At 52.9% G+C, this 115,343-nt stretch carries 115 protein-coding genes, 1 pseudogene, 3 riboswitches and 1 other annotated feature (2 of these 120 cut by a window edge); of the genes and pseudogenes, 100 read left to right on the top strand and 16 right to left on the bottom strand.

Annotated features, from left to right (window positions below; translation table 11 throughout):
• Both sigF and C162_RS23300 read left to right on the top strand, forming a co-directional pair.
• Positions 1–51 carry the final stretch of an RNA polymerase sporulation sigma factor SigF gene (sigF, locus tag C162_RS23305; RefSeq protein WP_036698262.1) on the top strand. It extends 705 nt beyond the left edge of the window, so only the last 51 of its 756 coding nucleotides appear in the window; its start codon lies beyond the left edge, outside the window; the stop codon is at positions 49–51.
• Positions 52–555: 504 nt separating this feature from the next.
• A complete protein-coding gene (locus tag C162_RS23300; protein ID WP_036698260.1) occupies positions 556–1,095 on the top strand; it encodes an RNA 2'-phosphotransferase in 540 nt (179 codons plus the stop codon).
• Between the two features lie 102 nt (positions 1,096–1,197).
• Here the strand turns inward: C162_RS23300 and C162_RS37375 are convergent, their stop codons facing one another.
• Positions 1,198–3,429: a YDG domain-containing protein gene (locus C162_RS37375; protein ID WP_051493865.1), complete on the bottom strand. Its 2,232-nt coding sequence runs from the start codon at positions 3,427–3,429 to the stop codon at positions 1,198–1,200.
• Between the two features lie 323 nt (positions 3,430–3,752).
• Here C162_RS37375 and C162_RS23290 point away from each other — a divergent pair, with 323 nt between their 5' ends.
• The 12 genes from C162_RS23290 to C162_RS23235 all read left to right on the top strand — a co-directional run bounded on the left by C162_RS23290 (position 3,753) and on the right by C162_RS23235 (position 16,950).
• Positions 3,753–5,354 (top strand): sigma-70 family RNA polymerase sigma factor, encoded by a 1,602-nt coding sequence (locus C162_RS23290; RefSeq protein ID WP_036698258.1) that lies wholly within the window; start codon positions 3,753–3,755, stop codon positions 5,352–5,354.
• Positions 5,355–5,589: 235 nt separating this feature from the next.
• Positions 5,590–6,351, top strand: a complete 762-nt coding sequence (locus C162_RS23285; protein WP_327196392.1) for a metallophosphoesterase family protein — start codon at positions 5,590–5,592, stop codon at positions 6,349–6,351.
• Positions 6,352–6,436: 85 nt separating this feature from the next.
• On the top strand, positions 6,437–7,042 hold the full coding sequence (locus C162_RS23280; protein ID WP_036698255.1) for a TetR/AcrR family transcriptional regulator C-terminal domain-containing protein: 606 nt from the start codon (positions 6,437–6,439) through the stop codon (positions 7,040–7,042).
• 133 nt (positions 7,043–7,175) lie between these two features.
• Positions 7,176–8,870, top strand: coding sequence for an oleate hydratase (locus C162_RS23275; RefSeq protein WP_036698253.1), 1,695 nt, complete (start codon positions 7,176–7,178; stop codon positions 8,868–8,870).
• A gap of 73 nt (positions 8,871–8,943) precedes the next feature.
• A complete protein-coding gene (locus C162_RS23270; RefSeq protein ID WP_036698252.1) occupies positions 8,944–9,165 on the top strand; it encodes a hypothetical protein in 222 nt (73 codons plus the stop codon).
• A 95-nt stretch (positions 9,166–9,260) separates the two neighbouring features.
• Complete coding sequence (locus tag C162_RS23265) at positions 9,261–9,572, top strand: hypothetical protein (protein WP_036698250.1); 312 nt, start codon at positions 9,261–9,263, stop codon at positions 9,570–9,572.
• A 175-nt stretch (positions 9,573–9,747) separates the two neighbouring features.
• Complete coding sequence (locus C162_RS23260) at positions 9,748–10,806, top strand: FecCD family ABC transporter permease (RefSeq protein ID WP_036698249.1); 1,059 nt, start codon at positions 9,748–9,750, stop codon at positions 10,804–10,806.
• Between the two features lie 2 nt (positions 10,807–10,808).
• A complete protein-coding gene (locus C162_RS23255) occupies positions 10,809–11,843 on the top strand; it encodes a FecCD family ABC transporter permease (protein ID WP_036698247.1) in 1,035 nt (344 codons plus the stop codon).
• A gap of 27 nt (positions 11,844–11,870) precedes the next feature.
• Positions 11,871–12,911 (top strand): NAD(P)/FAD-dependent oxidoreductase, encoded by a 1,041-nt coding sequence (locus C162_RS23250; protein WP_036698246.1) that lies wholly within the window; start codon positions 11,871–11,873, stop codon positions 12,909–12,911.
• Positions 12,912–13,090: 179 nt separating this feature from the next.
• Positions 13,091–14,623: a spore germination protein gene (locus tag C162_RS23245; protein WP_051493864.1), complete on the top strand. Its 1,533-nt coding sequence runs from the start codon at positions 13,091–13,093 to the stop codon at positions 14,621–14,623.
• Positions 14,613–15,818, top strand: coding sequence for a Ger(x)C family spore germination protein (locus C162_RS23240; protein ID WP_036698244.1), 1,206 nt, complete (start codon positions 14,613–14,615; stop codon positions 15,816–15,818). The genes C162_RS23245 and C162_RS23240 overlap by 11 nt, the downstream gene beginning before the upstream one ends.
• A 34-nt stretch (positions 15,819–15,852) precedes the next feature.
• Positions 15,853–16,950, top strand: coding sequence for a GerAB/ArcD/ProY family transporter (locus C162_RS23235; RefSeq protein WP_036698243.1), 1,098 nt, complete (start codon positions 15,853–15,855; stop codon positions 16,948–16,950).
• A gap of 5 nt (positions 16,951–16,955) precedes the next feature.
• On the opposite strand, the gene C162_RS23230 is transcribed toward C162_RS23235, so the two are convergent.
• The 3 genes from C162_RS23230 to C162_RS23220 form a co-directional block, all read right to left on the bottom strand.
• The gene (locus C162_RS23230) at positions 16,956–17,189 is read right to left on the bottom strand and encodes a hypothetical protein (RefSeq protein ID WP_036698241.1); all 234 of its coding nucleotides are present in this window, start codon (positions 17,187–17,189) and stop codon (positions 16,956–16,958) included.
• Positions 17,190–17,332: 143 nt separating this feature from the next.
• Complete coding sequence (locus C162_RS23225; protein WP_442792471.1) at positions 17,333–18,358, bottom strand: ABC transporter substrate-binding protein; 1,026 nt, start codon at positions 18,356–18,358, stop codon at positions 17,333–17,335.
• A gap of 102 nt (positions 18,359–18,460) precedes the next feature.
• Positions 18,461–20,050 carry a helix-turn-helix domain-containing protein gene (locus C162_RS23220; protein ID WP_051493863.1) on the bottom strand — a complete coding sequence of 530 codons (1,590 nt, stop codon included), beginning with the start codon at positions 20,048–20,050 and terminating at the stop codon, positions 18,461–18,463.
• 149 nt (positions 20,051–20,199) lie between these two features.
• Here C162_RS23220 and C162_RS23215 point away from each other — a divergent pair, with 149 nt between their 5' ends.
• The 4 genes from C162_RS23215 (at position 20,200) to C162_RS23200 (ending at position 24,266) form a co-directional block, all read left to right on the top strand.
• Positions 20,200–20,559: a (2Fe-2S) ferredoxin domain-containing protein gene (locus C162_RS23215; RefSeq protein ID WP_036698240.1), complete on the top strand. Its 360-nt coding sequence runs from the start codon at positions 20,200–20,202 to the stop codon at positions 20,557–20,559.
• Positions 20,560–20,669: 110 nt separating this feature from the next.
• Positions 20,670–21,479, top strand: coding sequence for a GNAT family N-acetyltransferase (locus C162_RS23210; protein ID WP_036698239.1), 810 nt, complete (start codon positions 20,670–20,672; stop codon positions 21,477–21,479).
• Positions 21,480–21,606: 127 nt separating this feature from the next.
• Positions 21,607–22,764: an AI-2E family transporter gene (locus C162_RS23205; RefSeq protein ID WP_036698238.1), complete on the top strand. Its 1,158-nt coding sequence runs from the start codon at positions 21,607–21,609 to the stop codon at positions 22,762–22,764.
• A gap of 20 nt (positions 22,765–22,784) precedes the next feature.
• The gene (locus C162_RS23200) at positions 22,785–24,266 is read left to right on the top strand and encodes a carboxylesterase/lipase family protein (protein WP_036698236.1); all 1,482 of its coding nucleotides are present in this window, start codon (positions 22,785–22,787) and stop codon (positions 24,264–24,266) included.
• Positions 24,267–24,915: 649 nt separating this feature from the next.
• On the opposite strand, the gene C162_RS23195 is transcribed toward C162_RS23200, so the two are convergent.
• The gene (locus C162_RS23195) at positions 24,916–26,094 is read right to left on the bottom strand and encodes a PstS family phosphate ABC transporter substrate-binding protein (RefSeq protein WP_036698235.1); all 1,179 of its coding nucleotides are present in this window, start codon (positions 26,092–26,094) and stop codon (positions 24,916–24,918) included.
• Positions 26,095–26,326: 232 nt separating this feature from the next.
• Positions 26,327–26,474, top strand: a riboswitch (FMN riboswitch).
• 127 nt (positions 26,475–26,601) lie between these two features.
• Here C162_RS23195 and C162_RS23190 point away from each other — a divergent pair.
• Positions 26,602–27,564, top strand: a complete 963-nt coding sequence (locus tag C162_RS23190) for a DMT family transporter (protein WP_036698232.1) — start codon at positions 26,602–26,604, stop codon at positions 27,562–27,564.
• A 147-nt stretch (positions 27,565–27,711) separates the two neighbouring features.
• Here the strand turns inward: C162_RS23190 and C162_RS23185 are convergent, their stop codons facing one another.
• Positions 27,712–28,866 (bottom strand): hypothetical protein, encoded by a 1,155-nt coding sequence (locus C162_RS23185; protein ID WP_036698229.1) that lies wholly within the window; start codon positions 28,864–28,866, stop codon positions 27,712–27,714.
• A gap of 189 nt (positions 28,867–29,055) precedes the next feature.
• On the opposite strand from C162_RS23185, the gene C162_RS23180 reads away from it, so the two are divergent.
• From C162_RS23180 to C162_RS23160, 5 genes are all read left to right on the top strand, one after another.
• Positions 29,056–29,721 carry a stage V sporulation protein AA gene (locus C162_RS23180; protein WP_036698227.1) on the top strand — a complete coding sequence of 222 codons (666 nt, stop codon included), beginning with the start codon at positions 29,056–29,058 and terminating at the stop codon, positions 29,719–29,721.
• On the top strand, positions 29,718–30,143 hold the full coding sequence (locus C162_RS23175; RefSeq protein ID WP_036698225.1) for a stage V sporulation protein AB: 426 nt from the start codon (positions 29,718–29,720) through the stop codon (positions 30,141–30,143). The genes C162_RS23180 and C162_RS23175 overlap by 4 nt, the downstream gene beginning before the upstream one ends.
• A gap of 910 nt (positions 30,144–31,053) precedes the next feature.
• Positions 31,054–32,784 (top strand): spore germination protein, encoded by a 1,731-nt coding sequence (locus tag C162_RS23170; RefSeq protein WP_442792473.1) that lies wholly within the window; start codon positions 31,054–31,056, stop codon positions 32,782–32,784.
• 192 nt (positions 32,785–32,976) lie between these two features.
• Entirely contained in the window at positions 32,977–34,311 is a 1,335-nt protein-coding gene (lysA, locus tag C162_RS23165; protein ID WP_036698223.1) for a diaminopimelate decarboxylase, read from the top strand.
• 124 nt (positions 34,312–34,435) lie between these two features.
• Complete coding sequence (locus tag C162_RS23160) at positions 34,436–34,867, top strand: peptidylprolyl isomerase (RefSeq protein WP_036698220.1); 432 nt, start codon at positions 34,436–34,438, stop codon at positions 34,865–34,867.
• A gap of 210 nt (positions 34,868–35,077) precedes the next feature.
• On the opposite strand, the gene C162_RS23155 is transcribed toward C162_RS23160, so the two are convergent.
• Positions 35,078–35,839: a YwaF family protein gene (locus C162_RS23155; RefSeq protein WP_036698219.1), complete on the bottom strand. Its 762-nt coding sequence runs from the start codon at positions 35,837–35,839 to the stop codon at positions 35,078–35,080.
• Positions 35,840–36,120: 281 nt separating this feature from the next.
• On the opposite strand from C162_RS23155, the gene C162_RS23150 reads away from it, so the two are divergent.
• The 21 genes from C162_RS23150 to glpK all read left to right on the top strand — a co-directional run bounded on the left by C162_RS23150 (position 36,121) and on the right by glpK (position 60,172).
• Positions 36,121–39,612, top strand: a complete 3,492-nt coding sequence (locus C162_RS23150) for a collagen binding domain-containing protein (protein ID WP_051493862.1) — start codon at positions 36,121–36,123, stop codon at positions 39,610–39,612.
• A gap of 796 nt (positions 39,613–40,408) precedes the next feature.
• Positions 40,409–40,810, top strand: a complete 402-nt coding sequence (gene mscL, locus C162_RS23145; RefSeq protein ID WP_036698217.1) for a large conductance mechanosensitive channel protein MscL — start codon at positions 40,409–40,411, stop codon at positions 40,808–40,810.
• 106 nt (positions 40,811–40,916) lie between these two features.
• Positions 40,917–41,090: riboswitch (FMN riboswitch) on the top strand.
• A gap of 223 nt (positions 41,091–41,313) precedes the next feature.
• Entirely contained in the window at positions 41,314–42,420 is a 1,107-nt protein-coding gene (ribD, locus tag C162_RS23140) for a bifunctional diaminohydroxyphosphoribosylaminopyrimidine deaminase/5-amino-6-(5-phosphoribosylamino)uracil reductase RibD (RefSeq protein WP_036698216.1), read from the top strand.
• A gap of 26 nt (positions 42,421–42,446) precedes the next feature.
• Positions 42,447–43,115, top strand: coding sequence for a riboflavin synthase (gene ribE / locus C162_RS23135; RefSeq protein WP_036698214.1), 669 nt, complete (start codon positions 42,447–42,449; stop codon positions 43,113–43,115).
• A gap of 62 nt (positions 43,116–43,177) precedes the next feature.
• Positions 43,178–44,431, top strand: a complete 1,254-nt coding sequence (locus C162_RS23130) for a bifunctional 3,4-dihydroxy-2-butanone-4-phosphate synthase/GTP cyclohydrolase II (RefSeq protein ID WP_051493861.1) — start codon at positions 43,178–43,180, stop codon at positions 44,429–44,431.
• A gap of 42 nt (positions 44,432–44,473) precedes the next feature.
• Positions 44,474–44,941, top strand: a complete 468-nt coding sequence (gene ribH / locus C162_RS23125) for a 6,7-dimethyl-8-ribityllumazine synthase (protein ID WP_036698212.1) — start codon at positions 44,474–44,476, stop codon at positions 44,939–44,941.
• 133 nt (positions 44,942–45,074) lie between these two features.
• The gene (locus C162_RS23120) at positions 45,075–45,866 is read left to right on the top strand and encodes a segregation and condensation protein A (RefSeq protein ID WP_036698209.1); all 792 of its coding nucleotides are present in this window, start codon (positions 45,075–45,077) and stop codon (positions 45,864–45,866) included.
• On the top strand, positions 45,835–46,431 hold the full coding sequence (scpB, locus tag C162_RS23115; protein ID WP_036698207.1) for an SMC-Scp complex subunit ScpB: 597 nt from the start codon (positions 45,835–45,837) through the stop codon (positions 46,429–46,431). Before C162_RS23120 ends, scpB begins: the two co-directional genes overlap by 32 nt.
• A 174-nt stretch (positions 46,432–46,605) precedes the next feature.
• Entirely contained in the window at positions 46,606–47,304 is a 699-nt protein-coding gene (locus tag C162_RS23110) for a DUF2953 domain-containing protein (protein WP_051493860.1), read from the top strand.
• An 80-nt stretch (positions 47,305–47,384) separates the two neighbouring features.
• The gene (gene ytfJ / locus C162_RS23105) at positions 47,385–47,879 is read left to right on the top strand and encodes a GerW family sporulation protein (RefSeq protein ID WP_036698205.1); all 495 of its coding nucleotides are present in this window, start codon (positions 47,385–47,387) and stop codon (positions 47,877–47,879) included.
• A 204-nt stretch (positions 47,880–48,083) separates the two neighbouring features.
• The gene (locus tag C162_RS23100; protein ID WP_036698203.1) at positions 48,084–49,367 is read left to right on the top strand and encodes a D-alanyl-D-alanine carboxypeptidase family protein; all 1,284 of its coding nucleotides are present in this window, start codon (positions 48,084–48,086) and stop codon (positions 49,365–49,367) included.
• Between the two features lie 54 nt (positions 49,368–49,421).
• Positions 49,422–50,093, top strand: coding sequence for a nucleoside recognition domain-containing protein (locus C162_RS23095; RefSeq protein WP_036698202.1), 672 nt, complete (start codon positions 49,422–49,424; stop codon positions 50,091–50,093).
• 6 nt (positions 50,094–50,099) lie between these two features.
• On the top strand, positions 50,100–50,633 hold the full coding sequence (locus tag C162_RS23090; protein WP_036698201.1) for a spore maturation protein: 534 nt from the start codon (positions 50,100–50,102) through the stop codon (positions 50,631–50,633).
• Positions 50,634–51,608: 975 nt separating this feature from the next.
• Positions 51,609–51,953 (top strand): peptidoglycan recognition protein family protein, encoded by a 345-nt coding sequence (locus C162_RS23085; protein WP_036698199.1) that lies wholly within the window; start codon positions 51,609–51,611, stop codon positions 51,951–51,953.
• A gap of 20 nt (positions 51,954–51,973) precedes the next feature.
• Positions 51,974–52,732: a pseudouridine synthase gene (locus C162_RS23080; protein ID WP_036698197.1), complete on the top strand. Its 759-nt coding sequence runs from the start codon at positions 51,974–51,976 to the stop codon at positions 52,730–52,732.
• A gap of 112 nt (positions 52,733–52,844) precedes the next feature.
• Positions 52,845–53,369 carry a thiol-disulfide oxidoreductase ResA gene (gene resA / locus C162_RS23075; RefSeq protein ID WP_036698196.1) on the top strand — a complete coding sequence of 175 codons (525 nt, stop codon included), beginning with the start codon at positions 52,845–52,847 and terminating at the stop codon, positions 53,367–53,369.
• Entirely contained in the window at positions 53,366–55,054 is a 1,689-nt protein-coding gene (gene resB, locus C162_RS23070) for a cytochrome c biogenesis protein ResB (protein ID WP_036698194.1), read from the top strand. The genes resA and resB overlap by 4 nt, the downstream gene beginning before the upstream one ends.
• Positions 55,051–56,313: a cytochrome c biogenesis protein CcsA gene (ccsA, locus tag C162_RS23065; protein WP_036698192.1), complete on the top strand. Its 1,263-nt coding sequence runs from the start codon at positions 55,051–55,053 to the stop codon at positions 56,311–56,313. The genes resB and ccsA overlap by 4 nt, the downstream gene beginning before the upstream one ends.
• Positions 56,314–56,388: 75 nt before the next feature.
• Entirely contained in the window at positions 56,389–57,105 is a 717-nt protein-coding gene (locus C162_RS23060; RefSeq protein ID WP_036698191.1) for a response regulator transcription factor, read from the top strand.
• Positions 57,106–58,545 carry a HAMP domain-containing sensor histidine kinase gene (locus tag C162_RS23055; protein WP_036698189.1) on the top strand — a complete coding sequence of 480 codons (1,440 nt, stop codon included), beginning with the start codon at positions 57,106–57,108 and terminating at the stop codon, positions 58,543–58,545. It begins immediately after the preceding gene.
• A gap of 121 nt (positions 58,546–58,666) precedes the next feature.
• Positions 58,667–60,172 carry a glycerol kinase GlpK gene (glpK, locus tag C162_RS23050; RefSeq protein WP_036698185.1) on the top strand — a complete coding sequence of 502 codons (1,506 nt, stop codon included), beginning with the start codon at positions 58,667–58,669 and terminating at the stop codon, positions 60,170–60,172.
• A 92-nt stretch (positions 60,173–60,264) separates the two neighbouring features.
• Here glpK and C162_RS23045 read toward each other — a convergent pair whose 3' ends face one another.
• The 6 genes from C162_RS23045 to C162_RS23020 form a co-directional block, all read right to left on the bottom strand.
• Positions 60,265–61,257 (bottom strand): 3-oxoacyl-[acyl-carrier-protein] synthase III C-terminal domain-containing protein, encoded by a 993-nt coding sequence (locus C162_RS23045; RefSeq protein WP_036698183.1) that lies wholly within the window; start codon positions 61,255–61,257, stop codon positions 60,265–60,267.
• Between the two features lie 65 nt (positions 61,258–61,322).
• Positions 61,323–61,673 (bottom strand): hypothetical protein, encoded by a 351-nt coding sequence (locus tag C162_RS23040; protein ID WP_036698182.1) that lies wholly within the window; start codon positions 61,671–61,673, stop codon positions 61,323–61,325.
• A gap of 151 nt (positions 61,674–61,824) precedes the next feature.
• Positions 61,825–62,205, bottom strand: coding sequence for a carboxymuconolactone decarboxylase family protein (locus C162_RS23035; protein WP_036698179.1), 381 nt, complete (start codon positions 62,203–62,205; stop codon positions 61,825–61,827).
• Between the two features lie 49 nt (positions 62,206–62,254).
• Positions 62,255–63,898, bottom strand: coding sequence for a thiamine pyrophosphate-binding protein (locus tag C162_RS23030; RefSeq protein WP_051493859.1), 1,644 nt, complete (start codon positions 63,896–63,898; stop codon positions 62,255–62,257).
• A gap of 116 nt (positions 63,899–64,014) precedes the next feature.
• Positions 64,015–64,111: riboswitch (cyclic di-GMP riboswitch) on the bottom strand.
• A 501-nt stretch (positions 64,112–64,612) separates the two neighbouring features.
• Complete coding sequence (locus C162_RS23025; protein WP_036698177.1) at positions 64,613–65,863, bottom strand: methyl-accepting chemotaxis protein; 1,251 nt, start codon at positions 65,861–65,863, stop codon at positions 64,613–64,615.
• 73 nt (positions 65,864–65,936) lie between these two features.
• Entirely contained in the window at positions 65,937–66,890 is a 954-nt protein-coding gene (locus tag C162_RS23020) for a helix-turn-helix transcriptional regulator (RefSeq protein WP_036698175.1), read from the bottom strand.
• 137 nt (positions 66,891–67,027) lie between these two features.
• Here C162_RS23020 and C162_RS23015 point away from each other — a divergent pair, with 137 nt between their 5' ends.
• Positions 67,028–67,870, top strand: a complete 843-nt coding sequence (locus tag C162_RS23015; protein WP_036698172.1) for an SDR family NAD(P)-dependent oxidoreductase — start codon at positions 67,028–67,030, stop codon at positions 67,868–67,870.
• Between the two features lie 180 nt (positions 67,871–68,050).
• On the opposite strand, the gene serA is transcribed toward C162_RS23015, so the two are convergent.
• Positions 68,051–69,643 (bottom strand): phosphoglycerate dehydrogenase, encoded by a 1,593-nt coding sequence (serA, locus tag C162_RS23010; protein ID WP_036698170.1) that lies wholly within the window; start codon positions 69,641–69,643, stop codon positions 68,051–68,053.
• Between the two features lie 209 nt (positions 69,644–69,852).
• Positions 69,853–70,080: a binding site (T-box leader), on the bottom strand.
• Positions 70,081–70,193: 113 nt separating this feature from the next.
• A complete protein-coding gene (locus C162_RS23005) occupies positions 70,194–71,099 on the bottom strand; it encodes a hypothetical protein (protein WP_036698168.1) in 906 nt (301 codons plus the stop codon).
• A gap of 67 nt (positions 71,100–71,166) precedes the next feature.
• Between C162_RS23005 and C162_RS23000 the strand changes: the two genes are divergently transcribed.
• From C162_RS23000 to C162_RS22990, 3 genes are read left to right on the top strand one after another with little or no spacing between them, the layout of a single operon-like run.
• Complete coding sequence (locus C162_RS23000; RefSeq protein WP_036698166.1) at positions 71,167–71,760, top strand: CPBP family intramembrane glutamic endopeptidase; 594 nt, start codon at positions 71,167–71,169, stop codon at positions 71,758–71,760.
• A complete protein-coding gene (locus tag C162_RS22995; RefSeq protein WP_036698164.1) occupies positions 71,757–72,134 on the top strand; it encodes a hypothetical protein in 378 nt (125 codons plus the stop codon). The genes C162_RS23000 and C162_RS22995 overlap by 4 nt, the downstream gene beginning before the upstream one ends.
• Positions 72,131–72,979 (top strand): metallophosphoesterase, encoded by an 849-nt coding sequence (locus C162_RS22990; RefSeq protein WP_162174490.1) that lies wholly within the window; start codon positions 72,131–72,133, stop codon positions 72,977–72,979. The genes C162_RS22995 and C162_RS22990 overlap by 4 nt, the downstream gene beginning before the upstream one ends.
• 83 nt (positions 72,980–73,062) lie before the next feature.
• On the opposite strand, the gene C162_RS22985 is transcribed toward C162_RS22990, so the two are convergent.
• Positions 73,063–73,935, bottom strand: coding sequence for a polysaccharide deacetylase family protein (locus tag C162_RS22985; RefSeq protein WP_036698740.1), 873 nt, complete (start codon positions 73,933–73,935; stop codon positions 73,063–73,065).
• A gap of 94 nt (positions 73,936–74,029) precedes the next feature.
• Between C162_RS22985 and C162_RS22980 the strand changes: the two genes are divergently transcribed.
• The 51 genes and pseudogenes from C162_RS22980 to qcrB all read left to right on the top strand — a co-directional run.
• Positions 74,030–74,401 carry a hypothetical protein gene (locus tag C162_RS22980; protein WP_036698162.1) on the top strand — a complete coding sequence of 124 codons (372 nt, stop codon included), beginning with the start codon at positions 74,030–74,032 and terminating at the stop codon, positions 74,399–74,401.
• A 231-nt stretch (positions 74,402–74,632) separates the two neighbouring features.
• Positions 74,633–75,247 carry a genetic competence negative regulator gene (locus tag C162_RS22975; protein ID WP_036698160.1) on the top strand — a complete coding sequence of 205 codons (615 nt, stop codon included), beginning with the start codon at positions 74,633–74,635 and terminating at the stop codon, positions 75,245–75,247.
• A gap of 76 nt (positions 75,248–75,323) precedes the next feature.
• On the top strand, positions 75,324–76,019 hold the full coding sequence (gene prsW, locus C162_RS22970) for a glutamic-type intramembrane protease PrsW (RefSeq protein ID WP_036698158.1): 696 nt from the start codon (positions 75,324–75,326) through the stop codon (positions 76,017–76,019).
• Between the two features lie 78 nt (positions 76,020–76,097).
• A complete protein-coding gene (locus C162_RS36680; protein WP_179090427.1) occupies positions 76,098–76,244 on the top strand; it encodes a hypothetical protein in 147 nt (48 codons plus the stop codon).
• Positions 76,245–76,331: 87 nt separating this feature from the next.
• Positions 76,332–77,690, top strand: a complete 1,359-nt coding sequence (ypeB, locus tag C162_RS22965; RefSeq protein ID WP_036698156.1) for a germination protein YpeB — start codon at positions 76,332–76,334, stop codon at positions 77,688–77,690.
• A gap of 295 nt (positions 77,691–77,985) precedes the next feature.
• Positions 77,986–78,639 (top strand): flagellar brake protein, encoded by a 654-nt coding sequence (locus C162_RS22960; RefSeq protein WP_179090428.1) that lies wholly within the window; start codon positions 77,986–77,988, stop codon positions 78,637–78,639.
• Positions 78,640–78,849: 210 nt separating this feature from the next.
• Positions 78,850–79,560, top strand: coding sequence for a (d)CMP kinase (gene cmk / locus C162_RS22955; RefSeq protein ID WP_036698153.1), 711 nt, complete (start codon positions 78,850–78,852; stop codon positions 79,558–79,560).
• Positions 79,557–80,144 (top strand): lysophospholipid acyltransferase family protein, encoded by a 588-nt coding sequence (locus C162_RS22950; RefSeq protein ID WP_036698151.1) that lies wholly within the window; start codon positions 79,557–79,559, stop codon positions 80,142–80,144. The genes cmk and C162_RS22950 overlap by 4 nt, the downstream gene beginning before the upstream one ends.
• Positions 80,145–80,319: 175 nt before the next feature.
• A complete protein-coding gene (gene rpsA, locus C162_RS22945) occupies positions 80,320–81,648 on the top strand; it encodes a 30S ribosomal protein S1 (RefSeq protein ID WP_143804273.1) in 1,329 nt (442 codons plus the stop codon).
• A gap of 140 nt (positions 81,649–81,788) precedes the next feature.
• Positions 81,789–83,114, top strand: coding sequence for a ribosome biogenesis GTPase Der (gene der, locus C162_RS22940; protein ID WP_036698150.1), 1,326 nt, complete (start codon positions 81,789–81,791; stop codon positions 83,112–83,114).
• Between the two features lie 12 nt (positions 83,115–83,126).
• Positions 83,127–83,744 (top strand): glycerol-3-phosphate 1-O-acyltransferase PlsY, encoded by a 618-nt coding sequence (gene plsY, locus C162_RS22935; RefSeq protein ID WP_036698148.1) that lies wholly within the window; start codon positions 83,127–83,129, stop codon positions 83,742–83,744.
• A complete protein-coding gene (locus C162_RS22930; RefSeq protein WP_036698147.1) occupies positions 83,737–84,777 on the top strand; it encodes an NAD(P)H-dependent glycerol-3-phosphate dehydrogenase in 1,041 nt (346 codons plus the stop codon). Before plsY ends, C162_RS22930 begins: the two co-directional genes overlap by 8 nt.
• A gap of 67 nt (positions 84,778–84,844) precedes the next feature.
• Positions 84,845–85,120: a stage VI sporulation protein F gene (locus C162_RS22925; RefSeq protein WP_036698146.1), complete on the top strand. Its 276-nt coding sequence runs from the start codon at positions 84,845–84,847 to the stop codon at positions 85,118–85,120.
• A 198-nt stretch (positions 85,121–85,318) separates the two neighbouring features.
• Positions 85,319–85,498: a DUF2768 family protein gene (locus C162_RS22920; RefSeq protein ID WP_036698144.1), complete on the top strand. Its 180-nt coding sequence runs from the start codon at positions 85,319–85,321 to the stop codon at positions 85,496–85,498.
• Positions 85,499–85,578: 80 nt separating this feature from the next.
• A complete protein-coding gene (locus tag C162_RS22915; protein ID WP_051493857.1) occupies positions 85,579–86,196 on the top strand; it encodes a hypothetical protein in 618 nt (205 codons plus the stop codon).
• Between the two features lie 24 nt (positions 86,197–86,220).
• Positions 86,221–86,589 (top strand): 2Fe-2S iron-sulfur cluster-binding protein, encoded by a 369-nt coding sequence (locus C162_RS22910; RefSeq protein WP_235218503.1) that lies wholly within the window; start codon positions 86,221–86,223, stop codon positions 86,587–86,589.
• 53 nt (positions 86,590–86,642) lie between these two features.
• Positions 86,643–87,395 (top strand): DUF3939 domain-containing protein, encoded by a 753-nt coding sequence (locus tag C162_RS22905; protein WP_051493891.1) that lies wholly within the window; start codon positions 86,643–86,645, stop codon positions 87,393–87,395.
• Between the two features lie 443 nt (positions 87,396–87,838).
• On the top strand, positions 87,839–89,317 hold the full coding sequence (spoIVA, locus tag C162_RS22900; RefSeq protein WP_036698141.1) for a stage IV sporulation protein A: 1,479 nt from the start codon (positions 87,839–87,841) through the stop codon (positions 89,315–89,317).
• A gap of 355 nt (positions 89,318–89,672) precedes the next feature.
• The gene (locus C162_RS22895) at positions 89,673–89,945 is read left to right on the top strand and encodes an HU family DNA-binding protein (protein ID WP_019909963.1); all 273 of its coding nucleotides are present in this window, start codon (positions 89,673–89,675) and stop codon (positions 89,943–89,945) included.
• Positions 89,946–90,047: 102 nt separating this feature from the next.
• On the top strand, positions 90,048–90,296 hold the full coding sequence (gene mtrB, locus C162_RS22890; RefSeq protein WP_051478165.1) for a trp RNA-binding attenuation protein MtrB: 249 nt from the start codon (positions 90,048–90,050) through the stop codon (positions 90,294–90,296).
• 106 nt (positions 90,297–90,402) lie between these two features.
• Positions 90,403–90,942 (top strand): hypothetical protein, encoded by a 540-nt coding sequence (locus C162_RS22885; protein ID WP_036698138.1) that lies wholly within the window; start codon positions 90,403–90,405, stop codon positions 90,940–90,942.
• Between the two features lie 114 nt (positions 90,943–91,056).
• Positions 91,057–91,926, top strand: a complete 870-nt coding sequence (locus C162_RS22880) for a heptaprenyl diphosphate synthase component 1 (RefSeq protein WP_036698136.1) — start codon at positions 91,057–91,059, stop codon at positions 91,924–91,926.
• A 3-nt stretch (positions 91,927–91,929) separates the two neighbouring features.
• Positions 91,930–92,682, top strand: a complete 753-nt coding sequence (locus C162_RS22875; protein WP_036698135.1) for a demethylmenaquinone methyltransferase — start codon at positions 91,930–91,932, stop codon at positions 92,680–92,682.
• The gene (locus C162_RS22870) at positions 92,675–93,550 is read left to right on the top strand and encodes a UbiA-like polyprenyltransferase (RefSeq protein WP_036698133.1); all 876 of its coding nucleotides are present in this window, start codon (positions 92,675–92,677) and stop codon (positions 93,548–93,550) included. Before C162_RS22875 ends, C162_RS22870 begins: the two co-directional genes overlap by 8 nt.
• Positions 93,551–93,603: 53 nt before the next feature.
• Positions 93,604–94,149 (top strand): UbiX family flavin prenyltransferase, encoded by a 546-nt coding sequence (locus tag C162_RS22865; protein WP_442792472.1) that lies wholly within the window; start codon positions 93,604–93,606, stop codon positions 94,147–94,149.
• Between the two features lie 3 nt (positions 94,150–94,152).
• Positions 94,153–95,013 (top strand): menaquinone biosynthetic enzyme MqnA/MqnD family protein, encoded by an 861-nt coding sequence (locus C162_RS22860; protein WP_036698130.1) that lies wholly within the window; start codon positions 94,153–94,155, stop codon positions 95,011–95,013.
• Entirely contained in the window at positions 95,010–95,978 is a 969-nt protein-coding gene (locus C162_RS22855) for a polyprenyl synthetase family protein (protein ID WP_036698129.1), read from the top strand. Before C162_RS22860 ends, C162_RS22855 begins: the two co-directional genes overlap by 4 nt.
• A gap of 132 nt (positions 95,979–96,110) precedes the next feature.
• Positions 96,111–96,554: a nucleoside-diphosphate kinase gene (ndk, locus tag C162_RS22850; protein ID WP_036698128.1), complete on the top strand. Its 444-nt coding sequence runs from the start codon at positions 96,111–96,113 to the stop codon at positions 96,552–96,554.
• 27 nt (positions 96,555–96,581) lie between these two features.
• Positions 96,582–97,385, top strand: coding sequence for a CheR family methyltransferase (locus tag C162_RS22845; RefSeq protein ID WP_036698127.1), 804 nt, complete (start codon positions 96,582–96,584; stop codon positions 97,383–97,385).
• 206 nt (positions 97,386–97,591) lie between these two features.
• Positions 97,592–97,768, top strand: a complete 177-nt coding sequence (locus C162_RS36675) for a hypothetical protein (protein ID WP_179090429.1) — start codon at positions 97,592–97,594, stop codon at positions 97,766–97,768.
• Between the two features lie 183 nt (positions 97,769–97,951).
• The gene (aroC, locus tag C162_RS22840) at positions 97,952–99,121 is read left to right on the top strand and encodes a chorismate synthase (RefSeq protein WP_036698126.1); all 1,170 of its coding nucleotides are present in this window, start codon (positions 97,952–97,954) and stop codon (positions 99,119–99,121) included.
• Position 99,122: 1 nt separating this feature from the next.
• Complete coding sequence (gene aroB / locus C162_RS22835) at positions 99,123–100,226, top strand: 3-dehydroquinate synthase (protein WP_036698125.1); 1,104 nt, start codon at positions 99,123–99,125, stop codon at positions 100,224–100,226.
• Positions 100,220–100,591 (top strand): chorismate mutase, encoded by a 372-nt coding sequence (aroH, locus tag C162_RS22830; RefSeq protein WP_036698124.1) that lies wholly within the window; start codon positions 100,220–100,222, stop codon positions 100,589–100,591. The genes aroB and aroH overlap by 7 nt, the downstream gene beginning before the upstream one ends.
• Before the next feature lie 354 nt (positions 100,592–100,945).
• Complete coding sequence (trpE, locus tag C162_RS22825) at positions 100,946–102,499, top strand: anthranilate synthase component I (protein ID WP_036698123.1); 1,554 nt, start codon at positions 100,946–100,948, stop codon at positions 102,497–102,499.
• Positions 102,500–102,577: 78 nt separating this feature from the next.
• Positions 102,578–103,618: an anthranilate phosphoribosyltransferase gene (gene trpD / locus C162_RS22820; protein ID WP_036698122.1), complete on the top strand. Its 1,041-nt coding sequence runs from the start codon at positions 102,578–102,580 to the stop codon at positions 103,616–103,618.
• Positions 103,608–104,438 carry an indole-3-glycerol phosphate synthase TrpC gene (gene trpC, locus C162_RS22815; protein WP_036698121.1) on the top strand — a complete coding sequence of 277 codons (831 nt, stop codon included), beginning with the start codon at positions 103,608–103,610 and terminating at the stop codon, positions 104,436–104,438. Before trpD ends, trpC begins: the two co-directional genes overlap by 11 nt.
• Positions 104,431–105,111 carry a phosphoribosylanthranilate isomerase gene (locus tag C162_RS22810; RefSeq protein WP_036698119.1) on the top strand — a complete coding sequence of 227 codons (681 nt, stop codon included), beginning with the start codon at positions 104,431–104,433 and terminating at the stop codon, positions 105,109–105,111. The genes trpC and C162_RS22810 overlap by 8 nt, the downstream gene beginning before the upstream one ends.
• On the top strand, positions 105,108–106,307 hold the full coding sequence (gene trpB / locus C162_RS22805) for a tryptophan synthase subunit beta (protein WP_036698117.1): 1,200 nt from the start codon (positions 105,108–105,110) through the stop codon (positions 106,305–106,307). The genes C162_RS22810 and trpB overlap by 4 nt, the downstream gene beginning before the upstream one ends.
• On the top strand, positions 106,304–107,128 hold the full coding sequence (gene trpA, locus C162_RS22800) for a tryptophan synthase subunit alpha (RefSeq protein ID WP_036698114.1): 825 nt from the start codon (positions 106,304–106,306) through the stop codon (positions 107,126–107,128). Before trpB ends, trpA begins: the two co-directional genes overlap by 4 nt.
• Positions 107,129–107,151: 23 nt before the next feature.
• Complete coding sequence (gene hisC / locus C162_RS22795) at positions 107,152–108,249, top strand: histidinol-phosphate transaminase (protein WP_036698111.1); 1,098 nt, start codon at positions 107,152–107,154, stop codon at positions 108,247–108,249.
• A 58-nt stretch (positions 108,250–108,307) separates the two neighbouring features.
• The gene (locus C162_RS22790; RefSeq protein WP_036698108.1) at positions 108,308–109,402 is read left to right on the top strand and encodes a prephenate dehydrogenase; all 1,095 of its coding nucleotides are present in this window, start codon (positions 108,308–108,310) and stop codon (positions 109,400–109,402) included.
• Between the two features lie 638 nt (positions 109,403–110,040).
• Positions 110,041–110,628, top strand: a complete 588-nt coding sequence (locus C162_RS22785; protein WP_036698105.1) for an RNA polymerase sigma factor — start codon at positions 110,041–110,043, stop codon at positions 110,626–110,628.
• 5 nt (positions 110,629–110,633) lie between these two features.
• Positions 110,634–110,729: pseudogene (locus C162_RS37660) on the top strand (anti-sigma factor family protein); the annotation flags it as partial.
• Between the two features lie 51 nt (positions 110,730–110,780).
• Entirely contained in the window at positions 110,781–111,224 is a 444-nt protein-coding gene (locus C162_RS22780; protein ID WP_051493856.1) for a hypothetical protein, read from the top strand.
• 218 nt (positions 111,225–111,442) lie between these two features.
• Positions 111,443–112,030 (top strand): histidine phosphatase family protein, encoded by a 588-nt coding sequence (locus tag C162_RS22775; RefSeq protein ID WP_036698099.1) that lies wholly within the window; start codon positions 111,443–111,445, stop codon positions 112,028–112,030.
• Between the two features lie 89 nt (positions 112,031–112,119).
• On the top strand, positions 112,120–113,208 hold the full coding sequence (locus C162_RS22770; protein WP_036698096.1) for a hypothetical protein: 1,089 nt from the start codon (positions 112,120–112,122) through the stop codon (positions 113,206–113,208).
• A gap of 11 nt (positions 113,209–113,219) precedes the next feature.
• Entirely contained in the window at positions 113,220–113,726 is a 507-nt protein-coding gene (locus C162_RS22765; RefSeq protein ID WP_036698093.1) for a gamma carbonic anhydrase family protein, read from the top strand.
• Positions 113,727–113,744: 18 nt separating this feature from the next.
• Entirely contained in the window at positions 113,745–113,924 is a 180-nt protein-coding gene (locus C162_RS22760; protein ID WP_036698090.1) for an IDEAL domain-containing protein, read from the top strand.
• Between the two features lie 121 nt (positions 113,925–114,045).
• Positions 114,046–114,471, top strand: a complete 426-nt coding sequence (locus C162_RS22755; RefSeq protein WP_036698088.1) for a DUF2487 family protein — start codon at positions 114,046–114,048, stop codon at positions 114,469–114,471.
• A 219-nt stretch (positions 114,472–114,690) separates the two neighbouring features.
• Positions 114,691–115,245, top strand: coding sequence for a ubiquinol-cytochrome c reductase iron-sulfur subunit (locus C162_RS22750; protein ID WP_036698085.1), 555 nt, complete (start codon positions 114,691–114,693; stop codon positions 115,243–115,245).
• Positions 115,246–115,250: 5 nt separating this feature from the next.
• A protein-coding gene (gene qcrB / locus C162_RS22745; RefSeq protein ID WP_036698729.1) for a menaquinol-cytochrome c reductase cytochrome b subunit crosses the window boundary here: on the top strand, positions 115,251–115,343 show its beginning. Its footprint extends 579 nt past the window's final position; only the first 93 of its 672 coding nucleotides appear in the window; its start codon is at positions 115,251–115,253; the stop codon falls past the right edge of the window.

The raw sequence follows: 115,343 nt of genomic DNA, 5'->3' as shown, positions 1-115,343 counted from the left end.
AGGCTGGAGAAGAAGATCCTCGCGAACATCCGCGAGCAGATTGCGCAGTAAGGGTGGAAGTTACAGCGCGTCTCGGCTGATATGGCCGTTGATAAGCAGCAGCGGGTGGCGTATACCGTAGAGTGGCATCGGTCGCAGCGGGTATGTTGAAACATTAGGTAGAGGCAACAGTTCAGTACGTCCGATACAGCAGTCGGGTTAACTGTAGTGCTTAGCAAGAGTTAAGTATGTGATGTACAGTGACGGGTGCAAGGCGGGCCGCCCCTTAGAGGGGCGGCTTTTTGCGTGCGCTCACAGTGAGACTAAGTACCACCACGATCATTGTGCTACCCGGACTCAGATTCCCTTATTCGGCCCAAATGTCTCTTTTTAGAGCTGAAACGGACTCAGTGGAGCTTATCTTGTCTATCCAGCTCCTAATCAAGCGAAATGCAGCCACATAGCGGCATCTGAGTCCGCGCATTTCATATATCCGCCGGATTAGGCTGAACTCGTAACAATCGATGATTGCGGCAACTAACTAGAGATCCAAATGAATATGGAGGACTAAAGCCAATGGATTATGCGAAGCTCAGCAAAGAGGTTTCCTACGCCCTGCGTCACGCGCCGTGGGAATATGAACTGGAATTGGATGAACAGGGGTGGGTGGATATTGAACAGCTGCTTCACTCGCTGCATCAGGACAAGAAGTGGGAAGCAGTCGGTGCAGAGGATCTGGACAAAATGATCGCAGCATCGGATAAGCAGCGGCATGAGCTTGCGGAGGGTAGAATAAGGGCGCTGTATGGTCACTCGGTCCCGCGAAAAATAATCAAGCAGGCTGAAACGCCGCCCCCTATTCTGTACCATGGAACAGCCAGGCAATGGGTAGAGACGATTCTGCACGAAGGACTGAAACCAATGAAGAGGCAGTATGTTCATTTCTCGGTGGATACGGATACAGCCAAGCTGGTGGGAGGTCGCAAGGATTCAAGTCCTGTAATCTTAACCATAGATGCCGGGCGGGCCGCACAGGAAGGAATTAAGTTCTACCACGGAAATCATAATATCTGGCTGGCGGACCATATTCCACCTCAATTTATTGCTGGTTTGTAGCCTGCTCTAAGCAACCAACCCACTACAACAAAAGCGCCCCAGCCAGCCGGTTCACGGCTCGCGGGACGCTTTTATTAATACCATGTGATCACAGATCTCTGCTTAAGGCGCTACAATCGCACCTGTTGAAATCATATAATTACCGGGTGTCAAATAGTTGCCGGCATCTTCGCCGGATAAGGTGTAGACAACAGTGATGAGTTTGCCGCTGCCGACAGCAGCATCGCTGTATGTTGCTGTTGCACTGACTGTGACATCATCGCCAGGAATGACTCCGATCAGGGTGCCGGGGGTGAACTGGACCGATGTATTTCCATCATAGATCTTGGATTCTGTAATCACTGGTGTTGTAATGTTGAGCTGTAAAGCAGTGATAATACCTGTATTAATGGTGTAGCTAACTGGTGGAATATAGTTACCCGCATCTGCTCCTGTTAAGGTGTAGGAGATGGTGATGATTTTGTTCACTCCCACGTTAGGAGTGTCATAGGTACCGGCGGCATGCACGGTCACATCATCCCCTTCAATAATATCGGTTACAGCACCGACAATCACTGCCGCTGTTGTAGTTCCGTCATAGACTCTGGAGCGTGTGATCTGATCCCGGTCAATCTCGCCATTGGTAACGATGTAGCTCACAGGTGCAATATAATTGCCTGCATCTGCTCCGCTAAGCGTATAGACTACAGTTATGGTCTTGCCCGTCCCAATGGCAGATGTATCATAGTTGGCAACGGCGCTCACAGTGACATCTTCCCCGGGAACTACCCCTAGAAGCTGTCCGGGAGTCACCGCTGCTGCTGTTGTTCCGTCCTTGAACTTCGCCAAGGTCAAATTCGTAGCTTCGATGGTTAACGGATGGAGTGCGATGCTGCCCGTATTCACGATATAGGGAGCGGGTGCAAGATAGCTGGCTGCTTGCGCTCCGCTTAATGTGTAGGTAACGGTTATAGTCTTGTTCACCCCAAGCGCTGCGCTGTTGTAGGCAGCAGAGGCCTGCACATTAACATCGTCACCGCTCAGCACACCGGTCAGCGAATTTGCGGTTACTGCTGCTGAGGCAGTGCCGTCATAGGTTTTGGACTCCGTCAAGGAGGCGGGAAGCCCTATGGTCAACTCAATCACTCTAACCTCAATCGTGCTGGAAGGGGCCGAGATATTGCCGGAGCCATCTACAGCATACACAACATAATGACCGGCAGGCAGACCTTGCGTATTCAGCGGGGAATAGACGGAGGCGGTTACCGCCAGCTTTTTACCCAGAGCAGCATGAACAGAATCATCCAGACCGGTTGCAGTTCCGGCCACTGTGGAGGGGACCAGATACAAGTAACCCGCTTCGTTGCTTGTTCCGTATACATTATCTCCTACAGTAACCGCTCCAAGGGTCACACTGGTAAGTAAAGGGGCTGACGTATCGCCTGGATTAGGAGTAGGTGCTGGTGTAGGAATTGGCGTAGGAGCTGGTGTAGGAGCTGGTGTAGGAATTGGTGTAGGAACTGGTGTAGGAACTGGTGTAGGAACTGGTGTAGGTATTACTGTAGGTGTTGGTGTCGCTACTGGTGTAGCTGTAGGCGCAGCCGTTGGATCGGAAGGGACATAGGTGCTCCGAACCGGCGTAGGTGTAGCAGTTGGTGTGGCTGTTGGACTAGCTGCCGGTGAGGTGGTTGCTGAAGGTGTGTCTCCACCATTTCCAGGAGTACTGGCTGGAGCCTCCTCAATAACTTTGGTGCGTGTTAAGGACACTACGGCTTCCGCACGGGTAATATCCCTGCCGGGTCTGAAGCTGTTATCTTCCGAGTAACCCTTCATGACTCCTGACGCAGCCACGGCATTGACAGAATCCAGTGCCCAGGCGGCAATATCCTTGGAATCGCTGAAAAGAGCACCGGTCTTAGCGGCATCCAGCTTCAACAACCGGTTGATGATCACTGCGGCTTCCTGTCTGCTGATCGTCTTGCCGGTACCGATGGTACCATCTGAATATCCGCTGATATATCCGGCCTTTACTGCTTTGGCAACCTCGGTGTAGGCCCAGTTGCTTGCAGAGAGATCCTTATAGGCCACAGGTGCCGTCTCGGTGAATCCGAAGGCGCGGTTGATGAGCGCCATGAATTCTGATCTTTTCAGACTATTGTCCGGTTTGAAGCTGCCGTCGGCATATCCCTGAATGAAGCCTTTTTCAACCCAATCTGTAACCTCGCCTTGTGCCCAGTGGCCTGTGATGCCTGTTAAAGAAGGTGCCGAAGCACCTAGAGCTGTCTCCAGGGGAGTAAATAGTGTGGTTGCTATCATTAGTGTGGAAAGAAGAAGCATGCCGGGTCTATGGTTCAATGTGACGCCTCCTGAAAGTGTATTATCTTCGCTAACATAGGCCAGGGGGTATTGCTAGACATCCTCCGGTGCAACAGTTTTGGCCTTCATGATGGGTTAAATGAAATAATAGTAACATATATTATTAAAAATTAATTAAAATAAATATAATCTTTGGAAATTTAATTTTTCAAAATTTAAACCTAACATTGGTCAATTAATTCAGGCTATGAAATAGGTGGATTTGTTCCTTTCTGGAGCCTTATTTGTAACCTTTCTCCCCCTTAATGGCACTTAGTAGTGTAACGTGATCAAGACTTACAGAAATGAGGTTCGGTAGACAGATGCAACAGTGGATTGAACGAGTGCAGCAGGGCGATGCCGAAGCCTTCCGGGAGCTTAGCGGGCATGTGCGGGGGATGGCTTACGTAGTAGCCTACGATATGCTCAGCGATGTACAGCTCGCGGAAGACGCGGTGCAGGAAGCCTTGCTGGAGGCGTATATGAATCTTGGCAGCCTTCAGGAGCCGGCCGCGTTCCCGGGATGGTTCAAAACGATCGTGGTCAGGCAATGCCACCGGCTGCTGCGGCGTAAGACAGAGACAACCCTGCCTCTGGAGGCAGCGGAGCAAGTGCCCGGGTCATCCCCCGGTGCAGCGGAGATTGTTGAATACCGGGAATGGACACAGGTGCTGCACAATTCAGTGTTGGAATTGTCCGCCAAGCTGCGGGTACCGCTGCAATTGTTCTACTTCTACGGGTACTCGCTTCAGGAGATTTCCGTGTATCTGGGTCTTCCCGTCGCTACGCTGAAGAAAAGGCTGTATGACGGCAGACGCAAGCTGAAGGGCGCTTTACCTGTTGCCGATCTGGCTGCTGCATTCCATCTGTTACATGAAGGGGGAGCACGTATGCTGCATATTGTGAATGGTGACACGGTGGGAGATAAGCTGAAACGGGGAATTGTCCAGGGAGAGGTGCTGGTGTGGAGAGAGATCTATTCGGCAGGTCCGATCTTCACCGATCCGGCGGCAGAGCAGAATCGGCTGCTGCGGGCTGAGGTACTACAGGGCACGATGGGTATTCCGGCGGCTGAATATCTGGCGGGCTGTGCGGAGCAGGAGCGCAGAATTAGCGGATTCCGCCAGTATGATGAGGTGGTGCTGTGGTTTGAGCATGATCTCTTCGACCAGAGTATGTTGGCCTACCTATTACACTGGTTCAATGGGCAAAATCTGGGCAATACGAAGCTGAGCCTGCTCTGCATCGGAGAATTCCCCGGGATCGAGCGGTTCCATGGTCTGGGACAGCTGACGGAAGCCCAGCTTAGCACCCTGCCGGGAACCTGGCGGAAAATTGGCCGCAAGGAGCTGCAACTGGGGAGCCTGCTGTGGGAGGCATACGCGGCTGCCGATCCAAGCGAGCTGGCTGATCTGCTTGCAGCGAAGCGGGAGGAGCTGGCGGGGGGCACGCTTGTTTTTGCCTATGATGCCTTCATGGCCCATCTCTCCCGCCTGCCTTCCGTAGAGAATGGACTCGGCATTGTCGAACAGACCACTCTCCAAGCTGTAGCTAGCGGTATGGATACGCCGCTTAAGCTGTTCCGTCAGGTTACGGATCAGCTCCACCGGCTTGGCATGGGCGATACGGAATACTGGAAGATCCTGCGCACACTTACAGCCGGAAAACAGCCGCTGCTTGAAATCGAGGGTGCGTCAGAGCTAACAGATTACAGGGAAGTACCGGAATTCCTGCACCGCAGCGTTACGCTGACTGGATGGGGGGAGCAACTGTTGGCCGGAGCAGCCGACCGCTTACAGCTGCAAAGTATCGATGAATGGTTCGGCGGCCTGCATCTGAAGGGTCATGACGTCTCTTGGCGCTGGGACCGCGCTGCGGGACAGCCTGTAAGCACCCGTCATCCGCACGGACGGAATAGAATGTAATCAGGAGGTTTCCCTGCTAAGCTGAACGCTTGGCGGGTGAACCTCTTTTTGTTTTTTTAGAAAATTATTAATTCAGTTTGTTGTGGAGCAGGAGTGTTAAAACCAATGTATGTCAAAAACCGAATACAATCGGTCAGTGTGAGGCGCGTGGGCCAAATGTTCACCGCAGCGCCGACCATGCTGCAAGTTCAGCTCTGGAGTGCGCCTGATGCTCTATATAGTATAATAGTTTCAACTGAAAAAGGAGGAGAGCGGCATCAGAACATTAGTAATCAGTGACATCCACGGCTGTATAGAGGAATTCAACCTGCTGCTCCGCCGGGCGGAGTATAACCCCTCCAGGGATCAATTGATCCTGCTGGGCGATTATGTGGACAGAGGACCTGACAGTAGGGCGGTCGTGGAACAGGTGAAGCGGCTTGCCGAGGCAGAGGGGGTTATTGTGCTGCGGGGCAACCATGATCAGATGGCCTGCGATGCGTTGGCGGGAGAGGATGATAAGCGGGATACCCACTGGATTACGAATGGGGGATTCCACACCCTGCTAAGCTATTGCGGAGGCCGGGATTCGGTCCTGCTGCACCCGGATTCAGGCTGGAGGGACTATACAGAGATGAAGCGGTTCATGCGTACGGAGTATAAGGAGCACCTGGATTTCTTGGGTTCGCTGCCCTATTACTATGAGACGCAGACCCATCTGTTCGTTCATGCGGGCATTGATCCTTCCCTTGCCGACTGGCGGACCCAGCGGGAGTATGATTTTATCTGGATTCGGGAGCCTTTCTACAATCATCCTGTTACTTCTACGGAGAAGACGGTCGTATTCGGTCATACCTCTACGGTAGATCTGCAGGACGGGGCAGGAGTCTGGTTCAGTCCGCTGGGTGACAAAATAGGCATCGACGGCGGCTGTGTGTACGGGGAGCAATTGAATTGTCTGGAGATTAGTGAAGAAGGATATAAGACCTATGCGGTCAGGCTTGGCGAGCGCGAGTAATAAGGGCTGCGAAGCAGACGGGGTGAAAACAAACTCGTAAATGGTTATAATTGGAATATCAAATCCGAATGTTTAGGAGGAAGAAATGTCCAATTCACTTTTAACGAAGAACGCGTTAGCCCGGTCCCTGAAGAAGCTTATGCTCACAAGGCCGCTGAATAAAATAACGATCCAGCAGCTCACAGCGGATTGCGGGGTGACCCGCCATACGTTCTATAATCATTTTCAGGATATCTATGAGCTGCTCGGCTGGATCTACAAGTCAGAAGTAATTGAAGGACTGGATCAATACTGCTGCTGGGCGGGCTGGAAGCAAGGGTTCTTAAGCGTCCTGCGCTATACCGTAAATAACAAAACCATCTGTCTGAATACCTTCCATTCGCTGGGACGCGAGCATCTGGAGCAATTCCTGTACGGAGTGATTTACCGCGTCATGATCAGCGTAGTGGAGGAGCTGGACAGGCAGGCGTGGCCTGGACAGGAGCAGATCCCAGAACCTGTAAGAGTACAGGCCAGACTCGATATAGCCGATTTCTACACGCTGGCCATCCTTGAACAGGTGATCCACTGGCTCAGAGCAGGAGCGAATACAGATCCGGCCGGAGTGGTGGACAAGGTATCGCGGATTATGGACGGATGCATTGCCCGGGGGCTTGAGCATTATCAGTCTGCGGTGCACCCGGCGAAGTAATGACACAATGTCCGGCGGATGTGTAATCCCTAGACAGTAGCGTCCGGCTGTCCATAGAATCCCTGATTCACGGCGGGTATAGTGAAGGCAGTTAGCAGGCACTTATCCCCTGATCAAGGAAGGAAGAGGACACATGGGTACATATCAAAGAATTCATCCGCAGGTACAGGAAGGCATCGCTTCACGCAAGGCTTATCTCGTCGGAGGAGGAATCGGCTCCCTGTCGGCGGCGGCATTCCTGATCCGTGACGGGCAGATGCCCGGCCGGAATATTCATATTCTGGAGCAATCATCTATATACGGCGGTTCCATGGACGGGGCGGGCAATGCCAAGGACGGCTACAGCGCCCGGGGCGGACGCGAGATTGAAGAGCACTTCGAATGCTTCATGGAGCTGTTCGGCTTCATCCCTTCCTTGAGCAATCCGGACCGGACGGTGCTGGATGCATTCCGGGAGCTGAACCTGGCAGAACCGATTGAATCGCATTGCCGTCTGGTTGAAAAGCAAGGCACCCCCGCCGACTTCTCCTCGCTTGGACTTTCAACCGCACATGCGCTGCAGTTAGGCAAGCTGACGCTGGCTACCGAAGAGAGACTGGGCGCGGTGACGATTGAGCAGTTTTTTGATCCGAGCTTCCTGGAGACGAATTTCTGGTATTTCTGGCGCTCCATGTTCGCCTTCGAGAACTGGCATAGTGTGGTTGAGGTCAAGCGTTATATGGAACGGTTCATGCACCTGATCTCCGGGATGAACCAGCTGAAGGGGATTCTGCACACCGAATACAACCAGTTCGACTCGCTGATCCTGCCGCTGATGAAGTGGCTGGAGCGTGAGGGCGTTCAGTTTGACAAAGGGCACCAGGTCACGGATCTGGAGCTTGATATCAAGGGGGATGAGAAGGTTGTAACCGCGATTCAGGTGCTGGTGAACGGTTCGCCGAAGACGATTCCGGTGACACGCGGGGATCTGGTCATGGTCACGAACGGCTCAATGACAGAGAATTCTACCGTTGGCGATCTGGACCATCCGGCGGTGCTGAACCGCTCCGTTACAGAACGCGGCTGCTGGAGCCTCTGGGGCAAGCTTGCTGCTAAGTCCCCGGATTTCGGCCGTCCCGAGGTGTTCTGCGGGGATATCGACAAGTCCAAATGGCTGTCATTCACGATGACTTTTACCGATGATGAGATTGTATTCCCTTATCTGCTGGAACTGACGGGAGATGCTCCCGGCATAGGTGGGGTGGTGACGATCAAAGACTCCAGCTGGATGATGTCCTGGACCGCACCCAAGCAGCCGCATTTCATCAACCAGCCGGACAATGTGAAGGTGCTGTGGGCGTATGGCCTGTTCCCGGATGCCGAGGGCGACTATATTAAGAAAAAAATGAGCGACTGCACCGGACGTGAGCTGCTGGAGGAACTGTGCTACCATATGGGGCTTGCGGACCGCATTCCCGAGATTCTGGAGCATACCACGAATGTCATCCCTTGTATGATGCCTTATATCACTGCCCAGTTCATGCCGCGTGTTCTTGGCGACCGTCCGCAGGTCGTGCCGCAGGGCAGTGTGAATCTGGCCTTCCTCGGCCAGTTTGCCGAAGTCCCGGATGACTGTGTGTTCACGGTGGAGTATTCGGTCCGCTCCGCGATGATGGCTGTATATGAGCTTTTGAAGCTGGAAAAAGAAGTGATTCCCGTCCATCCGAGTAAATATGATGTTCGTGTGCTGCTGACCGCGCTCCGCACCTGTCTGGGCAACAAGCCGCTGCCGCTCGATAAGACGCTCGGTGAGCTGCTGGCGGGAACGGTACTCTCGAAATTGATCTAGCTTCCAGGATTCGACAGGATTCGTACGCAGATTATGATACATTTAGATTAAAACTTTCTGCGGAGGAACCCTGATGAAGAGAATTTTGAGCCGGATCGCACTTGTACTGCTGCTTATGACCTTTGCAGCCATTGTATTGTGCTTCTATTTCAACCAGTTTACCTATGCCTATGGTCTGATTGTAGTGCTGTTGTTGATCTTTGGTGCCATGGGCCAGCTCTATAAGCTGAAGAATGATGAATATATGTACTCCAAGCTGAACAAGAGAGACGTATACGAGGATTACACGAGGTAGCTGATTCCGCTGTACAGGCATGCGAGGGGACCGGCAGACATAGGATGGTAATAAGCAAGCGCTTAACCATTCAGTCACTGCAGGAGGAGAATCGAGTGAACGAGAGACTGGCGGCTGTTATTCTGCGGATTGATGGAATTGCTACGGATATTCTTGTACCGCTGCGCCGTAAGACCATTAATGAAGCGGCTCTGCTTCAGCTCTATGAGGCGCTGGATGAGACGTATGCTCTGATGGAGCATGAGCGGCAGATTGACCGGGAACTCGCTGCCATCCTCTTCCAGCTCTATTCACAGCTGGTAACCCAATCTAATTACGTATATGACAAAAGCCTCTTCGTGCCGCATATCGGCAAGCTGCAAGGGTACATCCGCAAAATATTTGGCGGTACGCTTCAGAATGTATAGAAATCAAATAACAGCCAATCTGACAGCCTATGCTCCAGCTACATCTCTAACAGGATGGAACCGGGAGGATAGGCTGTTTTTGTTTATTTTTTTTGTCCATTGCCAAACCTTGACCTGTTCCTTTACAATATTATAATGATAATGAGAATCAATTTCAAAGAAACAGGTGACATTCATGAATCATCAGGAAGTGTCCGGGAGCGGGCTGGATCAGAAGGCAGAGCGGCTGAAGCTGCGGTCCCGTCCCTGGGCGGCAACACTAATTCTTATTGGCGGCTTGATTGCGTTGGCGCTTGGTATTGCTATATCCGTATCGTTCGGGGCCGCAGATATTAAGCTGTCGGTCGTATGGACCGCAGTCTTTCATTTCAATCCCGATATTACCGACCATCAGATCATCCGCGAGCTTAGGCTGCCGCGTGTGCTGGGCGGTGTAATGGTGGGAGCCGGCCTCGCTGTGGCAGGAGCTATTATGCAAGGGATGACCCGCAATCCGCTGGCGGATTCCGGATTGATGGGCATTAACTCTGGAGCGGGCTTTGCGCTGGCGGTCTGCTTTGCATTTTTTCCGGGATTGCCGTTCATGTATCTCATTCTTTATTCCTTCGTTGGCGCCGGAGCGGGAGCGGGAATTGTCTATGGAGTAGGCTCACTGGCGAAGGGAGGGCTAACCCCGGCCAGGCTCGTATTGGCAGGTGCTGCCCTCAGTGCGCTGCTCTCGGCGCTAAGTGAAGGGATCGCTCTGTATTTCCGGATCGGACAAGATCTCGCTTTCTGGTACGCCGGCGGTCTGGCCGGAACGAAGTGGTTCCAGCTGCAGATCATGTCTCCATGGGTCATAGCGGCTATCCTCGGAGCCATTGTGCTGTCCCGTTCGATTACAATGCTCAGCCTGGGTGAGGATATTGCCAAGGGGCTTGGGCAGCGTACAGGGCTGGTGAAATTGGCAGGAACGCTGATTGTCCTGATTCTGGCCGGAGCCTCTGTAGCTGTAGTAGGAGCTGTAGGGTTCGTCGGCCTGATCATCCCCCATCTGACCCGCTATCTGGTCGGTGTGGATTACCGCTGGATTATTCCCTGCTCTGCGGTGCTGGGTGCGCTGCTGGTGGTCGGGGGCGATCTCACCGCCCGGATGATCAATCCGCCGCATGAAACGCCGGTGGGTGCGATTATAGCGCTGATTGGGGTACCGTTCTTCCTGTATCTGGCCCGAAAAGAAAGAAGGGAGCTGTAAAGATGCAGAGCCATAAGATAATTTCTTCAGAAGATGCAAGGCGTAAGCATGGCCTCAGGGTGATCGGCGTGCTGGCTGTTCTGATTGTGATCATGTTCATTATAAGTGTGAATACAGGATACATAAGACTTACTCCGCTTGAACTGCTGGATACGCTGGTCGGCAAGGGAACGGAGAAGCAGGAGCTGATTCTGTTCCAGTTCCGCCTGCCGCGGATTGTCATTTCTCTGTTAATTGGTACCGCACTTGCCGTATCCGGCGCAGTGATGCAGGGGGTCTTCCGCAATGATCTGGCCGATCCGGGCATTCTCGGCATTAATGCCGGGGCCGGACTGATGGTCATGCTGCTGATTTCCTTCTACCCGACGACCTCGGCGGCACCGGTCTATCTGCTGCCCGTGGTGGCCTTTGCCGGGGCGGCCTGTACTGCCGCTCTGATCTACAGTCTTGCCTACAAGCGGCATCAGGGCATCTCGCCGATCCGGCTGCTGCTTACCGGGGTAGCTGTGGCGGCGGGCATGAGTGCGGCGATGATTGTGCTGACGCTTCGCCTTGACCCGGACAAGTATCAGTTCGTTGCCACCTGGCTGGCGGGCAGCATCTGGGGCACAAGCTGGAAGTTTGTCTTGTCCCTGCTGCCCTGGATTGTGATTCTGCTGCCTTATGTCATCTACAAGGCAAGGGTGATGAATGTACTTAATCTGGGCGAGCAGACAGCGACAGGACTCGGTGCTAATGTGACCAGAGAGCAGTTCCGACTGCTGGCAGCAGCGGTCGGACTTGCGGCCTCCAGCGTAGCGGTCAGCGGCGGCATCGGCTTCGTCGGGCTGGTCGGTCCGCATCTGGCACGGCGGCTGGTCGGACCGAAGCATCAGCTGATGCTGCCCGCCTCAGCGCTGATCGGCGCGCTGCTTGTTATTGCGGCGGATACGATCGGGCGGCGAATACTGCAGCCGTCCGAGATTCCTACCGGCATTGTGGTAGCTGTCATCGGCGCTCCATACTTTCTGTATCTTCTGGCCCGTACCAAATCTTAAATACAACCAGACTTTGGAGGGATATCAATGAATGAATCAATGGAATTATACGATGTGACGATTATTGGCGGCGGCCCCGCAGGCATGTATACAGCGTTCTATAGCGGAATGAGGGATTTGAAGACCAAGCTGATTGAAGCGAAGGATGAGCTGGGCGGCAGAATGCTGATCTATCCCGAGAAGATGATCTGGGATGTCGGAGGAGTAACACCTATTCTCTGCCGCCAGTTAATTGACCAGCTGGCAGAGCAGGCACGCACCTTCGATCCTACCATTGTATTTGGACAGCAGATTGTTCACCAGGCCTACCAGGAGGACGGAACGTATATCCTGACCTCAGCCACAGGCGAGCAGCACTGGACCCGTACCGTTATTCTCACCATCGGATACGGTATTCTGCAGATGGCGAAGCTGGAGATTGAAGGCGCGGACCGCTATGAGGTGACGAACCTGCACTACACGGTACAGGAGCTGGAGCCCTTCCGCGGCAAACGGGTGCTGATCTCGGGCGGCGGCGATTCCGCAGTGGACTGGGCGAATGAGCTGGAAGGGATTGCCGCCAGTGTAACCGTGGTACACCGCCGGGAGCAGTTCGGCGGGCATGAGAAGAATATTGCCCGGATGAAGGCCTCCTCGGTGGATGTGCGTGTGCCTTGTGCGGTAAGCCAGCTGCACAGCAGTGACGGAGAGCAGATCGATCAGGTGACCGTCTGCCATATTCAGACCGGGGAGCATGAGCAGCTTGCGGTCGATGCCGTCATTGTCAACCACGGGCTGAGAAGCGACTTCGGTCCGCTGAAGGACTGGGGGCTGGATATGGGAGAGTGGTGTGCGAACGTCAGCGGGAAGCTGGAGACGAATCTCCCGGGTATCTTCGCTGCCGGAGATTTCGTGGATCATGAGAGCAAGGTAAGGCTCATTGCCGGAACGTTCACCGATGCGGTGCTTGCCCTGAACAGCGCGAAGCTGTACATGGACCCTACCGCTGAGAAGGTAGCCTACGTCTCCTCCCATAATGACCGGTTCAAGGAGAAGAACAAAGCACTTGGCGTAGCAGATAACCACTAGCATTCCTCCATTAGAGATAACAGCCGGTGTATCGGCGTTATATCATAAGCTATATTTGCACAAGCTGTCCCTAATACGGATTATTCCGTACCGGGGACAGCTTGTTCTGCTTTTACATATTCCATATGCTGTATAAAAAAAGGATAGCGGGCGAATAGTAAGAGCCAGGAGGTGCGGATATGGAGAATATAAATTCGCCGGTCTCCCCTAAGCTGGAAGACAACATCAGTACCATTCAAGCAAGGCTCGGGAACAGCCCCGATTTGGTTATACGCACCTATGAATTAATTAATAGAACAGCCCATGTGGCTGCAGTATATATCGCTGGCATAACAGACAGAGTGATGGTCGATGATTATATCTCGCATGTCATGTCCTTTCAAGCTCTGAATGATCGTGCGCGGCTTGCGGTAACTCCAGAAGAAGTCTACAGCTATATTAAAGAGAATGCCCTTAGTATCGGCAAGGAGAAGCTGGTTACAGATATTAACGGGCTGCTGGAGGCGCTGCTCTCGGGTGATACAGTTATTCTGGTGAACGGAGTGGGGGGAGGCATTAGTGGAAGTACCTGCGGCGGGGAATCCCGCGCGGTTACGGAGGCAGGCACCCAGGTCGCTATCCGCGGCTCCAAAGAAAGCTTCACGGAGACCATCAGCACGAATATTGCCCTGGTCCGCAAAATCATCAAGAACCCGGACCTCTGGACTGAAACGATGAAGCTGGGTGATGTCACCCACACTGATATCACGATTATGTATATCCGCGGCATTGCTGATGAAGAGACGATTCAAGCGTTCAAGGACAAGCTTCAGGAGATTAAGGTCGATATGATTCTGGAGTCGGGATATATCGAACAGATCATAGAGGACAATAAATATTCCCCGTTCCCCACCATATTCAATACGGAGCGCCCGGATAGTGTGGCAGCCAATCTGCTGGATGGACGGATAGCTATCTTCGTGGACGGTACCCCGTTTGTCCTGATTGCCCCTACCACCTTCTTCATGTTCTTTCATACGGTGGAGGATTACTACCAGCGGTATGATATCTCCTCGCTGATCCGGATGCTCCGGTTTGTGTGTCTGGTCATTTCGATGTATGGTCCGGCGATCTTCGTCGCTGCGCTGAACTTCCATCAGGAGATGATTCCAACCCCGCTGCTGATCAATCTGGCATCACAGCGGGAGGGGGTGCCGTTCCCTGCCTTTGTTGAAGCGGTTCTCATGGAGGTAACCTTCGAGATTATCCGGGAAGCAGGGATCCGTATGCCTTCGCCGATCGGCCAGACTGTGTCCATCATCGGCGGTCTCGTGCTCGGGACAGCAGCGGTTCAAGCAGGGATCGTCTCGCCGGCGATGGTAATTGTGGTCTCGCTCACAGGAATTTCCAGCTTTGCTACACCTGCCTTCAACATGGCGCTCTCCATCCGCATGCTGCGGTTTTTTATCATGGCAATCGCCGCATTTATGGGGCTGTATGGCATTGCCATATTCACTATTATGCTGATTGCCCATCTGTGCAGTCTGCGCTCGCTCGGGGTTCCTTACATGACTCCTATCGGTCCCTTCGTTCCGGGGAATCTGAAGGATACCTTCATCCGCTCCCCACAGAGCTTCACGAGGCTCAGAAAGCGGCTGGTCAACAATAGCAGCCGTTCTTCAGCCTCTCCCGCAGGGAAAGAGGCCGCCGGGAGGGAATCTGATGAAGGGTAAGGGGCTGCTGCGCCTGATCGCCGTAGCGGTGCTGATCCTGCCGCTTGGCGGCTGCTGGAACAGCCGGGAATTGAATGAGCTGGCCATCGTAAGCGGCATAGGGATGGATCTTGTCCCGGAGACAGATGAATACCGGGTCACCTTTCAATTGGTCAATCCGTCTTCAACATCTACAAGTAACTCTCCCGGAAGCGGCAAGCCTGCTGTAGTGGTGGTGTCGGCCACCGACAAAACGATGTTCGGCGCATTGCGGCGGGCGTCGAAGCATGTGACCCGCCAGCTTTTTTTTGCCCACACCCAGCTTATTGTGCTTGGAGAGTCCCTGGCGCGGGATGGGATTAACGATATCTTCGACATCTTCGAGCGGTCCCATGAGCTGCGGCTCAATTCAGAAATACTGGTCGCCCGCGGCAGCGATGCCGCATCCGTCCTGAAGCTGCTGACCCCTGTAGAGAGTCTCCCGGCTCTGGGGCTGGTCAAAAAAGCGCAGAATACCTCCAGAGTCTGGGGGGAGAACCGGCCGATCAGCGTATTCGATGTCATTCACGGCATTACAGGAGAAGGCGATCTGACGATCAATGCGGTGAAGATCAAGGGGGACGCTGAGGAAGGGAAGAAGAAAAGTAATCTGGAAGGGTCTGAGACCCTGACCGAGACGGTGATGAACGGGCTAGGGGTGTTTAGGCAGGGGAAGCTGCTTTATTGGATGAAGGACTCAGAGGCACGGGGAACCGAGTGGCTGCTTAACCAGATAGAAGAAACAGTGATCAATATTGATGCGGATGATAAAAAAGAGTCCGTAGCCGTCAATATCATCTATTCCAGAACGGAAGTAAAGATCACGATGGAGGGGGGACTTCCGGTCTTTCATGTGACAATTGCGGAGGAGGGGAGCGTCAATGAAACGGACAGCTACGTGGATCTTAGCAAGCGGGAAGAAATCATGAAGCTTGAACGGGGGCTGGAGAAGAAGACGAGGATCGACGTCACGCAGGCTTTTCAGAAGGGGCAGCAGCTTGAGAGTGATATTTTCAATTTCGGCAATGAGCTGAAAAGGACGAATCCGCAGGAATGGGCGGCACTGGACGGGGACTGGGGCTCAATCTTTGCTAAAGGAAGGCTGGACCTTAAGATCATGGCTTACATCCGCAGTACCGGCATGAGTCTGAAACCCTATATTCCCGAAGGTAAATAATTGGCTTAACCGCAGAAACTAGGTGATTTATGTTATGAAAAAAGAATTGATCGGCCCCAATCAGCTGCTTGCATTGATCATTTTGTTTGAGCTGGGGACTGCCGTGCTTGTCCCCATCGGCTTAGAGAGCGGCCATTCTGTCTGGCTCGCTATTCTGTTTGCCCTTCCCGGAGGCATCCTGCTGTATCTGGTGTTCGCACATCTCTATCTTCAGTTCCCGAACCAGATTATAAGCGGTTATATACGCACCATTCTAGGGCCATGGCTGGGCTGGCCGGTAAGTCTGCTGTTCCTGCCGGTGATTCTCTATAACGGATCGAGAAACCTGCGGGAGGCGGGGGATCTGCTGATCTCGGCGTCCTATGACAAAACCCCGATTCTGATTATTAATTCCATCATGATTATTGCTGTGATGTATATTCTGAGAAAAGGGATAGAAGTGTTCGCCAGGACCGCCGAAATTGTCCTGTGGATCGTGATCATAATGGGGTGCATCTGTATTGCCGCTGTAATCTCAGCCGGGCTGGTGGAGTACAGAAATCTGTTTCCGCTTCATATGGGCGATTATAAGCAAGCCTTGAAATCAGCCTATCCCAGCATCCTGATCTTTCCGTTCGGCGAGCTAATGTGCTTCACCACCATTCTGCCCCACTTCAACAAATCCCGGAAAATCAAGAAAACAGGTATCGCAGCGATTATTGTCAGCGCCTGCCTGCTGAGCTTCACCCATGCCATTGAGATGGCAGTGCTGGGAGAGAACCTCTACAGCCGGACCGCCTTTCCCATGTTTACGACCATTACCCTTGTGAATTTGGCCAATTTCATCCAGCGGCTGGATGCCCTTGTCGTCCTTACACTGATTATCGGGGCATTCTTCAAGCTGACCGTCTACTGTTATGCTGCTGTCGCGATAGCAAATGATCTGTTCAAGGTGAACGATACAAGCAGGCTGGTTATTCCGGCAGGCGTGATTATGCTGTTCAGCTCTTTTGTCAGCGCACAGAATTATCCCGAGCATATGAATGACGGGAAGACCTTTCTGATGACGATTCTGCCGGTATTCTGTGCGGTGATTCCCATCCTGCTGCTGCTGGTTCATCGTGTCCGGCGGAGGTTCGGCTTGTACCGTTAGAGGAATTATGAGGGTTTCCGGCGGGATTGACGCTTCTTAGAAGCATGAACGGCTACCTGGATGAAGGGGAGGAGCAGGAAGATCGTGATACATATCCCTTCCTGCAGTGTAGTTGTGGCAAAAATCGTCCCGAGTGAATGAATGGATGCAGGCAGGCTGATACCGGACATCACATCAATGATGACTATTAACGTAAGTGTAAGAACAGCGAACAGGACATAGATGCTGATAATCTTCATGGCGGGTCTCCTTATGCACCGCAAAATGATTTGCCGGTTCCGGCGAGGCGGGCTACAGATATTATCTCCGAGTAATGGATAGGGTAAACGCCAAAAGCTGCCGGAAGCCATTCAAGGCTCCAGGCAGCTTGATCATTACTCTATTATTGTGGTGTCGAGGTCAGCCAATCGGCCAGCTCCTCCGTCTGGGCCAGAACGGCAATCGGATCATAATACCAGGAGCGCTCTTCTTTCCATACATAGATCTTCCCGTTCTTGACCGCCGGCAGACTGCCCCAGATCGGGTCTGCCTGGAAGTCTTGAGCAGTCCAGGTATTGTCGGTGATGACCAGATAATCACCCGCATACTTGCTCAGAGTCTCGGCGGATAATTCAGCCCACTGCTTCTCCATAATTTCAGCAGCCACTCCAGCCGGCGGCTTGCGCCCCAGCGCCTGATAGATGGGCTGGCCTCCGCGTCCGAAGTTGTCCCCATAGACCCAGGTGGATTTGTCTGCATGCTCGAGAATGCTGAAGGTGGCCCCGGCAGGAACGGCTGCATCTACACGGGCCTTGGCGTCAGCAATCCGCTTATCGTAATCAGCCAGCCATGCTGCTGCCTCCTGCTCCTTGCCCAGTAGCTTGCCGAAATAGGTCAGCTCTTCATGTGCATTCTTCAAATCACCGTACGGCACAATAACCGTTGGGGCAATCTGGCTGAGTGCGGCATAGCTGTCTGCATTGCCTGAGATAATTAAGTCGGGATTCAGCGCGAGGATATTCTCCGGTGACATTTTACCGTATGTGCCGGTATCGGCGACTCCTGTCAGGAATTCCTTGAAGTACACATTCTCCAGTGTAAGCCCCGGAGCACCGACCGGAATCGTATCCAGTGCAATCAAGCTGCCCAGATATTCCTCGGCCACAATCCGCTGCGGTGCTGCCGGCACCTCAATATCTCCATTCACAGTTGTCACAGTATGGAAAGCCGGAGCTGTGGTGGCAGCAGCCTTCTCCGGCTGAGGAGTGGAGTCGGGTGCTCCAGTAGCATTAGCTGAAGCAGCACCACTGCTGGTAGTAGAGGTGTTGTTTCCACAAGCCGAGGCCATAAGAGTCAATGCCAGAAGCAGAGTTACTACGATCCAATGCTTCAGGTGGATGTTGCGTGAACGTAAATACGGGATCTTCAAGAGGTTGCCTCCTTAATGTAGAACGATTATCATTCTCAATAACACTTTACAGAGTTTGCCCGGATTAGACTATGGCTGAATGTGATGTCCGGCTATGTAAATTTATGATGTCAGCGCCTGCACCAGGACCTTCAATTGCGCTTCGGAGGAGAGGGGGTCGAAGCCGTAGAACATGCAGGGCTGATTCAGGAAATAGATTCTTCCGCCTGGAGAATCATCGGTATGATGTTGGTGTACAGGGTGAAGTAAGCTCTGCAGCGGCTCCAGCGCTTCAGCAGCCTCCCTGCTTGAGGTAATGAAGATATGGTCAGCGGGGTAGCGGGCAATGTTTTGGAAGGCGATCTCCAGGTAGCCCTTCTCCAGCAGTCCCTCGGCAACGAGGCCAAGCGGTGGGCGGAAGCCAAGATCATGATACAGAATCTGTGCTCCGCGGCCGTAACTGCTGCTGAAGCAGTAGGCCGCCTCTGTGCCAAGCTCCAGGACTATGGCGGTCCCCCGGTCACCGATCCGCCGGTCCAGCATCTGGTTAGCCTGGTGACAATGCCAGTCATAGAGGCTTAGCCAGGCCTCTGCCTGCGGCTGGCGTCCGGTCACCTCGGCAATCAGGCGGAATTGCTCCCGCCAGTCCATTTGCATGAAGGGAATCTCAATCACCGGTGCGACGGATAGGAGCTGCTTGCTCTTGTCGGGCAAGGAGTAACTGATAATGACATCCGGCCGGGCGGACGATAGACGTTCATAAAGACCTGAGGAGCTGATTCCTTCATCCAGCAGTTTCTTCCTGGAAGGAACGGGCTGCAGGCTCTCCATCCAGGCCGAATAGACTCCCAGCCTGGGAACGACTTCGAGCGCATGGAGACTGGCCGTATGATTAAAGTTCAGCGAGACTACGGATTTGCTCTTACGGTGATAGGATGATGGCGAAATTCCTACGACCTGCTTGAATTTGCGGCTTAAATAGGTTCCTTCGCTGTACCCTACCTCAAGCGCCAGCGTACTCAGATTCGGGGCTCCTGTAAGGATACGCTGCTGGGCCTTGCGGATGCGCAACAGCGTTATGTATTGGTTGAAGGTCTGTCCGGTGAACTTGCGGAAGCTCCGGGAGAAATGCTCCGGGGTGATTCCGGCAAGCCCGGCAGCCTGTTCTCTCGTCAAATCTTCATTATAATGGGATTCTATATATTGCAGGATACGGTCAATCCACTGAGAGGGTGGCTCTGCGTACTCCGCAGAACTGTCATATAGCTCACTGAGCAGCTCCGTGAACAGAGCTTGCAAGGCAAACGGCTTGCGCTGCTCCGGCTGGTTCCAGTCGCTAAGAAGCTGCACAGCAAGCGTGCTTACGTGGGACGGACAGCTTCGGACCGGCTGACGATGGTTCAGCGGGCTGAACGTCCGGATGTTGCCGGAGATCGCCGCATATTCAATCCATACACCCTGCAGCTTATGGCTGCGGGGCAGCGTGATATCCACCGAACTGTCACTGTACAGAATATGACCGCCGGATAGACGGATGCGTTCGCCATCCAGCTCGATGACTTCGCTTCCTCTGGTGATCACCACCAGGAATGAGGTGAAGGGCTGAGTGGGATTGTCCCCGTTAAAGGAGGCTTGATCCAGTGCCATTACACGTACCGGAATATAAAAGCTGTGAGGATTAGGCAATGAACGGCCGGCATTTCGCGTCTGCATATTTTGAGTCACTCTTTTCATGGGTGATAATCATTCTCAATGATAGTATAACAGCCTTTCCTTCTATTGACGATCCCCGAAAAGGGGGTTAGAGTTTAGGGTTATAGGGCAAGCAGGTTATTGTTGTAATTGAAGGGGGCGGAACTGTCATGACAACCTGGAATCTGCAAGGAACGGTCAGCCATTTGCTGATCTGTAACGGAAGTGACTGCAAGAAGCACAAGGGCGAAGAGGTAGCGGAAGCGATTGAGGATGAGATTACGAAACAAGGGGCAGACGCGCTGATACATACAACAATAACCCGATGTAACGGAAGATGTTCGGATGCCTGTGTGGTGATCTCCTACCCCGAAGGCGTATGGTACAGGGATGTCACCCCTAAGACTGCCAAAAGCCTGGTGCGCAAGGTGTTGAAGGGAGAACAGCTCGAAGAGAATCTGCTCTATACCTATGAAGAAGGCTTCAAGGCCGCGACCCCGAAGGGTGCCAAAGGGAAGAAGAAGAAATAACATAAGAGGCTTAGTACAGCCCGTTGACGGAATAATTCCGGCTGCGGGCTGTTTATTTTTTCCAATGGGGGCATTACAATAGATAGAAAAGTCAAAGAGGGGGAAGCCCAATGTTTGTAAGCTTCGGGCCGGAGGATGATGTGCTGCACAGCAGGCTGTTCATACAGGAAGAGGTAGAATATAACCTGATTCATCAGATCGCGGGAGATCAGGAAGCGATGCGGCTAAAGACGGAGGAGAATGATCTGATCTTCGCCCATAACGGCGGGTACAACTCGTGGTTATGGTTATCGCCGGAGCTGGATGAAGAGAGGCGCTGTTCCCTTGTCCGGCAGCTGGCGGAAATGCTGGAGGACCGCGGATTACCGGGGGTTAACGGAACGCCGGAGACAGGGAAGCTGTTCGCCGATGCGTACGGCGAGCTTACAGGAAAGACCTACCAGGTACGGATGATGATGGAAGCCTATCACTGCCCGCAGGTGCAGCTGCCGCATGGTGTCAGCGGGAAGCTGCATCAGGCGGAGCCAGGCGATATTCCGCTCATCGCCGGGTATTTAGCCGGATTCGTGCAGGATTGCTTCGGTATGGAGAGTGCACCGGAGGATCATCTGGACTATGCCGGGGCGGTCACGGAGTCCGGCAAGCTCCGTCTGTGGATCGACAAGGACCAGCCGGTGTCCATGGTTAATCTGGCTCATCAGTCTGCCAGACATGCACGGATTAATGAGGTGTACACTCCGCATGAATTCCGCAAGCACGGGTATGCCAGTGCGGCCGTAGCTGCCCTGTGTGCTGAGCTGCTCAGCAGGGACATAACGCCCATGCTCTATGCCGATGCGGCGAATCCCGATTCCAATAAGGTCTATCAGTCGGTGGGCTTCAAGAGGACCGGAAGTATTGTTGATTTGCGCTTTCAGTAAGCTGTCCCGGTTCGCTGTAAAAGAAGGCCTCCCTGATTTGACTTGCAGCCACAGGGTTACTATGCTTATACATAGTGCAAATAATCACACTTAACAGGTAAGAGTTGCAGCTAGGGGGCGGCAGGATATGGATAGACGGCAGGTATGGCCGGATAAATTTAAGAAGTTTTTTCTGAACAACAAGTTTGTGGTAGGTCTGCTGATTGCGTTGCTGGTAGGCTTAACAATACTCGTATTCTCAAAGATTCCGTTTGTGTTCAAGCCGCTGTCTGTGCTTCTGCATACGGTGGCAGCGCCGCTGCTGCTCTCAGGGATCGCCTACTATCTGCTGAATCCGCTGGTGGACCGTCTGGAGAAGAGAAGCCGGGTGAAGCGTGCATATGGCATTGTCATTCTGTATCTGATTATTATCGGGATCATTACGCTGGTGCTGCTGATGGTCATCCCGATCATCCGCACCCAGCTCATGGGCCTGATTGACAATTTCCCCGTCTATAGTGATCAGATTCAGGAGGAGTTCGTCCAGCTTACCGGCAGTGAATTGTTCAATAAAATTCAGTCGAGTGTAGGTACGGACCTTAGTGATATCACCAGCAAGGTGACGACCTGGGCCACCGCCTTCCTGAATAATGCCGTCAGCGGCGTAGGCAGCTTCGTTGGAACACTGACGGAAATTGTGCTGGCTGTAGTGACTACACCGTTCATTCTCTTCTATCTCCTGCGCGACGGCAAAAGATTGCCCGACTATCTGATGAGACTCATCCCTACCGCGCTGCGGCCGCAGTCCCGGATGGTGATGCAGGAAATGAACAATCAGATCGCATCGTATATCCGCGGCCAGATTATTGTCAGCTGCTGCATCGGAGCACTGCTCTATATCGGATATCTGATTATCGGGCTGGAGTATTCGCTGGTTCTGGCGATCGTTGCCGCTTGTACGGCTGTAGTTCCTTATCTGGGACCAGCCATTGCGATTACCCCTGCGCTGATTGTGGCGATGGTGACCTCACCGTTTATGCTGCTGAAGATGGTCATTGTCTGGACAGCGGTCCAGTTGATCGAAGGGAAGTTCATCTCGCCGCAGATTATGGGGAAATCACTGAAGATTCACCCGATTACGATTATTTTTGTGATTATTTTTGCCGGAAAAATGTTCGGTGTACTCGGTATCATACTTGCGGTGCCGGGCTACGCCGTGCTTAAGGTGGTAATGACCCATATCTTCCAGTGGTTCCGCTTCCGCTCCGGGCTCTACAGAGTCATCGAAGAAAAGACTGAGGAATAATGCGAAAAGGAATGAGTGCAATGACAGGACAACTGGTGAATACAGCTTATGGGCAACTGGAGGGAGAAGCGGGAAACGGCGTGAACGTGTGGCGCGGCATCCCGTTCGCTGCCCCGCCGCTTGGAGAGCTGCGCTTCCGGGCACCGCAGCCGCCGGAGTCCTGGAGCGGCGTACGGGAGGCCGTCCAGTTCGGACCGGTCAGCCTGCAGCCGGTCAGCACCAGCGGGACGCGGTTCGGCGGCACCACCCCTATTTATGATGAAGACTGTCTATATCTGAATGTCTGGTCCCCGGCGGTTGCGGAGGAGACCGAAGCGCTGCCGGTGATGGTGTGGATTCACGGCGGCACCTTCGTTACCGGCGCAGGCAGCCAGCCGATGTTCGAGGGCAGCAAGCTGGCCGTCTCGGGGAAGGTCGTGGTGGTTACCGTGAATTACCGGCTGGGTCCGCTCGGCTTCCTGCATCTGTCTCCGCTGGGCGGAGGACTGGGCAGCAACCTGGGCCTCCTGGATCAGATTGCCGCCCTGGAATGGGTGCAGCAGAATATCGCTGCATTCGGCGGGGATCCGGGGCGTGTCACAGTCTTCGGAGAGTCAGCAGGGAGCATGAGTATTGCTGCACTGCTCGCGATGCCTGCGGCGAAGGGACTGTTCGGCCAGGCCATTATGGAGAGCGGGGCGGCGCAGACACTGAACGCTCAGCAGGGCGGGCAGATTGCCGCCGCTTTCCTGGCAGAGCTGGGCCTTCAGCCCGGCGGCGATACGCAGCCTCTGCATACGCTGTCGGCCGGAGAGATCATGGAAGCCGCAGGCCGGATGGCGTACAAGCTGTCTGGAGATTCGATGAATATGTTTTTCCAGCCGGTTGTTGAGCCGGGCACCTTGCCGGTTGAGCCGGTACAGGCCATCGCAGCGGGAGCGGCCAGCGGCATTCCCGTGCTGATCGGAACGAATCTGCACGAAGGCAATCTGTTCTTCCGGGAGGGGCAGAAGGCGGATAACTTCGAGCAATCGCTCAAAGCGCTGGAGCAGCTGATGGGAGTGGGTGACCTCTCCGAGCTGACCTCCGATTACAGCCAGACCTGGGAAGGACAGGCGGAGGTGCTGACTGACCTCTTCTTCTGGGCCAGCTCGATTTCGTTTGCGGAGAAGCAGCAAGGGCATGCCCCCGTCTGGATGTACCGCTTCGACTGGACGGTGGCTGGGCATCCCCTGCTGGAGAAAGCCATTCACGGCGCGGAGATTCTGTATGTCTTCAACAACCTCTCGCTGCTGAAGCAGTATGGCCTGAGCGTGACGCCGGAGATGGAGGCAGTGGCCGAGGCGATGCAGACCGCCTGGACTGCCTTCGCCCATAGTGGAGATCCGGCAGCGCCGGGACTGGATTGGCCGCAGTACACGCCGAAGACGCGGGCAACGATGATATTTGACCAATCCTCGCTTGTGGTGAATGACCCGGACGGGGAGAAGCGCAGACGGATTTTCGAGCATTATAAGGGATAAGTTCAAAAATGCAGCCCTCGCCGGAGGAAGAACTCCGGGAGGGCTGCTGTCTGTATGCGGGCCGAATATATTCGAAAAAGCGAATACAATGGGCGGGTACAGCGGTTTGCAGGCGAATGTATGCGGGCGAATGTATGCGAAAAAGCAAATACAATGGGTGCTGCGATAAGGGAAGGGTCCATTGCTCCACAGCCAGTAACATTAATTGAGAAATCCTGCACGAATTGCAGCAATACTGTTCGATAGGAACGGTTTATGTTGAAATCTTGCATGAATTGCAACAAATCCAGCGCTAACTGACTCTAAACACCATAATTCCTGCAAATGATGCAACAATGTACCCCAGCCAGTAACAGTAATAGAGAAGTCCTGCAAAAAGTGCAACAATGCTGCCCTATACAAGCGGTGGGTGAGAGATAAAACTCTTAAATTGGCCAGACTTAGGCGGAGCGCCGGCTGAGAGGGAGAACACTTCAGAACGTATGCGGAAAACCGCACACATTGGGCAATGGCGGTGGTGTGTGGACCGAATGTATGTGGAAAACCGATTACAATGGGCAGGCGCGGGGTGTGTTGGCTGTATGTTATGCCATCAGAAAGCGATGAGGCACCAGCATCCTCTTATCTCTTTAGGATGCTGGTGTTCTGCCTATTTCACTGGAGTGTAGCCGGTCTTCTCAACCAGCTCCTGGCCCTCGGCGGACAGAATCCAGTCCAGGAACGGCTCGATGTTTGGGTTCGTGCTGCCGGCCGTTACGGCGTAGAACTCAGTCGTGAACGGATATTCTCCACTGCGGATGCTCTCCTTGGACGGTGGCACATCATGGATGGCCAGCAGCTTAATCTCATCACTGGCATTCATCTGTGAGGCGTAAAACAGGAAGCTGAAGCCCAGCGCATTCTTGTAATTGCGGTAGCTGGCGGTCAGGCTGATAATGCCGCTCATGACGTCTGCCACATTCTCCTTCGGCGGAGCCATAAGCTGGCGGTCCTCCATGATTTTTTGCAGCTTGGTCTGGCTGCCGCTGTCCTCTGACCGCTGGAATGCCCGGATCGGGTCATCCTTACCGCCGACCTGCTCCCAGTTGGTCAGGGTGCCGGAATAGATATCCTTAATCTGCTCCGTAGTCATGCTGTTGACCGGATTGCGCTTGTTGACGAAGAAGACGAACGCTTCGCGCCCGATCGGGGTAAGCTTCAGCTGGGCGCCTGCAAGCTTCGCCTGCTTTGTCTGGGCCAGCGAAGGCGCCGCAGCGAAGATGATATCGGCCTCTCCCGTAATCAACCGTTTGTAAGCCTCGGAGGTGCTGGTGCACACCACGAAATCTGTCCCTTCCTTCTGGACGAAGGGGGAATAATTATCCTGCGGGTAGACCGCTTGGGCAAAAGCCGAATACAGCGGGTACAGCGCTGTTGCTCCATCCAAGCGTGGCAGGTTCTCCGTGAGCTGGTAGGAAGCCTTACGGTTCAGGGATGCGGCTTTGGTATTTGCTGCAAAAGGGGCATACTGATTCAGATTAACCTCCTGCTCGCTAACCTCGGTCAAGCTGTTGATATAAGCTTGTCTAATCTCATGGCCTGCGGCTGCCAGCACACAGATTCCGGCAAAAGCGGCCAGGATCACCCGGCGTACCTTGCTGCTGAACAGGCCAAAGATGCTGAGCACGGAGAGTATAGCAAGCCCTGAAGCGACGACGAGGGCCAGCGGACCATAGAAGAGCATCCCTCCTGTAAAAGCGGCGATAACATAAGCCATGAAGCCGATGATGGCAAGGCCGGCCAGAGCTAGGATGGAATACAGCAGATTGGTCGAAAAACTTCTTTTCATAATAACCTCCAAATAGATCTCTATATTAGGGATGATAAATGTTCATACTATAGTGTAGCGCACACTGCCGTTTCTGCCAAATGAACCAGAACCTGGATGCGGCACGCAGATTGCGTTAGCAGAATGATGGTTTGAATGAATACTTAATGAAATATAATGATTATTTTCATAAAAAGCTGGACGAAATCAAAAATCAGAGGTATTCTGAGATTGTGAAAATAATAACAGAATACAAGATTCTCGGGGTAAGGTGAAATTCCTGACCGGCGGTGATGTTCGTGAGAACTAAGCCCGCGACTCGTTACTCTATCACAAGAGGAAGCGACTGATCTGGTGACAATCCAGAGCCGACGGTAAAGTCCGGATGGGAGAGGATCATAAGATAAAGGCGGCGGGTCTATTCCGTATGTCTTTATTGATAACAACCCCCGATGTTTGTCCTGTTTACAGGAGACACGGGGGTTTTTGGTCTCTATCGAGGGTTTGTATCGACAAGGAGAATGAAAGATGAGTAATGTATCTGCTTCATCCCAAGGCTTGCGTACCGCACCGGTGCGCAGCGGATTCTGGCTGGTGGTTATGGGGGCGGCCTTATGGGGCGTTGACCCGCTGTTCCGCATTATCCTGCTGAAATCCCTGACTTCGTCCCAGATTGTACTGCTTGAGCATGTTGTGCTCTTCCTGGTTGCCACTCCGGTAATGTGGCGTAACCGCGCAGAGCTGAAGGGTGTACGTCTGCGTCAGGCCGCAGCACTGCTAGTGGTATCGTGGGGCGGCTCAGCCGTAGCGACCATTCTGTTCACCAAAGCCTTATCCAGCGGAGACTTCAATGCCGTGCTGCTGCTCCAGAAGCTTCAGCCCTTGTTCGCCATTGGTCTTGCCGCTGTTATTCTAAAAGAACGCTTGCCGCGCCATTTCGCACCGCTGCTTATCGTTGCCCTGGCCGGGACGTACCTGCTGACCTTCGGCTGGACGATTCCCTTCGGCCATGTGAACAGCTTCATGGGTGTAGGAAGCCTGATGGCGTTGGGCGCTGCAGCTTTGTGGGGCGGATCTACAGTTATGGGCCGCTATCTGCTGGGCTCAATGAAATATGAGACGGTAACCTCACTGCGCTTCATTCTGGCGCTCCCGTTGCTGTTCGTAATTACAAGTATGGAAGGCGCCCCGTGGCAGTTGAGCGGCGGAGTCAGCGGCTCGGCGGCAGTTGCCGTTAACCTGCTGCTGCAGGCGCTGCTGCCCGGACTGCTCAGCATGCTGCTCTACTACAAGGGACTGAATACGACCAAAGCTTCGGTAGCAACCCTGGCCGAACTCAGCTTCCCGATGACCGGTATTCTGATTAACTGGGTGGTCTATCAGCAGCTTGTAACCCTGCCGCAGATTGTCGGCTTCGCGCTGATCTGGACGGCGCTCTTCTTCATCTCCAGTCAGCAGCGGGATCAGCTGCAGCCGGCCAAACAGAATTAACTTCATAGCGCTACAGTCTGAGGGGACATACCCCAGGACCCAGCGCATCATAGTCAAAGAGGATGTTCCTACACGGCCGCGCCGTCCGGGAACATCCTCTTTGTTGTACTGCAGACGCAAGGCAAGAGTGCCGCCGCTGGAGTAATTTTATTTCAGATATGGAGTGACCTTGACACTCTTGTACTCAAGCTCCTTGATCTGTGCTGGTGCGATATACAGCCGGCTTGCCGAATTGAAGCTGTTAACAGGTGTAAGAACCGTGTGATTGCTACCATTTGTGATTTTATAGATATAGGCCGCGGAAGGGTCGCCTGTTGCGCTAATGTTCATGACTTCGATCTTCCAACCGAGTGCCGCAGCAAGCGGCTTCACCGGTATCCACTCTTGTCCGCCCTTAGTGAATACGGTGGGTACATCGACACTTTTTCCGTCCAGATTCACATTGTATTCGTAGGCTAAGGTGATAGGCATCTCAGCGGCAGACAGGTCTTTCAGCACCATATCCTTAGGGAAATTGACTTCCGGTCTGGAGGATGGAGGAGCAGGGAACAAGGCTTCAAGCTCGCGGTTGTCCTTAACCAGCCGTGATGATCCGTCCTTCAGATTATAGATCCATGGGAGGCGTTTGGGCTCGTTTTTGACATATTGCAGCAATCCCTTCGACAGGTTCAAGTTGTTCAAGGTCCCTTTCAGCAGCTCCTGCCGCTTCCCGGTGGACGGGTCGAACGTACTGATCACATTCTGCCTGGCAGCCTCATTATATCCGCTTTCAAGCAGCGTATGCTGGTTGATCCACCGTGCATTGTAGTACCGCTGAGTAGAATAATAGACGGATACCTTGCCGGTCGCCGAGTTTCTCAGATACTGATCACCAAATTTGGCGATATAGCCCGCCGGCTGACGTTCATAACGGGAACGCTCCAGAACACCCCAGCTGCCGTCAGGGGAGAGGGTGTATTCACTTTTGCGCACAATGGACTGGCTCTGCGTATCGTATACATAGGCTTGCTCCGGATCATCCATCCCCGTCAACTGTAAGTTCCCGCTGTCATACTTCCAGAAATGTTGAAAAGCCTCCGGCCATTTGGCATAAGTCCCGTCCGGCTGCCGGGCAATGACGGCATTGATGAACTGGTTCCCCAATTGGCTCACAGAATATAGCTGTACGTTGCTGCTTTTGCTGGTATAGGAATCGTATACCTCGATCTTCTCGGCTGCATGTGCTGTGAGGGGTGCAGCGAATGCCAGAAGCATTGATGCAGACAGAGCCATCCGTAACGATTGGTGCAATGCTTTTTTCATATGAACTTCCTTCCTTTCTGTGTAAATAACTGTAACTATAGACGGCCCTGAGGCAGGAAAAGTTTCGGTGGTCCTGCGTAAGTCCCGATGAATTGCGGAGGGGAAGAGTAAAAATAAGCCTTTTTTCCCATACTACCCTTATTCTTGCCGTAGGACGGCATCACACCTGAGCTTAAGGAGGCCCCGCAGATGAACACTGATTCCCCGGCTACAGCCGTATATATCCAGCTTAAGAACCGGGTGACGGTGCCCAAGGGCAAGGGGGTGCTGCTGCGCGATGTCGCTTATCTGATCACTGAGCCAGCGTGGCGGGAGGCACTGTATACCCTGCTTGTGCTTCAGCCGAAGGAGAGTGACGGCAATCTGATCCTGGTTGATCTGCTGACCGTCATTCCCCGGATTCAGGAAGTGTACCCTGATGCGGAGATTCAGCCGATTGGCGAAGGCCGTACCATTGTACAGATTGAAGGTCCGTCTACGGCTGCTAAACCTTCTATAGCCCTGTTCGTGCTGGTCTGGCTGCTGCTGTTCTTCGGCTCTGCGCTGACGATTATGAATTTCCATGCCGATGTCAGCATGCTGGAGGTACAGATCCGGATTGTGGAGATGCTGACCGGCCGCAGGGACGAGCATCCTTATCTGTTTCAGATTGCCTATTCGCTGGGCATCGGGCTTGGGATGGTCATTTTTTTCAATCATTTGTTCAAAAAGAAATGGAATGAGGAGCCGACTCCCCTTGAGGTGGAAATGTTCCTGTATCAGAAGAATATCGATCAATATGTAATCAACGAGGAGTACCGCAAAATGAAACGCCGCAGTGACGAAGCACCCGGCAGCCGGGAGGGGGGCGCATGACGGCACCACTGTCGCTTGGACTTCATCTGCTGCTCGGGATTGCCGGGGGAATCGCGGTAGGCGGCGGGGTGATTGCGCTATTCGTAGTGCTGGACATCATCCCCCGGCTGGCGCAGCTCACCTCTTCCTATGACAAGGTTCACTGGTATGAGGGAGCGATGGTTGGCGGTTCCCTGCTGGGGACGGTGAGCGACTTCTGGAACTGGAAAATGGCGGCGGGCCCGCTGATTGAGCTGGGGGTCGGCCTGTTCAACGGCATATTCATCGGGATGCTGGCGGCGGCTCTGACCGAGGTGCTGAATGTACTGCCGATCCTGGCCAAACGTCTGCATATGACCCATCTGCTGCTTGGTCTCTTAATGGCGATGGTATGCGGCAAGGTGGCAGGCTCGTTGTTCGACTGGTTAGTATATCAACAGTAAAGGGGGCTAGGGCGTGAGGTACATTCACAGCGGTGATCAGGTAGAGACGGATAAAAAGAAAGACCGTTCTGCGCAGCAGAGCAGTGAGCAAAAATCACCGGAGCAAGCAGAGCAACCGGCTGCGTCCCAGAGCGGCAAGGGTCAGGAGCTGGAGGCGTCGGCGGAGTTGGGTGCGGTGACACGCCCGATTGAGGGCGGGCAGGAGAGCCCATCGGGCTTGGATACTCCGTCAGATACCGGTGGGGAGGATAGCGGCGGGAAGAATGCTGCAGCTGGAGAAGGTGCGGATGACGGCGGTCAGAGTGCTGTGTCTGGGGATGATGAAGCAAGCGGTGATGAGAACGCTGCACCTGGAGACACTGGGGCTGTTAGCGGGAAAGATGCTGCGTCTGGAGAAAGTGTGGCTGACGGCGCTCAGAGTGCTGCGGCTACAGATGATGAGACCAGCACCGAGGATGATCCCGCATCCGATAACGGAGACGATCAGGAATCGTCCGGCGGAGGGATCAAAGGGTTCTTCAGCAGTCTGTTTGGCGACGATGCCGGGCCGGAGGAGCAGGGCGGGGACGGCTCCGGTAATACGGATGGATCCAATCAGGAGATGGAAGCTGCGGATGAGCTGGGCAAGTCTGGTCAGCCGGAGGAAGCGTCTGCGGAATCCGGGAGCGGAGACCAGACAAAGGACCATTCGCAGCAGGGCGCGCATTTTGCAGGAGATTCTGCCTCCGCCGGTTTTGCTGGCCCGGAATCAGCAGATTCCGAAGGTGCGGGTACACCGGAGCAGACCGGAGCAGCACAGACAGTGACAAATAATTCAGGAACGGATAATTCCACTGCGGAGTCCGGCGTGGGACAAGGAACTCATGAGGACGGCAGAGACAAGTCACAGGACCTGGAAACCTCGGACGAGCTGGGGGCGCAGACGCAGGATAAGGGCCATAAAGGCTTTTTTGCCCGATTATTTGGAGATGATGAAGAGTCTGAGGATCAGGAGAACGGTCAGGAAGCTGATCAGCCACAGCAGCCGAAGCAGTCCGCCCCCAAGAAGGCCAAAGCCGGTCAGGGAGCGGATTCTGCAAGCAAACCCAAGGACCCCCTGCAGCAAAAAAGGGACAATGAACGCTCTGACTCCCTGGAGCAGTCGATTACGTATTGGCAAGGCAATGACAAGATTCCACAATCGCTTGCGGATGCCAAGAATACACTGACCGAAGTGCTTGGGCTGGGCTCATCCTTCGATATCGTGTTCAGGGAAATGTCCTTCGGCGGAAAACGCGCGGCCCTGCTCTGCATTAGCGGCTTCGCCAAGGATACGATTATCGATGAAATTCTGAAGCGCCTGACGTATCTGACCCCGGAAAATGTATCGACCGATGTGGTCGCCAGCTTCATGAGTGAGTATATTCCCCATGTTCAGGTGGAGAAAGGCGAGCTGTTCAGCGAGAGCATCAACAAAGTGTTAGCTGGCATGAGCGCGTTCTTCATTGAAGGGGAATCGCAGGTTATCATCATGGATACCCGTTCGTACCCTTCCCGCAGCCCGGATGAGCCGTCTATTGAGCGGGTGGTCCGCGGATCGAGGGACGGCTTCACAGAGACGCTGCTAAGCAACGTGGCTCTGGTTAGAAGACGTATCCGCGACCCCGGGCTGAAGCTGGAGATGCATCAGATTGGACGGCGGACCCGGACAGATGTCTGCTTAGCTTACATCGATGATATCGTGGATAAGACCCAGGTTCAGGCCGTTACGGACAAGCTGAAAAGCGTCAATCTCGACGGCATTCCCCTGGCGGACAAGCAGCTGGAGGAAGCGATTGTCGGCGGCGGCTGGAACCCTTATCCGCTGGTCCGTTATTCGGAACGGCCGGATATTGTCGCTTCCCATCTGTTGGAGGGCCGGGTGGTTGTGTTTGTCGATACTTCCCCAAGTGTCATGGTGCTGCCGACGACGTTTTTTGATTTGTGCCAGCATGCGGAAGAGAACCGCCAGACGCCTTTTATGGGGACTTATCTTCGCTGGGTCCGCTTCATCGGGATCTTTGCATCGATGTTCCTGCTTCCGCTGTGGATGCTGATGGTGCTCCATCCGGAGCTGAAGCCCGGCATGCTTGATTTCATCGGTCCGCAAAAATCAGCCAATCTCCCGCTCATTGCCCAGTTCCTGATCGTTGAGCTGGGGGTGGACCTGCTGCGGATGGCTGCGGTGCATACACCGACTCCGCTCGGCTCCGCGATGGGGCTGATCGCTGCCATTCTGGTCGGTGATATCGCCGTACAGACCGGGCTTTTTGTCAATGAAGTGGTGCTCTATATGGCGGTGGCCTCCATCGGGATGTTCGCGACGCCGAGCTACGAGCTGGGGCTGGCCAACCGGATTGTCCGGCTTGCGCTTCTGCTGGCGGTGGCTGCTTATGGCATCCCCGGCTTCATGATCGGGACGACGCTGCTGGTGGTGCTGCTGACCACACACCGTTCGTATAACTCTCCATACATGTGGCCGTTTATACCATTTAATGCAAAAGCTATGGCGGAGATCCTTCTGCGTCAGCCGGTGCTCAGCTCCAAAACAAGGCCATCCTTCAACAAAACAAGAGATAACACCCGGATGCCTGAGAATAAGGACGCCCCGCGCAAGTCGTAGGAAAATACAAATCAACTGCAAAAAAGTCCATTCAACGGTGTTCCCTCTGTCTGTTATACTGAGTATACTGAATAGCCCCGCAATAAGCCGGATTTGTATTCTGAGCATCTTTTACAGGAACGCATCGGGGCCCCAAATCATATACTAGACAGGGTGGATCGGATGATTCCACAGAAATTGGAGGACTGCGCAATGTTTTTACACGGGACGAGCCGAATCAATGATGCAGGGCATTTGGAGATCGGCGGATGTGATGTAACCGAATTGAAGGCGGAATATGGAACACCGCTATATATAGTGGACGAGCAATTGGTCCGCCGCCGCTGCCGTGAGTACATGGAGGCATTCACAGCTTCCGGTCTCGGGTTCCAGGTGGCTTATGCCAGCAAGGCGTTCTCGACGATGGCGATGTGCCGGCTTGCGGATGAGGAAGGACTGTCGCTGGATGTGGTCTCCGATGGAGAGCTGTATACTGCGCTGCAAGCCGGTTTCCCGGCGGAACGCATTCATTTCCACGGCAATAATAAGACACCGGATGAGATTGAGATGGCGATTGATGCTGGGATTGGCTGCTTTGTTGCCGATAATTTAGTAGAGCTTCGTCTGCTTCAGGCTATTGCTTCACGCAGAGAAGTGACCGTTAATATTCTGCTGCGCGTTACGCCTGGGGTAGAAGCCCATGCCCATCATGCCTACGCTTCTACAGGACAGACCGACTCCAAATTCGGCTTCGATATCGGCAACGGCTCGGCCCGTGAAGCGGTCAGCCTTGCTGACAGCCTGACGAATCTGAACCTGCTCGGCGTACATTCGCATATCGGGTCGCAGATTTTTGAGACCGAAGGCTTCCAGCTTGCAGTTGAACGGATTGCCGAGTTCACCCGTACTATTAAGGAAGAGCTGGGTATCAGCTTCCCTGTAGTCAACCTGGGCGGAGGCTTCGGAATCCGTTATGTGGACGGCGATACGCCGCTGCAGGTCTCCGAATATGTCGCAGCCATCACAGATGCAGTGAAGACCCACTTCACCGGCATTAACGATTCGCTGCCGCAGATCTGGGTGGAACCGGGCCGCAGCATCGTAGGAGATGCCGGTACGACCCTATACACGGTTGGAACCAGCAAGGAAATTCCGGGTGTGCGCAAATATGTAGCTGTTGATGGCGGCATGACAGACAATCCGCGTCCGGCCCTGTATGAATCCAAGTACGAAGCGCTGCTGGCAAGCCGTGCGACTGAGCCTAACGTGGAGAAGGTATCCATCGCCGGCAAATGCTGCGAGAGCGGCGATATGCTGATCTGGGATGTTGAGCTGCCTAAGGTGGAGAGCGGCGATTTGCTGGCTGTGGCCTGCACAGGTGCCTACAATTACTCCATGGCCAGCAACTACAACCGTATCCGCCGTCCGGCAGTAGTATTCGTACAGAACGGGCAGAGTGATCTGGTCGTACGCCGTGAGTCCCATCAGGACATTGTTGCCAATGATATCGTGCCTGCACGGATTGCCAAACAGGCCGTTACGAAATAAGACCATAAGGCTGTACTATAGCAGCAGGCGGGAGGACTTCCCGCTTGCTTTGCTTTGTGCCCCGTTTCATAGTAAACTAATAAAAGTGTTCTATATTTGTCATTTCGAAAGGGGTCATTTACATATGACTAAGCAAGCGAAAGTTACACTCGAAAACGGCGGCGTCGTGCTGATCGACTTGTTCGACCAGGATGCGCCTAATACAGTAGCAAACTTTGAGAAGCTGGCAAAAGACGGCTTCTACAACGGATTGTTGTTCCACCGCGTGATTCCAGGCTTCGTAGCACAAGGCGGCTGCCCGAACGGAACTGGCACCGGCGGTCCTGGCTACACCATCAACTGCGAGATCAACCCGAACAAGCACGAGCGCGGCTCCCTGGCTATGGCCCATGCCGGCAAGAACACAGGCGGAAGCCAGTTCTATATCGCTTACGCTCCACAACCGCACCTGGACGGAGTACACACTGTATTCGGTAAAGTGGTTGAAGGCATGGACCTGGTTGACGCTTTCAAAGGCCGCGACAAGATGACGACCGTTGAAATTGTAGAAGCTTAATACAAGCATTCCATAGACGCTATAGGGCGAGGTTCCTCTTTCTATGGCATCGCCGAAGCACCCGGCTGGGTTATCCAGCCGGGTGCTTTTTGCCGTGCGGGGAATTATACAATCGCAGTTGGATTCTCCACTTACTCATGAGCGGAGGCAGCCTTTTCAGGCAACAGGTGGAAAAATAGCACAAGTGCCCCTCATTTTCCTCCCCTGAATTTACCTGCCAAGTTTCCGGCTGGCTGCGGCGCGGCGGGCCATGTACAGCTCCGGCAGCTTGAAGAAGAGCAGGAACATCAGGAGGAAGATGACGAAGGCGAAGGCTTCTTCAACCAGCAGATAGTAGGGATAAGGGCCGAAATAGTCCAGTACCGAGAACGTGCTGGGCTTGCGCATCAGGAACATATAGTTGGAGTCCAGCAGTACATTGGCGGCGTACACGCATGCTGCGACAAGGTTCAGGCAGAGCATGGTGAAGAATAGGGAGCGCCAGGTGGGCTTATATCCTTCGACCCAGGTCATGTAGAGAGACGCGAGTATGATCGATCCGTGGGCGATGAAGAACAGCAGGAAGCGGAAATGCGGAAACGGATAGACCAGATTAGGAGTAAGCAGGGCGATGAATGCACCGCCGATCCCGGCAAAATAAAGAAAGCTGTACAGCAGCCTGCTGCGCGTGAGCAGCATCACGATGGACAGGAGCAGGGAAATTCCGCATAGTTCCAGCGGCAGGGAAGAGCTGCGGCTCCAGCTGTCATGGGACAGATACCAGACATGCAGGCCGCCCTCGGAAGCAGCCAGCAGCAGGATCAGCAGCAGGCGTATGCCTAACCGCAGGCCAGAGCGGCTGCGCAGGGCGAAGCGGGCCCCAAAGAGCGCCAGGCAGCATAGGGCGATGACAGACAGAGTAACGAGATGGGAGGCGGAGAGCATGACGAGATCGCTGTCGCGGGCACGGTCCCAGAATAAAGTTCGGTTCACTTGAAATCTCTCCTTGAATCCTGAAATATGAGTAACATAATAATTTCTTTAATTTTAACCATTTCTGATTCTAAAGTTCTACTCTTAGGTGATATAAGTATATATCGTCTGTTGTGGGCAGAAAAGTCAGGTTTACAAGTTTATTTACATAAGATGGACTCTTAGCCCGTATACATAACGAAACTTCAGGTGGAGTGTGTCCTTACCGGTGCGTTCAGCAGCCATCTTTTTAGCAGGTATGCTTCAAATCATTCAATCGGAAGAACGGGGGCTTATGGGAAATGGTGAAAAAAAGAACAAGCCTGGCAGTGATCCTCGCCATGTTATTTGTGCAATTGGTCTCAGGGCTGGGCTTCACCCAGCAGGCTACAGCGGCGGCCATTGAGCAGGACCAGGACATTATTACCAGCGTATCCATGGCGGTATATGGTCCGGATGGACAGACGGTGACAGGCAGTGTGTATGATGTGGACTCCACCGTGAAGCTGGACTATACCTGGTCGCTTCCTAACGGCCACGGCTATAGTCAGGGAGACAGCTTTACTTTCCAGCTTCCCGAGCAATTCCAGCTCTTCAATGACATTCAAGGCGGACTGGAATCGGACGATGGAACGGTAGGCACATTCACAGTCAGCCAGGCTACCCATCAGGTAGTGATGACGTTTGGCGATTATATCGAGAGTCATGCCAATGTGCAGGGGACCCTACGTATTAATACCCAATTTGACAAAAAAGTGATCAGCGGCAGCACCGTCCAGCAGATTCTGTTCCCGGTGAACGGCGGAGTCCAGACGATTACGGTATCGTTCAAGCCTACTGTAGGCTCGACGATTACCAAGAAGGGAATCTCTAGCGGCTTCAACGCGGATCATATTGATTGGACTGTTGATGTGAACAAAAGACTGGAGCCGGTAAGCGGCGCGGCTGTGACCGACCCGATTCCTGCCGGGCTGGCACTGGACAGTACGGTTACGCTTGCCGTCTATCAGCTGAATGTTCAGCTAGACGGCACAGTTACGCAAGGGCAGCTGATAGACAGCAGCAAATATACTGCCGGCGTCTCCGGCGGGACGCTGAAGCTTCAGTTCACAGAACCTGTGATAACAGGGGCATATCGTATCACTTATACCACGCAGGTAGTAAGTGACAACTTGTCCAGCTTCACCAACACGGCAACCTTCACAGGAAATGGACGTGACCCGGTAAGCGCTTCGGATACCGTGGACATTGAACGCGGAGGCAGCCTTAACAAAAAAGCCGTCCGTTATGACTGGGGCACCCAGACCATCAACTGGGCCATCGAATACAACTACAATAACCGGGCGATCTCCCCGGAGAACGCGGTGTTGACGGATGTGTTCAACAGCTCTCAGGTGCTCCTGGAGAACTCGGTGCGGATCTATCCGGTTACCCTGAATGCAGCCGGAGAAGCTACGAAGGGCACGGCTCTTAATGCAGGCAGTGATTACACAGTAACACCAGTCAGCAACGAATCCGGCAACGGATTCAGACTGGAGTTCAAGAATACAGTGAAATCGGCTTATCTGATCGAATATACGACCAAAGCCGCAGATCGTGTGTTCAAAGATACGAAGATTACCAACACTGTCTCTGACAGTACCTATAGCAGCAACGCTACTCAACTGATTCGGCCCATTATTATCTATAAGAATCTGTCCGGGGTGGATTACAACAAGCATACGACCGACTGGAAAATCACGTTCAATGGTGACAATTACCCAATGAACGAAGTGGTAGTTACAGACAGCTTCCCGCAGGGAGGACAGAAATACATCTCAGGTTCTCTGGTGGTCCGTACACTATCCGGCACAGTGATCCCTTCATCGGCTTATACCCTGATTGTGAATTCACCGGCTCAGCCGAATGAAGGCTTCAAGGTGAAATTCAACTCACCTGTTACAGGTACTTATACCATTAGTTATCACACGGAATTCAGCAATGACTGGCTTACCGGCAATACGGATGATTTCATCAACGTGGCCCGGATTGACTGGAAGGACAGCCAGAACAAGGCACAGTGGACGGAAGCCAGCGGTAAGTTTATTCCTAATTTTGAGGTGAAGACCAACGGGTTCAAATCCGGGGCATATGATGCTTCGGCCAAAGAACTGACCTGGACCGTAGGCGTCAATTACAACAGCAAATTCATTGCCGATCCTGTAGTGACGGATGTACTGAGTGACGGACAGTCTCTGGTACCCGGCTCACTGAAGGTATACAAGATGAATATTGCCAAGGATGGAAAACATAGCTTTGGCGCTGAGGTTGCCGGCAATGAGTTCAGCTATAGCGTGGGCAGCGGCAATGAGTTGAAGGTTGATTTTGTCACAGCCATTAATTCGCCCTATTATATCGTGTTCAAAACGAGTCTGTCTGGAAAGCTGATTGGAACCAAGGTTCTCAATACAGCCAAGCTGCTGGATGGCATGATGAAGGTCTCCAAGGATTTGAATGCCAGGGTAGATATCCCGCATGGGGACGAATATGTGTTCAAAGACGGTGCGCAGAATGGAGATAAGCTGAACTGGACCATTGCGATCAACCGCACCCAGTCCCATGTAAAAGATGCCGTGATCACCGATGTGCCAAGCACGAATCAGATCCTGCTGCCGGACAGCTTCCAGCTCTACCGTACGGTTACGGCTGTGAACGGCGAAGTCACGAAGAGCGGCACGCCGCTTGTGAAGGATACCGATTACACCTTAACGATCAGCGCCGATGCACAGGGCAGACAGTCCTTCGTTTTAAGCTTCCTTGGTGACATCCATTCCGCCTATGTGCTGGAATATCAGTCGTTGATCGTTGCGAATACTGGCGATAAGCTCGTCAATTCGGTAAGGTTCAGCGGCAATAACGTCAAACTTATCACCAAGGAGACGACTAAGGAGATTATCGTTGGGGTCTCCAGCGGTTCGGGAACAGGCAGCGGCGTCAGAGGGACGCTTAATGTCTTCAAGCTGGAAGCAGGCAATGGTGCCAAACCGCTGGCGGGAGCTACCTATGAGCTATACCGCCTGAACGGAAGTGACCGGGTGCTGGTGAATACCCGCACCACAGATGCAGCAGGCATCGCGGCGTTTAACAATCTGTGGCTGGGCAGCTATGTCCTGATTGAAACGGTTGCACCGCAAGGCTATGTGCTTGATTCCACGGAGCATCCGGTGACAATCGGCTCATCGGCCGTGCTGAATCTTACCCTGTATAATAAGCTGGCGGAGCAGCCAACGCCGACAGTAACACCAACGCCGACTGTAACTCCGGTGCCAACTGAGACACCTGTAGAGACTACAGTTCCGACTACAGTTCCATCGCCGGTGCCTACAGATTCTACGGGACCAGAGGCTACACCTGTTCCGACATCGCCTGGTGGAGGACTGGTATTTACTCCGGCACCAACACCAGCCGGCACATTCGAACCGGGAGTTATTATCGATGATTCGCAGATTCCTGCAGGACCAGGCTTGCCTGGAACCCCGCTGCCATCTGCGCCGGTACCAACTGTGACTCCAGGACCGGCAGCACCTGAAGTGGTGACGCCAATCGATGATAATATCCCGCTGGGCAATCCGGAAGTAGATGTTGAAGACGATGCGGTACCGCAGGGAACGGTCTCGGGTACGAATGACGGCAGCGGCAGACTGCCGCAGACCGGAGAGAACAGCCCGCTGCCGATCTATCTGACGGGTGCAGCCCTCATTTTGGGCGGCTTTATCCTCAGCCGGGTATTCCGCAGAACACGCAAGCAGGACTAGGCTGAATTAGCAGCAGGATAGGGTCACAGCAGGAGCTGTGCCAAAAGTAAATATTCCATAGGTGGCAACAAAACCTATATCTTCTTCGAAGCTGAATATGAAAAAAGGAGCGTTTCTCCCTTATTGGAGAAACGCTCCTTTGTGCTTCTGGTTATACACTACATTTGCTCGTTTTGGTAGCTTCTGATGAATTCAGGTGTACTTATGCACTTCATTCGCTCGTTTTGCTCACTTCTGATGAATTCAGGTGTACTTATGCACTTCATTCGCTCGTTTTGCTCATTGCTGATGAATTCAAGTGTATTAATGCACTACATTCGCTCCTTTTGCTCCCTTCTGATAAATTTAAGTGTACTTATGCACTACATTCGCTCATTTGGGCTGCATTCCGTAGATTCAGAGTCAATTGGTCCATGCTAAAATTGTGCGTACTAAGCTCACTCTTTTGAGATGAATGGGTTTTGAGCTAGTTAGAATATTAGGTATTTCGTACCCCGCTTAAACAGCGGAGCGGACGGAACGACCCGCGGAAAAGCGGCAGCGTTCGCCTGAAAGCTTTCCGCAGGAAAGCTCGCTTCGGAAGCATCAGCAGTCTCCGGATTTTCACCGCTCAGGGGAATGAAAAAAATTCTTACGACCACAGCGATTGGAATAACGGTCCGTCTGCGGAGCGTTATTCCAAGTGCACACGTTAATCCTACTCCACTTATATATTTTTCTGCTTACAGGTTGCTATACGTGTTGATATAAATGCTATAATAATTTCAAATTCAAAGTTTCGGAGGGATGGTTCGTCATGTGGAAGGAATTCAAAAGCTTCGCCATGAAAGGCAATGTACTTGATCTGGCGGTTGCCGTAATCATTGGAGCGGCATTCGGCAAAATTGTTACCTCGCTGGTGGGAGACATTATTATGCCGCTTATCGGTCTGATCAGCGGAGGTATTGATCTGAAGGAACTAAGCTTCGGAACCGGAGAAGCTGAGGTGAAATACGGTATGTTTCTCCAGACCGTAGTCGACTTCTTCATTATTTCCTTCTCCATCTTCCTGGTGGTGAAGCTGAGCAGCCGGTTCAGACGCAAGGAGACCGTTAAGGTTGAGGTGGTTGAGACACCCGCCCCGGCACCGGATGTGGTCCTGCTGACGGAAATCCGCGATCTGCTGAGAACGGACAAGCATCGCGAGAAGGGTGTATAAGGGAATTAAGTTACATAAATATAGTAAATTTCTGAAGCACACTTGCTTTTCCCGCAGTGAAGTGATAATTTTGTTGTAGGCGTAACTTAGTATTAAACTGAATAGATCAATCCTTCAGGGCAGGGTGTGATTCCCTACCGGCGGTGATGCTGACGGATCTGGCTGAATATAGCTGGTTCCGGCGCTTAGTCCGCTACCCGCTTCGTATGATATTGCTACGGACGGTGGACCCGGTGTAATTCCGGGACCGACAGTATAGTCTGGATGGAAGAAGGAGAGATTCACGTGCCGTGCTTGCAGCAGGCGGCCGAGCAGCAATGTTTTCGGATATTATGTGCGAACTTTCACAATGGTGGAGGTCCGGCGTTTATTTACGCATATATTCTTTGCTGTGATCACCTCTCGTATATCCCGTCTTGAACTCCTCCTGGAGATTGAGACGGGTTTTTCTGTTTAGGGTTGGGTACACATGAAGACTATAGCCTTGGGATAGGAGACAAGACATGGATAAGATGAACGATGAGTTTTACATGTCCCTTGCGCTGGATATGGCGGAGCGGGCACAGGGCCAAACCGGAATTAATCCTGTGGTTGGCTGCGTAGTCGTGAAGGACGGTGCCATGATCGGGATTGGAACTCATCTGCAGCGCGGGACCGGACACGCCGAGGTGCATGCGCTCAATATGGCAGCAGGCAAAGCACAAGGCAGTACGGCCTATGTTACGCTGGAGCCTTGCAGCCATTATGGCATTACGCCTCCATGCAGTCAGCGTCTGATCGACGAAGGGGTGGCCAGAGTGGTCGTCGCCTGTGAGGACCCCAATCCTCAGGTGGCAGGCCGGGGAATTGCGATGCTGCGCGAGCAGGGAATTGATGTTGAAGTAGGTCTGCTGCGGGGCCGGGCGCTGCGGCTGAACGAGAAGTTCATCAAGTATATTTTGACGAAGAAGCCGTTCGTAACCCTCAAGAGCGCCAGCACATTGGACGGCAAAATCGCCACCCGGACCGGAGACAGCAAGTGGATCTCGAATGCTGAGGCACGGGAGATTGTACATACCCTGCGTCACCGCCATCAGGGAATTATGGTCGGGGTGAATACGGTAATTGCCGATAACCCTTCGCTGACGACCAGACTGAATGTGCCCGGGCGGAATCCGCTGCGGATTATCATTGACTCCTCGCTGCGGCTTCCGCCAGGCAGCGCGGTGGTCAAGGATGGACTCGCGCCTACGGTGGTCGTAACGACAGAAGCAGCCGATCCTGACCGCAGAGCAGCGCTGCTGGCTGCAGGGGTAGAGGTCATTGCTGCGGGCAGCGGTCCGCGTGTGGATCTGCAGGCGGCTATGGCTGCGCTCGGTGCAATGGAGATTGGGTCTATTCTGCTGGAAGGCGGCGGGACGCTGAATGGGGCGATGCTTGCGGAGGGACTGGTTGACCGTGTGGTCCTCTTCTTCGCTCCCAAGATTGTCGGCGGCGGCGCGGAAGCAGCGGGGACCTTCGACTTCGGGGGTGTGGAGCTGATGCGTGATGCCATCCAGCTTGAAGGATTGGAAGTGGAAGTGCTCGGGGATAATGTGTGTATCAGCGGAACCCCGGTTCCTCAGCATTAACCGACTATTCAGGAAGGAGGGATGGTATGTTTACCGGCTTGATTGAAGAGGTGGGAGTTCTGCGTAGCGTCACCAGCGGCGGGGAGATGATGGTGCTGAATATCGGCGCATCGCTCATTATGGGAGATCTCAAGATCGGCGACAGTGTGGCGGTCAATGGGGTCTGTCTCACGGCAACCTCACTCGGAGACCATCATTTCACGGTTGACGTTATGCCCGAGACCTACCGCAACAGTACGCTCAAGGAGCTGCGCACCGGGTCCGCAATGAATCTGGAACGCGCTATGGCTGCCGGCGGACGCTTCGGAGGGCATATTGTCCAAGGGCATGTGGATGGAACCGGTGAGATCCGCAGCGTCAGGCGCGATCAGAATGCAGTGGTGTTCGAGATTGCACCGGACCGCAAATCCCTGTTCAAATTCATCATTCCCAAAGGCTCCATTACCATAGACGGCATTAGCCTTACGGTTGTGAGGACGGAAGCCGCAACCTTCACCGTGTCGATTATCCCGCACACGCTGGGAGAGACGGTACTGGCCCACAAGCGGGCGGGAGACCGGGTGAATATCGAATGTGATGTGCTCGGTAAATACGTGGACCATCTGCTCCATTACGGTTCGCGCGCGGGCAATGAAGAGGATGGAGGAAGCTCGAAGATCAGCCATGATTTTTTGGCGGCCAACGGGTTCGTATAATCTATTGATCAGGCATACGGCAAGCCGTCAGGTAAGCGTATAGCTATTAGGAGGACAGTAGTATGAGCCAGCAAGCTGATAAAGACAGTGTTCTAGACCCGATTGAAGATGCGATTTATGACTTAATGCGCGGTAAGGTCGTTATCGTTGTAGATGATGAGGACCGTGAGAATGAAGGAGACTTCGTTGCTCTGGCGGAACGGGCTACCCCGGAAGTGATTAACTTCATGATTACCGAAGGACGCGGCCTGGTCTGCGTACCGATCACAGCGGAGCGTGCAGAGGAGCTGGACCTGCACCCGATGGTATCCCAGAATACCGATAACCATGGTACGGCGTTCACGGTATCGATTGACCACGCGGATACGACGACCGGGATCTCAGCCGGCGAACGCTCCCAGACGATTAAGGCCATGCTGGACCCCAAGGCCAAGCCGGCCGACTTCCGCAGACCGGGGCATATGTTCCCGCTGATCGCCAAGAAGGGCGGAGTCCTGCGGCGTTCCGGGCATACGGAGGCTGCTGTCGATCTGGCCCGCATGTGCGGGGCTTACCCGGCAGGTGTCATCTGTGAAGTCGTGAAGGTGGACGGTACCATGGCCCGCCTGCCTGACCTGATTGAAATCGCAAGGAAGCATGATCTTAAGCTGATCAGCATCAAGGACCTTATTCACTACCGTAACGAGAAGGAGCATCTGGTCACCCGTGAGGTAGCGGTGAATCTGCCGACGGATTTCGGTGATTTTCAGACCATTGCCTATACGAACGAGGTGGACGACAAGGAGCATGTTGCCCTGGTTAAAGGTGATATCTCCGGGGATGAGCCGGTGCTCGTGCGTGTGCATTCAGAGTGCCTGACCGGCGATGTGTTCCATTCGCACCGCTGCGACTGCGGTCCGCAGTTCGAAGCGGCGCTGCGCCAGATTGAAGAAGCAGGCAGGGGTGTACTCCTCTATATGCGCCAGGAGGGCCGTGGAATTGGCCTGATTAACAAGCTGCGCGCTTATAAGCTGCAGGAAGAAGGGCTGGATACTGTGGATGCCAACCTAAAGCTGGGCTTCGCGGCAGATCTGCGGGATTATGGCATCGGGGCTCAGATTCTTAAGGATCTCGGCATCCGCCAGATCCGGCTGCTGACCAACAATCCTCGCAAGATCAAGGGGCTGGAAGGCTACGGCCTTGAGGTGGTGGAGCGCGTAGCGATCCAGATGCCGGAGAACAAGGACAATAGCAATTATCTGCATACGAAGCAGGCCAAGCTTGGCCATCTGCTGAAGTTTGACGACATCGAACAGAATGAGGATTCCAAAATTTAATCATAGATTACCTATCCTATACACGAAGGGTTGATGAGTAGCATGCCGAATTATTTTGAAGGACACTTAGTATCTGAGGGTTTGAAATATGGGGTGGTCGTAGGACGTTTCAATGAGTTCATTACCAGCAAGCTGCTCTCCGGGGCACTCGATGCCTTCAAGCGCCATGGCGCCGCCGATGATGAAGTGGATGTTGCCTGGGTACCGGGCGTATTCGAAATTCCGCTGATCGCCCAGAAAATGGCCGAAAGCGGCAAATATGACGCCGTTATCACACTGGGCACAGTCATTCGCGGATCTACAACACACTATGATTATGTGTGCAACGAGGTGGCCAAGGGCGTGGCGGCGATTAACCTTAAGACCGGTGTTCCGACTATTTTCGGTGTGGTTACGACGGAGAATATTGAACAGGCCATTGAGCGCTCGGGGACCAAAGCCGGCAATAAGGGCTGGGATGCAGCGACGGCTGCTATTGAAATGGCTAACCTGAATAAGCTGTTCAAATAATACGCCTCTTGACGAAAGACCGTAAGTCGTGCTTATTTATAAGTATGAGAAGAAAGCATGAACATAGATCTTTCTACTTGTGTAGCGTCCTTGCGGCGCTGCACTTTACTTTTTTTGGGCTGGAGGAAACCGCGTGACTGTATTGTACAAGCTGGAGACGTTCGAAGGTCCGCTCGATCTGCTCTTGCATCTGATTGACAAGGCGGAAATCGACATCCAGGACATTCCGGTCAGCGAGATCACCGAGCAGTATATGGAATTCCTACAGGGAATGAAGGAGCTGGAGCTGGATATTACCAGTGAATTTCTGGTGATGGCTGCCACTCTCCTGTCGATTAAGAGCAAAATGCTGCTGCCGAAGCCGCCCGTCATTGAAATCGAGGACTTCGATTATTATGAGGATGACGGCTATGATCCGCGCGCAGAGCTGGTGCAGCGCCTGATTGAATACCGTAAGTTCAAGAGCATCGCGGTGCATCTGCTGGATATGGAGAGCGAGCGCAGCCTGATTTTTACGAAGGAGCCTGAGGATCTGGGCCCCTTCGTTCCTGCGCAGACGGACAATACACTGAAGGGCCTGCATACCGCCGACCTGATCGCTGCGTTCCGCAAGGCGCTAAGCAAGGCTGCCCGGCGCACCTCGTACCAGCGGATCACCCGGGATGAGATCTCGGTCAAGGACCGGATTCGTGAGGTGTCTGAAGCCTTGCAGCGCAAAGGGACCGGCGGCAGAATGCGGTTCTCGTCCCTGCTGCATGAGGAGATGGACCGGCAGGAGATCGTCGCCACCTTCCTGGCTATTCTGGAGCTGATGAAGATGAAGGCCATTTACTGCTACCAGGAGAAATTATTTGAGGATATTGTTATGGAGTGGAGAGGGGGAGAGGATGCCAGTGGACTACAACACGCTGAAATCAATTATTGAAGGCCTGCTGTTTCTCTCAGGGGATGAAGGGCTGTCGGTCCGGCAGATTGCCGAGATTACCGAGCAACGGCCCGATCTGGCGACAAGAGCGCTGGATGATTTAAAAGAGGACTACCACTCGCAGAGCCGGGGTCTTCAGGTGGTCCAGATTGCCGGGAATTACCGGCTGGCGACACTCCCGGAGCATGCGCAGTATTTCGAGCGATTGGCTTATTCGCCCTCCAGATCCTCCCTGTCCCAGGCGGCGCTGGAGACACTCGCGATTGTGGCTTACCGCCAGCCGATCACGAGAGTGGAGATCGAGGAGATCCGGGGTGTCAAATCCGAACGGGCCATCCACACGCTGGGCAACAAGGATCTGATCCACGAGGTGGGCCGGGCGGAGGCTGTCGGGCGTCCAATTCTGTACGGCACCACCAAGTCCTTCCTGGACAGCTTCGGGCTGGCCAGCCTGAAGGAGCTGCCGGAGCCGTCGAGCTTCGATACCTCCGAGGGTCTGGAAGAGGAGACCCAGCTGCTGTTCAGTAAGCTGGACAGCCAGATGACCTTCGATGAGGTCGAATAACTGCAGCGTACCGCTGCTGTGATAGAGATGCCGTTGTCCCTTCGGGGGCAGCGGCATTTTTTCGTGGAAAATGGAGAAGTTTGCGAAATCACCGAATGTTATCCAGCCGTAATTGCCATACTAATCCAGAGGCTCCATGTTTATTATTCTAAAGTCTGCTTGGAGGTTAACCGTGTGACGTTATGGCTGGCAATACCCTTAATCCTGCTGCTGCTCGTTGTTCTGCTGTTCCTGCTGGTTCTGGCGTCATCGATTCATTTTCACTTTCGTGTGCGCAGACTGGGTAAGGATGACCGCATCGAATTCGACATCAAAGCTGTATATGGCCTCGTTAAAATTCATTATGAGGTGCCTGCGCTAGTCTTCCAGAGCCTCGAACAGGGAATTAAGCTCAAAGTGGAGAAGAGCGGAATCGCACCAGTGAAGCTGGATAGCGACAAGGAAGGGCAGGTCGATAAGGAATCTGTGACGCAATGGCTAAAGAATGTACGTACTGCGTTACATGCCACCCGCGGGCTGAAAAAATGGCTGAATGACACCCTGTCTCATATTCAGATCACCAAGCTGGACTGGTCCACAGACTTCTCGCTGGGGGAGGCTGCAACGACCGCCACGGCGGTAGGGGCCTTATGGGGACTGAAGTGGACGATGATCGGCGTGCTCTCCCGCATGGTCAGACTGGTGCATAAGCCGGGAATATTTGTGGCTCCTGTCTTCCGGGATCAGCCGTCTTTTGCAACAGAAGCCGTCTGTAGCGGCAAGCTGTCCGTCGGATATGCGCTCTATGCAGGGCTTCTGCTGCTGCGCCGAGTGTCGAAGGTGGAAGGTGGTCTGGGCCGGTGGAAGAAATTGCTCAGACGTGAACGCTCCTAAATAATCTACATACTCCAATCTATAGTGGGCAAGATAAATACTGCAGGTACATTTATATACACTCGAGGAGGAGACAAACAATGTCAGATCATCCGATTCAAGGTCTCATGCAGACCGCAATGGAGAATATTAAAGGCATGGTTGATGTAAATACAATTGTTGGAGATCCGGTTGAAACGCCCGATGGCACCGTCATTCTGCCAATTAGCAAGGTGACGTTCGGTTTCGCAGCAGGCGGCAGTGACTTCAGGGTGGAGGATGACGGTCCGGGCGTGAACAGCAGCGGGTCCGGCGTCAAAATGCTTCCCTTCGGGGGCGGCAGCGGGGGCGGCGTGTCTATTCGTCCGATTGCTTTTCTAGTCGTTGGCAGGGAAGGGGTACATATTGTGCCGCTGGATAATCAGACTCATCTGTTCGAGAAAATTATTGATGCCACGCCTACCCTGCTCGACAAAATTCAGAATATGTTCCAGCCCGGCATGGTTCCCGAAGCTTCGGACATTCCCGGCTCCAAGGTAACCAAAACCGTTGTAGAGACCGGGTCCGGCTCGTCTGACCATTCGTCAACACATTAGGGTACGTCAACGCATTAGAATACGTCAACACATTAGGATACAAGGAAATAACAAATTAGCCCCGGGATATCACCTTAGAAGGTGATATCCCTTTTTTGCCGGATGATGGAGGATAGGACATACCTGCCCTATGCCCCGCATACACTTGTACAACCAGGCAAGACTGATGAACCGTTGCGTAAGGAACGGATAAGAAGCCGGAGGATGAACATGAAGACATTAACCCGAAAATCTATGCTGTCCTTACTGTTGTGTGCACTGCTGCTTGCGCTGGTGCCGGTGTCTGCCGTTAGTGCAGAGAACCGTTCGATCACTACCCATGCCAGGGCGGCGGCGCTGATTGATGTGACATCCGGAAGAATACTGTACAGCAGCCGCGGGGATGAGCCGATGCTGATTGCCAGTCTGACCAAAATTATGACCGCCCTTGTGGCGATAGAGAACAGCGATATCATGTCGAAGGTCAAGGTCGGCAAAAATGCTTTTGCCAAAGAGGGTTCCTCCCTGTACCTGAAGCTGGGCGAGGAAATGACGCTGAAGGATATGCTGTACGGGCTGATGCTGCGCTCCGGTAATGATGCGGCAACGGCAATCGCCGAGCATGTCGGCGGCTCGGAGCAAGGGTTTGTCTACCTGATGAACGCGAAGGCGCAGGAGCTGAATTTGAAAAATACGCATTTTGCCAATCCGCATGGATTAGATGCAGAAGGCCACTTTTCCAGCGCGAATGATCTGGCTGTATTGACCGCATATGCGATGCATAATCCGGTGTTCAAGGAGATCGTAGCCACCAAAGAGAAGGCAGCGGACAATCCTTATGAGAAATGGGACTATAAATGGAGCAACAAGAATAAGATGCTGCGCCTCTACGAAGGAGCGGATGGGGTCAAGACGGGGTATACCAAAAAAGCGCTGCGCTGCCTGGTAAGCTCCGCTACAAGGGACGGGCAGCAGCTCGTGGCTGTTACGCTGAACGACGGAAATGACTGGAACGACCATGCCTCGCTGCTGGACTTCGGCTTCAACCATTATCCTCTGAAGACGCTGGTCGAGCGGGGCGAGGCCGTCAAAGGCTACAGTCTGGTGACCGGCAAGGCCTTCGCCTATCCGCTTGGTCAGGGGGAGGAAGCTAGGCTCGTCAACAAGCTGGTGCTTAGTGCAGATCCGCAGACTTCTGCGAATGGCAATGCTGCGGGTACGGGGAGTGCAGGTGCTGGTTCCAGTGTAAGTACGGATGCGGGCAGGGCAGGTGTAAATGCCAGCGGGAGTGAGGGCGATGTTAACTTCGGGCTCAGAGGTGTGATTATTTTACGGCTGGGAGATCAGGAGATCGGGCGGGTTCCGGTGTACACGCCTGGCCAGCTCCCGCCGGAGACCTCGCCGTATGTGAAAAAATATACCGCTGCGCGTGCCTCCGCCTACCCGGCGGGCAACTGGCTGCAGGCCTTCGGCAGTGCGCTGCGGGCGCTGTTTCACACGGGGGAATAGCGAAACCATTCTGTAAGATAGAGTATAAAAAATGAAGCGGGGGAGGGGATACCCATGTTAAATGGAATCTGGCTGGGGATGATTCTGATCGGGTTTGGCTTTGCGGCAGTTAACGGAAGGATGAACGAGTTCACCGCCGCCGTATTCGATGGTGCGAAGAGCGGGGTGACCGTCAGCTTCGGGCTGATCAGTGTGCTGGTGTTCTGGCTGGGCATAATGCGGATTGCGGAGGATGCCGACCTGCTGAAGAAAATCTCCAGAGTGCTGGGTCCGGTAGTCTCCTTTCTGTTCCCGGATGTGCCCAAAGGGCACCCCGCCATCGGCTACATTCTCTCCAATATGAGCGCCAACCTGCTGGGTCTGGGGAATGCGGCCACTCCGATGGGCATTAAGGCGATGCAGGAGCTGCAGACACTGAACCCGGATAAGGAGACCGCAACGCCGGCCATGTGTACCCTGCTTGCGCTGAATACCGCCAGCATCACCCTGATTCCGGCGACCCTGATTGCGATCCGGCTGAATTACGGATCGGCGGAGCCGGCGGCCATTGTCGGAACCACTCTGGCGGCGACGGCGGTGGCGACCCTGGCGGCGATTGCTGCGGACAGGCTGTTCCGCCGCCTGACTCTGCTCCGCAGGCCGCCCGGACCGCCGCCGGTCCTCAACACCGGGACAGGCCCGGCGAACGGGAGCGGGGCGCTCCCACAATCTTCGGTGAAGGGGTGAGCGTCCGTGTTACAACTGATCAGTCTGATCTCTGCCTGGGCGATCCCGGTCATGGTTACCTTTATTCCGCTGTATGCCTTCACGCGTAAGGTTCCGGTCTATGAATCTTTCGTGGAGGGTGCGAAGGACGGGTTCGGCACCGCCATTGCGATTATCCCCCATCTGGTGGGCATGCTGGTGGCCATCAGTGTGTTCCGCGCGTCTGGCGCGCTGGACTTCCTCATGGGCTTTGTAAGCCCTCTGCTGAAGGGGCTGGGTATTCCGTCAGAGGTGCTTCCGCTCGGTCTCCTGCGCCCGCTGACGGGCACTGGATCACTTGCCTATACTACAGACCTGATCCGCGTCCACGGCCCGGACTCCCTCATCGGTATGATTGCTTCTACTATACAGGGGAGCACTGACACCACGTTGTATGTGCTGACTGTGTATTTCGGCGCCGTAGGCATCCGCAACGGCCGCTATGCACTAAAGGTGGGCCTGTTCTCGGACATCGTCGGCTTTATTGCTGCGATTGCTGTTTGTCTGCTGGTGTTCGGGTAGCAAGGCAGGAGCAGGAGGTAGATGGCTAGATGGATAGGTGGATGAATGGATTTCCTCCACCTGATGCTGGACGAATGAGTGTTGTGGAAACAATAGTTGGAAAAAGGCTGCTTAATTAAACGTATTCTCGTCAAAGTAGTGAAAATAAACAAATTAAATGCCCTTTTCCCTTTGCTTCAGCTAACTTCCCCAAATCGCTTGAATTAATATACATTATTCCAACTGTTTTCCTTCAGGAGAGAGCAAATGGGTAATCGTGCACCTGATTTCAGGAAAAGTCGGCTGTATTAGGGAATGAGGGGTATTAATGCACCTGATTTCAGGAAAAGTTGGCTGTATGAGCGAATGAGGGGTATTAATACACCTGATTTGAGTAAAAGTCGGCCGGATGAGCGAATGAAGGGTATAAATACACCTGATTTCAGCAAAAGTCGGCTGTATGAGCGAATGAAGGGTATTAATACACCTGATTTCAGGAAAAGTTGGCTGGATAAGCGAATGAAGGGTATTAATGCACCTTATCACTTCCCTGGCAATCTGCCGCCGGTGGTGGTCCCCAAGCGCTGACCCGCAGCCGCTTGCCGCTTGTCCTACAGTCCTCACCCCCTTCCGGGAGGTGAGGACTGTTTGTTATTAGGTTTGCCCGTGCGTAGAAGGAGTAACGGAGAGGAATTTTGGAACTGTAGGAGCGCCAGCGTCCGCCTGAAAGCTTTCCTACGGAAAGCTCGCATCGTAAGCATAAGCTGTGTTGGAATTCTACTGCCGCTTGGCAGTCTAATCAAGGAAATCCAACTTTAACAGCGGCCGGAAGTCCAAACATTCCTCGGAGTTACGAATAGTCAACGCCTTTACCCTCTCTGGCCCCGCTCAAGCCCTGCTTTCACATCGCTCCCCAAACATTCTAACAAACATTCCTCACCGCCCGCCCCCCCACTTCATATGCTATTTCAGCAATACGGAGGGAGGACGACAAGGGTGGAGTACAAAGGCTTTATTCTGCATTATTCCCGCTGTCCGTCTATTAACGGCAAAGGCTTTGACTTCTGGGTCGGGCTGAACGGCTCAGTCTATGCGGCGCCGCTGCTGACAGACCCGGAGCATATTCATATATGCCTTGAGGGCAACTATGGGGAGGCGAAGCAATTGCCCCAGTTGCCGGAGCGCCAGCAGCAGCTGTTCGCGGCGGGGAAGCTTATACTGGAGCTGTCCGGGCGCTATGAAATATCGCCGCTTACGGTGGAATCGCATAGCGAGACTTGCCCCGGCGCATTTTTTCCGTGGAATGATCTTGTGATTTATGCCTCTGATGGTTATCATTAACCTGAGGTGAGTAGTCGAAAATGGAAAGATTACAGAAAATATTGGCGCAAGCAGGTGTTGCGTCCAGACGCAAATGTGAAGAAATGATTTTGGCCGGTAAAGTGGAAGTCAACGGGGAACTCGTAACTACGCTTGGCACGAAGGTGGACCCCGCAACTGATATTATTAAAGTCTCGGGCAGACTGATCCGGGGCGAGAATAAAATCTATATTATGTTCAACAAGCCCAAAGGTGTAATTACAAGCGCCTCGGATGACAAGGGCCGCAAGGTAGTAACGGATTACCTGAAAGGAATTACAGAGCGTGTATACCCTGTAGGCCGCTTGGACTACGATACCGAAGGGCTGCTGCTGCTGACGAATGACGGTGAGTTTGCCAACCTGCTCACGCATCCGAAGCATCATGTGCCGAAGACGTATCTGGCCACGGTCAAGGGTGTGCCGCACGGCACAGCGCTGGACAAGCTGAAGGCTGGCATTAAGCTGGAGGACGGCATGACCGCTCCGGCGGAAGTCGAATACAAGGATATCGATGAAGCCAGTAAGGAAGCGGTAATCAGCATCACCATCCATGAAGGCCGCAACCGCCAAGTCCGGCGGATGTTCGAGGCTGTGTCACATCCGGTTATCCGTCTGAAGCGCATTTCCTTCGGGGATATCATGCTCCAGAATCTCAAGCGCGGCTCTTACCGCCATTTGACCAAGGATGAGATCAATCATCTGCAGCAAATTGCCAAAGCGGGAATGCTTCGGGATAATCAGACACGCAAAGACACATAAAGTTCACAATTTCCCCTCCTAAAACTGTGACAATATTCGTTATAATGTTCATAGGATGTTCACACCTTACAACTAAAGTAATGAGTTGCGTCACAGAAGGGGGTACCCCTGTATGGGCAAAGCCAGGAAGCCAATCCAAATCGTGATACTATTACTAATCGTTCTGCTTGGGGCTTATGCCATCAGCTCCTCTGTGTTCGGGGGAGACGGCAAGCCTCAAGAAGGCGGGAAAGCGCCTAATTTTGAATTGCTTGGGCTGGACGGTGCGACCCATACGCTGGAGGAATTCAGAGGGAAGTCGGTTGTACTGAACTTTTGGGGCTCCTGGTGCGCACCATGCGTGAAGGAAATGCCTGCCCTCCAGGCGCAGTGGGAGAAATGGAAGGACCAGGGTGTTGTAGTCTTAGGCGTGAATGTGGGCGAGGATCAGATGACGGTGGACAATTTCGTGAAGCTCGTGGATATTGATTTTCCGGTTGTGATGGATAAGGGACGTGATGCGGTCCGCAGCTATGGGGTCTCCCCACTGCCTACCACCTTCTTCATTAATACAAAGGGCAGGGTGGACAGCATTCATATCGGCCAGCTGGATCTGAGCTCGCTTGACGAGCAAATCGGGAAGCTGGTGGAACCATGAGTAAGCATGAGCCGCTGATCAGCAACACCAAATGCGAATGCGGTCATCAGAATCCGGTAGGAACGGTTCTCTGTGAAGCCTGCGGCAAGCCGCAGGATGAGAAGGAAGAGAACGCCTCGGGGAATCTGGAGATGCGCTACGATGGGGTGGCCCGCCGTTCGGAGCGGGTAAGTCCGGGAGTGATCGATAAGGTCTGGAACTTTTTTTCCTCAGTCAAAATCGCCATCTACCTGATTGTATTGACGCTGCTGGGTGCGATGCTCGGTACGATTTTTCCGCAAGAAAGCACCTTTCTGAATATTGATGCTTCAACCTATTATGAACAAACGTATGGAACAGCCGGGAATATATATTATAGACTCGGCCTTTCGCATACCTATGAATCCTGGTGGTTCGTGACGCTGCTGGTCATGATCGGAGCTTCTCTGGTTATCTGCAGCCTGGACCGCGTGCTTCCGCTCTACAAGGCGCTAACCCGGCAGAAGATCCGCAAGCACCGCCAATTCCTTACCCGTCAAAAGCTTACGCTGAATACAGAGGTGGAAGGGGAGCCGGAGGAATGGGTGGCACGGATCGTTCAGCCGCTTCAGAAGAAAGGATACCGCGTGCGGACGGAGGGCGGCGCATTACTGGCCGAGAAACACCGTTTCAGCCGCTGGGGTCCTTATGTAATACATATCGGCCTGATTATATTTTTACTTGCTGTGCTTGCCAGGGGACTTCCGGGTCTGAATATGGATCAGCATCTTGCCTTCCCGCAGGGAGAGGCAGTACGGATACCGGACACCAGCATGTACCTGAAGAATGAGAAGTTCACAGTAGAATTCTATAGTGAAGAAGAGATGCCCGAGGAATTCCGGGGCAAGAAGGTTCTCCCTAAGCTTTACGAGACTAAGGCGGTTCTTTATGAATGTACGGCGGACTGCAGCGATCCCTCCAAGGAGCCTCAGCTTGCGGAAGTTGCCCGGCACGACATTCAGGTAAATTCTCCGCTGAGCTACCAAGGAATGAAAGCGTATCAGTTTGACTATGATCTTACGCCTGTGCTGCGTTCCGTGCAGCCTGATCTCGTCAATGCTTCAACCGGTGAGAGCTACGGCAAGTTCAGACTGGATATGAAGAATCCGCAGCGCAGCTTCAAGGCGGGACCCTACACCCTTGAGCTGAAGGAGAAGTATATGGATTTCGGATTGAATGAGGAAGGCCGTCCGGTCTCTACCTCCCCTTATCCGAACGCTCCGGCGTTTCTCTTCCTGATCCGTGGTCCGGATCTGCCGGCAGAGGGGCAGCAATATTTCTATTTCCCGAAGCAGGTGGACAAGGAGCGCTTCCAGCAGGCGGCCATCAACGATAAGCTTGGAGGCGGCACACGGTTTCTGGAACTTGAGGTGGGGAGTATGACGGATGTGGATTTCTCGGAATCCACCACCTATCTTAATATCCGTGTGGACCGGGCAATGCCGTTCGTCTGGGTGGGTGCGGGTATTGTCATGCTGGGGCTGATACTCGGCTTCTATTGGCAGCATAGACGCATCTGGCTGATCGTTGAGGGCGGACAGCTGGTGCTTGGAGGCCATACGAACAAGAACTGGTTCGGCTTCCGCCGTGAGCTCGTTTCTATTCTGGAGCAGATAGACATGACAGTCGATGACAAATCATTGGACAACGGAGGAGGCATGGCATGAGCTTGCTCGATTTCAGCAGTGACGTCTTTATAGCCGCATTCTTCTTATACAGCGGTGCCTTCATGTTGTTCACCATTGCCATTATGGGCCGCAAATGGTCAGGCAGGAAGCCGGAGGAGCATACGGCACGGTGGGGCAGGGTTGCTTTTATCACCTCTTCACTCGGGCTGCTCTGCCATCTGGCCTACTTCATTACCCGCTGGATGGGGGCCGGTCATATTCCGGTCAGCAATATGTATGAGTTCATGACCTTCCTATCGATGATGGTGATGGTTGCCTTTACGGTGATCTTCGCCATCTACCGCAAGATCATTCTCGGGGTATTTGCGGTTCCGATCTCCATTGTTGTGATGGCCTATGCAGCGGTATTTCCGCAGGAAGTACAGCCGCTCATTCCTTCGCTGAAATCGATCTATCTGAATATTCATGTCACACTTGCTGCGCTTGGGGAGTCCTTCTTCGCGGTAGGCTTTGCCGCCGGGCTGATGTATCTGCTGCGGACAGTGAAATTTGACAGCAAGGAACGGAGTGACCGTAAGCAACAGCGGCTGATCGAATTTACTCTGTTCTCGATCATTGTTATAATTGGGTTTCTTGGATCTGTATTTGCCTTCCGCGGTGCGGGCTATGAATCTGTTTTTGTCCGTTCGAACGTTACGATTGACAGCCCCGGGCAGGAAGATAGTACAATAGAGAAAGTGAGTTATAAAATGCCGCCGATTGTGGCACCGTACCATAGCGAAATTGAGAGCTTCCAGCCGTTTCTTGGGCTTCAGAAGCCTTTGTTTCAAGCACCTTCCTGGATGAATGGCGTCAATGCAGGACGCAAGTTCAACACCGTGATCTGGTCACTGCTGTCCGGACTGCTCTTGTATGGACTTCTTCGGCTGGCCGTGCGTAAGCCGCTTGGGAAGGCCCTACATCCGGTGCTTGATGGAATCGACGAGAATGATCTGGATGAGATTACCTACAGGGCAATTGCCATCGGGTTCCCGATTTTCACACTGGGGGCTTTGATTTTTGCAATGATATGGGCCGAGGTGGCATGGGGCAGATTCTGGGGATGGGACCCCAAGGAAGTCTGGGCACTCGTCACCTGGCTGTTCTACAGTGCTTATCTCCATTTGCGGCTGGCCCGCGGATGGCAGGGACGCAAATCCGCTTGGCTCGCTGTACTCGGCTTTCTAATCGTAATGTTTACCCTGGTCGGCGTTAACCTGGTTATTGCCGGACTTCATTCATACGCGGGAACAGACTGATAAGTTCGGGTTTCTCCGGGCGCGTATGATCCAAGGTGACGTTCTACTGTAATTGATGAAGGGGTTGTTGTGTAAATGGCTGATCACTTGAATAGAATTCTGGTGGTGGATGACGAAGAACGCATCCGCCGCCTGCTCAAAATGTATCTTGAAAAAGAAGGCTATGAGATTGATGAGGCAGAGGACGGGGAAATTGCCCTGCGCAAAGCAACCGCTAATGACTACGGCCTGATCCTGCTGGATGTGATGTTGCCGGGAATCGACGGCATTGAAGTGCTGACCAGACTCAGAGGAGTGAAGTCCACACCGGTCTTAATGCTTACCGCTAAGGGTGAGGAGATCAACCGGGTGCAGGGCTTTGAGATGGGGGCAGACGATTATGTCGTCAAGCCATTCAGTCCGCGCGAAGTGATCTACCGGGTCAAGGCGATTATGCGCCGTTCCTCTGCGACAGCATTTCTGTCTAAAGAGAGCAATTCGAGCAACAATATCGTGTTCCCGTTCCTGATTATTGAGCATGATGCACACCGTGTAAGCGCAGGCGGCCAAGAGGTAAGTCTGACACCCAAGGAATACGAGTTGCTGCATTATCTGGCGATCTCACCGGACAAGGTATTCTCGCGTGAGGAGCTGCTGAAGGATGTATGGAATTACGAGTTCTTCGGGGATCTGCGCACCGTGGATACCCATGTCAAGCGTCTGCGTGAAAAACTGAATAAGGTATCCCCGGAATCGGCAGCGATGATTACAACGGTATGGGGAGTAGGCTATAAGCTTGAGGTGCCTAAATAAGTGAACTTCTGGAGAAGTCTTGTCGGTAAGCTGTGGATCACGATCATCTTTCTGGTTGCTGTCGTGCTCATTACACTCGGGCTGTTCCTGCTGCCTTACATCGACAGTAATTTCACCAATTCCGGGGCAATCAAGCGCTTGTTCATGTATACGTGCATGATCGGATTCTCTCTGACCACATTCTTTGCCCTATTCCTGTTCACGAAGATCACTCAGCCGATGCAGCAGGTTATTGAAGCAGCGAATGATATCCGCCGCGGCGAATATGGAACAAGACTGACCCTGGTCACGAGCGATGAGATCGGCCAGCTTGCCACATCGTTTAACCACATGGCGGAAGAGCTGGAAGAGAATATACGCAGTCTGAATAATGAAAAAGGGCATTTATCCAGCGTCCTGCGCAGCATGAGCGATGCGGTGATCACCTTCGATATCGAAGGCCGGATCATCCTCACCAATCCGCATGGGCAGACCCTCCTCGAAACCTGGAGTGATCTTACCTGGGAGGAAGAAGAGGATAACGGACTTGTTCCGAAGGCCTCTTCTTCCAATGAAGTGCCGCCGCCGCTGCGTCCACTATTCTTCAGCACCCTTGAGGACGGGGGCGATCAGCGCTCCAATGTTCATGTCCGGCAGGGGGTATGGTCGGTGCACATGGCACCGCTATATTCCGAAGATCATCTGCGCGGAGCCGTTGCCGTTCTGCGTGATGTGACGGAGGAGGTGCGTCTGGAGAAGATGCGGCGAGATTTCGTAGCCAATGTATCTCATGAGATCCGCACCCCGCTCTCGATGATGCAGGGCTACAGTGAGGCTTTGCTGGACGGAATGGCCTCCTCACCGGAGGAGAGCAGCGAGCTGGTTCAGGTTATTCATGATGAATCCTTGCGTATGGGCCGTCTGGTGAAGGATCTGCTGGACCTGGCACGCATGGAAGCTGGGCATACGGATATGCTTAAGGCTCAGGTCGATGTGGGAGAATTGCTGGAGCGGGTATACCGCAAATTCTCCGTCAGAGCCAAGGAACGAGATATTATGCTTGAACTGAAGCGGCCCGAGCAAGAGCTGCTGCTGGGGGCTGCCGATGAAGATAAGCTGGAGCAGGTACTGACCAATCTGCTGGATAATGCCTTCCGCCACACTCCGGCTGACCGGAGAATCTCCATTCTGGCAGGCACGGTAGTGCTGGAAGGCAGAAGTCTGGTGGAGATCGCGATCAGAGACCAGGGGGCCGGAATCAATCCCGAGGATCTGCCGTTTATCTTCGAACGCTTCTACAAAGCGGATAAAGCCCGCCTGCGTGGAGAATCGGGCGGTACGGGACTAGGGCTGGCGATCGTGAAGAATATCGTCGAATCGCATCACGGCAGCATTTATGCCTCCAGCAAGCTAGGAGAAGGCACCACATTTACCCTGCGGCTTCCTGTCGAAAAACAGTAAACTAAGAGCATGCATGACAGCGCCTCTGAGAGCAGAGGTGCTTTTTGTTGAAATCACCACATTAATATTGTTCATCGTGAAACATATATTTCAAGCTAAGGCTTGCAGGAGGCTGGGCATTATGATCTTATCCTTGGACCAAGGTACTACCAGCTCACGGGCAATTCTCTTTGATGCAGAAGCGGAAGTGATCTCGCAGGGGCAATATGAGATCAAGCAATCCTTTCCCCGCCCAGGCTGGGTTGAGCATGACCCGGAGCAGATTTGGGAGAGCCAGCTTGCAGCAGCCAGAGATGCCATTGCAGCGAGCTCCGTTCCAGCTGATCACATAACGGCTATCGGTATTACCAACCAGCGTGAGACTGCACTGATATGGGATAAAATTACAGGTAAGCCGATCTATCCGGCAATTGTCTGGCAGGACCGGCGGACAGCAGACCAATGTGAGGAGCTGAAGGCATGTGGGATGGCCGGAGTCATTGCGGACAAGACGGGGCTTGTCATCGACGCGTATTTCTCTGCGACCAAGCTGGCGTGGATTCTGGATCATGTGCCGGGAGCAAGAGACCGGGCAGCCAAGGGAGAGCTCCTGGCGGGGACGATAGACACCTGGCTGATCTGGAAGCTGACCGGGGGCGCTATACACGCTACAGACGTTACCAATGCTTCAAGAACGATGATGTATAACCTGCATGAGCGCCAATGGGACGAAGAACTGATGGACACGCTGTGTATTCCGCCGTCCATTCTGCCAGAGGTGAGGATGTCGGGCGGAGACTTCGGTGTCTGTGACCAGCAGTGGTTCGGTCTCGAGATCCCCATCCGGTCGGTGCTGGGGGACCAGCAGGCAGCACTCTTTGGGCATACCTGCCTGGAAGCAGGCAGTGCCAAGAATACCTATGGCACGGGCTGCTTCATTCTCATGAATACAGGTACTGAAGCTGTGGCATCCAGTCACGGTCTGTTGACCACGGTAGCCTGGGGTATGGGCGATGAGCTCTATTATGCGCTGGAGGGCAGTGTGTTTGTGGCTGGAGCGGCTGTGCAGTGGCTGCAGGAGGGACTGGGGCTGATTGTCGCGCCCGCTGACTCGGAAGAGAAGGCCAGTGAAGTGGATGAGAGTGAAGGAGTTGTGGTTGTGCCAGCATTTACCGGACTGGGTGCGCCTTACTGGGATATGTATGCGCGGGGCGCTATATTCGGCTTGACGCGGGGCACCACCTCCGCACATCTGGTACGGGCGACGCTGGAATCCCTGGCCTTCCAGTCCCGTGATGTCATCGACGCGATGCAGAAGGATGCCGGCATGCCGCTTACCGGCCTCAGAGTGGACGGCGGTGCGGTGCGTAACAATCTGCTGATGCAGTTCCAAGCCGATATTCTGGGTAGCGAAGTGACACGAACAACCTATGCGGAGACTACGGCACTTGGTGCCGCGCTGCTCGCCGGGCTCACCTCTGGGGTATGGACCCGTGAGCAGCTGGAGAGCTTCAACACCGCCGAGAAGGTCTTCTCGCCGCAGATGGAGCCAGAGGAGCGGGAACGCAGATATGGCGTCTGGCAGGATGCTGTGTCGCGCACGATGGGCTGGGAGAAGCATGAGGGCAAGCACGAAGGCAGACTTTAGAGCAGGATATAGGTAGAAGAACAGAAACGGCCCGCAGTCAGAAACTCTGCTGCGGGCCGTTTGTTTACTATAGAACAGAATGAACGTTATGATTAGTACTCCATTACAAATGCGACATTCTGCCATCCGGCGCCAACGGTCCAGAACAGGACTTTGTCGCCGCGTTCAAGCTGCCCGGTAGTGACGGCTTTGTGAAGGGCGATGAACGGGCTGCTGGTCGAGGTATAGCCGAACTCATCGCCTATGTAGACTGCGGCCTCAGGGGCAATGCCGATCTTGCCGGAGACGGCCTGGATGTTCGGAAGGGACAGCTGTGAGAAGCAGGCGGCCTTGATTGACTGAGGATCAATACCGTTGTTGCTCAGCAGGGTGTTGATCGATTCGGAAGCGGCGTCCACACAGATGGAATCATCGAACGGTATGAATTTCACATTGAACTCTCCTGCGGCAACACCGGTGCGTCCGAGCTTAGCCAGACCTTCTGCAGGGAACAGTGAGTTGCCGTACACACAGGTGTCTGTCTGGTAGATAGAGTCAATGAAGCCGACCGAATGCTCGTCGCGCTCCAGAATGACAGCAGCAGCGGCATCACCGAAGTTCGCGTAATACACCGGATCATTCTTGTCCGCATGCGGCGCCACATAATCGGAGCCGATCACCAGGGCGCGGCGGATTCTCGGGTTCGCCATCATCTGGCGGCTGACCTGCTCAACCGAAGCCGTCATTCCGGCACAGTTGGCATTGCTGTCAATACAGATGGTATGCGAAGCCCCGTTAATCAGGCGGTGAATCATCAGTGAGTTCGTAGGAAATATATATTCAGGGGTCTGGCTTGCATAAGCAATCAGGTCAATGTCAGGACCGGTAAGACCGGTCTTCTCCAGAACATTACTTGCGGCTTCATAAGCCATTGTCAGGGAGTTCTCATCCGGGCTGTCGATGCTGTAGCGGTTTTCACGGCCCAGAGTAGCCAGCAGTCCGCGGATATCAATACCTTTGTCATCAAAATGCTGAATGAAAAATTCATTGCCGATTCTTTTGTCTGGATGGTAGATATCAATGTCCTTAATGCGAATCCCCGCCATAGTGCAGACCTCCTAAAAGTTGTCTTAGTTGTACTTCTCACTTCTCACGAATCTGCTCCGGTTCATTAAGCTTGTACGGTTGAAGTAATCTCCAGATTCTCAAGTCCGGCTTTGCGGCCCAGGCGTGCCAGCTGCATTTTGAGGATCGGGTTATTTTCCAGAGTAAGACTCACTTTCTGGAAGCCATCAGCCTTGAACATGATGAAGCAGTTTTCAAGCAGCGGCACGACATCAGGAGCTGTTACATTCAGCTTGCGGCAGTCGATATCCAGGGCATATTCAGCAGGGCTAATGGGGTTGATGGTCTGCTGGTAAGCCTGTATGGATTTGAGTCCGTCCTCGTTAGAGAAGGTTCCCTCCAGCTCGATATTGATTACTTTCTTCGCAGTGTCTGTCTTCAAAATAAATTGTCCCATGTTGATCTCTCCCTAAGTGTAATTTGAAATACCCCCAAAACATGATATTTGTGACTATATTCGACAAATTGCATTCGAATTTGGGATATTTTGCCTTCATTATAACCGGAGCATGCTGAAATGCGCAATCGAAAAGTCGAAATTTGTAGATTTATGAAGATTTTTCTTTGATTTCCTCCAGGGTATCCAGCAGCACATTAAAGGCCGAAATTACCCGGGGAGCACCGACGCAAGGGACCAGATGAAGCAGCACGCCCTTGATCTGTTCAACAGTCATGCCAACACGGAGCGCCATTACATAATGAACACCTAACTGCTCATACTGCCCCATCGTAATCAGAGACGAGATCACCGCGATCTCTTTCCAGTCAGAGCCAATCGTGGTCCGTTGAAAAATATCGCCATAAGCATTGCCCATGATATATTCGGCTAGTTCCGGAAAATGCTCTTTGATCGGAGCTAGGGCCTTGGCCCCATAATCTCCAGAGAGATTAGTGAAATGATCGAGTCCGCTGTTCGTGTTCTTGTTCACGCTATGGCCTCCTGATAGTAGGTTAGAAACGGTGTGCAATAAGGCTTGCTTACGTAAGATCCAGCGTGCGGTGAGCCGTAGGTGGCATTTCATCGCGGTCAGTCAGCAATTCAATGACAGCTGGCTTGTTAAGCGCTACAGCTTCGCGGATGGCAGCGGCGAACTCCTCCTGCGTCTCACAGCGGAAGCCGGCTGCACCCAGAGATTCAGCGAATTTCACGGCATTCATTGGAACCTCGAAGATCGTACCGTCAATCCGGCCGGTGGTCTTCTCCATCCCCTTAAGCGCCATATCCAGCTGCATATTATTCACCACGATGAAAATCACCGGAATGTCCTTGCAAACAGCTGTGTTTATTTCAGTTCCGAGCATCATAAAACAGCCGTCCCCGGTAATGCAGAAGACCGTCTCACCGGGAGAGGCCGTCTTGGCGCCGATCGCCATGCCAATTGAATTGCCCATGCAGGCAAAGTAGGCATCGAATATGAAGCTGCCGGGCCTGCGCACATTGAACCATTTCACAGCATTGAATCCATGGCTGCCGTCATCTACAAACACGCTGCTGTTGTAAGGAATCAATTCGCTCATCGTGCTCATTACCGAAGCCAGAGAGAGCCCCGCCAGTACGGGAAGCTCATCATTGTAATCATTCGAGACTGTGATTTCATGCTTGGTAACCGCTGAGAAGTCCAGCTTCTGGAGATACAGAGCCAGGTTGTCCCTTAAGTCTCCGCCGACAGCAATAGTAGATGAGGTGAGTATTTTACCGACAAAGGTCGGGTCTACATCGAACTGGATCAGCTGCCGCGGATGATTCTCCGGCTTCAGGTTGCAGATGGTCATATCGCTGAGGCGGGACCCCAGAACGATGAAGAGGTCGCTGTTGTTCATCAGTTCATCTCCATGCGAGGAGCCGCCGACGCCTATTGGACCATGGTAGAGCGGATGATCGTAAGCTATAGCGCCTTTGCCGCCTGGAGAGGTGACCACAGGTATGTTAAAGGTCTCGGCCAGCTGGACCAGTTCCTGATGTGCTCCTGAGCGGTTGACGCCCTTACCGGCAATGATCAGGGGTCTAGCGGATTCATTGATCGCCGAGCTGACCCGTTCATAGTTCTGATAGCTGACCAGCCCTTCACGTTCCGGCAGAACAATCCGGCATTCCGCAAGCCGCTCTGTCTGCACATCAAACGGAATGCAGAGATGAACCGGACCTTTTTGGTCACCGAGGGCGATGGATAGGGCATGATTGAAAATGGTGCTGAAATGATCCCCGCGTTCAACGAGCTTGCTGAAGAGGGTGGCCGGCCGGAACATATCCGCCAAATCAGCCAGATAGGAAGTGGAATCCTGACATTGGGGAATGCCCAGCTCCTTGATGGACTGGTGGCCGGTGATGAAGAGGACGGGAAGATTATTGGCCTTGGCATGCGCTGCTGCGGTGAGCAGATTCGTTCCGCCCGGACCGGAAGTGCCGAAGGCTACTCCGAGGCTGCCGGTCTTCAGAGCATAACCGCCGGCAGCGAAGCCGGAGCTAGACTCGTGCCGGCCGGGGATGAACTCAATACCATAGTCAACCAGTTTCAAAGCGATGGGGCAAATAGATTTGCCTATGATTCCAAAAGAATGTGTGACTCCCAAATTGCGTAATGCTTCCGCCATATAATCTGCAACTGTCTTCAGAACATCCACCCCGCAAGTTGTTATTTGTATTAGTCAGCAATAGAAAACCTGTACTCAACATAGGAGCACAGGTCTGTTGCACGAATCACCATAATCAAACGCATAACCTAAGGCGTTTACAGTTTTTCAGCAACCTGGCTGTCATGATCCCACTTCAGAAATGAGACTGTAGATCCATGGCTTTGCGTCATTCCCTTTCGGTGAATTTTGCCGGTATGCGATTATAAATGAATCTGTGAAGAATTTTCCTTTACAATATATTCCTCACTCCTCTTTTGTCAATAACCCCGATGAGAAGAAACTCGGAATTTGACGAATATTCAGGAGTGGAAATGGATGAATATTTGGATTTTCAAACTTTTGAAAATTTTTCCCTTTGGAAGGCTAAAGTCTTAAAATGCAAATGGATATTTAGGGCTATTATTATGAGGAGTAAGCATAAAGCCTCATTACATTCCTGATTTACTGTAAAATGTTAAGAATTCACTAGATATACAGCATTGTAAAATCCACTTATAGGACTTAAGTATTGTATGTGTGCGGTGATGCCTTATAGACAAGCTATGCCTATAGAACGACTATAGTAAAGAAGTGCAAAGCGGATTTTTTACCCTTATGCACAATTTCAACAATTTGTGAATATTACATAACAATCTTAGTTTTGCACAGAAAAAGAGACACCATCTGCAGGAAATCCCGCAGATGTGTCTCTTTTGGTTAAGGTTAGAATTTGAAAATATGAATTGTTTTTTGCAAGTTAAAGACAGCGGAAGTCATCTTCTCTGTCTCCTCAGCTACGGATTGCAGAGCGTGAATCTGTTCGTTCATCGCTGCGGATACCTCTTCGGTCCCTGCGGCGGTCTCCTGGGTGATGGCTGAGATATTCTCGATCGCCCCGGAGATCTTAAGCGCGCTCTCCAGCATAAGGTCACTCTCTGCGGAGAAGGAGGCGATCTGCTCGGTTATGTATTGGACACTATGTACGATCTGAGCAAAAATATTGGCCGTCTCTGTGATCATCTTATTCTGTACCTGGACTACCTCTTCGTTGATGGCGATATTATCAATGGCCTGCTTGATATCTGATTCAATGCTGCGTACCAGCCCGAATACCTCTTTGGTTGAAGCGGTGGATTCCTCAGCCAGCTTGCGGACCTCCTGGGCAACGACAGCGAAGCCACGGCCATGCTCGCCTGCACGGGCTGCTTCAATAGAGGCATTGAGCGACAGCAGATTGGTCTGTTCGGCAATTTCGGTAATCGTCTTGGTAATCATCGTAATGCCGCGCGCGTTCTGTGACAGGGCTTCAATGGTATCCGCCACCTTCTGGGTCGCCTGGATGTTCTTGCGCATGCCTTCGGCCTGGGTATCCACCGATTGCCGTCCCTGTTCAACCAATTCCAGCGTATGTACAGATCGTCTATTCATTTCCTTGGTGGAATTCGTATAATTGGAGACTTTGATTTCGATATCCTTGATCGATTCGGTCATATCAGCAATATCCACTGAGATTTCGTTAGCGCCGAGAGCCAGTTCATTGGAGGAGGAGGCCACCTGCGCCATGACAAATTTCAGATTCTGATTCTTGTCTTCAATCCCGCGGCTGGCGTCCATAACCTGCCGGGTAATCTGTGAGGCATCGGTGAGGATTTTTTTGAGCTTGTCAATCATGGTGTTGAAGGACCGGCTAATGTCACCCATAGAGCCGCTCTCGTCGGCACGGCTGGTGAAGTCGCCTTTGGCAATGGTGTGTGTTACATTGGAGATGTCTTCGAATGAAGATGTAAGCGTTCTCTCAATGAAGCGCGCAAGCGGGTAAGTCAGCGCTGCCAGAACGGCGACAAGAATAATGCCGATGAGCAGCCTGTCCATAAGGATTAGTGTGATTAAAACAGGGACAGCGAATAAAGCGGCAACCAGGTAACATCCGGTGACGATTTTTTGTTTCAACGGCAGCTTGTTCATCCAGTCCATAATGTAGAGTCCCCCTATAAATAATAATGTGTATTGTAATATTATAGGGGATACTAGTGCATTTGGTCTATTATTAAAAATCGTATAATGCTGCCGCTTCACGCAGAGCTGAAGCAACAGTATCTACAAGCTCAGGCGGTGCGGTCACCTTGATGCCCTGACCCAGGGAGAGGATCATCCGGCGTGCAGACTCCGGCGTGTTGAATTCGGCCTCGGCCCTGATCCAGCCAGGGGCCTCAGAAGGCTCCTGGTGCAACAGGGCGACGTATCGTTCCCTCTGGAGCTCCTTCATCGTGTGATCCCTGACAAGCAGGCTGGCGGGGTACCGGGGCAAGGCAGACTTGAACGCTGCGGTGGAGGTCTCCCAGTACTCAGACAGGACGAAATCCTCCGGCTGCTCAAAAGACTCAGCTGTGACTTTGGCCTCAGTAATTCTGGAGACCCTGTAGGTCCGCATCTCACCGTCATGCCCCGCGACCAAGTACCAGACGCCGCGCTTGACTACCAGCCCCAGCGGTGCAACCAGCCGCTCGGCAACATCCTCCCCGCGCAGATAGGTGATGCTCACCTTGCGGTTCTCCCATAAGGCTCCCTGTAAAACGGCAAGGCAGGGATAGGTCTCTCCGGAGGGATGCCATCCGGCTCCATCGATGTGAATCCGCTGGCTGAGGAAGCTGAAAGCAGAGACGGGCTGCCTGGTAGCGGCAGCCTGCAGCTTACGGGCGGCCGAGGAGAACTCCTCCTGAATGCCCAGAGCGTGCAGAATCGCCGGATCAGCGGGCACCAGCAGCGCGGCAATCTCCTTGGTGTTCATTCCGCTGAGGGAATTCCGGTAGCCTTCAGCCAGCTTCCAGCCGCCTTCCCGGCCGCGTTCCGCCAGCACGGGAATACCGGAGAAGCTGAGTGCCTCCATATCCCGGAAGATTGTACGTTCGGATACCTCCAGCGTTTGCGCCAGCTCCTTGGAGCTGATTTTGCCGCGGCTCTGTAAAAGTTGAACGATAGTGATCAGACGGTCTGCTCTCATTCGGATGCCTCCCTAACTTTATTATTAAATTATATATGTCAGTGGTTGTCATGTATAAGGTATATATTAGACAAGAGTACGGATTAGCGCAAATGATCTTCTAATCCGGGCATGATAGATGTAAGGGAGCGGATCAAATGACAAATCTGCAAGGGAAAGTGGCATTGGTAACAGGAGGGAGCAGGGGAGCGGGCAGAGGCATTGCGCTGGAGCTGGCGAAGGCAGGCGCCTATGTATACATTACGGGCAGGAATGCTGGTACACCGCAGGAGCAACATGCAAGGACGCTTGAAGGTGTGCTGGCTGAGATTCGCCGGTCAGGCGGGGAAGGAGCCGTAATCCGCTGTGATCATACCAGTGACAGTGAGACAGAAGCTGTAATCCGGCAGATTAGCGCAGAGCAGGGCAGACTGGATATTCTGGTCAATAACGTCTGGGGAGGCAATAGTCTCTTTATCGGGAATGAACCGTTCTGGGAGCAGCCGGTGGAGCATTGGGATCATATGTTCACTGCCGGGGTCCGGGCGCAGCTCAAGACTAATTATTATGCCATACCACTGATGCGCAGCGAAGGAGCTGGGGCGGGTAAATTAATCGTCCATACGACCTTCTGGGATGAGTATAAATACACCGGAAACTTCTATTATGATTTGTCCAAAAATGCGCTGGTGCGCATGGCCTACGGATTATCCCTTGAACTGGCTGCGGATGGCATCGCGGTGATCCCCGTCTCTCCCGGCTGGATGCGGACCGAGCTGGTCCTGGACAGCTTCGGCACAGATGAGGAGCACTGGCAGGAGGAGGAGGGGCTAAGGACGACCGAGTCAACAGCCTATGTGGGACGCGCAGTTGCAGCGCTTGCTGCTGATCCAGAAGTGATATCCATGACTGGCACTCCCCAGAAGGTAGGGGACCTGGCACGGAAATACGGCTTTACGGACACCGACGGCAGGCAGGTGCCGGCCTACCGGATTTCATAGAAATATAAGAATTTATAGGTTGCACACGATATATTATCCTTCTATTTCTCGCTGAAACGGTACCGTCCTTTCAAAGGACGGCAATGCCGTTTCCACTTGTTAAATGCAAAAACACTCTTTGGAAGTGCGCAGCCTGGGGCCTGCACTCCCGAAGAGTGTTTTATTGTGGAGAAATAAGAATTAGTTCAGAGTGATCTCCTCAGCGGTGTTGATCTCCGGCAGTCCGGCCAGCTTCACCAGGACCTCCTTCGGCACAGCCTTATCAACGGTCAGGAGCATTATGGCGGCTCCACCGATGATGGTACGGCCAACCTGCATGGATGCGATATTGACGCCATTCTCGCCGAGCAGGGTGCCGACGAGTCCGATGATACCCGGCTTATCGTTATGCGAGATTACAAGCTGATGGCCTTCCGGAGCAATATCGACTGGGAACTTGTTGACTTTAACGATACGTTCGCCGTAGCCCTGCAGCAGGGTACCGGCAACCAGACGCTCTTCGTCATGCTCAGCCTTGAGTGTTACTGTGATGAGGTTGGTGAAGCCTTTGGTTTTGGAAGCCTTGGTCACCACTACGTTCACATCACGGGTCTTCGCCAGATGCATTGAGTTGACGATGTTCACATCTCCCGCGAAGTGGCGGGTGAGCACGCCTTTGACCACATAGCGGGTAAGCGGCTGGGTATCCACATCCGAGAGATCACCGGCATACTCCACATGGATCTCGCGGATCGCGCCGTCCGTAATCTGAGTTGCGAAGCTGCCCAGCTTCTCGCCGAGGGTGAAGTAAGGCTGCAGCTTGTTCATAACGCTAGGCGCAACCGGCGGAATGTTCACCGCGTTGATGAACGGTTCGTTACGCAGGATATGGAGGACCTGCTCCGATACATCGATGGCCACGTTCTCCTGGGCTTCAATCGTCGAAGCACCCAGATGCGGAGTCACGATAATCTTCGGATGTGTAAGGAACGGGTGGTCTGCCTCAGGCGGCTCCTTCTCGAAGACGTCGAACGCAGCGCCGGCCACAATGCCGCTGTCAATTGCTTCTACGAGCGCCATTTCATCGATGACACCGCCGCGTGCACAGTTTATGATACGCATGCCTTTTTTCATGACTTCGAATTGCGGACGGGAGATCATGTGGCGGGTCTCCGGGGTGAGTGGTGTGTGAACCGTGATGAAGTCTGCACCGCGCACAATGTCGTCTACCGAAGCCAGCTTCACTTCCATTTTCTCTGCACGGTCAGCCGTCAGGAACGGGTCATAGGCCAGGATGCTCATGCCAAAGGCTTTGGCGCGCTTGGCCACCTCGCTGCCGATCCGGCCCATGCCGAGTACGCCCAGTGTCTTGCCGCGCAGTTCTACGCCGAGGAAGGTCTTTCTGTCCCATACGCCGGAAATCGTCTTCGCATAGGCTTGAGGAATATGACGGGCCAAGGCCATCATCATGGCAAAAGCATGTTCACAGGTCGTAATGGTGTTGCCGTCCGGAGCGTTGATAACTACTACACCGCGCTGCGTGGCGGACTCCAGCTTGATGTTGTCCACGCCGACTCCGGCCCGGCCGATAACCTTGAGATTAGTACCGGCTGCGATAATTTTGTCTGTCACGGTAGTCTGGCTGCGAACGAGTAAGCCGTCATATTCGCCAATGATTGCAACTAGCTCATCTTCACTTAGTCCTGTTTTCTTGTCTACAGTCACATCGCTTGCGTCCATCAATTGCTGAATGCCCAAATCGCTGATCGGGTCCGATACTAATACTTTAAACATGGTCTCTTGTCCTCCTTCAAATGGGAAAGCTATTATATATGCCAAGGATCACCGGGTAAGGCAATCCGCAGTACCAGAACTTACAAGAGCATAACGAGCAGCTTGACACCGGGGTAACGCGCTGTCGCACAAAAGAAACAGCGTGCAGAGGCACCAGATTCATAGGAATATGGCAATAAAAAAACTCCCAACCCCATACTACTGCCGTAGTAAGGGACGAGAGTTGTCGTGGTACCACCCTAATTCACTGCAACGGTTAAGAAGCAGCCTCATTGGCCTGCAAAGGCCACACTGGTAACGGAGTGATCCGATTGTATCTACTCTTGTGTTCAATACAATATCTCAGGAGCGCTAAAGATTAATGTCTGCCACCGGTTTCCACCACCCACCGGCTCTCTGAAGGCTGCAAGTAATCTTTGTTCCATCATCGGTTTTGCTTGATTAATTTTTCATAATGTAACATGGTGATGCCAAGTGTGTCAATAGGATTCTTCTGCACGGGTCCGCCTTGAAGTGGACCGTATTTTTCGTTATGATGCAATAACTGGTCCTACTCATAGAAGAAAGGGAGCTGCGGCATGATCTCCTTGCCGTAATATTGTTCGCGCCACTTGATGAAGTCCTGCTCCTGCACCGCACCGGTGGAGATGAGCAGGGTCACGGAGGACTGAATATTATTCAGCTTCAGCGAGCTGGCGGTCCCAGAATAGATCATATCGTCAATCTTGGCGGTGATATCCTGCGGATCATAGCCGGCATAGATGCCGCGGTTCAGCATCATATCGGCTATGGAAGCATTCTTGAGTAAGAGCGGCATTTTTTTCCACTGAATGAAAGAGATTGTCTTCAGCTCACCGGACTGCTGCGGAATGGACGAATGGGTCTTCGACCCCCATTTCAGCATGGAATCATAGAAGTTCTTCTGGGCCAGCAGCCCGAATCTTACGGCACTGGTTGTGAAGTTGTCACTTCTCAGCACTTTGGCGGCTTCGGCGCCGGAAGCACCCGCAGTCACCTTGCCGGAGGCTTGGGAGAAGAGTGTGAGACTCTTAAGAATATTGAGCTGAGATTCATAGAGCATCGGTGAATTAGTGAAGAGCGAATCCTGGGTAACCTTATCATACTGCTTGTCCGCCAGAATACTCAGATTCTTCAGCGTTGCCGCGTTCTGGCGAGCATCCGTGCTGCGGGCAAGACCGTCCAGCTGTTCGTTCCAATTGCGCTTGAATTCCCGGTAGGGCAAAAATACGTTATGATAAAAGGTGACAAGATCCTGCTGCTGGTAGGAGCCGGAGAATTCCTGGGCGCTTGGGTGGTCCTTCAGCTGTGAATACTTGGCCTCTGTCTTGTCAGCTCCAACCTTGACTCCCGTGAAAAATGAAGCGAATGCGGATATTAGAAAAAACAAAAAACCTAGTGTGTACATCATTTGAGTGCGGGAGGTACGGCTGTTCATGATTAGGTGCTCCTTCGTATAGGTGAATTAACTTATGTAAAAACATTTATAGAACAGGCAGGTTATAATGAAAAAATTCAAATTGGGTGACATCAAAATTAAAAAGGCCGATCCACAGCAGTTAACAGACAAGCTGTTACTCATTAATCTGTATATTACTCAGGGCCTTACCTTATTTATCGGTTTGATATGGATATTATTGCAGAAAAGAAATCCTATTCACATATTAAATTTTCCGGATAGTGTACATTTCGTGTACTGGGGCCTTGGCCTAGCAGTCATTATGCTTGCTGTTGACTTCCTGCTGACCCATATTGTTCCTGAAGACAGCATGGATGACGGGGGGATCAACGAGCTACTGTTCGGCAAACGGCCGCTGTGGCATATTGTGGTTATTTCAGCGGTGGTTGCGGTGTGTGAGGAGCTGTTGTTCCGCGGAGCGATCCAGCATTCTCTTGGGCCGTATTGGACGAGTATACTATTTGCCGTTATTCATGTCCGTTATCTGCGGCACTGGATTCCTACGGGCTGGGTCTTCCTCAGCAGCTATGGTCTTGGGCTTATCTACATCCATTCGGGCAGTCTGTGGGCACCTATATTGTGCCATTTCCTTATAGATTTGTTCTCCGGTATGGTTATTCGTTACAGGAGGGTATCATGACAGAACAATTAAGCCGGGTAAGGTCCCGCCAGAAACAGCAGAAGAGAGAACAACAGTCTCCGGTCAGAGCGGGCAAGCATCAGCCGTCTTCCGGGGCAGCAGAAGAGAGTGCGGGAAGTCCGGTGCCGGTAGCAGGGACCCTGTCCAGAAAGGAACGCTTATCGGGGCGCAGGGCCGCCGGAAGGCCGGAACGTGATGCGGCACAGGAGGAAGGGGAGCAGACTCCGTCGCGTGCAGAGAGTTATCCGTCAGAACGAATCCGGTTCAGCAAAATGTTCATCAATTCGCTGATTGTCTTATTTCTGATGCTGCTGGGCTTCCTGCTGTGGTGGGGAATAAACGGGGCACCGGATCTGGATAGCCTATGGAGTTGACTACGGTTCTCCTGAGTCTGCTTGTTGTGTGTCTTGGGGGAGCAGGGGTCATAGGCCTTCTGATGGTTGTTGCTGCCTTCAAGAAACGGTTGAATAATCAAGATATTGTACTGGAGCGGCTTCCTGCCGTGTTCGACCACTACCGGATACTGCTCATTACGGATATTCACCGCCGCCGTCTGCCGGAGGCGATGCTGACCCCGCTGCGGGGGAAGGTGGACGCTGTCTTCCTAGGCGGTGATATGACGGAGAAGGGTGCTTCTATAGAACGTCTGCTGGAGAATATGACACTGGTAACCTCCATTGCGCCTGTGTATGCCGTTCACGGTAATCATGATTACCGGGCGAACATCACGCTGGTGGATAACATCATCCGGGGAAGCGGAGCCAGTCTGCTGGTGGATGAGAACTGCGTCATTGAACGGGACGGTGAGCAGTTTATTCTGACCGGGGTAGATTTCCCGAGGAAAGGCGGCAAAAAGGCCTACGGACCTCTGCCCGCCGTGGATGAAGCGGATACGGAAGCCTTCCGGATCATCCTCGTGCATGATCCGCTCTGGCTGTCCCGGCAGCAGGAAGTTCCGGCTGACTTGATTCTGGCCGGGCATACCCATGGCGGCCAGGTTGTGCTGCCCTTGATCGGGAACCGGCATACCGATGAGTTCTACCGCCAATATAATGCGGGGATGTATGAGATTCCCCGGAGCTATAAAGGGGGTCTCCCGCCGCTGAAGATGCTGATCAGCCGGGGGTTCGGTACTGCGCATCTGCCGCTGCGCTGGCGCAGTCCGGCTGAGATGCATGTACTGACCCTGCGCTGCGGAGGGCAGCATTCAGGTTCTTAGGGAGTAATGAGATAGATACTTAACACGACAAAAAAACGGTTGCCTACATTTGTGGGACAACCGTTTTTTGATGTATTCAGAGTTCAGCGCATCTTCAGCTCAATGCTGCGCGGATCTACAAAGCTGTAGCCCTTGCCCTCAAGCGTAGTGAGCAGAGTGTCAAGTGCCTCTACCGTCCAAGGCAGCTCATGCATCAGGATATTGCTACCGGAATGCAGCTGACCAGTGACATTGCTGATCAGCTTGCTGGTCTTATCCGTATCCTTGGCCTTCATCTCCCAATCGAGGGAGCCATTGGACCAGGTCATATAGAGCATGCCGTTTGCAGCAGCGATTTTTTTGCCTACGTCACCTCCGGCACCGTGCGGCGGACGGAAAAAGTGAGGGGTCTCACCTGTGATATCCTTGACGATCTTCTGAACATCTTCAATCTGCTTCTTCACTTCGGCTTCCGGCTTGTCCTTCAGTACAATATGATCCCAGCTATGATTGCCGAGCACGCCGCCCCGTTTGTGGATCAGCTCCAGCAGCTCGGGATGCTCCTTCACCCGGTAACCGTTGACGAAGAAGATCGCTTTGGCCTTGTGCTTGTCCAGCGTATCCATTAGCGGATTGATTAATTCCGCTTCCTTTGGCCCGTCGTCGAAGGTCAGCAGGACTACCTTCTTGTTCGTCGCCGGATCATTAGGGACAATGTCATAATTCTTGTTCATATGGTACAGCAGCGGCACCTGCGCATCGCTGGCTGCCGCAGGCGTGGCCTCCGGTGATGCAGTTGCCTCAGGTGCAGCTGATGCTGTTACCTCAGGTGTAGGAGATGCGGCTGTCTCCGCCGCGGCTGTTGCTGCCGCAGACTGCGGCGTCTTCTCCGCTGCCTGACTGCCTGTATTTCCGCCGCTAGTGCAAGCTGACAGCAGACAAGCCGCCAGGAGTAGCGTTATTGTTGCTTTACCCACTTTTTTCATCTCGCTTTCTTGTTGTTTGGCTGTATGAGCGGCTACCTTTCCGCGAACACTAAGCATGATTTTACCATACAAGGAGGTTGGAGATATGAATACTTCGTCATTTCTGTGCGGGGTGCTGATTGGTGCAGCCGCCAGTATGATTATGTCCAAAAAACGCAGTGCCATGATGTCTGCCTTAATGCATTCGAATGGTTCTTCCTACAATGCGGGTGACAAGGCCAAGGACAAAATTATGGGGATGGCCATGACCGGCTTCGGCAGCACGGCAGCGGGCAGCAGCCATGAACACTCAGGCTCTCATGTATCCGGTGGTGGCGATCATAAAGAGGACTCCCCGTTAAAGTCCAAAGAATCAAATTTGAACATGCTGAAGGATTTCATCCGCAGCAACCCTGATGTGAAACATGAAGTCGAGCAGATTCTCAAAGATACTCATACCGCCATACCGGGTTTGTAACCGGATCTAACCGCTGCAGAATCATTTTGGCGATGCCGGCATCGCTGAAGTGATTCTTTTTTAATATGGCTTTACATATAATGGGCAGCAAATTGGGCTGAATCTATATTTATTTACGTGCATTTGTAGCTTCAAAATGATAACATACGTATATAGTAACCATTTTTGGCTCATTACTCGGGACTCATCATACATTAATATTAAATGAGCTTGCAAAAGGAGGATCCTGTCATGAGAATAGAGCGATTAAGTCAAGATAAGATACGGATTTTCCTCACTTTTGACGACCTGAGCGAGCGGGGCATCCAGAAGGAAGATATGTGGCAGGAGGTTCCCAAGGTACACGACCTCTTTACGGAAATGATGGATCAGGCATACAGCGAGCTTGGTTTTGATGCTACGGGTCCGCTTGCCGTGGAAGTGTTCGCATTGCCCGCGCAAGGCATGGTCGTTATTGTGACCCGGGGGAAATATGATCACCATCAGTACGGTGGGGCCGGGGAAGATGAATTGCCTGAAGAGATTTATGAAATGGAAGTTACTCTTGAACAAAGCGACTCCATTGTATATGCGTTCCGCGATTTCGAGGTTCTGGTGGAAGCGGCTCATGTACTCATCGGCAATATTACTTCTCAAGGACAACTGTATTCTTATAATGATAAATGGTACCTCTACTTCGATCCAAAGGAGTTTGAAGAGGCTGCACTGTCAGGGTTGGTAGGTGTGCTCGCTGAATTCGGAGATTCCTCTCCGGTAACTCAGGCTGTTCTGGCTGAATACGGCAAGACAGTTATGGCGGAGAATGCGATTCAGACGCTGTGCAATCATTTTAAACGCCAGGAATAAGAGAGTATGGTAAGGTACGGTTCCTTTTATAACATCTTCAGCAGGGATTAGGTTTAAGCGCAAGGGAGGCTATTCGGTGCTATTGTTATCGGTCATTTCGTCAGCAGTTGCACCGGGACTTGCGCTGCTGACTTTTTTCTATCTGAAAGACAAGTATGATCAGGAACCGCTCCATATGGTGCTTAAGGTGTTCCTGCTTGGCCTGTTGATCGTGCTGCCGGTGATGATTATCCAGAGGGGGCTTGTGCTGGGGCTGGGCGGTGGTCCTTATGTGGATTCCTTTCTGATCTCAGCCGGGGTGGAAGAGGCCCTGAAGTGGTTTGTGCTGTACCATATGATTTACAATCATACCGAATTTGACGAGCCCTATGATGGAATACTATACGCCGTAGCGATTTCGCTCGGCTTCGCAACAATAGAGAATGTAATGTATGCGTGGTACAGCAATGCTTCATTCGGCACCATGATTCTAAGGGCACTGCTTCCAGTCTCCGGACATGCCATGTTCGGCGTAATTATGGGCTACCATATGGGCAGAGCCAAGTTCTCCGGCGGGATCAAGACCCGGAAGATTCTACTGATTTCATTGCTCCTGCCCTGGCTGTGGCATGGAATCTATGATTTTCTGATCGCCACGACAGCTAACTATTGGATCTGGTTTATCGTGCCCCTGATGGCAGTATTATGGTATAGAGGCATGGGGAAGGTAGCGCGGGCCAACAGCCGGTCCCCGTTTCGCTTTTTGAAGCGTGAGGAAGAGGTTAACCTATAATCGAGATGGACACACTTAATCCTACAGGGCAGTTCCTTAAGGCAAGGAATTCCAGAAAGGAGAGAGAGGTGTCTTTTTTTGCGAGTAAAAGTTCGGATTGTCTGCAAGCAGTGCGGCGAAACCTACATATTAAGAGGGAACAAGGAGCAGGGGGTTGTCCAGACCGGCTTCAAGCAATGTCTGTGCAGCTGTGTAAGCGGCTTTGAGATTGAGGAACGGGCCTGAAGACCGGATTCTTGAAATAGTGCATAAGACTTCTCAGTTATTGTCAAACTAACGGCAATAAGCTACTGAAAGGAGCTATGCGGACCTATGTACAAAAGATTAAGTGCCATAATGTTCCCGCTTACCGCACTCTTGCTGCTTGGAGCGCTCGTCTGGGGGTATCAGGAGAATCAGGAGAAGAATTCGATTCTGATCAAGGCGGAGAATCAGTATCAGCGCGCGTTCCATGATCTGTCCTTCCATGTGGAGCGGCTTCATGGTGAGCTGGGCAATACGCTTGCCGTGAACACCACCTCTAACGGAATGCACCGCAAGGGGCTGGTTAATGTATGGCGGATTACCAGCGAGGCGCAGAACGAGATTAATCAGCTGCCGCTGATGCTGCTGCCGTTCAGTGAGACGGAGGAGTTCCTCTCCAAGATCGCCAATTTCTCCTACAAGGCTGCGGTGCGTGACTTCACCAAGAAGCCGCTAACAGAGGGGGAGATGGCGAATCTGAAGACGCTCTACCAGAATTCGTCTGAAATCTCCAGGGACCTGCAAAAGGTTCAGGACAAGGTCATCGGCAAAAAGCTGCGCTGGATGGATGTAGAGACTGCACTGGCTACAGAACAGAAGGCCGAAGACAACACAATCATCGACGGGTTCAAAACCGTGGATAAACGCGTAGCGGCATACCCGGAGCTGGACTACGGCCCTTCGGTTGCAAGCATCTATGATAAGCGGTCGGTGAAAAAGCTGGGCGGCAAGCCGGTTACCGCTGACCAGATCAAAGGCAAGGCGATGCAGTTCGCCGGGCTGGGCGGGAAGGCACAGGTGAAGATTCAGGAGAACGGGAAGGGAACCGAGTGGGCCTCTTATACAGCCACTGTGACTTCCGCAGAGCATAAAGAGCCGGTCTCGATGGACTTCACGGCGGAAGGCGGACTGCTGATCTCTTACAATGATAACCGCGAGGTTGGACCGGCCAAAGTATCCATGAAGCAGGCTGTGGAGAAGGCGGGCAAGTTCCTGGAGAAGAAGGGATATCCCGGCATGACTGCAGTGAGTGCGGACCGGTATGATAATCTGGGCAATCTGACCTTCGTCAGCAGCCAGGACGGCGTGCTCATCTATCCTGAGAAAATGACGGTTCGTGTCGGGCTGGATACGGGGGAAGCTGTAGGGTTTCAGGCAAGCGACTATGTGAATGAGCATAAGGAGAAGCGCGTGCTGCCGAAACCGAAGCTGTCCCTGGATGAAGTCAGAGCGATGCTTAACCCGGAGTTCAAGGAGCTGTATAACCGGCTGGCCTGGATTGAGAATGAAGATGCAGTGGAGCTGCTGACATACGAATTCGGCGGCAAAATCAACGGCTCACAGTTCAGAATTTATCTGAATGCCGCAGACGGCAATGAGGAAGCGGTGGAACAGATCCGCACCTCCTCGGGAGCACAGGATAAATAGCCGGACTTCCTAATTTGGGACGGATAGGATAAGCACTGTTATAATAGAGAAGACGCATTTCCGGAAACGGAGGGCGTCTTTTTTTTGAAACATAAGAATTTATATGTTTCACACGATAACTTATCCTTCTATTTCTCGTTGAAACGGTACCGTCCTATAAAAGGACGGCATAGCCGTTTCTACTTAGCAATGAAATGTAGTTATGCTAATGCCTAATAATATTTCTGACCGGCTATGAAGGGGCGTGCTATAATCGGTTTAGCATTTATTACTAACTCAAGCGGCGGTGACATGTTTGTATCCCAAAATCAATGAATATCTATACCTCCAGGTAGCATCCAGCGATGCGGCAGAGTCTGAGATCCAGTATCGGGCAAGGATTGCTGATATGGAGGACGAGAGCATACTGATAGAAATACCCATGCAGGAGAGCAACGGCCGGCTTAAGAAGCTGTTCGTCGGTGACGAGCTGTCGGTCTATTTTCTCACAGAGGGCGGCATCAAAAATTACTTCAATACTCATGTGCTCGGATTCAAAGAAGATGTCATCCGGATGGTTCGGCTGCGCAAGCCTGATGCAGAATCCATCTTCAAAATTCAGCGCCGCAGCTTCTTCCGCGTCAATGCAGAGCTGGAGCTGGCTGTTAAGGATGCCTTGGGCAGCCGTTTTCTGGTGCGCACCGAGGATATCGGCGGCGGTGGGACGTCATTCTTAAGCGATGCCAAGATTACATTGGGGGTGGCCGACAAGCTGGCCTGCTGGCTGCTCGTATCCTACCGCAACGGAAGCACGGAGCATGTTAATTTCGAAGGCGAGATTGTACGGATCAAAGTGCTGGAGACCGGGCGGAATCTGGTCATGGTTAAATTCTCGGCCATTTCCGATGCGGAACGGCAAAAAATTATCCGGTACTGCTTTGAACGCCAATTCGATTTCCGCAACCGCTGATTCCCTGCCAGGAATCTTCAAACGGGCCCTAAATTGGCTTTTTTCTCCCTAAAAAACCTCAATGTCATTTTGCACTGGGGTTCAAACTGTGGTATAATTTTATAAGTCGCAGGCAATGCCTGCTTTTTTCTTGAGAATATCAGCAAGTTCCTAGAGAGATATGTCGATAGGCATATTTCTGCGGAAGAGTGTTTGAGGAGGAATGCCCCGTTGGACAGGCAGGGTACACATACTAACGACCGAATTAACGTCGCCATCGACGGACCTGCCGGGGCAGGCAAGAGCACTGTAGCCCGATTGGTCGCACGGGAGCTGTCTTACATTTATGTGGACACGGGTGCCATGTACCGGGCAATCACCTGGTATATGCTTCGTGAAGGCATAGCTGCAGAGGAGCATGAGCTGGTGGACCAGAAGGTCCAGAATATGGCGATTGAGCTTCTGCCGGAGAAAGATGTGCAGAAAGTGCTGATTAATGGGGAAGACATGACCCCGCATATCCGCAGTCTTCAGGTCAGCGGCCAGGTGTCGCAGTATTCGAAGATTGAGGGTGTTAGATCCAGACTCAGCCACTTGCAGCGTCAGATGGCGCTCCGCAAGGGAGTCGTAATGGATGGCCGGGATATCGGTACAACCGTACTGCCGGATGCCGAAGTGAAGATTTTCATGACGGCAAGTGTGGAGGAGCGTGCTCTCCGTCGTTACAAGGAACTGAAGGATACGGAAACAGTGACTCTCCAGCAGCTTGAATATGATATTGCAGCGCGGGACCGGCTTGATGAAGGCCGGGAGATTTCACCGCTGCGGCGTGCCGAGGATGCTATTCTTCTCGATACGACGCATATGGATATCCTTCAGGCCGTGGAAGCCATCGTCTCCCACTGCAGAACCTATGTTAACGGGGAGAGAAATCATCTATGATTTATGCATTTTGCGTGGCCTTGCTTCGTATGATTTATGCCATACTGTTCCCGCTCAAGATTGTGGGAAGAGAGAATGTGCCGAAGGAGGGTGGAGTCCTGCTCTGCGCGAATCACATCAGCCTGCTTGATCCCATGACGATCGGCATTAAGCTGAAGCGACAGGTTAGGTATATGGCCAAGGCGGAATTATTCAATGTTCCGGTGCTGGGCTGGCTCATTAAGCAATTGGGCGCATTTCCTGTCAAACGTGGCGGCGTAAGCAAAGAATCCATTAAGACGTCCCTCAATACGCTTCGCAGCGGACATGTGATGGGCATCTTCCCGGAAGGAACGCGGAACTCCGATTCCGGTTCAGCCAAGAAGGGTGCGGCAAGCTTCGCGCTCCGCAGCGGCGCAGCCGTTGTACCGGCAGCTATTATCGGGTCCTACAAGCCGTTCCGCCGGATGACTGTTGTCTATGGGGCACCCATAGACCTCAGCGCATTTGAAGGTGCGGGAAGTGATTCTCTGGAAGCTGTAACCGATGTTATTATGGGACGCATCCATGAAATGATCAGTACCGGCAAGCCCAGTTCGCGGTAAGTCCGGGAGTCAAATCTCCTGCTTCCGTGAATAGCTTATAAATTACAGCATAACCGCTATTTTTTGGAACATACTAATCAACAAAGAGAAATGGTTTAACGATGTAATGATTGTTTTGAACTCTGCTCTACGCGGGTTTAAATAAATGGGGTTTTGAATCGAGGAGGGTAATCACATGTCTGAAGAAATCAAGAATCAAGAAGCTGCGGATAACGTTGAGAATAACGAGACCGTAGAAGGGGCAGAAGCTGTGGAATCCGCTGTAACCGAATCTGCAGAAGTTGTTGCCAGCAATGAAGAAGAAGTGACAAGCCAGGAAGGTCTGGAAATCATTTCTCTGAAAAAAGGCGATACCGTGAAAGGAACAATCGTCAAAATCGAAGATAACCAAGCTTATGTAAGCATTGGATATAAATACGACGGCGTTATTCCTATTCGCGAATTGTCTTCCGTTCAGTTGGACAATGCCGCAGCAGCGGTAGAAGTTGGCCAAGAAGTGGAATGCAAGGTTGTCAGCATCAACGACAACAAGGAAAGCCTGGTGCTTTCCAAGCGTGCCATCGACAGCGAAAAATCATGGGAAGATCTGGAGAAGTATTTCGCTTCCCAGGAATCCTTCGAAGTTACTGTAGCTGATGTTGTCAAAGGCGGCCTTGTGGCTGACGTTGGCGCACGCGGCTTCATCCCGGCTTCCATGGTTGAGCGTCACTTCGTTGAAGATTTCAGCGACTACAAGGGCCGCACACTGCGTGTCAAAGTGAAAGAGCTTGACCGTGAGAACAGCAAGGTAATTCTCTCTGCCAAAGAAGTTCTGGAGGAAGAATTCGAAGCTAACAAGCTGAAGATTATGGCTGAGCTGTCCGAAGGTCAAATCATCGAAGGTACTGTTCAACGCCTGACTCAATTCGGCGCATTCGTTGATGTTGGCGGCGTAGACGGACTGGTTCACGTATCCGAGATCGCTTGGAACCACGTGGAGAAGCCATCCGATGTAGTATCCGAAGGCGACAAGGTTCGCGTTAAAGTACTTAAGGTTGATCCTGAAAAGGGTAAAATCAGCCTCAGCATCAAAGCAGCTGCTCCGGGTCCTTGGGATTCCGCAGCAGGTCAGATCAACATCGGCGATGTGGTTACAGGCGAAGTTAAACGCCTTGTAAACTTCGGTGCATTCGTTGAACTGCTGCCAGGCGTTGAAGGCCTTGTGCATATCTCCCAGATCTCCCACAAGCACATTGGTACTCCGCACGAAGTACTCAAGGAAGGACAGGAAGTACAAGTGAAAGTACTTGACTTCAACCCATCCGAGAAGCGCGTCAGCCTGAGCATCAAGGAAACGGAAGAAGCTCCGGCTCCTTCGGCCAGACCAGAACGCAGCAACAGCAGAGACAGAGCGCCTAAAGAAGTGCTGAACAATCCTAACGTATCGCTCAGCAACGAAGGCCTCAGCTTCACACTGGCTGAACGTTTCGGCGACAAGCTGGACAAATTCAAGGGTAACAATTAATCCCTTTGTTATCTCATCATAACGGGTAAAGTAATCGGCGAGCCCTCGATCAGAGGGTTCGCCGATTGTCTTTTCACGGTTAGCCAATTGGAATGTTTTTTGCTATGATGAGTAACGTAAGGAAGACAGGAGGAATGAAAATGGCAAGACCCGTAGTGGCCATTGTCGGCAGGCCTAACGTCGGAAAGTCGACGATCTTTAACCGGCTGATTGGCGATAGACTGGCCATCGTAGAAGATAAACCGGGGATTACACGTGACCGGATTTATGGAGTCTCCGACTGGAACGGCAAATCTTTCAGTGTCATTGATACTGGAGGGATTGAGATTGACGGAGAAGACGCTATTCTAAAATCCATCCGCGTTCAGGCGGAGTTAGCGATTGAGGAAGCGGATGTGATCGTCTTCATGTGCGAGGCGAAGAGCGGACTCACAAGTTCGGATGAGGAAGTGGCGCAGATTCTGTTCCGCTCCGGCAAGCCGATCGTTCTAGCTATCAATAAAGTGGATAACATGAAGCGTACCGAAGATATTTATGAATTTTACACCCTTGGAATTGGTGATCCGATCGGAATTTCAGGAAGTCACGGAACCGGAATCGGCGATCTGCTGGATGCGGTTGTTGAGCGTCTGCCAGACAAGGTTGATGAGGAATATGATGAAGATGTCATCCGTGTGGCCTTGATCGGACGTCCGAATGTGGGTAAATCCTCACTGGTCAATGCGATTCTGGGCGAAGAACGCGTTATTGTCAGTGATGTTGCGGGGACTACACGCGATGCGATTGATACGCCGTTCGAACGGGATGGACAGCGTTATGTGCTGATCGATACAGCGGGCATGCGCAAACGCGGCAAGGTCTATGAGAACACAGAAAAATACAGTGTAATGAGAGCTATGAAGGCGATTGAGCGCGCTGATGTTGTACTCGTTGTAATCAACGGCGAAGAAGGCATCATCGACCAGGACAAGCATATTGCCGGGTATGCCCATGATGCGGGCAAGGCTTCGGTCTTTGTCGTCAACAAATGGGATGCCATTGAGAAAGACGACAAGACGATGCAGAACTTCGAACGCAACATCCGCGATCACTTCCTGTTCATGAGCTATGCTCCGGTGGTATTCCTGTCTGCGCTTACGAAACAGCGTCTGCAGAAACTGCTGCCTGTAGTACAGCATGTGGCCCAACAGCATGCCCTGCGGATTACCACCCATCTTGTGAATGATGTGGTTTCTGATGCCGTGGCAATTAATCCTCCGCCTACGGACAAAGGCCGTCGTCTGCGCATTAACTATGTCACCCAGGTGGCAACGAAGCCGCCGACCATCGTGGTATTTGTCAATGATCCTTCGCTGATGCACTTCTCCTATGAACGTTACCTGGAGAACAAGCTGCGTGCAGCGTTCAATTTCGAGGGGACACCGATCCGCCTCTTTACACGGCGCAAATCCGAGAACGAAGGTTAGGGGAGAAGAGTAGTGGCGTTTGAACTTCTGGTTATCGTTATAAGCTATCTGCTTGGCTCCATCAGCTTCAGTGTATTGCTCGCCCGGCTGCTTAAGGGGATTGATATCCGCCAATATGGAAGCGGCAATGCGGGAGCGACCAATACACTGCGTGTGATGGGGAAGGGACCGGCCATACTGGTGCTGTTTCTGGACGTACTGAAGGGAATTGCCGCAGTCTGGCTTGGCACATGGGCCGGTGGATGGGGAAGCTGGGTCGCAGTGGTCTGCGGACTCGCTGCCATCATCGGGCATAACTGGCCGGTCTATTTTCACTTTCGCGGGGGGAAAGGGATCGCAACGACGATTGGCGTGATGGCTACACTGGTATTCTGGCCTGCAGTGATTGCCGGGGCGATTGCCATTCTTGCTATTGTTCTTACACGGTATGTCTCGCTGGGCTCGCTGATCTTTGTGGCTCTGACTCCAGTGTGTCTGCTCTTCACGGAGCATACGACCCCGGAGCTATGGGGAAGCCTGATCATTGTAGTGTTCGCCTTCTGGCGTCACCGCAGCAATATCGTGAAGATCTCGCAGGGCCGTGAGAACAAAATCGGCTCCAAAGCCAAGGAGGGGAATCGCGTTGTCTGATAAAGTAACCGTGCTGGTCGCGGGCAGTTGGGGAACTGCGCTGGCTACTGTGCTGGCGGCTAACCACTCGGAGGTTTATCTGTGGACGCGAAAGCCTGAGCAGGCTGCCGAGATTAACGAAGCACATACGAATCATCATTTCCTGCCGGGGATCAAGCTCCCCGGGAATATTATTGCCACCACGAACATGGAGACTGCCGTCTCCGGTTCGAAGGCGGTAGTCATTGTGGCGCCTTCTTCCGGAATGCGCCAGGTGGCGCATAGCCTTAAGCCGTTCTGGAAGGAAGATATGCTCTGCATTCATGCCACGAAGGGCTTCGAGACCGAGACCATGAAGCGGATGTCCACAGTGATCTCCGAAGAGCTGGGCTGCGGTGAAGGAGATATTGTGGTGCTCTCCGGGCCGAGTCACGCTGAAGAAGTGGTGAGGCTCTGTCCGACCACGGTCGTAGTGGCTTCGCCGGATGAGGGCCGTGCCAAGGCGGCACAGGGGCTGTTCATTAACAATGACTTCCGTGTGTATACCAACAGGGATCAGCTAGGGGTAGAGCTGGCTGGTGCACTGAAGAATATTATCGCGCTGGGTGCCGGGCTATCTGACGGGCTGGGCTTCGGGGACAACGCGAAGGCAGCATTGCTTACCCGCGGCCTGGCCGAGATCTCCCGGGTCGGTGTGGAAATGGGAGCGAATCCCTTAACCTTCTCCGGCCTTGCCGGACTCGGTGACCTGGTCGTAACGGCAACGAGCCAGCATAGCCGGAACTGGCGTGCGGGCTCCATGCTGGGCCAGGGCCAGCCGCTGAATGAGGTGCTGGACTCGATGGGGATGGTTGTCGAAGGCATCCGGACGACGGAGGTTGCTTATGCGATCTCGCTGAAGCTGGGCGTACAGATGCCGATTACCGACCAGATCTATCATGTGCTATTCAAGGGCAGAACACCGCGTAATGCTGTGGAAGCTCTTATGGGCCGTGACCGCAAGACGGAAATGGAGGCCATTTCCCAGGAGACCTGGGAGCAGTGGCATTCCTGATCACGTTCACCTTTTGCCGGAATATCTCATATGTTGTTAATGGGGATTGACGGAGGAGGGATGAACAGTGAGCAGAGATTTTTCCAAGGATGCTTTGAACGCCATCAACAAGAAGACGGGCAAAAACATTTCAGAAGGTGCCATCAAAAAGCTGGCCGGTACGGTTAAGCCGGGCACCACACAGAATGAAGCCCAGCTCCGCCAGTTAATTAAACAGGTATCCGCTATGGCTAAAGTGCCGGTCAGCGAGGCTACCGTGCAGGAGATCGTCAATGCTGTTAAAAAAGGCGGCGCCGGTTCCGGTACGATGGAGTCTTTAATGAAAATGATGCTGAAAAAATAGAATATCCTTGAAGTAAGCCATTCCTGCCGGGATGGCTCCTTTTCAGACTGGGCATAACTCCGGAAGGTAAGCTGATTCCGCGGTTGATGCCCTTTTTTAATCCACGGGGTCTAATCTGTAAATTAATACTTAAAAAATGCCGCGTTTCACGCTATAATAATCGCAATCCGGATAAAGTGAATGGGAGGCGCATGACCTATGGACCCGATGACAAAAATGTGGCTATCACTGATTGCGGTACTGATTATGGGCTTATCCGTTTTTTTGATTACTTTTGCACGCAGTAAGACGAAGGGGCTGCTTAGAGCTGTTTTATCGGTCATTGCTTTTGTCATCCTGCTGATCGGAGTTCTTGGCGGGGCCGCTTCAATTATGTAAGCATTTACATTATACTCAGGCAGACGTATTTCTGACAGAATCATTAACTGATTTTACAGGGATGGGGCGTGTGTAAATCGATGGCCGGTTCAGGAATTCCCTATGTGGTTGAGACGGCACTTGGCAGAATAGCGGAAGAACTAGATAGTATGGGGTCTGGCAAGCCGCCGGTGTGGCTGCTGGGGGGGAGCTGCGGCCTGCTGCTGCACGGGGTTCAGCTCAGTGCTGCTCCGCGCGATATTGACCTCTATTGTGATCTGGAGGATACCGCGAAGCTTCATCAGGCACTGCTGAGGTACACTGTCTGCGCACCGGAAGAGGATCATAGCGGAGGCTGTTACTCCCTGCGCGGACTCTACTTCATCGGGGAGGTGAAGGTTGAGCTGGTGGGCGGATTCAGGATCGGCGGCGGCTCCGGGCAATATTCAGTGGATATCAGGACGTTGCAGCCCTATGCCCCGAAATGTACGTACGAAGGGGTTGGCAGGCTGGCCTTGATGCCGCTTGTCCATGAGCTGATCTTCAATCTCCTGCGCGGCAGGGACGAACGCTGCCATGCTATTGCGGAGCTGATCAAACGGGATGCAGCAGGCCATCTGCCGCTCCTGGAGCAGCTCATTGAGGAGAACCATCTGAAGGCCGGTCTGCAGCCGAGGCTGGACGAGCTGCTGGGGATATCTGAATCACTGCGTATATAACCTGAATCCAAGGAAGGAGGCTGTATGATGAATGCTAAATCACGAATAACGGTCACTTTCCTTCCGGAACAACGCACAGCTTCCGTCAAGCCTGGGATTTCGTTGCTGGAGGCTGTGCGCAAAGCCGGAATCGTTCTGCCTACCCGCTGCGGGGGCAAGGCAGGGTGCATGATGTGCAAAGTGTCCGTAGAGAATGCGGATGGAGCACTTAGACCTCCTGCAGAGGCAGAGAAACGCAAGCTTGGCAGCCTGCTGGATGAAGGTGTCCGCTTGGCCTGTCAGGCCGCTGTATGGAGCGATGTCCGGGTGCATATTCCCGAGGACCCTCTGAAGGCGGCCGTCCGCCGCAGACTGGAAGCGGCGCGCCGTGGAGAAGCGGAGGAGCTATGGTAGCTGAGACCCCTGGTGCATATGCGCACAGAAGTGAACAGAGAGGAGCCCTGCGGATGGACTCGATGCACACGGTGAAGCTCCGGCAGGGGCGGAAGAGGGTGTCAATGCTGCTGCTTGTCCTGCTGGTCTTATCTCTAGGCGGCTGCATGTATCCCAAGGAACAGCAGCATCCCGGCAGCGGGTACCGCGAGAGTGTGAAGCGGGTGCAGGCGGCGGTAGATGATTATCAGAAGCAGAAAGGGCTTCTGCCGATCTTGACCAGTGATCAGGCCACGCCCAGATACGAGAAATTTGTGATTGACCTGAATAAGCTCCAGCAGGAAGGATACCTGGATGAGATCCCGGCTGCGGCGTTCGAGAAGGGCGGGAGCGCCCATTTTCTGGTGCTGGATGAGGAGACGGACCCTCAGGTCAAATTGATGGATCTGGTGACTGTGCAGAAGGTTAACGATATCCAGCGTAAGGTGAACCTCTATAAGTCTGCACACGGCGGGAAGCTTCCGGCGGGGGAGGAGCTGTATCCGGGCCTTGCATCCATTGACGGCAAACAGGCAGGGACCGGAACGATCAAGCTAATTAGCGTATATTCGGGCCAGCCGCTAGAATTCCTGATGGATAGCAGCGGGACGGTCTACGTGGATTACGGCGCGGATATCTCCTCGGCTATGGATAAGAACGGCAGTGTGCCTAAGGCAGAGCGCGATCTGCGTCTGGAGCTGAAGCAAGCCTCCTACTATGTCCCCGTCAAGTCTCTGCCTTATCTGTGGGCCCAGGGCCGTCCTGTCCCCCAGGCTCCGCAGGAATAGCGGCACACTATTATAGACTTAAAGCAGCAATTCTCCGAGGGCGGGGATTGCTGCTTTTTTGCTATTTTTTAGTATGCGGGGTCTCAGAAAGGATAGTAGTTCTAGGCTGCGGGCCGCTCTCATAGACTTGATGAGAAGACTTCCGGGCGTCTTGACGCGTTGGTGAGCTAGATAGGATATACGAAATTTCAGATGCAAAAATGCGCGGACGCTTGTCATAAATCCGTTAAGGATACATATGATGATACTAGTCCAAATGCATGTCCGAGCATTCGGAGTTTAGCGCGGGGCAACCTTGCTTCGCCTCAGGCAAGTAAGCTAGGCTTCGGGCGGGCAAAGCTTAGTCCGGTGGTTGTCCTGCAAGGGCCAGTTTGCCGGCGGAACGCGAAGTCGATGCTCTTCAGGCATTTTTTCTTCGGAGTAATATGAGGAGGGGATCTCTTTTGGAAAAAGTGGATATTTTCAAGGACATTGCCGAGCGTACCGGCGGAGACATTTATCTTGGCGTCGTCGGCGCGGTTCGCACGGGGAAATCGACATTCATCAAACGCTTCATGGAAACGATTGTTCTGCCGAACATCACCAGTGAAGCAGACCGGGTAAGAGCGGTTGATGAGCTGCCGCAAAGTGCGGCAGGCAAAACTATTATGACTACCGAGCCTAAATTCGTACCCAACAATGCGGTGCAGATTAAGGTGGCCGAAGGACTGGAGGTTAACGTCCGGCTGGTCGATTGTGTAGGCTATGCAGTGGAAGGCGCAAAAGGATATGAGGATGAGAATGGTCCGCGGATGATCTCGACCCCATGGTTTGAGGAACCGATTCCTTTCCAGGAAGCGGCTGAAATCGGGACACGCAAGGTAATTCAGGAGCACTCTACTCTGGGTGTGGTAGTCACTACCGATGGTACGATTGCCGAGATTCCGCGGAACTCTTATGTAGATTCAGAAGAGCGCGTGATCGCCGAGTTGAAGGAGGTCGGCAAGCCGTTCGTGCTGGTTATCAACTCCACCCGGCCGCGCAGCGAGGAAGCCCAGCAGCTCCGCAGTGAGCTTGCCCTCAAATATGATATTCCGGTGATGACGCTCAGCGCTGCCAATATGACCGAGGATGATGTGACTGGTGTACTGCGTGAAGTGCTGTATGAATTCCCTGTACATGAAGTTAATGTTAATCTGCCGAGCTGGGTGATGGTGCTGGGCGAGAATCACTGGCTGCGCAGCAGCTATGAGAACTCTGTCCGTGATACCGTGAAAGATATCCGCCGTCTGCGCGATGTGGACCGCCTGGTCTCCCAGTTTACTGAATATGATTTCATCGACCGGGCAGGCCTCAGCGGGATGAACATGGGCCAGGGGGTAGCCGAGATCGACCTCTACGCTCCCGAAGAGCTGTATGATCAGGTGCTGATGGAGGTAGTCGGGGTCGAGATTCGCGGCAAGGATCACCTGCTTCAGCTGATGCAGGACTTCTCCCACGCCAAGCGTGAATATGACCGCTTCTCAGAAGCGCTGGAAATGGTCAAAACCACGGGGTATGGTATCGCCGCACCTTCACTGGCTGAGATGGCGCTGGATGAGCCTGAGCTGATCCGTCAAGGCTCCCGCTTCGGAGTCCGGCTGAAGGCTACGGCACCGTCGATCCATATGATCCGGGTGGATGTCGAGTCGGAGTTCTCGCCGATCATCGGTACGGAGAAACAGAGTGAAGAGCTGGTGCGCTATCTGATGCAGGACTTTGAGAATGACCCGATCAAAATCTGGGAATCCGATATCTTCGGCCGGTCCCTGCATTCCATAGTCCGTGAGGGCATTCAGGGCAAGATCGCGATGATGCCGGATAATGCCCGCTACAAGCTGCAGGAAACGCTGGGCCGGATTATCAACGAGGGCTCGGGCGGACTGATCGCCATCATCCTTTAAATGAAATGAGCTTGTCCTTTGGAGCGGGAGTATTTCCCGCTCTTTTGCTATTTCCGGGCCCTTTCGCTGCTAGCGAGAAAAAAGGGGGGATTTCCCTGGAAAGCTTCCGTTTTTACGGAATAACTGGTAGTAATAGACTGCGCAATTGCAGCGGAATGAAGGGGAACCTGCTACTTTCTGCTCCTTTTTTGAGGAACGCCTTGATATTATGGTTGGGCTGTATTACTATAAGTTTGTTGCGCTTCTAGAAGAGAGGTGCCAGTATCTAGTATTAAACGGGATTATCACGTATATTTTACGTTGAAACGGAAACAGTGTATGATACCGGAACTTTTAACCAGGGAGGTGAGAAGACATGAATAAATCAGATTTGATCAACGTAGTTACAGAAGCAACTGAACTTCCCAAAAAAGACGCTACGAAAGCGGTAGATGCTGTTTTTGAAGCAATCACAGGTGCACTGCAAAGCGGCGATAAGGTTCAGCTGGTTGGCTTCGGAAACTTTGAAGTGCGCGAACGTTCCGCACGTAAAGGCCGCAACCCGCAGACTGGTGAAGAAATCGAAATTCCTTCAAGCAAAGTACCGGCATTCAAACCCGGTAAAGCGCTGAAAGACGGAATCAAATAAAGATTTCTACATATCTGCCCCATAGTCCTTGAATACCAACGATGCCGCCTTCCAGGGCGGCATTTGTTTTTGAAAGGCTCATAAACTTTGAGGAGGATTACAATGACTGAGAAGAAGAATGAAGTGAATCCTGCACCGTCCGGCAGCGACTATATCGTAGTCAAGGCCAAGGAGAACGGTGTTCAGGTCATCGGGCTGACCCGGGGGCTGGACACACGGTTTCACCATACGGAGAAGCTGGACAAAGGCGAGGTGCTCATTGCCCAATTCACCGATCACACCTCAGCAATGAAAATCCGCGGCAAGGCTGAAATTTGGAGCAAACACGGACAATTAGAGAGTGAAAGCTGAAAAGCAGGCATAGCCTGCTTTTTTTCAAAATATAACTAGGTAAGGGCCGATCCGCGGCGCCGTATAATCCTGCATAGCAGCGGAAACTATGAGTAGGGGGCATGTTATGAACCGGAGCTGGCTGATCGGAACGGCGTTGCTGCTTAGTGCGGCTACTACCTTGCTGTTGCCGCAACTGGCCGGCAACGTTATAACTGCCCAGAGCAAGTATAGCGCAGTACAGACGATAGGTCCGGATGGCCTCATACTGGAGAATGACAATCTGGTAGATGCGCTGAGTGAGATTCCGCTGAGTCTGATGATTGACAAGGCAGGCTGGGAGAACCGGGTATTGTCTCTTGATCTCAAGGTGAACGGTGATGCCCACGAACCGCAGGAGCTGTACCGCAATATGGCTCTGGCTATCGGGTTCGCAATTCAGGAGACCTCGAACGTGGACCAGCTGCTGCTGCGTGTGGTGGCAGAGGACAGGTGGCTGGATACCCGCCGCCTGCTCCTCGCCGGTGATATCCGCCGCAGCGAGTGGACTCCCCTGCTGCAGGAGGCGCTGGAGAACGCAGGCAATTCGCCTCTTCCCGATTCGCTGAAGAACGGCTTCCGCATTAGCGAAAGTGAGCTGTGGAAAAAACAGTTCATTTATCCCTGAACCGGGTAATTGAAACTAGAAGGCTCCACCCGTGCGTGACAAAAAAACATGTGATATAATAGACAAGATTGTGAACAATGAGTTTGACAAACGTCAATGGCTTCGGAGGCTAAAATGAAACCGTACCGCATACCGCAACTGGCTAAACCCTACACCGACTACGATATGATTCAGCGGCATACGGAACTGCCGCCGTTCTCAGACGGGCGGGGTCATTTGTTATATATTTTTCTCGGCAGAGGCCGGGGGGCAGACTTCCAGCAGGCAGAACTGTTCACCCTGGTGACTGGACTCGTCCAGCTTGGACTGGATACACATGAGAGCATTGACCGGAATCATGAAGAACCCGGCGGCGATATTATGCGCACCCGCCAGCTGAAGGTTCTGGCCGGTGATTATTTCAGCAGCTGGTTCTACCATCTGCTCGCGAAGCAAGGTCAGATTGAAATGGTGGGCACGCTCAGCGCGGCTATCGCTGATTTCAATGTGATGAAGGCCAATCTTTACGGCAAGATGAGCGGAACGCTTGTCCCGGCCGAACAATACTTGAAGCACACGGTACAGCTCAATATGCGGCTGTTTCTTTCTTTTACACCGCTGATTGAAGAGTCCCTGAGAGACGTCTGGCAGAAGCTGCTGGCCGAATTCAGCCAGTGTGAGACTGCAGCCCAGGAATTGCGCCGGGGGGCAGCTCCGGGAAGTGCGCTTACGGGCTATGCTTACTGGAAGGTGATGGAGTCGGCGACCGAAGAGGAGCGTCAGCGTCTTAAGGGGCAGACTCTGGACCCCAAGGACTGGCAGAAGCTGAAGCTGAGGTGCAAATGTGATACACTGCTGACGGACAAGCTGCATAGTTCGCTTGCGTCCATTCAGTCGTTATTGCAGAGCATCAGGGATGAGGAACTGGCGGGTCAGCTTAGATCAGCACTGGACCGCCTGCTTCTGCAAATGAAAATTTCCGGACAAGCTGCCGTGGAGGGTTAGAGAATGACAGTAGATAAAGCTACCGTAACAGGCGGGCAAGGCGAGAAGCCGAAGGAGCAATTTGTTCATTCGGTATTTGAGAGCATTGCCGGCAAATATGATCTGATGAATGATATTCTGAGCTTCCGGCGCCATAAGGCCTGGCGGAAGTTCACCATGCGCAAGATGGGCATGAAGCGGGGGGACTCGGCAGTGGACCTGTGCTGCGGTACCTGCGACTGGAGCATAGCCCTAGCTGATGCGAGCGAGAACGGAAATGTTATGGGACTGGACTTCAGCGCAGGCATGCTGGAGGTGGGACGGCGCAAGGTGGAGGCGCGCGGACTGCAGGACCGTATCTCCCTGATTCAGGGGAATGCGATGGAGCTGCCATTCGGTGATAATTCCTTCGATTACGCGACGATCGGCTTTGGACTTCGTAATGTGCCTGATCCTGTTCAGGTACTAAACGAGATGAAGCGCGTGGTGAAGCCAGGCGGTATGGTGGTATGCCTGGAGCTGTCGAAGCCGATGAAGCAGCCGTTCAAAGGTATTTATTATTTTTATTTCCAGCGTGTGCTTCCTCTGCTCGGCAGGCTGTTCGCCAAGCGGTATGAGCAATATAAATGGCTTCCTGAATCACTGGCACTCTTCCCGGACAGGAAGCAATTAGAGGAGATCTTCCGGGATACCGGACTTACAAAAGTGGAATCGTTCCCCTTGAATGGTGGCATCGCGGCGTTACATCTTGGACTCAAGGAGAACTGTAATGTTTAAGAAAATCGGTATTTTTCTACAAATGATTAAATTTGAGCACACGGTTTTTGCTTTACCCTTTGCCTTTATGGGGGCTTTGCTTGGTTCAGTAGTTATGTTCGGGGAACTGCCCTCCTGGAGCCAGATCGGATGGGTAGTTGTTGCTATGTTCGGCGCACGCAGCGCGGCTATGGGGCTTAACCGGCTGATCGACCGGATCAGTGATGCGAAGAATCCCCGGACAGCGGGTAGAGCCATTCCGGCAGGATTATTGAAGGTTGGAGAGGTATCGCTGTTCATCGCTTTCTCGTTCTTTTTGCTGTTCTGGGCAGCCTTGAGGCTCAATCCGCTGTCAGCGAAGCTGCTGCCGATTGCTGTTTTTCTGCTGGTCATCTATTCCTTCACCAAACGCTTCACCTGGGCCTGTCATCTGATTCTCGGGCTTACGATTGCCCTTGCGCCTCTCGGCGGTTGGGTTGCGGTTACAGGAACGGTAGACTCGACTGCTATGATTTTCTATTTCACGATCGTATTTTGGACAGCAGGCTTTGATATCATCTACTCCTGCCAGGATGTGGACTTCGACCGCAAGGAAGGTCTGTATTCGATTCCGGTGCGCTTCGGGGTGGCCCGTGCGCTGGGCATTGCCAAGGTTTTTCATCTGTTGACAGCCCTGGGCTTCATCTCCCTGTTGTTCATCACGGATCTGAGCTGGTGGTATGTGGCCGGCATGGTGATTGCTTACATTATACTTTTCTATGAGCACTACATTGTGTCTCCGGGTGATCTTAGCAAGCTGCAGACCGCCTTCTTTACCATGAACGGCGTGCTTAGCATTGTGGTCTTTTCCTTTACTCTGATTGACCTGGTGGTGCAGTTCTACAAATGACCGAACTTAAGCCTAAGAACTTAGTGGTTGGCATTACCGGTGCGAGCGGGGCAATCTACGGCATCCGGCTGACAGAGACCTTGCTGTCCCTCGGTTATACAGTACATCTGGTTGTCAGTAATGCAGGCTGGCGTGTTTTCAAAGAGGAGTTGGGCTATGCCGTAACTGACCGGGAAGGACTGCTGAACGAGCAGTTCGGCAGCTATCCCGGTTCTCTTGTGTACCACCCGGTACAGGATATCGGCGCTTCGATTGCCAGCGGCTCCTTCCGGACAGAGGGGATGATTATTATGCCCTGCTCGATGGGAACACTGTCTGCTGTAGCGCATGGCAGCTCGGACAATCTGATGACGCGGGCTGCGGATGTCATGCTGAAGGAGGGGCGTCCGCTGGTTCTGGTTCCCCGGGAGACACCACTGCACGCGATTCACCTGGAGAATATGCTGAAGCTGTCGCGAATGGGTGTCAAGTTGATTCCGGCAATGCCGGCGTTCTATTACGGTCCTGCCACGATGGATGATCTGATCAATTTCATGGTGGGCAAGGTACTCGATAGCTTCGGAATTGAGCATACTTTATTTCGCAGATGGGGGGAATGAAGGATGACAGACCTGGAACACACCGTCATCGGCAAAATCAGCTATACCAATTCATGGCCTGTCTATCATTATTTCGATCCCTCTGCTTTAAGCTTTCCTGCTGAAATGGTGAGTGAGGTGCCTGCTGTGCTTAACCAGGGCATGGCAGCAGGAGATATTCATGTCGGGGCTTTATCCTCCTTTGCTTACGCAGCGGCCAGCGACCGGCTGCTGCTGCTGCCTGGTCTGTCTGTCAGCGCGGATGGTCCGGTGCGGTCGATATTTCTTTTCTCCAAAAAGCCGCTACAGCAGATTGGCAGCGGAACGATAGCCGTGACGAACACCTCGGCTACCTCGGTCAATCTGCTGAAGATCCTGATGCACAAGGCCTTTAGGGCCAGCCCGGAGTACATCAGCAGCAATCCCGATCTGAATACCATGATGCAGCAGGCGGATGCTGGTCTCCTGATCGGCGACCATGCCATCCGCGCCTCCTGGCAGGATCAGGGCTATGAAGTGACGGATCTGGGTGAGCTGTGGAAGGAATGGACCGGCCACAGTATGACCTTTGCTGTATGGGCGGTTAACCGCAAGGCTGCAGCCCGGAATCCTGAGGCTATTGCTGAGATTGCTGAAGCCTTCGAGCGGAGCAAGAGACGCGGCCTGAATGATCTGGGACCGGTAATTCACGAAGCCTGCTGTACGATCGGGGGCACGGCCTCCTATTGGAGAGATTACTTCCGTAATTTATGTTATGACTTTGGGGAAAGGCAGCAGGAAGGTCTGAACCTCTATTTCCGCTATGCCTATGAAATGGGCCTGCTGCCGCAGGAAGTGAAGATGGAGCTTTGGAGCCACAATCTGCTGACACGGGTGAAAGAATGAAGCGACTGCAAATATTCGGCTTGCTGAACAAAGATATGGATCAGATTGAGAAAGAGCTGTACCGCAGTGTCCAGGGGGATGATGACCTGCTGAGCGAGACTTCGCTGCATCTGCTGAGAGCAGGGGGCAAGCGGCTCCGGCCGGTATTCGTTCTGATGGGCGGCAAATTCGGGACCTATGATCTCGATAAGCTGAAGCGTGTCGCTATTCCGCTGGAGCTGATTCACAGCGCCTCGCTGGTCCACGATGATGTCATTGACGATGCGGAGCTCCGGCGGGGAGAGCCTACCGTCAAGGCGAAATGGGGCGACAAGATCGCCATGTACACCGGTGACTATATTTATGCCAAGGCACTTGTGATGACTTCAGGGCTGAAGAATCCCCTGATTCATCAGATTCTCTCCAAAGCCATGGTAGAGATGTCCATCGGAGAGATGGAGCAGATCCGCGACTTCTTCAACAGCGGACAGAGCGTGCGCCATTACCTGCGGAGAATCCGCCGGAAGACAGCACTGCTGATTGCTGTCAGCTGTCAGCTTGGCGCTCTGGCTGCAGATGCGGAGCCGGGAACTGCCAGGCTCCTCTATAATTACGGATATAACGTTGGGATGGCGTTTCAAATCCGTGATGATCTGCTCGATCTCTCCGGAACGGAGAAGCAAATTGGCAAGCCGCCCGGAAGCGATATGCGGCAGGGGAACATCACTTTGCCTGTCATCTACAGTCTGCAGGATGAGCGGCTCCGCGGCCGCCTGCTGGAAGAGCTTGAAGCGATTCGTGAAGGGAAGAGCGGGGTCGGGCGCGCGATTGATCTGATTCTCTCCGGCGACGGGATCTCCCGTGCAGAGGAGCTGGCTTCCCGTTATATCGCCAAGGCACTTGATGCGCTGGAGCAGCTGCCCAGCAACCGGACGAAGCGCAATTTGCGCGATATCGCCTTTTTCGTGACCGGCCGGGCTTATTGAAAATATAAGAGCCGTTTCTACTTGTCTTATAACACACCTGCAAATTTACGTTCACAGATGCCGGGGTTTCTGATAATATCAGACCATAAACCGCCCATTCATTTAGAATAAGGGAAATTGGAGAGTGACTCTATGGAACAAACGTATCTGATGATCAAACCGGATGGTGTACAGCGCGGACTAATCGGACGCATCGTTGCCCGTCTGGAAGACAAGGGATTCAAGCTGGTCGCTGCCAAGCTGATTACCGTTACTGAGGAGCAGGCCAAGAAGCATTATGCGGAGCATGACGGCAAGAATTTTTTCCCGGAGCTGGTAAGCTTCATCACTTCCGGCCCTGTGTTCGCCATGGTATGGGAAGGGGATGATGTCATCGCATTATCCCGTCTCCTGATCGGCAAAACTAAAGTCGGTGAGGCCCTGCCGGGCACCATCCGCGGGGATTATGCCAGCCACACTCCGCTTAATCTGATCCACGGATCGGATTCACCGGACAGTGCAGCACGTGAAATCGCCAATTTCTTCGCTCCGGATGAGCTGGCACAGTATCATAAAGACATCGCGGCCTGGATGTAAGATCCAGGCAGGAGACAGGAGAAAATTATGGCTGAACGAGACGAATCCTCATTAACCCCAGACCCTGATTACACCGGATTTATTCATAATATCAAACAAAGCACCGGCATTGATCTTGCGCAGTATAAGGAAGCACAGATGAAGCGTCGGCTGACGACGCTCCGTATGAAGAACGGGTTCAACACCTTTAACGAATTCTATGCTGCCATGATGAAGGACAAGACACTATTCTATGAGTTTCTGGACCGCATGACGATCAATGTCTCTGAATTCTGGCGGAATCCGAACCGCTGGGAAGTATTGAGGGATGTGATTCTGCCGGATCTTCAGCGTTCCGGCCGCAGACTGAAGCTATGGAGTGCTGCCTGTTCGACGGGGGAAGAGCCCTATACACTGGCGATGATTCTCTCGGACAAGAATATTCTGGCCCAGACCGGAATTCTGGCAACAGATATTGATGACGGGGCGCTGGCCAAAGCGAAACAGGGAATCTATCTGGAGCGCTCCTTGAAGGATGTGCCCAAAGATGTGGCAGACCGGTATTTCACCCCAGAAGGCCCAGTCTTCAAGGTCAGTGAAGGACTGAAGAAAAATATCGATTTCCGCAAGCAGAATTTGCTGTTGGATAAATTCGACGAAGGCTTCGATCTGATTATCTGCCGCAATGTCATGATCTACTTCACCGAAGAAGCCAAGAATAAGCTGTATCACAAATTCTCGGCCAGTCTGCGGCCCGGAGGCTATCTGTTCGTAGGCAGTACGGAGCAGATCTTCACACCAGCGCAGTATGGCTTTGAATCGACTGAAACCTTCTTCTACCGCAAGAAATAGCATCTGTCTTCTGGAAATATAAGGAATTATACGTTTCACTCGATAACTTATCCTTCTATTTCTCGCTGAAACGAACCGTCCCTGAAAAGGACGGTATATCCGTTTCCACTTGTGTCTACCTTGGTGCAGGGTATACTTTTGGTGTTTTTCAGTGATACTGGGAAGTAGCAAGAAACCTAACGCCAAGTGAAAGGTCGTTAACCCAGATGGACAAAAGCAAGGTCATCACCGCGTACCGGCGGGGGTTCCTCACCGTCCGCGAATGCGGGCAGATTCTCGGCATTGAGGAGCTGCAGCTCCAGAGCCTGCTCACTGCGGAAGAGGGCAGAACCGGCGGCCGCCTTCCGGCACCAGGCAGCGACAGTCTGGAGACAGGCTCCTGAACGGAGGAGAACAGCAGCGCCGCTTCTACTCGAAAGAGCAGGAGCGGCGCTTGTTTTGTATAGCAGGCAGCGGCTGTCCCGTCTATTGCTTTCTTGTCAAAGCGGGGAGCCTATACTATAATAAGCAAAGACATTTAACATTTTAGCGGTTTACAGTCTAAAAGTGTGAAGGGGGAACGCAGCATGAGTTTACGCTACTTAACAGCGGGGGAAACGCACGGCCCCCAGCTTACAGCCATTATTGAGGGATTGCCCAGTAATTTGACACTTGATTTTGAAGAGCTTAATTTCCAGCTGCACCGGAGACAGAAGGGCTACGGCCGCGGACGCCGGATGCAGATTGAGAAGGATACTGCCCAGATTGCCGGCGGTGTACGCCACGGCTATACTACCGGAGCTCCTGTAGCGCTCATTGTGGAGAACAAGGACTGGACACACTGGAAGAACATTATGAACATTGAGCCGATTCCGGGCAGTGACGAAGAGAAGCGCCGGGTAAACCGTCCGCGTCCCGGTCATGCGGACCTGAACGGCGGACTTAAGTATAATCATACCGATCTGCGTAACGTGCTGGAGCGCTCCAGCGCCCGTGAGACGGCAGCAAGAGTAGCCGTAGGCGGAGTCGCCCGTCAGCTGCTTGCAGCCTTCGGAGTGAAGATTGCCGGACAAGTCATCCGGATCGGAGAGATTGAAGCACCTGCTAACGATCTGCCTATCGATGAGCTGATTGCCCGGACTGAAGAATCCTCTGTGCGGGTAGTGGACAAGGAAACGGAGCAGAAGATGGAGGCTTACATAGACAAGATCAAGGAAGAGGGCGACTCCATCGGCGGGATTGTGGAATGTATTGTCGAAGGTCTGCCTATTGGCCTTGGCAGTTATGTACAGTCCGACCGCAAGCTGGATGGTGCCATCGCCGGAGCCGTGATGTCGATCAATGCCTTCAAGGGCGTGGAGATCGGGATCGGCTTCGAAGCCGGGAGGCTGCGCGGCTCACAGGTCCATGACGAGATTATGTATGAAGCCTCTCAGGGTTACTACCGGGCGAGCAACCGGCTGGGCGGGTTCGAAGGTGGAATGACCAATGGAATGCCAGTGGTCGTTAGAGGGGTAATGAAGCCGATCCCGACGCTGTACAAACCGCTGCAGAGTGTGGATATCGATACGAAGGAGCCGTTCACAGCCCAGGTGGAGCGCTCAGACGCCTGTGCAGTTCCGGCGGCTTGTGTCGTACTGGAGAGTGTAGTAGCCTGGGAGATTGCCAAGGCGTTCCTGGACAAATTCGGCGGGGACTCTCTGGAAGAGATCCGCGCGAACTATAATAATTACCTGGCTCAGCTGGAGAGCTACTAAGATGCGCAGCATTACTGTGGATTTAGGCGAACGTTCTTATCCGATTTATATCGGCAGCGGTCTGCTGCAGAGTATCGGCGAACGCTGCACCGAAGCCGGGTTCGCGCAGCGAAGCCCGCTCCTGGTGGTGAGTGATACAGAAGTAGCCCCGCGTTATCTGGAGCAGGTGGAGGCCTCCCTCCGCAGCAGCGGATATACGGTGGTCAGCCATGTCATTCAGGCGGGTGAAGCTTCGAAGTCACTAGCCGTCTATGAAGAAGTGATTACCACTGCCATTCAAGGCGGTCTGGACCGCAGCTCAGCCGTGCTGGCGCTTGGCGGGGGAGTTGTTGGCGATTTGGCCGGCTTCGTTGCCGCATCTTATATGCGGGGAATCGGGTTCATGCAGATTCCAACGACCATTCTCGCCCATGACAGCAGTGTAGGCGGGAAGGTGGCCGTTAACCATCCGCTGGCCAAGAATATGCTGGGTGCCTTTTATCAGCCGTCTATGGTGGTATATGATCTGGACACCTTAACTACGCTTCCACCCCGGCAGGTCGCTTCAGGCCTGGCTGAGGTGGTCAAGCACGGGCTGATCCTGGACCGTGAGTTCGCTTACTGGTGCCAGGCGCATGCGGACGAGTTGTTGGCACTGGATCCTGAGGCGCTGGGGTATGCGCTGGAACGCGGTTGTGCTATCAAGGCGGATGTAATCGGCGGTGATGAGCGCGAGCACGGACAGCGTGCGATTCTGAATCTGGGGCATACCATCGGACATGCCATCGAAGCTGTCGGCGGCTATGGAACCTTCCTCCATGGAGAGGCGATTGCCATCGGGATGGCCGGATCTGCTCTGCTCGCAGCGAAGCTGGGCCGGGACAGACAGATCTACGAAGATACCGTATCCATGCTCACCGCCCTGTCGCTGCCCACCCGGCTGCCTTTGCAGTATAGCGGGGAAGAGCTGATGGAAGCGATGATGCATGACAAGAAATTCAAGGAAGGCCGAATGACTTTTATCGTGCCGGAGGCCATTGGTGAAGTTAGCATCATCAGTGATGTGCAGGCAAGCGATGTTGCAGAAGTCATAGCCCAGCTTAAGAAGGAGGGGAGCCCATGGTGAACCGGGGCATACGCGGTGCAACGACCGTAACCCAGAATGAAGAGACGGAAATTCTACGTGAAACGGTGATCCTGCTGAGGGAAATTGTGGAGCGTAATGATGTGATCGCAGAGGATATCTGCAGTGTGTGGATTACGATGACTACGGATCTGGATGCGACCTTCCCGGCACGGGCGATCCGCGAGATTGAAGGCTGGGAGATGGTTCCGCTGATGTGTTCCGTGGAGATCCCTGTGAAGGGCAGCCTGCCGAATTGCATCCGCCTGATGGTGCAGGTGAACACCGACAAATCCCAGCGGGATATCCGTCATGTGTATCTGAATGAAGCCCAGCGGCTTCGCCCGGATCTCTCACAGAGCAAGTAATAAATTATAGTTACGGGGTTGTCAATGACTACCGTCATCATGTATAGTGAAGTTAGCCGAGTAAAGCAGAGTTTAGAATGAGTTGAGTAGAGTATAGTTGAGCAGAGTGTAGGACTTATAGCAGAACAGACCCTTAATTGTCAGTGTTCTTTTTTGGCATACCTGTATAGCCGTAACTTATGATAAGTTGCATCTGCGCTATCCCTGTATCCATCGAGGAATCTCTTGCATTCGGCTTTGTTCATGCCGGTCCGAGGCGCTAATTCACATACTGACTATCAACAAACCTCTACTCCGGTAGAGGTTTTTCTGTATTTCGGACAATATCCGTTATCCCCCTAGGAGGTTACCCAAGTGACGAATCCGAGCATTGAAGAAGTGGTGTCGCTGTCGCGCGAATATAATCTGATCCCGGTCGTAACAAGATTGCTGGCTGATATGGAAACGCCGATCCGGCTGTTCCAGCGGTTTGCAGAGCAGGATCGCGCATTTTTGCTGGAGAGTGTAGAGGGCGGCATTCAATGGGCGCGTTATTCTTTTATCGGCAGTGATCCGTTCCTCATGATCTCCGGCAAAAAGGGGCAGATCCAGGTGGAGGTTGGCGGCGAGAAAAAACAGCTGTCCGGCAAACCTGTCGAGGAGCTGAAAGCGCTACTCCGTTCCTACCGCAGTCCCAAGCTGGACGGCATGCCGCCGTTCACGGGCGGAGCCATCGGATTCTTCGGCTATGATCTGCTGCAGTATTATGAGAAGCTGTCCGCACATGCGGTAGATGACCTGAATATGGATGACATCCGTTTTATGTTCTGTGACCGTATTATCGTCTTCGATCATGTGAAGCAGCAGATCCTGCTGGTGGGTAATCTTCATATTAAGGATGGCGATACGGATTCGGATATCCGGGCTAACTACGAGGAACTGAGCAATCGCTTAGTGAATCTGGCAGAAGAGCTGCAAAAGGAAGGCCCGAAGGAGAACGTCAACCGCCGCAGCATTCCGCAGGATATTGAGCTTGGAGAGATTCACTCGAATCTCACGAAGGAGCAGTATATAAGCAACGTAGAGCAGGCCAAAGAATACATCCGTGCCGGAGATATCTTCCAGGTGGTGCTGTCACAGCGGATGCACATCGAGACAGAGGTCTCTCCGCTGCATGTGTACCGGATGCTGCGCATTCTGAACCCTTCTCCCTATATGTATTATCTGAAAATGGATGAAGAGATCATCGTAGGCACCTCGCCGGAAGCGCTGGTCAAGGTGGATGGCGGACGGGTGGAGACCCGGCCGATTGCCGGTACCCGGCCGCGCGGAGCGACGGCGGCAGAGGATCATCAGCTCGCCGCAGAGCTGATGGAGGACGAGAAGGAACGTGCGGAGCATCTGATGCTTGTAGACCTGGGCCGCAATGATCTGGGGCGGGTCTCGAAATTCGGCAGTGTGAAATGCAATACATTCATGGAGATCGAGAAATACTCGCATGTCATGCATCTGGTCTCGAATGTGACCGGAACGCTGGCCGAGGATAAGGATTTCTTCGATGCCTTCCTCTCCTGCCTTCCGGCAGGTACGGTATCGGGAGCGCCGAAGCTGCGGGCGATGGAGATTATTGCTGAGCTGGAGCGGGAAGCCCGCGGCGCTTATGCCGGGGCAATCGGATATCTAGGCTTCTCCGGGAACATGGATTCCTGCATCACGATCCGCACGATTATCTTCCGCAAGGGCCGTGCTTATGTGCAGGCCGGAGCAGGGATTGTCTGGGATTCCGTGCCGGAGAAGGAATATGAGGAGACGGTGAACAAGGCCAAAGGAATGCTGAAGGCAATCCGTATGGCGGAAGCGATGTTCCCCGCTGAGGTGAAGGAGAAGCAAGTCATTAACCAGGATTATATGTACGAATATACCCCGTGAACCGGGAATTAGCAGAGATGAGATCAGAAGAGCAGAGAATGCTCCATAAAACTTAAAACTTTTAGGAGGACATCCACTATGGACGCAAGCCAGTTACTACAATCAGGAATTGCCGGTTTAATCGAGGGTAAGGATCTTACCCGTACGCAGGCCCGGGAGATTATGGGCACGATTATGGAAGGTGCAGCTTCACCAGCGCAGATCGGGTCGCTGCTGACCGCGCTGCGGATCAAAGGGGAGACCGTTGAAGAAATCACCGGCTTCGCAGAGGCGATGCGCGGTTTCGGCACACAGGTGCTTACAGAGCGGAGCCAACTGCTGGATACCTGCGGCACGGGCGGCTCTGGCATTCATAAATTCAATATCTCCACAGCTTCGGCAATCATCTCTTCCGCTGCTTCTGTAAGAGTGGCGAAGCATGGCAACCGTTCGGCATCCGGCAGAGCGGGCAGTGCAGATGTGCTGGAGGCGCTTGGTGTTAATATTCATCTGAATGCGGAGCAGGCGCGGCAATGTCTGGATAGTATCGGCATCTGCTTCCTGTTCGCACAAATCTATCATCCGTCCATGAAGCATGCCGCTGCTCCCCGCCGTGAGCTGGGTGTGCGGACGGTCTTCAATATGCTGGGCCCGCTGACCAATCCGGCCGGAGCAGACCGGCAGCTGATGGGCATCTACGACCGTAACAAGACAGAGACGGTTGCCAAGGTCCTGGGTGAGCTCGGCTCCAAGCGGGCGATGATTGTCAGCAGCCTGGACGGCCTGGATGAGATCAGCATCTCGGCACCGACTCAGGTCTCCGAGCTGAAGCAGGGCGTAGTCAGCACCTACGTAATTACACCGCAGGAGCTTGGCCTCAGCCAGCATCCGCTGGAGGATGTCATGGGCGGTGATGCCGCAGAGAATGCGGCGATTATCACTACAGTGCTGGAGGGTAATATCAATCCGTACCGTGATATCGTACTCGCGAATGCCGGAGCTTGCATCTATGTCGCCGGTCTAGCGGATACACTTAAGGAAGGCGTGGACCGTGCCAGAGAGGTTGTGGATTCAGGGGCGGCCCTGAGCAAGCTGGAACAGTTAAAAGCGATGACAAAGGAGCTTGATTATGTATCTTGACCGGATTGTTGCCACGAAGGTAAAAGAGGTAGAAGCGTTAAGCGTGCAATTCTCGCTCGCTGCGGCGGAGCGCTCCATTGCAGGTTTGCCTGCTACCAGAGGCTTCCGCAGTGCCCTGACTGAACGCCGGAACCGGGAGATGGGGCTGATCGCCGAAGTGAAGAAGGCCTCGCCGTCCAAGGGGCTGATCCGGGCCGATTTTGATCCGGTGACGATTGCCCGGGGTTATGAAGCGGGAGGGGCCGATTGTCTGTCCGTGCTGACGGACAAGGATTATTTTCAGGGCAGCGGCGTGTATCTCCAGCAAGTAAGAGAGGCGGTGAAGCTTCCGCTACTACGTAAGGACTTCATTATCGATGAAAAGCAGATCTATGAGGCCCGCCTGCTTGGAGCAGATGCCATTCTGCTGATTGCGGCCATTCTGACCCCGCAGCAGCTCGCCGCGTTCACTGACTCTGCTGCCGCGCTTGGGCTCGATATCCTGATTGAGGTCCATGACCGCAGCGAACTGGAGACGGTGTTGTCTACAGGTAAGGCCGAACATCCCGGGGTTCTGCTGGGCATCAATAACCGGAATCTCAAGACGTTCGAAACGTCGCTCTCCGCTACGGAGGAGCTGGCAGCCCTTCTACCCGCTGGTCTTCCCGTAATCAGCGAGAGCGGGATTACCGGGCCGGAGGATATTGCGTATCTCCGCAAGACACGGGCAACCGGTGTGCTGGTCGGAGAATTCCTTATGCGCCAGCCGGATGTAGAGCAGGCAGTCTATCAGCTGCTCGGTCCGCTTCCTGCCGGGAAGGATCGTGTGCAGCGTGACTGAACCTCTCGTAAAAATCTGTGGACTTCAGGGCGTTGAAGTGCTAAAATCTATGAATAGTTTGCCGCTCGATTATATAGGCCTGGTATTTGCACCCAGCCGCCGAAGGGTTACCGCGGGTGTGGCTGCGGAGCTGATTGCAGAGCTGGGCAACTGGAAGTCTGAGCCTGTGCCCCGACCGGTGGGCGTATTCGTTAACCCCGGCCTTTCTGAGCTGGCAGAGCTGCTTCAAACGGTACGGCTGGATGTTGTGCAGCTTCATGGACAAGAGAGCCCGCAGTTCTGCGCGGAGGTCAAGGCGGCTTTTCCCCAGGTTAAGGTCTGGAAGGCTCTTTCGGTTGCCGGACGTAATACTGATACAGGGGATGAGATTCAACCTCTGCTGGACAGCTATGCGGGCATCATTGATGCACTGCTGCTGGATACCTATGATCCGCAGGACAGCGGCGGAACGGGCCGTACATTTGATTGGGAGCAGATCCCCTTATACCAGCAAGCGGCGGCGAAGCATGCGCTGCCTTTATTTATAGCCGGAGGCTTGCATCCGGACAATGTGAACGAGCTGCTGGACGGCTACGCCCCTTATGGCGTGGATGTCTCCAGCGGAGTAGAGAGTAACGGCAGTAAGGACATTGCCAAAATGACAGCTTTCGTAGAAAGGGTGAAGCAATCATGATACAAGTACCGGACAAAAATGGACGTTTTGGTTCTTTTGGAGGCCGCTTCGTTCCTGAGACCTTGATGACTGCACTGATTGAGCTGGAAGAGGCTTACCATAAATTCTCGGCAGACCCGTCCTTTCAGGAGGAAATAGATTATCTGCTCAAGCAATATTCGGGGCGCGAGACCCCGCTATATTATGCAGAGCGGCTAAGTAAACAGCTTGGCGAGGCCAAGATCTATCTGAAGCGGGAGGACCTCAATCATACAGGCGCCCACAAGATCAACAACGCTATCGGACAAGGCATCCTGGCCAAAATGATGGGTAAAACCAAGGTGATTGCCGAAACCGGCGCAGGCCAGCACGGAGTAGCTACAGCTACGGTAGCCGCCTTGCTCGGTATGGAATGTAAGGTGTTCATGGGCGAAGAGGATACCCGCCGCCAGGCGCTGAATGTCTTCCGGATGAAGCTGCTCGGGGCAGAGGTTATTCCGGTGACCTCCGGCTCCAGAACGCTGAAGGATGCCGGGAATGAGGCGCTCCGCTACTGGGTGAGCAATGTGGAAGATACGTTCTACGTGCTTGGCTCTGCGGTAGGCCCGCATCCGTATCCGATGATGGTCCGCAACTTCCAGCGGATTATCGGGGATGAGACCCGCCGCCAGATTCTCGAGGCCGAAGGGCGTTTGCCGGATCTGCTGGTTGCCGCAGTAGGCGGAGGCAGCAATGCCATCGGTATGTTCTATCCGTTCATGGAGGATGAGCAGGTGGCGATGATTGGTGTTGAAGCTGCCGGTAAAGGCGTAGACACTCCGTTCCATGCAGCAACCATGAGCAAGGGAAGCCATGGCGTGTTCCAGGGCTCGATGAGCTATCTGCTGCAGGATGAGCATGGACAGGTCATCGAGGCCCATTCCATATCGGCCGGACTCGATTATCCGGGCGTGGGGCCTGAGCATTCCTATCTCAAGGACATTCAACGTGCCCAGTATGTACCGGTGACCGATGCGGAAGCGCTGGATGCGCTCAAGCTGCTCTGCGTGACGGAAGGTATTATTCCCGCCTTGGAGTCGGCTCATGCCATTGCCCATGTGGTGAAGCTCGGCAAGACGCTGACCAAGGAAGATATTGTGGTGATCTGCCTGTCGGGACGCGGCGACAAAGATGTCGAATCCATTATGGCTTATACGGAAGGGGCGGAGCAGCAATGACAACTGAGACGACAAACCGGATGGACCTGACGTTTAACCGATTGAAGGCGGAAGGCCGTACTGCCCTAATTCCGTTCCTTACCGTAGGCGATCCTGATCTCGAGACTACACTGGATATTATCGCTGAGTTGGAGGCAGCCGGAGCGGATATTCTGGAGCTTGGTGTTCCTTACTCCGATCCGCTTGCCGACGGTCCGGTAATCCAGCGGGCGTCCGCAAGAGCGCTGCGCAGCAAGGTTCATCTGCGCACCTGTATGGAGACGGCGCTGAAAGCAAGGCAGGCAGGCAGCGGGCTGCCGTTCATCCTGTTCACGTATTATAATCCGGTGCTGCAGATGGGGCTGGATACGTTTTTTGCGGAGCTGAATACCCATGAGATCAGCGGGCTGATTATTCCAGACCTGCCGGTTGAGGAATCAGAAGATATGCGTGCACGCAGCCGTGCCGCCGGAGTGAATCTCATTCCGCTCGTGGCCCCGACCTCCAGCGAACGGATTGCCCGGATCGTATCCGGCGCAAGCGGCTTTGTCTATTGCGTATCCTCGCTCGGTGTAACCGGGGAACGCTCAAGCTTCCACAGCGGAGTAGATGAGTTCATTGCGTCCGTCCGCCGGTCTACGGACCTGCCGGTCGCTGTAGGATTCGGAATTTCTACTGGAGAGCAGGTATCCCGTTTTGCCAAGATCTGTGATGGTGTAGTAGTGGGTAGCGCCATTGTCCGCAAGGTCGAGGAGGTTATTCCCCTGCTGTCCCAGCCTCAGACGAGAAGCGCCGGACTGTTGCAAATTCGTGAATTTGTGGCACAATTAAGACCTAATTAACTTTTGGAGAGCGAGGATCACCCATGAATCCAAAACCGAATATTGTTGACCTTCCTGTCTACAAGCCCGGGAAACCAATTGAAGAAGTCAAGAAAGAGCTGGGCTTAAGCGAAGTCATTAAGCTGGCATCCAATGAGAACCCTTACGGGGCTGCACCAAGTGCAAAGGCCGCTATTGTAGCGGAGCTGGATAACCTCTTTTTATACCCGGACGGCTCTGCCGCTGAGCTGACGGCAGCGCTGGCTAAGCATCTGGGCGTGGCGGGTGACCGTATTATTTTTGGATGCGGATCGGATGAGATTATTGCTCTGATTGCCCGTGCCTTCTTCCTGCCCGGTGACGAGACGATTATGGCCGATCAGACCTTCTCTGTATATAAGAGCAATGCCGATATAGAAGGGGCAGTAACCATAGAAGTCCCGCTTAAGGACGGAACGCATGATCTGGATGCGATGCTGGCGAAGATTACTGACCGGACCAAGATCGTCTGGATCTGCAATCCGAACAATCCGACCGGTACCATTGTGCCCGAGGATGCTCTGATTTCGTTCCTGGATGCAGTACCTGCTGGCGTTATGGTAGTTCTGGATGAGGCCTATTACGAATATGTGACCGATCTCAGCTACACCGACGGCATTAAACTGATCGACAAATATCCTAATTTGGTAGTCCTTCGTACCTTCTCCAAGATCTATGGTCTTGCTGCGCTCCGTATCGGCTATGGTGTAGCCAGCCAGCAGGTGATTTCTCTGATTAATCAGGTGCGTGAGCCGTTCAATACGACCCGCCTGGCTCAGGTGGCAGCAGTGGCAGCACTTTCCGATCAGGAATATGTGCAGCAGTGCCGTGCGCTTAACAGTGCAGGGATTGTGCAGCTTGAGGCGGAATTCGCGCGTCTCGGGCTTACGTCGTTCCCGGCTCACGGCAACTTCATTATGGTGGATGTACGCAAGCCTGCTAGCGAAGTCTTCGATACGTTGCTGCGCCAAGGAATCATCGTCAGAACAGGCTTCCACCGGTATCCGACCTACCTGCGGGTGACCATCGGCTCCGCCGAGCAGAACACAGCCTTCGTAGCTGCCCTGGAGCAAGCGCTGAAGGAGCAGGAAGTTCGCGCATAACCGTGAGGGCTCAGAAGCTGGATTGACGATACCACAGAAGGCAGGTAGTACTAAGAACATGACGACAAAAATAGCAATTTTCGGTGTCGGCCTGATCGGCGGCTCACTGGCCCTTTGCTTCAAAGGCAAGGAGGGTCTGACCGTTGTAGGCCATGCCCACCGGCCTGAATCTGCGACTAAATATGTGAGCAGAGGTGTGGTTGATCAAGCAACATTATCACTTGAAGAAGCAGCACTGGATGCGGATTATATTTTTCTGTGTGTGCCGGTTGGAATGCTTGAGGACTATCTTCAGCGGTTAAGCAGGTTGCCGCTGAAGCCGGGCTGCATCATTACAGATGTCGGCAGCACCAAGGCCAGCATCGCCGCGTGTGCCCTTACACTGGATATTCCCGGTGTACATTTCATTGGAGGCCATCCCATGGCCGGATCAGAGCGTTCAGGCGTAGAGGCAGCCTCCTCCTTACTGTTCGAGAATGCGTACTACGTGCTCACGCCCCCGCCAGGCGTACCTGAAGAGGCATACCAGGCTCTGGAGTCGCTCCTGCTACATACGAGAGCCCAGATTGTCCGGCTTGATCCGGAGCGCCACGATGAGATTGTTGGAGCGATCAGCCATCTGCCGCATATTATTGCGGTAGCCCTAGTGAATCAGATTCATGCATATGACCATTCGGATTCCTTGTACAGCACACTTGCTGCGGGGGGCTTCCGTGATATTACCCGCATTGCTTCGAGCGATCCGATCATCTGGCGCGATATTCTGCTGAATAACCGCTCTGTGATGCTGCGGCTGCTGAAGGATTGGAACGATGAAGTGTCCTCATTCATTCATCTGCTGGAGAGCGGGGATGGTGCAGGGATCGAGTCGGCCTTCCAGGAGGCGAATCAATTCCGCAGCCAGCTTCCTGAGCGGCGCAAGGGAATGATCACTCCGCTGTTCGATCTGCATATTGATGTACCCGATCATCCCGGCATTATCGGCCGCATTGCTACGGAGTTGGGCGACCAGGGCATCAACCTTAGCAATGTGCAGATTATTGAGAGCCGCGAGGATGTTCCCGGGATCATGCGCTTGTCCTTCCGCCAGGAGAACGATATGGAGCGGGCCAGAATTTTGCTGCAGGAGAATGATTATACCGTATATATGTAAAAGTAGGGCCGGGGCCGGATGCTCCGGCTCTTATTTATAAATGGAGGAAATCCAACTGCTATCAGAGGATGCCCCGGCTCCCGCAACAAACAAGCGCTCAGTAAACACCCAAATGTTCGTAAAAATGGACAAAAAAAAGACCGCTTACATAATAAGCGGTTACAGTTCACAATTTCTTGGAACCGTGTAGTGTTTGGATAGGAGTGGAGAGAAACCATACTGTACTTTTATTATATGTATCCGTTTACATTTTGTCAACACTTTATTCAAAGAAAAAAAAGACCGCTTTCATCGGTCTGTCTGTGCTTCTCTCAAAGTCTATTAATTTCCTCCTGTTAGAAACTGTGCTATACTGGGTTAAGTATGTTTATAGATTCCTTCCAAGTATAGGTAACCGCTTGCTGAACAAGTGGTGACGGGCTGTGTTGTCCTTTAGGGAGAATGCTGCCATTCTTCTGTCTAGAAAATGAATTGAAGGTTGGAAGCCTTAAATAACGGTAAGTTGAATATACATAGGAAGATTGGATTTTTGTGCTGCAAATTTGAAGGAATGCCGCAACTTTTTGTTACCTGCCCGGTATAAGTAGATACGGACCGGACGGGATTACACGTGCAAGGGCGAGGAGGGCCGACTCACCATGACGGATTCCCAGTTGATCCAGCTAATCAAGCAAGGCGATACAGAATTATACTCGGAACTCATGCGACGATATCAACGCAAGATATTGGCGTTTGTGTACCACATGCTGAAGAACTCCCATATGGAGCTGATTGCCGAAGACCTCTGTTCAGAGACCTTCTACAAAGCCTTCCGGAGTCTTCATTCCTTCAGGGAAGTGGATGCTTCGTTCTCCACATGGCTGTACACGATTGCCCGCAATACAGTGCTGAGTGAACTTCGTAAGAACCGTGCCGGGAATGTATCGCTCGAAGAGAGCGGATATACGCCTGTGGCACCGCTTGATGTTGCCCCGGAACAGGCAGCATTACGCAAGGAACGGATGGAACTCGTCCGCGAAGCAATTAACAATCTCCCGGAGAAACAGCGTTCCGCGCTGATTCTGCGTGAATATGATCAGATGGATTACCAGGAAATTGCCGTGATTTTGGATCAGAGCGTTAGCTCAGTGAAGTCACTGCTGTTCCGGGCAAGGAGCAGTGTGAAGCTGCAGCTCGAATCCTATTTCTATGAGCCTGAAGTTGAAGAGCAGGCTGAGAGGGTGTAAGGCCTATGAATTGCAGGGAAGCGCAGGATTCCATTCCACAATTGTGGGACGCTCCCCCCACAGATCCCAGGCGGATTAGACTTGAGAGACATATCGCAACCTGCTCCTACTGCAGTGCTGAATGGGCGCTGTGGCAGGAGACCAGTGAGCTTATGCAGGATACAAGATTTGATGTCAGCGACGAGCGGGCAGAAGCGATTAACAGTAAGGTAATGGAGCGGATCTATCTGGAGAGCCCCTGGCTTATGCCCGGTGACGGGAAGTCTGCGGGGAGTTCGGCCGTATTCCGGCATCGCTTAACCCTCTGGATTGCCTGTTTCTTAGCGGTGTTTATCTCCAGCTTCTTATATTTCACCGTGTTCAAGACTCCCTCGAATACGACGGCGGCACAGAGCGGAATCGTTGAGACAGGTGTGGCAGGCTTAACGCTGGACTGGTCTTCTTCATATCCGGTGGAGTCTGAGGGCGGGATCATTGAGCCGCTGGTGGCCAATATGGGCCCTGCACATCCGCAGTACTGGATGGTATTGTCGACGCTGGGCGTTGGATTATCCATATTCCTGCTGGTCCGTCTGAACCGGTACCGCAGACAATGAGAACCCCCTTCCCGAGTATGGAGAAGAGGGTTTTTGATTTGAATATAAGAATTTATATGTTGCACACTATAAATTATCCTTCTATTTCTCGCTGAAATGGTACCATCCTTTAAAAGGACGGCAATGCCGTTTCCACTTGTGTTAAAAAAGAAGACATTTGTTTTCATTCGTGTTACATTATTAAGCAAACATCAAAGGGAAGGGAACGGTGATAGGCGATGCTGATCGGCTTAATACGCCATGGGCTGACGGATTGGAATGCGGTAGGTAAAATTCAGGGACAAAGTGATATTCCGCTGAATGATGAAGGCAGGCTGCAGGCTGAGATGCTGGGTGACCGGCTGCTGCGTGAGCCTTACCACTGGGACTATTGTATTACCAGCAGCTTGTCGCGTGCAGCAGAGACCGGCAAGATCGTAGCGGCCAAGCTGGGTATTCCTCTGCTTGAGCCGGATGATCGTATCCGTGAGCGTGCCTACGGCCAGGTAGAGGGCATGACAGCTGAAGCCCGTGAAGCCAAATGGGGCAAGGATTGGAAGATGCTGTCTTTGGGGCAGGAGAGCGATGAGGCGCTTCAGGTCCGGGGTCTTGCATTCCTGGAGGATATTACGGCCCGCTTCCCGGGTAAGAATGTTCTGGTCATCTCCCATGGAGGATTCCTTGCGCAGCTCTACACCGCGCTTTACAAAGACAAATATTCGGAACGGCTCGGCAATCTCTCACTCACGATTCTGGAGAAGAACGAGCAGGAATGGAATCCTTTAGTGTACAACTGTACCCGTCATATATTACAAAAACAGCATTAACCCGACCCTTCGGGTTATTTTTTTTGCGCAAAAGGAATAAAAAGGGCTGTATTTCCCATAATGGTAGTAAAACAGTGAGGCGATGAGAGATGAATCTGGCGGATATGCTCACTTATGCAGACATTGGTCAGCTGACCGCCATTGCGGGACGCTATCAGTGTGAGTGCAAACGGAATTCCAAACATGATTTGATTCAGAGTATATTGATCACCTTGGGCAGCCGGGAGTTCATGGAGTCTCATATTAAGGGGAGTTCTCCGGGAGAGCTGCGTTTGCTGAACAGCCTGCTCTTCGATGAACGCAGTCACTTCAGCCTGGAGGATCTGCTGGCTGCCGCCAGGCAGGCTTCCTTCGATGTCCCGCCCGGCAAAAGCGGTGACTACCGCGAGCTGGTCAGCCGACTTAAGAACAGCGGCTGGCTATTCAGCGGAGCCTCCCAGCAGAGCCGGTATCTGTTCCAGGTCCCGCTGGATCTGAAGAAGCGCTTCCGTGTGCAGATGGGCCAGTATTTGCAGCAGCGAATTGTTCCTGTCCCGGAGCCGGCGGTGTATAGGGGGGAGGGGGATTTGCTGGCCGGAGATCTGCTGCTGTTCCTGCGGTATGTGAAGGAGAATGAGCCTGAGCTGAACCAGGAAGGCGCGCTCTATAAGCGCAATCAGCAGGGAGTGATGAACGCGCTGCAGATTGCGGAGCCCTTGCTCGGCAAGGGTGGCTGGAGGTTCGGCTACGGCAGGGCTTGTGAGCATTATCCGCCCAGATTTGCCCTGCTGTATGATTATGCCCGCCACCGCCGCTTTATCTCTGAGGAAGGCTACAGGCTTCAGCTTACAGCCGCAGGCGAGTACTTTCTGGCGGAGGGAAAATCCGAGAAGCTGATGCAGTTATTCTCCTTTTGGTTAAGACTGTATAAAGGGGCTATTCCCAATTTGCCTTCGCTGGTCTACTGGATCAGTCTAAGTGCCGGCAGATGGGTGACCACAGCCTCGCTGTCAGAAGGGATCGGCTGGCTGATCAAGCCCTTTTATTACGATGACGCCGCTTCCATTCTCGAACAGCGCATCTTGCGGATGATGCTGCATCTGGGCATGCTTAAGCTTGGTGAGGAACCCGCAGGAACAGTGGTCGTGATGACACCGTGGGGATGTGAGGCGGCAGTGCCGAAGCATCTGCTCAGGTAAGGGGGAGAGAGATGCGGATTGCCTATGGGAGTTACATACCGCAGCTTGACGAATCAGTATATGTGGCGGAAGGCGCAAAGCTCGTTGGCGATGTAAGAATAAGCAAACAATCCAGTGTCTGGTTCAACGCCGTACTTCGCGGTGACCTGGCACCGGTGATTATCGGGAAGCGCTGCAATATCCAGGACGGTGTGGTCGGCCATGTGGCGGAAGGATTGCCGCTGGTGCTGGAGGATGACATCTCGGTCGGGCACTCAGCAATCATCCACGGCTGCCGGATAGGCAAGGGCACATTAATCGGAATGGGTGCAATTGTACTGAACGGAGCAGAGATTGGTGAATATGCTTTAGTAGGAGCCGGCTCCATTGTAACCGAGAACAAAATCATTCCTCCGTACACGCTCTCCTTGGGCACACCGGCCAAAGTGGTCCGTGAATTGACTGAGCAGGATCTGCTGAGGATGGCACGCACAAGTGAAAGCTATGTAAAAAAAGCATTAGAATACGGAATTTCTTAAACAGCGGAGGTGTATCGAATGGACAAAATGAAGGCTACTTATGAAGTGATGCTGGGGCTGGCTGCGGAAATGGTGTGGGATGAAGCGTTAAGAAAGCGTCGTACCGACATGTTGTACCGGAAGATCGACACGGCGCTGGCTGCTGGTGATGAGGCGGCTTTCCGGAATCTGACTGAAGAACTGAAAAGTTTGGCATAGGAAATGCGCCTGGCGCATTTCTTTTTTTCTGTAATAGGGATTGCCAAGCCGTATACACTTGTTTATGATGCTTTTAAAGTAACAATGCATGCTGCGGGATGCGGCTAGAGGGGGCGAATCTATGAAATTCAGTGATTTTGACAGAAGAGCCTGGGAGATTGACGGTCAATATTATGATACCTGCATCATTCCGTATAGCGGACTTCAGGGTACGGAGAATCCGCCTGAGACCGCCACGTTACTTGAACGGCAGCGTGATTTCCTGGAATTGGCCGAACAACCGTACAAGGGGCGGGTCGTGACTTATCCGGCGGTACAGTATGCAGGGACCGGAATGACAGCTATTGTGAATGAACTTTGCCGAAAAGTCAAATCCAGCGGCTTCCAGTACGTAATCGTGATGTCTGCTAATGCAGGGCTGCGTAAGGAGGATGTTTTTGAAAGCGATTTACTCCTTTGCCTGCCTGAGATAATGTCTGATTCCAGAGCCTCGGTAAGCGCTTATGTACGTAGTGAAATCCAGGCCTTATGGCAGAATGGGAAATGAGTTAAATGTGACGGAAAATCAACAATTTACTAAAAAAGCACCGGAAACGCCTGTCACAATTTAGACAATATTCTTGACGGGTTTTGGACCCTAAGCTATGATTAGGATGAACTTATATGAACTGTGATATTTTTCATTGAAAACGGATTTTTCCTAAAATACCTATGCAACAACTCTGCAGGTGCCTTCTCACATTTTGAAAAGGGGGTTACATACAGTATGAGCAGCCTTAATGAAGAAGAAGAGTCACTTCCGCAAGAACCGCCCAGCCGAAACGAGATGTCACGCAGACAGTTTTTGACCTATACGCTAGGAGGGGCTACCGCCTTTATGGGTGCCGGAGTTCTTTTGCCGATGGTCCGGTTTGCTGTAGATCCGATTCTGCAGAAAAAAGGCGAGGGAGAATTCATCAAGGTAGCGGAAGCGTCCAAAATTACAGAGGAGCCCCAGGAGTTCACTTTCGAGCTTCCGCAGCAGGACGGATGGTATGCCAGTACAGCGATGCTTACGGCGTGGATTCGTAAAGACGCGAACGGAGATATTTATGCGCTTTCACCCATCTGCAAGCATCTGGGCTGCACGGTAGGCTGGAATAATGACAAGGCGTTTCCAGATGAATATCATTGCCCTTGCCATGGCGCCCGCTATACGAAGCAGGGCCGGCAACTGGCGGTGGCTGCCAAGCCGCTGGACCAATACACCACCAAGATTGACGGAGGCTGGGTATATCTCGGTGAAATCGTCCCTAATACTGTTTCGGCGAAGGAGGCGTGAACGGCGTGTTCAAAAACGTATATAACTGGATTGACGAACGTCTGGATATTACACCGATCTGGAGAGATGTTGCCGACCACGAGGTCCCCGAGCATGTC

The organism is Paenibacillus sp. FSL R7-269 (genome assembly GCF_000517865.1).
Classification (GTDB): domain Bacteria; phylum Bacillota; class Bacilli; order Paenibacillales; family Paenibacillaceae; genus Paenibacillus_AQ.
The sequence above is the reverse complement of the archived record's forward strand: the minus strand, read 5'-3'. Positions and strand labels throughout refer to the sequence as shown.

Bases quoted from the DNA above. Each gene is read 5' to 3' on its own strand.
- C162_RS23300 (WP_036698260.1), top strand. From the start codon at position 556: ATGGATTATGCGAAGCTCAGCAAAGAGGTTTCCTACGCCCTGCGTCAC.
- C162_RS23290 (WP_036698258.1), top strand. From the start codon at position 3,753: ATGCAACAGTGGATTGAACGAGTGCAGCAGGGCGATGCCGAAGCCTTC.
- C162_RS23280 (WP_036698255.1), top strand. From the start codon at position 6,437: ATGTCCAATTCACTTTTAACGAAGAACGCGTTAGCCCGGTCCCTGAAG.
- C162_RS23275 (WP_036698253.1), top strand. From the start codon at position 7,176: ATGGGTACATATCAAAGAATTCATCCGCAGGTACAGGAAGGCATCGCT.
- C162_RS23270 (WP_036698252.1), top strand. From the start codon at position 8,944: ATGAAGAGAATTTTGAGCCGGATCGCACTTGTACTGCTGCTTATGACC.
- C162_RS23260 (WP_036698249.1), top strand. From the start codon at position 9,748: ATGAATCATCAGGAAGTGTCCGGGAGCGGGCTGGATCAGAAGGCAGAG.
- C162_RS23255 (WP_036698247.1), top strand. From the start codon at position 10,809: ATGCAGAGCCATAAGATAATTTCTTCAGAAGATGCAAGGCGTAAGCAT.
- C162_RS23250 (WP_036698246.1), top strand. From the start codon at position 11,871: ATGAATGAATCAATGGAATTATACGATGTGACGATTATTGGCGGCGGC.
- C162_RS23245 (WP_051493864.1), top strand. From the start codon at position 13,091: ATGGAGAATATAAATTCGCCGGTCTCCCCTAAGCTGGAAGACAACATC.
- C162_RS23240 (WP_036698244.1), top strand. From the start codon at position 14,613: ATGAAGGGTAAGGGGCTGCTGCGCCTGATCGCCGTAGCGGTGCTGATC.
- C162_RS23235 (WP_036698243.1), top strand. From the start codon at position 15,853: ATGAAAAAAGAATTGATCGGCCCCAATCAGCTGCTTGCATTGATCATT.
- C162_RS23230 (WP_036698241.1), bottom strand. From the start codon at position 17,189: ATGAAGATTATCAGCATCTATGTCCTGTTCGCTGTTCTTACACTTACG.
- C162_RS23220 (WP_051493863.1), bottom strand. From the start codon at position 20,050: ATGCAGACGCGAAATGCCGGCCGTTCATTGCCTAATCCTCACAGCTTT.
- C162_RS23215 (WP_036698240.1), top strand. From the start codon at position 20,200: ATGACAACCTGGAATCTGCAAGGAACGGTCAGCCATTTGCTGATCTGT.
- C162_RS23210 (WP_036698239.1), top strand. From the start codon at position 20,670: ATGTTTGTAAGCTTCGGGCCGGAGGATGATGTGCTGCACAGCAGGCTG.
- C162_RS23205 (WP_036698238.1), top strand. From the start codon at position 21,607: ATGGATAGACGGCAGGTATGGCCGGATAAATTTAAGAAGTTTTTTCTG.
- C162_RS23200 (WP_036698236.1), top strand. From the start codon at position 22,785: ATGACAGGACAACTGGTGAATACAGCTTATGGGCAACTGGAGGGAGAA.
- C162_RS23195 (WP_036698235.1), bottom strand. From the start codon at position 26,094: ATGAAAAGAAGTTTTTCGACCAATCTGCTGTATTCCATCCTAGCTCTG.
- C162_RS23190 (WP_036698232.1), top strand. From the start codon at position 26,602: ATGAGTAATGTATCTGCTTCATCCCAAGGCTTGCGTACCGCACCGGTG.
- C162_RS23185 (WP_036698229.1), bottom strand. From the start codon at position 28,866: ATGAAAAAAGCATTGCACCAATCGTTACGGATGGCTCTGTCTGCATCA.
- C162_RS23180 (WP_036698227.1), top strand. From the start codon at position 29,056: ATGAACACTGATTCCCCGGCTACAGCCGTATATATCCAGCTTAAGAAC.
- C162_RS23175 (WP_036698225.1), top strand. From the start codon at position 29,718: ATGACGGCACCACTGTCGCTTGGACTTCATCTGCTGCTCGGGATTGCC.
- lysA (WP_036698223.1), top strand. From the start codon at position 32,977: ATGTTTTTACACGGGACGAGCCGAATCAATGATGCAGGGCATTTGGAG.
- C162_RS23160 (WP_036698220.1), top strand. From the start codon at position 34,436: ATGACTAAGCAAGCGAAAGTTACACTCGAAAACGGCGGCGTCGTGCTG.
- C162_RS23150 (WP_051493862.1), top strand. From the start codon at position 36,121: ATGGTGAAAAAAAGAACAAGCCTGGCAGTGATCCTCGCCATGTTATTT.
- mscL (WP_036698217.1), top strand. From the start codon at position 40,409: ATGTGGAAGGAATTCAAAAGCTTCGCCATGAAAGGCAATGTACTTGAT.
- ribD (WP_036698216.1), top strand. From the start codon at position 41,314: ATGGATAAGATGAACGATGAGTTTTACATGTCCCTTGCGCTGGATATG.
- ribE (WP_036698214.1), top strand. From the start codon at position 42,447: ATGTTTACCGGCTTGATTGAAGAGGTGGGAGTTCTGCGTAGCGTCACC.
- C162_RS23130 (WP_051493861.1), top strand. From the start codon at position 43,178: ATGAGCCAGCAAGCTGATAAAGACAGTGTTCTAGACCCGATTGAAGAT.
- ribH (WP_036698212.1), top strand. From the start codon at position 44,474: ATGCCGAATTATTTTGAAGGACACTTAGTATCTGAGGGTTTGAAATAT.
- ytfJ (WP_036698205.1), top strand. From the start codon at position 47,385: ATGTCAGATCATCCGATTCAAGGTCTCATGCAGACCGCAATGGAGAAT.
- C162_RS23100 (WP_036698203.1), top strand. From the start codon at position 48,084: ATGAACATGAAGACATTAACCCGAAAATCTATGCTGTCCTTACTGTTG.
- C162_RS23095 (WP_036698202.1), top strand. From the start codon at position 49,422: ATGTTAAATGGAATCTGGCTGGGGATGATTCTGATCGGGTTTGGCTTT.
- C162_RS23080 (WP_036698197.1), top strand. From the start codon at position 51,974: ATGGAAAGATTACAGAAAATATTGGCGCAAGCAGGTGTTGCGTCCAGA.
- resA (WP_036698196.1), top strand. From the start codon at position 52,845: ATGGGCAAAGCCAGGAAGCCAATCCAAATCGTGATACTATTACTAATC.
- resB (WP_036698194.1), top strand. From the start codon at position 53,366: ATGAGTAAGCATGAGCCGCTGATCAGCAACACCAAATGCGAATGCGGT.
- ccsA (WP_036698192.1), top strand. From the start codon at position 55,051: ATGAGCTTGCTCGATTTCAGCAGTGACGTCTTTATAGCCGCATTCTTC.
- C162_RS23060 (WP_036698191.1), top strand. From the start codon at position 56,389: ATGGCTGATCACTTGAATAGAATTCTGGTGGTGGATGACGAAGAACGC.
- glpK (WP_036698185.1), top strand. From the start codon at position 58,667: ATGATCTTATCCTTGGACCAAGGTACTACCAGCTCACGGGCAATTCTC.
- C162_RS23045 (WP_036698183.1), bottom strand. From the start codon at position 61,257: ATGGCGGGGATTCGCATTAAGGACATTGATATCTACCATCCAGACAAA.
- C162_RS23040 (WP_036698182.1), bottom strand. From the start codon at position 61,673: ATGGGACAATTTATTTTGAAGACAGACACTGCGAAGAAAGTAATCAAT.
- C162_RS23025 (WP_036698177.1), bottom strand. From the start codon at position 65,863: ATGGACTGGATGAACAAGCTGCCGTTGAAACAAAAAATCGTCACCGGA.
- C162_RS23020 (WP_036698175.1), bottom strand. From the start codon at position 66,890: ATGAGAGCAGACCGTCTGATCACTATCGTTCAACTTTTACAGAGCCGC.
- C162_RS23015 (WP_036698172.1), top strand. From the start codon at position 67,028: ATGACAAATCTGCAAGGGAAAGTGGCATTGGTAACAGGAGGGAGCAGG.
- serA (WP_036698170.1), bottom strand. From the start codon at position 69,643: ATGTTTAAAGTATTAGTATCGGACCCGATCAGCGATTTGGGCATTCAG.
- C162_RS23005 (WP_036698168.1), bottom strand. From the start codon at position 71,099: ATGAACAGCCGTACCTCCCGCACTCAAATGATGTACACACTAGGTTTT.
- C162_RS23000 (WP_036698166.1), top strand. From the start codon at position 71,167: ATGAAAAAATTCAAATTGGGTGACATCAAAATTAAAAAGGCCGATCCA.
- C162_RS22995 (WP_036698164.1), top strand. From the start codon at position 71,757: ATGACAGAACAATTAAGCCGGGTAAGGTCCCGCCAGAAACAGCAGAAG.
- C162_RS22980 (WP_036698162.1), top strand. From the start codon at position 74,030: ATGAATACTTCGTCATTTCTGTGCGGGGTGCTGATTGGTGCAGCCGCC.
- C162_RS22975 (WP_036698160.1), top strand. From the start codon at position 74,633: ATGAGAATAGAGCGATTAAGTCAAGATAAGATACGGATTTTCCTCACT.
- ypeB (WP_036698156.1), top strand. From the start codon at position 76,332: ATGTACAAAAGATTAAGTGCCATAATGTTCCCGCTTACCGCACTCTTG.
- C162_RS22950 (WP_036698151.1), top strand. From the start codon at position 79,557: ATGATTTATGCATTTTGCGTGGCCTTGCTTCGTATGATTTATGCCATA.
- rpsA (WP_143804273.1), top strand. From the start codon at position 80,320: ATGTCTGAAGAAATCAAGAATCAAGAAGCTGCGGATAACGTTGAGAAT.
- der (WP_036698150.1), top strand. From the start codon at position 81,789: ATGGCAAGACCCGTAGTGGCCATTGTCGGCAGGCCTAACGTCGGAAAG.
- C162_RS22920 (WP_036698144.1), top strand. From the start codon at position 85,319: ATGGACCCGATGACAAAAATGTGGCTATCACTGATTGCGGTACTGATT.
- C162_RS22915 (WP_051493857.1), top strand. From the start codon at position 85,579: ATGGCCGGTTCAGGAATTCCCTATGTGGTTGAGACGGCACTTGGCAGA.
- C162_RS22910 (WP_235218503.1), top strand. From the start codon at position 86,221: ATGATGAATGCTAAATCACGAATAACGGTCACTTTCCTTCCGGAACAA.
- C162_RS22905 (WP_051493891.1), top strand. From the start codon at position 86,643: ATGGACTCGATGCACACGGTGAAGCTCCGGCAGGGGCGGAAGAGGGTG.
- C162_RS22895 (WP_019909963.1), top strand. From the start codon at position 89,673: ATGAATAAATCAGATTTGATCAACGTAGTTACAGAAGCAACTGAACTT.
- mtrB (WP_051478165.1), top strand. From the start codon at position 90,048: ATGACTGAGAAGAAGAATGAAGTGAATCCTGCACCGTCCGGCAGCGAC.
- C162_RS22885 (WP_036698138.1), top strand. From the start codon at position 90,403: ATGAACCGGAGCTGGCTGATCGGAACGGCGTTGCTGCTTAGTGCGGCT.
- C162_RS22880 (WP_036698136.1), top strand. From the start codon at position 91,057: ATGAAACCGTACCGCATACCGCAACTGGCTAAACCCTACACCGACTAC.
- C162_RS22875 (WP_036698135.1), top strand. From the start codon at position 91,930: ATGACAGTAGATAAAGCTACCGTAACAGGCGGGCAAGGCGAGAAGCCG.
- C162_RS22870 (WP_036698133.1), top strand. From the start codon at position 92,675: ATGTTTAAGAAAATCGGTATTTTTCTACAAATGATTAAATTTGAGCAC.
- C162_RS22860 (WP_036698130.1), top strand. From the start codon at position 94,153: ATGACAGACCTGGAACACACCGTCATCGGCAAAATCAGCTATACCAAT.
- C162_RS22855 (WP_036698129.1), top strand. From the start codon at position 95,010: ATGAAGCGACTGCAAATATTCGGCTTGCTGAACAAAGATATGGATCAG.
- ndk (WP_036698128.1), top strand. From the start codon at position 96,111: ATGGAACAAACGTATCTGATGATCAAACCGGATGGTGTACAGCGCGGA.
- C162_RS22845 (WP_036698127.1), top strand. From the start codon at position 96,582: ATGGCTGAACGAGACGAATCCTCATTAACCCCAGACCCTGATTACACC.
- C162_RS36675 (WP_179090429.1), top strand. From the start codon at position 97,592: ATGGACAAAAGCAAGGTCATCACCGCGTACCGGCGGGGGTTCCTCACC.
- aroC (WP_036698126.1), top strand. From the start codon at position 97,952: ATGAGTTTACGCTACTTAACAGCGGGGGAAACGCACGGCCCCCAGCTT.
- aroB (WP_036698125.1), top strand. From the start codon at position 99,123: ATGCGCAGCATTACTGTGGATTTAGGCGAACGTTCTTATCCGATTTAT.
- aroH (WP_036698124.1), top strand. From the start codon at position 100,220: ATGGTGAACCGGGGCATACGCGGTGCAACGACCGTAACCCAGAATGAA.
- trpD (WP_036698122.1), top strand. From the start codon at position 102,578: ATGGACGCAAGCCAGTTACTACAATCAGGAATTGCCGGTTTAATCGAG.
- trpC (WP_036698121.1), top strand. From the start codon at position 103,608: ATGTATCTTGACCGGATTGTTGCCACGAAGGTAAAAGAGGTAGAAGCG.
- trpB (WP_036698117.1), top strand. From the start codon at position 105,108: ATGATACAAGTACCGGACAAAAATGGACGTTTTGGTTCTTTTGGAGGC.
- trpA (WP_036698114.1), top strand. From the start codon at position 106,304: ATGACAACTGAGACGACAAACCGGATGGACCTGACGTTTAACCGATTG.
- hisC (WP_036698111.1), top strand. From the start codon at position 107,152: ATGAATCCAAAACCGAATATTGTTGACCTTCCTGTCTACAAGCCCGGG.
- C162_RS22790 (WP_036698108.1), top strand. From the start codon at position 108,308: ATGACGACAAAAATAGCAATTTTCGGTGTCGGCCTGATCGGCGGCTCA.
- C162_RS22785 (WP_036698105.1), top strand. From the start codon at position 110,041: ATGACGGATTCCCAGTTGATCCAGCTAATCAAGCAAGGCGATACAGAA.
- C162_RS22780 (WP_051493856.1), top strand. From the start codon at position 110,781: ATGCAGGATACAAGATTTGATGTCAGCGACGAGCGGGCAGAAGCGATT.
- C162_RS22775 (WP_036698099.1), top strand. From the start codon at position 111,443: ATGCTGATCGGCTTAATACGCCATGGGCTGACGGATTGGAATGCGGTA.
- C162_RS22770 (WP_036698096.1), top strand. From the start codon at position 112,120: ATGAATCTGGCGGATATGCTCACTTATGCAGACATTGGTCAGCTGACC.
- C162_RS22765 (WP_036698093.1), top strand. From the start codon at position 113,220: ATGCGGATTGCCTATGGGAGTTACATACCGCAGCTTGACGAATCAGTA.
- C162_RS22760 (WP_036698090.1), top strand. From the start codon at position 113,745: ATGGACAAAATGAAGGCTACTTATGAAGTGATGCTGGGGCTGGCTGCG.
- C162_RS22755 (WP_036698088.1), top strand. From the start codon at position 114,046: ATGAAATTCAGTGATTTTGACAGAAGAGCCTGGGAGATTGACGGTCAA.
- C162_RS22750 (WP_036698085.1), top strand. From the start codon at position 114,691: ATGAGCAGCCTTAATGAAGAAGAAGAGTCACTTCCGCAAGAACCGCCC.